The organism is Prescottella equi, from assembly GCF_020171745.1.
GTDB classification, from domain to species: domain Bacteria; phylum Actinomycetota; class Actinomycetes; order Mycobacteriales; family Mycobacteriaceae; genus Prescottella; species Prescottella equi_A.
In genome coordinates, this window is record NZ_JAIVAH010000017.1 from 173,015 (window position 1) to 273,839 (window position 100,825).

A 100,825-nucleotide genomic window follows, 5' to 3' on the forward strand; every position below is an offset into this window, starting at 1 on the left:
CACCTACTACTCGCGCTCGCGCCAGCAGTACTGGGTCAAGGGCGAGACGTCCGGCCACACCCAGTACGTGCACGAGGTGCGCCTGGATTGCGACGGCGACACCGTGCTGCTCATCGTCGACCAGGAGGGCGCCGCGTGCCACACCGGCACCCACACCTGCTTCGACACGGACGTGCTGCTCGCGGCTGAAGGATGACACCGCCCGGTCCACGGCGGGGTCGCTCATGCCGTCGTCCTGGGCCGGCCGGGCGGAAGCAACGCGCCGGCGCCGAGCGCCAGCCCCGCGGATATCCAGAAGGACACGGTGAGGCTCGTTCGATCGGCCACGAACCCGAGTAGCGGGGCGGCGGCGGCCTGCCCGACGGCGATGAGCAGGAAGGTGAGTCCGACGCCGACTGCGGGCGTGCCCGGATAGACGTGCGTGCTCCAGATCAGCAGGATTCCGGTGAGGGCGATGTAGACGGCCCCGAAGACCGCCGAGGCCGCCACGGCGACTGCGGGCTGTCGTGGAATCGCGGCCAGCAACGCGGTGGCGCCGCACATCGCCGGCATCGATACCGCCCACGCGCGTCGTAGGCCCGCTCGTCGCACCAGCTCGCCGGATGCCGCCCCCAGCAGACCACACGCGCCCAGGGCGATCCACGCGATCGTCGCCAGCGTGTGGCTGTGGCCGCCGACGGTCTCGAGAAGTTCCTGGCCGAAGGTCCAGGTTGCCGCGGTGGCCGCGCCGACGATGGTGGCGGCACCGAACAGTCTGCGGGCGCCTGGAGGGAGCCCGGTATGCCGGGCTCGGTCGTGTCCGGTCCGCGTCGCCGCGGTGGGCGGGTTTTCGACATCGTCCGGTACACGGAACCACACCCACACCGTCACGGTCGCCGACACAGCGGCGAAGGTGAGCCATGCTGCACGCCAATGTTCTTCGGCGAGAAGCGCGATCGGACCGGAGATTGCGACACCCAGGCCGGTGCCGGCGTTGACGATCGTCTGGACACGGTCACGGTGACTGGGTGCGACTCTGGTCGCGATTGCGTGCGCCAGCGGCGGAGACGCCAACCCGGTGCTGGCTCCGGCGACCGCCACCCCCACGGTCAGGACGAGGCTGGTGGGCGACAACGCGATCAGGGCGGTCCCCGCGGTCGCCAGGGATCCCGCGGCCACTGCCACAGCACGCGCGCCGAATCGGGGTGTGGCCACGGAGGCGGCGACCGTACCGACGCAGTACGCGGCGTAGCTGGCCGCGGCGATCAGCCCCGCCTGCGCGGCGTCGAGCGCGAAGGTGTCGCGGAAGGCGGGCAGGAACAATCCGTACGCGAAGCGTGCGAGTCCGTAGCAAGCAGCGATCAGTGACAGTCCCGCACCGGCCAGACCCAGTGTCCGGGCCGCCGACAGGGTGAGCGTCGGATGCGCCACGCGGCGGGTTTGATGGGTGTCGGACATTCCGGGACTCCTTTCGATCGTGGGTACGGGATTGTCATCGCCCGCGCTGAGGTATACCGATCGGTGAAGTTCGTGGGTTCCACGCTAGGTATACTGATCTGTGAAGTCAAGCGAGGTGGTGGGCATGTCGGTAACCGAGAAGCCGTTGACCGGCGCGGCGCGGAGAATCCTCGATGCTGCGTCGGAGCTGTTCTACCGCAACGGCATTCATGCTGTGGGGGTCGATGCGATCGCGGCGGAGTCGGGCGTCACGAAACGCACGCTGTACGACCGCTTCGGGTCGAAGGACGCACTGGTCGTCGCCTATCTCACGGAGCGCAACCGGCGGTGGTGGGAGCGGTTGGAGGAGCGACTCGCAACGGCCGAGCATCCCCGTGCCCTGGCGGTATTCGACTCCTATCTCGCGGACGTCGATGACGGCGAGCGAGGCTGTGCGTTCATCAACGCCTCCGGCGAACTGCCCTTCTCCCACCCGGGTTACGAGGTCATTCGCGACCACAAGCAGAGGGTGTACGAACGGCTGGTCCAGCTGGTCGTCGAGGAAGGCCTGGTGGAAGATCCGCCTCGAGTGGCAGAGCACGTCTACCTGCTGCTGGAGGGCGCGGTTTCCCACCGCGGCATCGACGGATCCGGTCGGCGACTGGAACGTGCCCGTGACCTCGCTGCGCAGGTGCTCGGCCCCGATGGTTAGGGCGGGCCGTGTATGGGTAGCCCTCGTCCGGACGAATCCAACCGAGGCGGATTTCTGCCGGAATGGAGTAGACCGTGACCGATACGTCGACTCTCATCGCGCAGCTGCGCACACTGCTCGCCCTGACGAACACCGAGATCCAGGTGGCCGACACCCGCAGAGCGCAGGCTCGCACCGATGCTGTCGCGACGGAGCTCGCCCGGAACGCGGACAATGCGCGCGGTCGCGCCGACGCGATCGAGCGGGCTCTGCGCGAATTGGGTGGGCTTCCTGCACATGTCGGACCACTGCTGGGACGGGCAGCGGCGGCGATCAAAACGATGACCGAGCAGGCACAGCCGTTCGACGAGGCGTTGCTCGGTGATCTTGCTCTGGAACACCAGCTCCTCGATCGATCTCGGTACTTGAAGGCGCTGGCCACCGCAGAGCATCATCGAGACATCGTGGCGCTGGCGGATCGACTGGTCACGGCGCATTCGGCGACCGTGGAGTGGTTGACGACGGTACTGGCGGAGGATGCCCTCGGTGGTCCCGCGGCTCTGCGGCGAAGCCCGATGCAGACCGCTGCCGGCGCGGCGGTGCGTTGGATGAATGCCCCCATTGCCTGGTCGGCCAAGAGCGTCGATCAGGTAATGGACGCCGTGCGTTCCGCGGGACCTCGGATCAACCAGTTACTCAGCCGAGGAGCTCGCGCCGGGGAAGTGGCAACGAGAACGATTACCGCAAGTCGTGACGCGGCCCTCGAACGCGCCGAAGAGGTCACACGGGACGAGGGTGCCGACGCGGTGGCCGACGCTCTGCACGGCGTTCGCGGGTCGACGGGAGGGTTGCAGCCGGAGGAGCTTCCGATCGCCGACTACGACCGAATGAACGTCTCTCGGGCCGTCGCCGCGATCAAGGAACTGGCTGATCCGGCCGAGATACGCGCGATCGTGGCGTACGAGGAAGCGAACAAGAATCGACGCGGCGTCGTCTCGGCGGCTCAGACGCGCCTTGCGGCAATCGCGCAGGAGGTCGTCGGCGTCCGATGAGGGGCGACGCCACCAGCTGCGCTGCTGAACCGATAACGCCTGACCGACGGCGTCGAAGGCCGTTCGGCTGATTGTCAGATTACTCGCTGGAGATGGCGAGTGATTTGTCCCTGCGCGGTGTGCTGCATCGGTGGAAACATGGGTGTATGGCGGGCAGCGAATCTTCGGCGGGTGCGGCGCAGTCGACGAAGTTGGAACGGCACGTGCGGGCGGCGATCGAGGCGATGGCCCGCGACATGCGCGACGAGCACGCCAGTCTGAACGGCACGCTCGAGGTGATCACCCGCGCCGCCGTCGACCTCGTTCCCGGGGCTGAGCACGCGGACATCACCCTCGCGGTGCGGGGCGGACGCCTGGAATCGCGCGCCGGCACGTCCGAGTTGCCGTGTCGGATCGACGAGTTGCAGCAGGAGGTCGAGGACGGGCCGTGCCTACAGGCGATCTGGGAGCACGAGACCGTTCGGGTGGACGACATGGACCACGAGGATCGGTGGCCACGGTTCGCCCCTCGTGCGGCCGGGGCAGGTGTCCGTTCGATGCTGGCATTTCAGCTCTACACCACCGAGTCGAACCTCGGTGCGCTGAATCTGTTGAGTTCGGTTCGAAACGCATTCGACGCCACCTCGGTGAGCCTCGGAGCCACGCTGGCGACACACGCGGCAATCGCGGTGATCGCAGCTGAGCGCGAGGAGCAGTTCCGCGAGGCGCTGGAATCCCGGGACACCGTCGGACAGGCCAAAGGCATTCTCATGGAGAAGTTCTCGGTAGACGCCGAACACGCCTTCGGGTTGTTGCGGAAGCTGTCCCAGGAACGGAACGTGCAGCTGTACGAGATCGCGCGGAAGCTCACCGAGGGGGACGATCGGCCGCCTGTCTGAGTGTCCGTTTCCGGTGGTGTACTGGTTCGATCAGGCCGAGGCGGTCGTTCTCGACGTTGTCAGGTGCGTACGGGATGTGGTGACTCCGACGAAGCCCTGCGATTCAGCTGATGCGGATCTTGACGTCGGCGGGCCGAGCAATTTCCTCGTCCCGCGCCTGCTTGCGGTTTCCCTGCAGGGCGAGCGTGACTGCAGCCAGAAGCGCGAACGTACTGCCGGTCCACATCGCAACTGCGGGATCGTTTCCGAAAATGCTGATTGCAAAGGCGCTCAACGCGGTTCCGGCGGTGATCCCCAAAGTGATGACCGACGTGTGGAAGGTGCTGACAAGGTTTCCCGTGCCCCCGATCTCGACGACACGGGTCACCAGTGGCGGGTTCATGGTGACCCCGGCGAGCCCGACGACAAGCACCATGGTGAGGACCAGAGGTTGGATCCGTCCAGCGAGTGCGAGTACGCCGAGTGAGACGAAGAGCAAGGCGTGGCCGAATCGCAGAACGCCGACGGCGTGCTTGTCCGCGAGCTTCCCGACGATCAGATTGCCGACGAGAGCGCAGAGTCCGTACGCGAGAAGTATCAGCGTCGTCGCATCCGCGCTGAACCCGGCGCTTTCTTCCAGGAGGGGAGTGAAATAGGAGAACGCCGCGTAGGCGGATCCGATGGTCAGGAAGCTCACGAGGTAGCGCGACCACAACCGAGGGAGGCGAAGGTTGCGCAAGTCCTGAGCGCTGTCGGCGGCACTGGCTGCGCTCCTCGGAGCGAGCGTGAGGAGACTGACCGCGAACACGGCCAGGGCCGCGGCGCCGAGAATATAGAACGTGGCCTGCCAGTTCCAGCGTCCGGCGATGAAGTGGGAAACGGGAAGTCCTATCACGGTGCCGACCATGATGCCGCTCAGGACGATTGAGACGGCTTCGCCGATCTTGTCCGTGCTCGGCGCAAGTCTGGTCGCGTAGACGATCGACAGCCCTACGGCTGCCCCTGCGAGGCAGCCAGTCAGAATGCGCATCAGCACCACCCACCAGTACTCATGCACGACTGGCACGAGCATCTCGGGGATCGCGTACGCGGCGACCACGGTGAGCAGCGCTTGCTTGGGTGGGCGGTGCCGCAGGGCGTAGGCGATCACCGGCCCGCCGAGTGCCATGCCGAGCGCGAATATCGAGACGAGCAGCCCGATCTTTCCCGTGTCCACCTCGAGGTCCTTGGCCATTTCGGACATCATCGCGGGCACTTGTAGCTCACTCGAGACCACGATGATCATGGTCAGCATCAACAGGTACAGGTGTTTCTTCAAGGGAATTCCTTCGGTGATCGACAGCAGAATATGTATTTGAAAGTACAAAACTCGGAGATGGCTCAACGCCGTTGTGTTCCAGCGTTTATGCCCGCAAGGAGTCGATGTGCAGATCCGCAACCTTGCGCAGTTCGGCAGGCTTGGTGCCCGCCTGTGCGAGAACGCGTATTCCGGAGATTGCGGACACCACCATCAGGGCAGCGTCATTCGGTGCGACCTCTGATCGCAGGGTGCCATCGAGCCGCCCAGCTCGCACTGCGTCGGCCACGAGGGAGAGTTGATCGTCGAGGAAGCGGTCGAGGATGTCCGTCACGCGGGGCTCGCGGGCGCCGAGGTCGGGCGCCATGCGAGAACTCACGATCATGCACCCTGCGGCGTGCCCGTCGTTCCTTGCTTCGACTTCCTCGTTCAGGACGAGAGCGAAGAGGGCCGTCAGGCGTTCGACTCCTGACAGTTCGCCATCTGTCAGGATTGCTTCCTGCTCCTCCCTGGCGACGGAAACGCTGCGCTCCAGGGATCGGACGAACAGCTCGTCCTTCGAGGTGAAGGTGTTGTAGAGGCTGCTCCGCCGCACGCCGGCTGCCTCGCACAGCTGCTCGGTGGAGGTGTCCGCGAACCCGTGAACCCGGAACTGCTTGACGGCAGCATCCAGAACCGCAGCCTCGTCGAATCCTCTCGGTCTGCCCATGACCACCAAGCTACACAATTATGTACTCGCGTGTCCAAAAGTCTGGAGCGACTCCATCCCCTCCGTCTCGCAGTCGGGTGTCAGTGACCGATCCTGTCGAGTTCCGCCACCGCCGCTTCGGGGAGCGAGAGTGCGGCTCCGGTGATGTTCTGGTGGAGGTGCGCTGTCGAGGATGTGCCTGGAATGAGCAGGATGTTCGGGGAGCGCTGCAGCAGCCATGCGAGGGCCACCGACATCGGCGTTGCCTCGAGATCGTCGGCTACCGCCGAAAGCCTCTCGGACTGCAGCGGTGTGAAGCCTCCCAGTGGAAAGAACGGAACATAGGCGACACCCTGCTCGGCGAGTTGGTCGATGAGGGCGTCGTCGTAGCGGTGCGTGAGGTTGTACATGTTCTGAACGCACACGATCGGGGCGATGCCCTGTGCCTCTGCGACCTGCTCGGAGGTGACGTTGCTGACCCCGAGATGTCTGATCAGACCCTCTTCCTGCAGTTCCGAGAGCGTGCCGAACGCTTCTGCGAGGGAGCCGGGTTGCGGGCCGGTCGCGTCGCCCATCCGCATGTTGACGAGATCGAGAACCTCGACCCCGAGGGACCGAATGTTCTGCTGCACCTGCGTACGGAGGTCTTCGGGCCGGCGAGCGGTGGGCCAGCCGCCTCGTGCGTCGCGCTTCGCGCCGACCTTCGTCGCGATGAACAGCGAATCAGGGTAGGGGTGAAGAGCTGCGCCGATCAGTTCGTTGGTGATCCGGGGACCGTACGCTTCGCTGGTGTCGATGTGGGTGATGCCGGCCTCGACGGCCTCGCGCAGAACGGCCAGGGCGCCGTCGCGGTCGGCGGGTGACCCCATGGCTCCCGGGCCCGCGAGCTGCATGGCCCCGTAGCCGAACCTGGTGACGGAAGAGTCGCCGAGAGTCCAAGTGCCGCCGGGAAGTGAATTACTTAGTGCTTCCATCGTTTTCGCCCTGCTCCTTGATCCGGGTGGCGCGTGCCGCCACTCACGACCATCATCGAAGAGTCCCTTCCCATGGGGAAGGAGGCACCTGAAAGTGCGTAACTTACTCGAGGGAGAGCGAAACCGAAGTGGCAACGACGAGCGCGGCCCAGAAGCGGGCACTCGACAAGGCGCAGTACAACGCGTTCCTGGCGCAGTGTCCGAGTCGTCAACTGCTCGAACGGATCTCCGACAAGTGGGTCGTTCTGGTCTTGTGTGCTCTCGGCGGCGAGACGTCCGATCCGGCGGGCGCGGTAGCCGACCCGGCAGATGCCGCGAAGGCGATGCGGTACTCCGAGATTGCGCGGCTGCTGGCCGGGGTCAGTCAGAAGATGTTGACGCAGACGTTGCGAGCGCTCGAGCGTGACGGCCTGATCACGCGCACCGTGACGCCGACCGTGCCGGTCACTGTTTCCTACGAACTCACGGACCTCGGCCGATCGCTCCATCAGGTGACCCGAGGGCTTCGAAGCTGGGCGCAGGATCATATGCCGCAGGTCCTTGCGCACCGAGCCCTGCACGACGATGTCGATGCCTGATCGGCCCACCGACGAGGAGTTTCCGATGCGCGGCAGGTAGGGGCCGCGCGCAGCGCGCTGGTTCACGATCGCGCCCCCCGGGGCGCTAGGCCTCCCGTTGGCGGTGCGCGTGTGTGCGCACTTTCATCCTGTTCCCGCAAGTGGTCATGGAGCACCACTTGGCAGTGCCGGGGCGACTGTGGTCGATGAGGAAGAGGTTGCACTCGGTGTTGGCGCAGGGCCGAAGCCGGCCGGGCATCTTCTCTGTGACATCGGACCAGGCCATGGCCGCGCGGACCGCGAGTCGCTCGGCCGGGGGAGTCTGCAGCTCCCACCGAATGCCGGTGGGCGCGACCTCGGGCGTGAGGATCGCGTCGTGGATCAGTGACCCGAGGACGGCGCAGGCGTCGGCCCGGTCCCGAATCATCTCGTGCAGGGCACTCCGCATCCGCTGGAGATGCGCGATCTCGCTCTTCGAGCCCGTTCCGCCGAACCGCTGGACAAACTCGCGGCCGGCCGAACCTTGCAGGTTGTCGACCTTCTTGCCGTCGACGATCGGTGCGCTGTTCAGCAATGCCAACAGCAGATCCTCGTCCTGAACCACCCGGACCCCTTCCTTCGGTCACTCGATCGCTTCAGCCTTCTTCTCATGCTACCGTCGAGCTAACCAGTTAAAACTAGTTAAGGGGTTAGCTATGACTACTGTGCACCACCGCACCGTCGCCGTCGGCGACTACGAGGTCTTCTACCGCGAGTCGGGGTCCCCGGATGCGCCCGTTCTTCTTCTGCTGCACGGGTACCCGACCAGTTCGCACATGTTTCGACATCTCATTCCGGCCCTGGCGGACCGTTATCGCGTCGTCGCGCCCGACCACATCGGGTTCGGTCGCTCGTCGGCCCCCTCCGCCGACGACTTCGACTACACCTTCGAGTCCCTCGCAAAGGTGACACGCGCCTTCCTCGAGGAGATGGGTATCGCGAAGTACACCGTGTACGTGCAGGACTACGGCGCACCGATCGCCTGGCGCCTGGCACTGGCCGATCCCGAATCCGTCGAGGCCGTCATCTCACAGAACGGCAATGCGTACGAGGAGGGTTTCGTCCCGGCGTTCTGGGAACCGATCTGGGCTTACGGCGCGGACCGGTCCGTCGAGAACGAAGAGGCCCTGCGGCCCGCGCTGGAGCGCGAGGCGGTGGAATGGCAGTACAAGCACGGGGTCGCCGACGAGACGACCGTCGACCCCGACGCCTGGGAACACGACGTCGCGCTGCTCGGTCGCCCGGGATCCGACCGCGCCCAGCTGGATCTGTTTGCCGACTACGTCACCAATCGACAGCTGTACCCCGCGGTCCACGACTGGCTGCGCACCACCCGGATCCCCGTACTCGCAGTGTGGGGTAAGAACGACGAAATCTTCGGTCCTGCAGGTGCCGAGGCCTTCCTGAAGGACGTGCCCCATGCTCGCGTCGAGTTGATGGACGGCGGCCACTTCCTTCTCGAGTCCAATCTCGACGACGTCGTCCGCGTCATCGATGAATGGCGAAGCGAGACTTCGGAGAGGGATCGCCGATGAACATCTTCGTCATCGGAATCACCGGGAGAATCGGTCGGCTACTCACCGATCGTCTCGCGAGCCGAGGCGACACGGTCAGGGGCTTCACGCGGTCGGCCCGCGACCAGGCCGAGTTCGCCGCTGCCGGTATCGAGACATGCGTGGCCGAGCTGGGCGCGATGACGCCGCACGACCTCGCGGCGGCCGTCGCGGGCGCTGATGTGATCGTTTTCGCCGCAGGATCCAACGGTGGAGAACGAGGCGTCACCGAAGCTGTCGACCGAGACGGTGTCGCCAAGACCATCGAAGGAGCGCATCTGGCCGGCGTTCGTCGGGTCGCGCTCGTGTCCGTCTTCCCGGAGGCCTGGAGAGAACGTCGGCTTCCCGCCGACGAGGAGTACTACTTCGCCGTAAAGAAGGAGGCGGAGGTCGCACTCACCCGCAGCGGCCTCGACTGGGTCATTCTGCGCCCCTCTCTGTTGACGGACGAGGCCGAAACGGGGCTCGTCGCCCTCGGGCCTGCTGAAGCACACGGACAGATCGGTCGAGGCGACGTCGCCGCGACGCTCGCCCGCATCCTGCACGAACCTCGCATCAGCAGGAAGATCCTCGAGTTGAACGAGGGTGACACGCACATCGACGTAGCGGTGTCGCGTGCCGGTGCGGAACCCTCTAGTGCAATCGGACGGGAGATTACCTCTACCGCAGGGCATTCCGGAGCCGACGCGTCGTGAGGTTCGACACGCGAAAACCGCTGGCATCCAGAAGGAGTGGCATTTGAACGGACGTTTGTTTCAATCTGGTTGACCGCGGTAAGGATGTTGTTACCGGGAGCGATTTCGGCTCCGACCCGCCCTAGCATCGGTGTGTCCGTTGATCGATGTCTCGAGGTGTCATGTGAAGTCTTTCCAACGCAGGGTGTTGGTACCCGTTCTCGCTGTGGCCTTTTCCGGTGCCGTCGCGCTCTCCACGTCCATTGATGCGCCGGCGCGGGCGGCGACGATCGGGGCCCCCGGCTGGCTCGGCTCCACCGGCTCGCTCGGCTCTCTCGGGGGTTCCGTCGAGGACCTGTCGTACGCGGCCGTCGCGCAGCGACTCGGTGCCGTCATGGCGGAGCAGGGTATTCCCGGAGCCCAGGTCGTCTACGCGGACCGCGGGGCCGAGCGCGAATTCGACTACGGGGTCGCGAGTGCTGCCACAGGTAGTCCGGTGACGTCCGAGACCGTGTTCGAAGCGGCGTCGCTGACGAAGGTGGTCGCCTCTTACGTCGTGCTGCAGTTGGTGGACGAGGGCGTACTCGATCTCGACACACCGCTGTCGGAGTACTTCGACTATTCGCGGATCGCGGGTGACCCGGCGGCACAGCGGATCACCGGGCGGATGGTGCTGACGCACACCTCGGGCCTTCCGAACTGGGCGACCGGGCCGTCCAGCCCGGAGTTCGAAACCACGCCGGTAGGTACCGTGTTCGAACCCGGGACCCAGTGGTCGTACTCCGGAGAGGGCTTCTACTACCTGCAGAAGACCGTCGAGTCGCTGACCGGTGAATCGTTCGAACAGTTGGTTCGAGAGCGGGTGTTCGAACGCTTCGGGATGGTGGGAAGCGATCTCGTCACCAATCCAGCCTTCGACGCCGTCACATCCGTCGGCCACACCGCCGACGGCACGGCCCGGCCGGTTCGCAACTTTCCCCGCGCGAATGTCGCGTACACCCTGCGGACCACGGCGGGCGACTACAACAAGTTCCTTCGCGGCGCACTGATCGACGGCGAGGGCCTCGCACCGGCGACACGGGAGATGATGTTCACGCCCGCCGGCAGTGCCGATCATGGCGGCGGCGACCAGGACGCGATCGACCACATCAAGTGGGGACTCGGTATCGGGCTGCAGAGCAACGAACTCGGGGACGCGATCTGGCACTGGGGCGACAACGGCCCCTACAAGGCCTTCTTCATCGCCTACCCCGAGACCGGGCGCAGCATCGTGATCATGACCAACAGCGAAAACGGCTTGAACGCAGTCGATGACGTCGTCCACGAGTTCTTCGGGTCGAACACGATGTATGCGACGAGATGGATCAAGGAAGCCGAATAGGCGGCCCCTGTTCGACTGGCAAGTTACCCCTCGTAGCTTCGGCAGAAGATGCCTGTCACCAGCAGTGGTTTGGGCGGATGCTCTTTCGACGTGAGCGGAGGATTTCAGACGATTTTCTCGCCCAGCAGGATGTGGGCCGCGCGGGGCCGACGGAATCTCTACGTTCGCTCGGTATGAACGTCCAACGCAGCGAATGGTCCGATCGTCAACAGATCCACGACGTCGTCCTGCGGTACTGCCGCGGCATCGACCGACTGGACTTCGACCTCGTCCGGTCGGCCTATCACCCGGACGGGGTCGACCATCACACCGGTTTCGAGGGCACCCTCGACGAATACATCGCCTGGGTCGAGCCCAAATTGCGTGCCCGGCGCGGGGGGACGATGCACATCGTCGGCAACCATCTGGTCGAGCTGTTCGGCGACACCGCGATCAGCGAAACGTACGGGACGTCGGTCCACTGGGGAGAACCCGCCGACGATCCACGGGTGAACTTCACCAGCGGCGTGCGGTTCATCGACCACATGGAATGGCGGGACGGTCGATGGGCCATCGCCGAGCGGTGGGCGGTCCGCGAGTGGACCCGGTCGGACGCCGGCCGGTTCATGCCCAAGGAGGGTGCGGGACCGTCCGGCAGTAGAGATGGTGACGATCCGCTGATCCGGCTGCAACGGAAGCTGCACGGAACGGAGGCACGGCCGTGAAGGTGGGAATCAGTTCGCCGATCGTGGCGCTGGCCGGTAAGCGTCCCGAGTGGGAGGCGTCGGCCGGCACCGTCGAACTCGTCAGGGTGGCGCAGGCCGCCGACCGGCTCGGATTCGAGTTCATGACGTGCGGAGACCACGTGGCCGTGCCGCCGGGATTGCCACGCGGCGAACGCTTCTACGACCCACTGGCGACCTTCTCGTTCCTGGCGGGGCAGACACGTCGGCTCCGGTTCCTGCCGTACGTCCTGGTGTTGCCCTTCTACCATCCGTTGGAGATCGCCAAGCGGTACGGGACGCTCGACCACCTCAGTGGCGGGCGGTTGATCCTCGCGTTCGGAGTGGGGAATCTCAAGGAGGAATTCGACATGCTCGGCGCTCCCTTCGAGGACCGCGGGCCGCGGGCCGACGACGCCCTGCGGGCGCTCCGGGCGGCGCTGTCGGGGCGCATGGTGTCCTACGAGGGGCCGTACTACTCGTTCCAGGACATGGTGGTCGACCCGCATGCCGCTCAGGCTCGGCTGCCGATGTGGATCGGCGGGCACAGCGAGCGTGCCCTGCGCAGGGCGGTCACCCTCGCCGACGGCTGGGCGCCGGCACCGCAGGCCTTCCGCGGACCCAGCCCCGAGTTGATGCGGCAGATGCTCGATCGGCACGAGTTGCCGGAGGATTTCGACGTCGTCTTCTCGCCGGGCCACCGACTGGATCCCGTCAACGAGCCAGGACAGGTGGCCGAGGTGATCGCCACTGCGGAGAAGGCGGGCGCCACCCAGATCAACCTGACGGTCCGGCACGAGTCGCTCGCACATTATCTGGAGCAGCTGGAGGCCTTCGCGGAGGTTGCGGGTCTGGACGTCCAGTTGGACTAGCCGTGGACGGGACGGGGATCGCCCGGTGGGTGGCGTTCACCGGCGGCGACCGTCCCGAGGTGGTCAACTTGTCGAATGGACCTCGAGGGCTCGTGGTCGCCGGTCTGTCCTCGCTCGCTCCGGGAGGTCGTCGACCACCTGCGTGAAGCTGGGCATGTGGTGGCAGGGGCAGCGGACGATCGCCGGGTGATCACGGGTATCTGTCAGGACTCTCGCCGCGTTCGCCAGGGCGATCTGTATGCGGCACTGTCCGGCCGGCGGAATCACGGTGCCGCGTTCGCCTCGGAAGCGGCCGAGCGCGGCGCCGTCGCGATGCTGAGCGACCGGGCATCGGACATATTGCCGACTGTCCTCGTCGACGATCCACGCGTGGCGCTCGGGCCGCTTGCGGCATGGGCGTACGGCAACCCGTCGACTGCGTTCGACCTGTACGGCGTCACGGGGACGAACGGTAAGACCAGCACCGTCTACATGCTGGAGGCCGCGCTCGTGGCCGTGGGCCTCCGGGCGGGCGTCGTCACCGGGATCACCGTGCGCGGCCCCACGACGGTCCGGCCGGCGACGCGCACCACGCCGGAAGCGTGTGAGCTGCAGCAGAGCTTCGTCGAGTTCGTCGGGGCGCGGGTCGACGCGGTCGCGATGGAGGTCTCGAGTCACGGGCTGGCCGAACACCGGATCGACGGATCCCGTTTCGACGTCGGAGTGTTCACCAACCTCGCCCGTGATCACCTCGACTACCACCCGAGCATGGAGGCGTACTACGCGGCGAAGGCGCGCCTGTTCGAACGGGAAGTCTGCGAGCGGGCGGCGATCTGCATCGACGACGACTACGGCCGTCGGCTCGCCCACGGCGTCACGGTTCCACACCTGACGTTCTCGACGCACGATCCCCTTGCCGACGCGTATGCGTCCGCGGTGCGTGCGGACCGGTGGGGGAGCGCGTTCATCTTCCATCACCGCGGCGAGCGAGTGCCGGTTCGGCTACGGCTCCTGGGCGGCCATCAGGTCGACAATGCCGTCGCTGCCCTCGCCACGCTGTCCGCCGGAGGGATCGACATCGGTGCGGCCGCAGCGGGGATCGAGTCCTTGGACACCGTTCCCGGCCGGCTCGAGCGTGTCGAGGCCGGGCAGCCTTTCCTCGCCCTGGTCGACTTCGTGCACAACACCGCCGGCCAGCATCGGCTGTTCCCGTACCTGCGCTCGGTGACCCCCGGCAAGATCGTCGTGGTGTTGGGGGCCACTGGCGAACGAGATCCGGCCAAACGGGCTCCCCTCGGCTCCACGGCAGCGCAGTACGCGGAGGTTGTCATCGTCACCGACGAGAGCGCGTTCTCCGACGACGCTGCAGGTCTCCGCGACGACGTCGCCGAGGGAGCCCGCCGGGCCGGGTCGGCGGAGGTGATCGTGATCCCGGATCGTGCCGAGGCGATCGTCGCCGCCGTGGAACTCGCCGGCGCCGGGGACACCGTCCTGGTAGCGGGACGCGGGCACGATCCGACGCTCATCGGCAACGGCGTGACCATCGCTTTCGACGATCGCGACGCACTGCGCCGGGTGCTGCTGACGCGGGCCTACTAGTCGACGTCGTCATCGGCGAGAGTCCTCCCACGCGGTCAGCTGTCGTCTTCGTCGGCACAGCCCGCTCGAGACGCTCTCCCGGCACCGAGCGGGGATGCCCGGCTGGCGCGGCAATCGGCACAGGGGGCATCCGCCAGTCTTCCGGCGGTTTCGGTTTCCTGGCCGTGGGTATTCCGACAGCACGCCGGGTCGTGCGTACGGGAGGGACGGAGGAGCTGTGAGGATCGGATACAAGCTTTTCGCGGAGGCGTACTCGCCGATCGAGTTGGTTCGGCAGGCGGTCCGGGCGGAGGAAGCGGGCTTCGACTTCGTCGAGATCAGCGATCACTTCCACCCGTGGTTGCACGATCAGAACCATTCCGGTTTCGCGTGGTCGATCCTCGGATCGATTGCCGCGAAGACGTCCACCCTCGGATTAGCCACCGGAGTGACGTGTCCCTTCGTTCGCTACCACCCGGCGATCGTGGCCCAGGCGGCGGCAACGACCGCACTACTCTCCGACGGCAGATTCGCGCTGGGACTGGGAAGTGGTGAAAACCTGAACGAGCACGTCGTCGCGCGGGGTTGGCCGGCGGCAGCGACCCGCTCGCAGATGTTGCGAGAGTCGATCGAGATCATCCGATTGTTGTGGAGCGGTGGCTATCACAGCTACAACGGTCGACATCTCGAGCTCGAGGACGCTCGAGTCTTCGACCTACCGGAGCAGCTCCCGCCCATCATCGTGGCAGGCTCGGGAGGGCCTGCAGCCAAGATCGCCGCCGAACTGGGCGACGGGCTGTTCGCAACGGAAGCCGACCCGGATCTGGTCGCCAGTTACGAGGAGGCGGGCGGGTCGGGTTCGCGGTACGCCGAGGTCTCGTTGTCCTGGGCCTCGACGGAGGAAGCCGCTCTTCAATCCGCCCACAGGCTGTTCCGCTTCGCGGCTGCAGGATGGAAAGTTCAGGCCGAGTTGCCGAACCCGGTCAACTTCGAGGCTGCCGCCTCCGTCGTCCGAGAGTCCGACATAGCCGAGAGCTTCGGGTACGGACCCGATCCGGAACGTCATCTCGACAGGATCCGCGCATACGCCGACGCCGGCTTCGATCACCTCGCCCTCGTCAACGCCGGACCTGACGTCGACGGATTCTTCGACTTCTACAGCGAAGAGCTCGCTCCCGCGCTGAAGGCGTTCACAGCGGTCTGAGAATCTGCGATTCCCGAGGCGGCGAGATCCGGAGAGGTGCACGAAGTCTTGCGCTCCGGAGGGAATCGAGAGGTCGCCGCGCAGCAATATCCTTGCGGCCGTAAGGCTTGACGCCAGCAGCGGGATGGACGCCGGAACCTGGGAGACGTTGCCTTGCGGGTGGACGAATCGGCGCACCCGTTCCACGCAAGCCCGTTCCACGCAAGGCTGCCTCCGCGGTCCATGCGTGTTGCGCTACGAGTCCTGCTCCGTGCGCTGGCGTGCCTCGTCGGCGGCCGCTTTTCCGCGCGCCTTCTCGGCCTCGGCTTCCTTCTCGGCGGCTTCGCGCTGTGAGGCCGCCTTGTCTTGCTGCGCTTTTCCCTCCCGAACGAGGTCGTCCTGACCCGTGACTGCGCCCGCGGCTTCCTTGACTTTGCCCTTCACGCCCTCGACGGTTCCTTTGACAGCCTCTGCAGGCCCCGACTTGTCCTTGTCCGACATGATGCGGTCTCCTTCCACCGATACGGTCCGGTCGACGAGTACCCGATCGAATTTGGAGACAAACGTCGCTCAGTGGCCCAGTTGATCGGTGAGCGAGACGTTGTCCAGCCGCTTGATTCGTCGATGCTCGGCCAACACCAGAACGGTCCCCACCACTAGAGCGCAGCCACAGACGATGCCCGCGATCCACGCCCAGCCGGCGAAGCCGTAGCCCGCGGCGACGAGCGTGAGGCCCAGCGTGACGATTGCGACACCGATCAGGGCATACCCAGGCCAGTTACGCGTGTCCTCGATGGCTTCGCCGGGATGTTCCCGGGTCGTGTGCGCCAGGTCGCGAGGGTCTTTGCTGTTCATTCGAACCTCCCCGGTTTCGAATCGGAGGCTCCGCACGGGAATGGACCCGTGCGGTCCTTGCGTGTGTCCTAGATTGTCGTCCGCCTCCGGTGTTCCTGCACGGCACCGTTCCGGCCGAGCACCTCCGGTTCGACAGACCTGTCCACGCGACGAGGCGCCGCGGGCCTGCGGCACCCGTCACTGCGGCAACCGTGTCGGCGTCCAGAAGGTCACGATGTTCGTCGACCATGAGCCCTTGCGACTCGGCGGAGTGTGTCGCTATCGTGGGGCGCGGTTGAACAAACAGCCGATGCTGGAAGCGCCGCTCGCGTCGGCTTCGTAATCCGTTCTCATTCACACGGGAACGCGTCGACAGCGAGATCACCCATCTTCCGATGTATCGGAGTTGTCTCGAGATGAACCGCGAACACCAACCATTTGTCGACGTCGCCATGCGCCACCACCTCGGTGTCGGGTCCGCCGCCGAACATTTGATCTCCATGGTCGGCGATGCCGACGAGCTGCCCGGTAGCGCCGTCATCCTTTCCCCGCGGGAGACGTGCACGGTGAACTCGTGGCTGGCGGGTGCAGGCGCATGATGCTCGATACCGACCACGGCGCCGGTCGAATGCAGCTCCGCGACTCGACGTCGGGCCAGTCGCGTCGCCGCTTCTCGGCGACGCTCGCGTGTGGTTCCGGAGCGATTTCCGCCATTCCGCCCCTATTGCTCGGTTCGTCCGGAATTATGTGTGCGACAGTGGGATTGGCGATCATGCTCGCAGTCGTCCTGGCATCGTTCCTCATTTGACCGTCGGATGCGGCCGTCATCCGTTCTGGGGCACGACTTTGTCCAGAAGCTGCTTGGCCACGACTTTGAGTTTGACGTTCGCTTCCTGGGATCTACGCACCAGCAGGTCGAAGGCGTCGGAGGCCGAGATGCCGTGCAGTGCCATGACGATTCCGATGGCCTGATCGATGTCGGCGCGAGAAGTGAGGGCCGCCTGGAGATTTCGGATGGAGTTCAGCGCACGTCGATGCCGCTCCGCCTGCTGTAGAGCTGTGACGGCGGCGGTGGTGAACACTTCGACCAGTGCCTCGTCGAGCGACTGGAAACCCCGAGGATCGCTGCTGTAGAGGTTGAATGAGCCTTGGACACGGTCCGAGAGCACAAGCGGCAGCGCGATGAAGCTCTTGATCCCGAGCTCGGCAGCAGATTCTTCGAGATCCGGCCATGTGGAGCGCACCTGATCGCCGTCGGCGACGATGCTACGTCCCTCTCGCGCGGCCGTGAGGCAAGGCCCGCTGTCGTTCGTGTACTGGGCGGCGTCCATGTGCCGGACGCAGGGGTGCGTCGCGGCAACTGTTTCTGCCGATTCGTCGGACAGCAGTGTCACGCCTGCCATCTCGGCGCCGGGGACGATCCGGACGGCGCCCTCGACGACGGTCTGCAGAACCGTTGCCAGGTCCTCGTACTCGTCGAGAACGCCGGACAGATCCTGAAGTGCCTCGGTGATCTCGTCGAAACGCTTGCTCAGTGCGTCGAGGGTGTCGTCGTTCATCGGGATGTCCGATCAGCCGGCGCTCGGTCAGTAGGCGGGGTCGGTCAGTACATCGGAAGGGCTCCGTTCGTACTCCAGGGCCGATCCGACGGTGTCGTGACGCTGGAACATCCGGCGTGCACCCGTCGCTGCGAGAGCATGCTCGACGCCCCGCGTCGGAGTGACGAGTCTCAATTCGAGTCCGTATCCCACCGCCTGATCCTTTGCGTCGACCAGTGCGGAAGCGCCGTCGACGCTGATGAAATCGACGCGGGACAGATCGAGCACAATCAGGCGGCCGTTCGCCAGTTCGTCACCACTCACCCCGTCGAGCAGGGTCCGGAACGATCGGCGGAAACCTTCCACCGTGTTGAGGTCCAAGTCGACGAGCAGCTCCACGACCAGGGCCGTCGGAGCGCGTTCGGTGGCGCCTTCGCCGCCGTCGAACCGGTAGGTGGACGCGCGAAGCATGGTCATTGCTGAATTGGGAAGATCAGGCACGGCGTGCCTCCATCCGCTTCAAACGAGTTGGATGGCGCCCCGCCCGAGGCTTCGGTCGAGACGCCCGATCCATGACGGCCGAAGGGTCGCCCGTCTATGTGGACAGGCTGTGTGCTCAACCTCTTTTGTTTCTAACACCGACTCGTCCTCGTGTACAGGCCACTGGCGCCGACCTGGGCTTCGATGGTCACGGGACGGCCGCTCCGGACGTTTGTCCAGCAGGGCGACGACGGCTCTACCGCTCCATCTTCGCGCGCAGGCTGGCGAGCGTGTCGGAGAGGATCCTGGAGACGTGCATCTGGGAGACACCCACGTGGGCTGCGATCTGCGATTGCGTCTGATTTCCGAAGAACCGGAGCAACAGCACAGTGCGCTCCCGGTCCGGCAACCCCCGCAGCACGACTCTCAACGTTTCGTGATCCTCGACCCCCGCGAGATCCGCATCCATGTCTCCCAGTAGATCGCCGAGTGTCGATCCTTGTTCAGGACTGCCACCCACATTCGCGTCGACCGAGAGGGCGCGGTAACCGTTGGCGGCCTGCAGACCCTGGGCGACCTCTTCGACTCCGATCCCGAGTTCTGCTGCCATCTCTCGCGCCGTCGGGGATCTCCCGAGTCGCTGGGACAACCTCGACGACGTCTTGACCAGGTCGAGATGAAGCTCTTTCAGGCGACGAGGCACCCTCACGGCCCAGCCGGTGTCCCGAAAGTGACGCCGGACCTCGCCCATGATCGTGGGCACTGCGAAGGCGAGAAAGTCCGAGCCACGATTGACGTCGTAGCGGTCCACAGCGTTGACGAGGCCGATACTCGCGACCTGCACCAGGTCCTCGAACGGCTCGCCGCGACGGTCGAAGCGTCGGGCGATGTGCTCGGCGAGCGGAAGGCAGCGCGTGATGATCGACCTCCGCAATTCGGCGCGCGCGGGGTCGGACTCGCGCAGAGATTCCAGGGACGTGAACAGGGGGTTGAGGTCGCTGTACTCGTCCGGTCGATCGTCTGTCCGGGGCGTCACATGGTCTCCCCGCACCCCATGGCGAACGAGATTGTGATGGTGGAGGATCGGCCGTCTCCGTTGCCGTGGTGACGATGGATGGCCAGTTCGTCGGTGAGTGTACGAAGAACATGCCAGCCGAACGTCTGCTCGTATCGTCCGTCCACTTCCGGACCGGTGGTGGGGACGCAGCCGGCGAAGCGGAACGAATCGGCACTCACACGAAACGTGCACACGATGTCGCTGCCTGGAAGTGCGATTCGGAACAGCGTGCTGCAGGCTTCATCGACGGCGAGTCGCAGATCGGCGAGCTGGTCCAGTGTCATGTCGCACTGTTCGGCCAGCGACGCGGACACCCCCCGAATCGGTGCCAGTAGGCAGGCGTCGGCCGGAGTACGCAGCTCGACGACAGGCGTGGAACCCTCGCTTCGGCTCGTGGAGATGCACGCTTCGCTCATGACTCCTCGCTTCGAAAGTGGGCCTGACAGGAGGATCCCGTCGGCGGCGTCGATTGGAGGATTCCCGTGGAGCGTCGTTTCCAAACCCCCAGATCACGGGCGTCGAGAAGTGCGCCCGGCCGGCCCGACGAATCTGTTGCCCCGGGTCCTGGCCGTGCCTTCACCCCAGGCCGCTACTTCTCGCGCTGTGTGGCTTCCGGTGGATGCTTCTCACCTCGTCCTGCGCCCGGCTGATGCGCCGGTCCGACACCTTCGTCGGACTCGGACGGCTGTTCGTGTTGCACGCTGCTCCGCTGTGCCTCACCGCTGCCGTCGGGATCACCGGCGCGTGCACGCATGTGCTCGCCGGACTTCGCCTTCCTCTGCCGATCGTCGTACGGGGGCACGGAGGCCTCGTCGGAGGACGATCCGTGCCCCCCGGCATCCGGAGGCCTCTGCCAACCCGGTTCGCCCGACGAGATTGTGGACTCGTCCTCGAAGGCGCCCTCGGGTCGGTTCACGCCTGCGCCCGGCTCGTGGGCACCGGCATCGCGTGAACCCGGGGCTCCTCGCTCGGATTGTGGTTCCTCGTCCAGATGTTCACCGGGTCGCTTCGTCATGACTGTCTCCTCGATGTCCGTCACCGTCTGAGCCGACGGCCGGTTCTCCGTCCCTGCGGGTGCGGGTACCCATTCGCGGTGTACGCAACACGCGAATGTCGCGGGCGAAACCGGGATCGACGCCGGCCGCTCACCCGATTCTCGGTGCAGTCGAGTCGTCGCCCGGATGGGACGGACGCTCCGCCAGTAGTGCCAGCCGCCGGATGCACTCCCGATTCCGGAGGACCGCGGCCAGCTCGGCGACGCTCGCATCTCCCGCGCCGCGACTCCACGAACTGTTGCCGGCCGTCCGCGCGACCCCAGGCAGCGAGGGTGCCCCGGGTGGGTGCCGTCCCTTCACCGGGGGGGGTTCGGAAGGAGACTTCCCACAGCGGTCCGCGCAAACATCACCCGGCCGGACACGAGGGTTTCAGCTGATCAACCTGTGGGTGTCACGGCGGTGATCGAGTGCTTGATGGGACCCTGATCGAACGGCCCACGTTCCGTGGTCGGAGGCGGGGTCGTGGGTTCCGGGTCACCGGGGTCGATCATCGGTGTGGTGGTCTCGAGCAGCCGAGGGCTGATCGAGCGTTCGAAATCGTCGGCACATCCGGATCCCAGTGCCGCCGCCGCGACGACGGCCATCGCGATCCGGGGGAGGGCTGCGCGCCTGGAGTGGTCGGTCCTGTGGCTCATGATCGTTTCCTTCGAGCCGGTTCCTCGCGGAATTACCTGTCCAGCATCTCACCGCAGGGATCCGGGCGGGAGTCCCAACGGCCCTGCCCCGGGGATCCACGTCCCACGTACTACAGCGACAATGACGGCATGCCGTTGATTCAGATCAGCCAGACTCCCGGACTGTCCACAGAACAGAAGCGCGAGACCATCGCCGCGGTCACCAAGGCCTACGCCGAGGCGACCGGGAAGAACGCGTCGTCGGTGTGGGTGACCATCACCGAGGTTCCGCGCGAGAACTGGGGTGTCGGCGGCGAACCTCTGGGCTGACCCCGCAGCCGCGGATCGCGGCGACCTTCCGATTCATCGCGTGCCGGATCACTCGCTGGAACAAGAAGTTCCGTAATCCAGTGAGGTTGGTTCCGTGGTGTGCGTAGAAGGTATCCGGATCGTCGTACGTGCCGAAATCGCCGTTCACGCCGGTCTTCTGGATCGCTGTATCCGTGCCGGTCCACGCCACCAGCGGATCGCCGATGTCCTCGGTGCCTGCGCCGTATCCGAGGAAGGGGCCTTCCGGCGCCACCGTGTTGCGGAGCCCGGTCAGATAATCGGCATCGAGGATGACACCCTCCAGATCGACCCAACGGTCGTCGAACCGCACCTCCGCCCAACTGTGGACGATGTTCCGAGGTGCGAGTCGATAAGCGATTCCGTCCACGACGCCCTTCTGAAGGCGTTTGTCGATGGTGGCCCCGTGAAATCGGCAGGGCACGCCCACAGCCCTCAGCAGTGCCATCAGGAGGGTCGTCTTGGTGTTGCACTGGCCGTACCCGTCTGCGAGCACACGGGAGGCCGCCAGTGCGTCGTCCGTGTTGTACCCGAAGGTGATCTCGTCCCGGACGAAGTCGTAGACAGCGCCGATGCGCGTTCCGTAGGGCAGATGCCTCCATCCGCGCTCGGTGACGAGCGCCTGCACGGAGGCATCGTCGTAGTCCAGAATCGGGGTGGGCTGCAGATGAACGTCCATGGATCGAACGTATGCGCGCCGGGCGCCGAGAGGCTTGAACGTTGCGGCTGACCTTCGTCGCGGGCCCGAGCCGGATCAGGAAGTGCTCTCCGGCCACGCGTCGCGGCGGACCGTCATCCCCAGCAGAGAAGACGGACTCAGCCCGAAATTGTTCTTGAACACCCGGCTCAGGTGCGACGAGTCACTGAATCCGGCCGCTACCGCGGCCTGAGTCAGGTTGTCGCCCAAAGCTACTCGCTCGGCCACCGTTCGCAGACGGATCCACAGTGCGTAGCGGCGGAAGGGGATACCCACTTCGCGGCTGAACAGGTGGGTCAGGCGCGAGGGGGAGATGTGGGCCGCGGCGGCGGCGTGCCCGAGCGTGGGCCGCGACCCGGGCGTCCTCTCCAGTTGCCGCAGTGCCGCGAGCACCGGTTCCGACAGTCGGGTGGGCCGCGGCGGGCCGTCCGGGGCGATGGTGCGAACCAGGTGGTCGATGATGCGCACGGCGTCCGAGTCGTCGGCACGATCGATCGCGATGCGTGCCATCGTGGCCTCGAACTCCCGGCCGCGGGCGCGTTCCCCGGCGAGGCCGAGCCCACGGCCACGGGGGCCGAACGGCTCGACGAGCACCAGCAGCAGGCGGCGCGAGGCGCAATGCAGCCGGTGCGGCAGCCCGCTCGGGATCACCGCAGCCGTCGTGTGAAGGTGGCCGTCCGCGAACTCGAGGACGAACGGCTCGTCCACGGAGACCATCACCTGCACGGCGTGGTGCGCGTGGAGGCCCGAGTCGCCCCCGACGCCGCGGTACAGAACCGCACCGGGCGTCAACGTCAGTCTGCCGTCCCAGGGCGAGCCCTCGGATCTCGTCGAAGTCGACATGGCAGTCACGGTCGGGGACCGGTCTATGCCTTGCCGGTACCGGCGGCGATGCCCTTGTCGAGTTGGTCGACCAGTGCCTTGCCCAGCGTCGACAGCTGCGCCACCTGGTTGTCGTCGAGGCCCTCGAAAACCAGGGCCTGAACGGTGGCCACATGCCCGGGCGCGGCCTCGACCACCTTGTCGTACCCGTCGTCGGTGAGGACCGCGAAGGCGCCGCGCGTGCCTGCGACAGTTTCGCGCCGCGCCCAGCCGCGCTTCTCCAGTCGCGTGACGACGTGCGACAGGCGCGACAGCGACGCGTTCGCCTGACACGCGAGTTCGGACAGACGCAGGCGTCGGTCGGGTGCCTCCGACAGCACCGCGAGCACGAAGTACTCGAAATGGGTCAGTTCGGAGTCGCGCTGCAGCTGGGTGTCGAGTGCCGCGGGCAGCCGGGTCACCAGGGAGACGAGCGTCCGCCAGGCCTCCTGCTGTGCTCCGGTGAGCCAGGGGGTGTCGGTGCTCTTTTGCGCGCCCATCGGGTCTTCTCTCCGATCGCTGAAAGTCGGTGTTCGGGTACCAGCGTGCCAAACCCGCGTGACCGGTTACGGAGCGGGGAACAGACGTCCGGTCGCGGCGGTTGACCCCCATGTTAACTTGAAGCTTCAACAAAGGAGTTCACGTGAGCGACATGCCCGCCATTTTCCTCAGTCACGGCGCACCCCCGCTGGTGGACAGCGCGCAGTGGGTCGCCGAGTTGTCCCGGTGGTCCGCTGACCTGCCGCGCCCGACGGCGATCCTCGTCGTGTCCGCGCACTGGGAGTCGGCGCCGCTCACGATCGGCGCCACCGAGACCGGGACGCCGCTGGTGTACGACTTCGGGGGCTTCCCACGGCGGTTCTACGAGGTGACGTACCGGTCGCCGGGCGCGCCCGACCTGGCCCGACAGGTCGCCGCCCTCATGCCCGACAGCGAACCGGTGTACCACCAGCCGAACCGCGGTCTCGATCACGGCGCGTACGTGCCACTCACCGTCATGTATCCCGACGCCGACATCCCGGTACTGCAGATGTCGATGCCGACCCTCGATCCCGAGCGACTGCTCGACCTCGGGCGACGCCTGCGACCACTGCGTGAGCAGGGCGTGCTGATCATCGGATCGGGCTTCACGACGCACGGACTGCCGTTCCTGCGCGATCCGTCGCCCGACGCCGTCGCGCCGGGGTGGTCGGCGGAGTTCGACGCCTGGACGGCGGAGCGGCTGGCGGCCGGCGACGTCGATGCGCTGATCGACTTCCGCGCGCAGGCCCCCGGCATGCCCTACGCGCACCCGACGATCGAGCACTTCGCGCCGCTGTTCGTCACGCTCGGTGCGTCGAACAACCCGGAGCAGATCGCCGATCAGGTGATCGACGGCTTCTGGATGGGGCTGGCCAAACGTTCGATCCAGGTGGCCTGACGCCGGATCAGCCGCGGCTGCGGACGAATTCGAGCGCGCGATCCGCGTGCAGGTTGGCGCGCAGTTCGCTCGAGATCACCTCGAGCACTGTCCGGTCGGTGTCGATGACGAACGTGCTCCGCTTGACCGGTGTGATCCGGCCGAGCAGTCCGCGCTTGACGCCGAACCGCTCGGCGACGGTGCCGTCGACGTCGGCCAGCAGCGGGTAGTCGAACGACTGCGCGCGGGCGAAGCTCGACTGCTTCTCGACGCCGTCGCGGCTGATACCCGCGATGGTCGCCCCGGCCGCGGCGAACTCGCGCGCCAGATCCCGGAAATGGCACGCCTCCGCCGTGCACACCGGGGTGGACGCCGCGGGGTAGAAGAAGAGCACGAGCGGTCCGTCCGTGAGCAGCGACGTCAGCGTCCGGCGGGTGCCGTCCTGGTCGGGGAGATCGAATTCGGGTGCGCGCTCACCGGGCTTCATGGGCGCCGAGGCTACCCGCGACCGCGGCCGTGATCGGTGTTCCTGGGATGATGGGTGCATGCGCGGCGAGTCCACCACCATCCCAGCAGCTACCTCTGCCGTTTCCGGCGAGGGGCCACGGCACGATTCGACCACCACCCGCGAGCAGTTCCGGGCGCTGGCGGCCGAGCATCGTGTGGTCCCCGTCATCCGAAAGGTGCTGGCGGACGCCGAGACCCCGCTGTCCGCCTACACCAAGCTGGCGGGCAGCCGTCCCGGCACGTTCCTGCTGGAATCGGCGGAGAACGGGCGGTCCTGGTCGCGGTGGTCGTTCATCGGGGCGGGCAGCGCCGCCGCCCTCACCGTCCGCGACGGCGAGGCTGCGTGGTTCGGCAACGCCCCGGCGGGTGCGCCGTCGGGAGGCGATCCTCTGGTCGCGCTCGGTCGCACCCTCGAACTGCTGCGCAGCGAGCGCCTGCCGGACCTGCCGCCGCTGACCGGCGGCATGGTCGGATTTCTCGGCTACGACGCCGTCCGCCGGCTCGAGCGGCTTCCCAGTCACGCCGTGGACGACCTGCAGATCCCCGAGATGGTGATGCTGCTCGCCACGGACCTCGCGGCGGTCGACCACCACGAGGGCGCGATCACTCTCATCGCCAACGCGGTCAACTGGGACGGTTCCGACGAGCGGGTCGACGAGGCGTACGACGACGCACTCGCGCGGTTGGACCGGATGACCGATGCACTGGCGGCGCCCGCCCCGTCTACCGTGTCGACCTTTGCGCGTCCGGAGCCCGTGTACCGCCGGCAGCGGACCACCGAGAGCTTCGGTGCGGACGTGCGCCGGCTGATCGGCGAGATCGAGGCCGGGGAAGCATTCCAGGTGGTGCTCTCACAGCGCTTCGAGATGGATTGCACGGCAGAGCCGGTCGATGTCTACCGCATGCTGCGCGCGTCCAACCCGAGCCCTTACATGTACCTGCTGCAGGTCCCGGGCCCGGAGGGGGACACGGCGTTCTCGATCGTCGGCTCCAGCCCGGAGGCGCTCGTCACGGTCAAGGAGGGCGTCGCCACGACGCACCCGATCGCGGGCACCCGGTGGCGTGGCGCGACCGAGGAGGACGACATCCTGCTCGAGAAGGATCTCCTCGCCGACAAGAAGGAGAACTCGGAGCACCTGATGCTCGTGGACCTCGGGCGCAACGATCTGGGACGGGTGTGCGAACCGGGAACGGTCAAGGTGCACGACTACCGGCACATCGAGCGGTACAGCCACGTGATGCACCTGGTGTCGACGGTGACGGGACGACTGGCCGAGGGCAAGCACGCGCTCGACGCCGTCACCGCGTGCTTCCCGGCCGGGACGCTGTCCGGTGCACCGAAGGTCCGCGCGATGGAACTGATCGATGAACTCGAACCGACACGACGCGGCATCTACGGCGGCATCGTCGGCTACCTCGACTTCGCGGGCGACGCGGACACCGCGATCGCGATCCGCACGGCGTTGATCAAGGACGGGACCGCGTACGTGCAGGCGGGCGCCGGCGTGGTCGCCGACTCGGACCCGGTCTACGAGGACACGGAGGCGCGGAACAAGGCGATGTCGGCGCTCAGCGCCGTCGCCGCCGCGCAGACTCTGCGGCCGTACGGGGCCGCTTCGGAGGTGAACAGCGTTGAGTGAGAACAAGACCGCGGATACCGCTTCGCGCGGCAAGCGTGCGACCGGCGTAGCGGCGCTGCTGCTGGCCGTCGCGTCGCTGTGCCTGTGGGCGTCGTCCCGGATGACGTGGGTGACCGTGACGTCCGCGGACGGCCTCGGTGAGGAACGCATCACCGAACTCGACGGCGGCACGTGGGCTGCTGCCACGACACCCCTGGCTCTCGCACTGCTCGCCGCGATCGCAGCCGCCTTCGCGGTGCGCGGCTGGCTGTTGCGAGTGGTCGGACTGCTGGTCGCCGTCGTCGCGGTGGTGGCTGCGATCCCGGCGATCGGGTTGCTGGCGAACGGAGCTTCCGACGAGAAGGCCTCCGACATCGCAGGTTTCGAACGTGTCGCGACGCAGGTCACCGCGACCGAGGTGGCGACGGCGCCGGCACTGCTCGTGTTGCTCGGCTCCGTGGTTGCTCTGGCCGCCGCGTTCGTGCTTATCCGGAAACCGACTGCGACGGGAGGACTCTCGTCGAAGTACGACAGCCCGGCCGCGCGCCGGGAGGCCACCGCCAAGCGAGGCTCTTCCGACGCGGAGAACGAGCCGCCGACCCAGCGCATGCTCTGGGACGCACTCGACGCCGGCGAGGATCCCACCGTCGACCAGGGGGAGCGCCACTCCGCTGCAGGTGAGTCAAGCCCTCCGGCACGGGATGTGACCAAGGACACCGGGCCGTCGGGTACCCGCCCGGAGTCCGAATAACTGCGACCTCTAGGCTGAGTCAAGAGCCGATGAGTTTCCTCACATCGGTTGACATGCCGGAAAGGACTCGGGCCACGATGACCGTTCTCGACTCGATTCTCGACGGAGTGCGCGCCGACGTCGCCGCCCGTGAAGCCGTTCTCGACCTCGCTGCCGTGAAGGCCGCTGCTGCCGCCGCCCCGCCGGCGCTCGATGCGGCCGCGGCACTGCGTGCTCCCGGCATCGGCGTCATCGCCGAGGTCAAGCGAGCGAGCCCGTCGAAGGGCGCGCTCGCCGACATCCCGGATCCCGCGGTGTTGGCAGCGGCGTACGAGGCCGGCGGCGCACGGATGATCAGCGTGCTCACCGAGGAGCGGCGCTTCCACGGTTCGCTCGCCGATCTCGACGCGGTCCGTCGGGCCGTGAGCATTCCGATCCTGCGCAAGGACTTCATCGTCGGGCCGTACCAGATCCACGAGGCGCGCGCGCACGGCGCGGACGTCATCCTGCTGATCGTGGCCGCGCTCGAGCAGCACGTGCTCGCCTCGCTGCTGGACCGCACCGAGTCGCTCGGTATGACCGCGCTCGTCGAGGTCCACACCGAGGAAGAGGCCGACCGCGCCCTCGAGGCCGGCGCCAGTGTCATCGGCATCAACGCGCGCAATCTCAAGACCCTCGAGGTCGACATGGACACGTTCGGGCGCATCGCTCCCGGTCTGCCCACCGACCTCGTCAAGATCGCGGAGTCCGGTGTCCGCGGCACCGCGGACCTGTTGGCCTACGCCGGCGCGGGCGCCGACGCGGTCCTGGTCGGCGAGGGCTTGGTCACCAGCGGTGATCCCCGTGCGGCGGTGTCGGATCTCGTGACGGCGGGTGCGCATCCGTCGTGCCCCAAGCCGTCGCGCTGACGCCACGCTGCCCTGCGGACCCGACCGCTCGTTCTCGATGACGTTGGGGCAGACTGGAGGGGTGAGTTCACGCAATGAGGCCCTCGTGTCCAAGGGTGGCAATCTGCCTCCCGCCAGCGCCGGTCTGACGGAGCGGTCCGGCCATGAGCCGGATCCCGGTGGCCACTGGGGGGCCTACGGCGGCAGGCACGTGCCCGAGGCGCTGATGGCGGTGATCGAGGAGGTCACCGCCGAGTACGAGAAGGCTCGCGCGGACGACTCGTTCCTCGACGAACTGGACCGGCTGCAGCGCGACTACACCGGTCGCCCGTCGCCGATCTTCGAGGCCACCCGATTGCGCGAGCACGCCGGTGGTGCGCGCATCCTGCTCAAGCGGGAAGACCTGAACCACACCGGATCTCACAAGATCAACAACGTGCTGGGGCAGGTCCTGCTCGCCAAGCGGATGGGCAAGACGCGCATCATCGCGGAGACCGGCGCGGGCCAGCACGGCGTCGCGACGGCAACCGCGTGTGCGCTGCTCGGGCTCGAGTGCGTCGTCTACATGGGCGCGGTCGACACCGCCCGGCAGGCGCTCAACGTCGCCCGCATGCGTCTGCTCGGCGCCGAGGTCGTTTCGGTCGAAACGGGTTCGGCCACTTTGAAGGACGCGATCAACGAAGCACTGCGCGACTGGGTCACCAACGCGGACCGCACCTACTACTGCTTCGGTACCGCCGCCGGGCCGCACCCGTTCCCGATGATCGTGCGTGACTTCCAGCGCGTCGTCGGACTCGAGGCGCGTGCGCAGGTGCAGGCGTCGACCGGGCGCCTGCCCGACGCGGTCGTCGCATGTGTCGGCGGTGGGTCGAACGCCATCGGCATCTTCCACGCATTCATCGAGGACCCCTCGGTCAAGCTGGTCGGCTACGAGGCCGCCGGTGACGGCGTCGAGACCGGTCGGCATGCAGCGACGTTCGCCGGTGGCACCCCGGGCGCATTCCAGGGTGCGTACTCGTACCTGCTGCAGGACGAGGACGGCCAGACCATCGAGTCCCACTCGATCTCCGCGGGCCTCGACTACCCGGGTGTCGGTCCCGAGCACGCGTACCTCAAGGACACCGGCCGCGCGTCGTACGAGCCGATCACCGACACGGAGGCGATGGACGCACTGCTGCTGCTGTCGCGCGCCGAGGGCATCATCCCGGCGATCGAGTCGGCACACGCCGTCGCCGGAGCGCTCAAGCTCGGCCGTGAGCTGGGGGAGGGCGCGATCATCGTCGTCAGCCTCTCCGGCCGTGGCGACAAGGACATGGACACCGCAGCGAAGTGGTTCGGGTTGTTCGACGACTCCGCTGCTGCTGATTCGACCGAGGAAGGTACGGCCAAGTGAGCCAACGAGATTCGCGCCTGGCGCCGACGTTCGCCAAGTGCCGCGACGAGAACCGCGCCGCGCTCGTCGGGTACCTGCCCGCCGGCTACCCGGATGTCCCCACGTCGATCGACGTCTTCAAGACGATGGTCGATGCGGGCTGCGACATCATCGAGGTCGGCATCGCGTACTCCGATCCGGTGATGGACGGTCCTACCATCCAGACGGCAGCCGAGACGGCGCTGCGTAACGGCGTCCGGGTCCGTGACGTGTTCACCGTCGTCGAGCAGATCGCGTCGGTCGGGGGCAAGGCCGTCGTCATGACGTACTGGAACCCGGTGCTGCAGTACGGTGTCGATCGCTTCTCCCGCGACCTCGCGTCCGCCGGCGGGCTGGGTCTGATCACGCCGAACCTCATCCCGGAGGAGGCCGGCGAATGGATGGTGGCGTCCGAGGAGCATCACCTCGACCGCATCTTCCTGGTCGCGCCCTCGTCGACCGAGGAGCGCCTCGCCATGACGTTGGAGGCCAGCAGCGGGTTCATCTACGCGGCGTCGACGATGGGTGTGACCGGCGCCCGTGACTCGGTGTCGTCGATGGCGCCCGAACTGACCGCCCGGATCCGCGCGCATTCGGACATCCCCGTCGGTGTCGGACTGGGTGTCCGTTCCGGAGCACAGGCGGCGGAGATCGCGTCCTACGCGGACGCCGTCATCGTCGGATCGGCGATCGTCTCGGCGGCAGGACAGGGTCTGGACGCGGTGCGCGCGCTCACGGCCGAACTCGCGGAGGGTGTGCGCTCGGCTAACGTGGCGTCGTGACTCCGATGGTGACTTCGACCGAATTGCTCGCCTATCTGCCGAGCCCACCGCAGGGTGTGTGGCACGTGGGGCCGCTGGCTCTGCGCGCCTACGCGCTGTGCATCATCGTCGGCATCGTCGTCGCCATCGTGTGGGGCGACCGCCGCTGGGTCGCCCGGGGCGGCGAGAAGGGCACCGTTCTCGACATCGCGGTGTGGGCGGTGCCGTTCGGTCTGATCGGCGGCCGGCTCTACCACGTGCTGACCGACTGGCCGACGTACTTCGGCGAGGGCGGCAGCCCGGTCGACGCGCTGAAGATCTGGCAGGGCGGCCTCGGTATCTGGGGCGCGGTTGCGCTGGGTGCGGTCGGTGCCTGGATCGGCTGCCGTCGGCGGGGCATCCCGTTGCCGGCCTTCGGTGACGCGCTCGCGCCGGCCATCATCCTGGCGCAGGCGATCGGGCGCCTCGGCAATTGGTTCAACCAGGAGCTGTACGGTCGCGAGACCACGGTCCCGTGGGGTCTGGAAATCTACGAGCGCACCGATGCGGCGGGTCGCGTCGACACCCTGAACGGGGTGTCGAACGGTGTCGTCCAGCAGGTGGTGCACCCGACGTTCCTGTACGAGCTGGTGTGGAACCTGCTCATCGTGGTGCTGCTGGTCCTCGTCGACCGGCAGTTCAAGATCGGCCACGGCCGCCTGTTCGCGCTCTATGTGGCCGGGTACTGCGCCGGCCGTTTCTGGATCGAACTGATGCGGTCCGACCATGCCAGCGAGATCCTGGGCATCCGCGTCAACTCGTTCACATCGGCGCTGGTGTTCCTGGCCGCCGTCGCGTACTTCGTCCTCGCGAAGAAGGGCCGCGAGGATCCGGCGGAGCTGCAGTCGCATGCGAAGGGCACCGCCCCCGCGCACATCGGCGACGCGCCGGCTACAACAGAACGGGCCGACGTCGAGCCGTCCGAGGCGAAGGGAGAGCAGAAATGAGTGACCTCCGAAAGCCCGGTGACGATGAGCCCGGCCGCGATCCCGAGGGCCCCGAGAACGGCACAGAGAACTCTTCCGCACCCGTGCCGCCGGAGTTCGGTTCACCGTTCGACTACGACGCCACCGCGGACGCGTCGATGACCGAGTCGACGTCCGGAACGTCGTCGGTGCCGCCGTCCGGTGGCAACACCGCGGGACCGGGCTGGGACACCTACTCCGGCGTCGGGAACGGCCCCGGTTGGGGTTCGGGTCCGAGCTACCCGCCGCCGTCGAGTGATCCGTTGCCGCCGACGTCCGGTCCGGTGTACGGATCTCCGCAGCCCGAGTACGGTCAGCCGACCCCGCCACCGCCGAGTTATCCGCCGGCACCGGGCTACCCGCCGGCACCCGGTTACCCGCCGGGAACCGGATACCCGGGCGGGTACGGCGGTTCCTTCGGCGACCCGAGCGCACCCTACGGACGCGATCCGGTCACCGGTGAACCGTATTCGGACAAGTCGCGCGCCACCGCGGGCTTGCTGCAGATCCTGCTCGGCTTCATCTCGCTACCCGGAATCGGCCGACTGTACATCGGCAGCATCGGTATCGGGCTGGCCCAGTTGCTGGTCTTCTGGGTGGGACTGATCACGACCATCTTCGGAATCGGATTCGTCATCTTCCCGGTGATCTGGATCTGGGCATTCGTCGACGGCATCCTGATGCTGTCCGGTGCCGTGCGGGACCAGCAGGGTCGACCACTGAAGACCTGATTCACCGCCCGGAAACTCTCATCCGATCGCACCGCCCGCGCCGTTTCCGGCGCGGGCGGTGCGCATTTTTCGGCATCGCTTCGGGTGGCCTTTGCGCGGTAAACTGGCCCGGCCGGGTGTGGAACCTCGGCAACCTTCACGGGTCGACAGCAGTGCCGGTAGACCCCGATCGATGCAGTCAGCACCCGTAGTCGGCGACCCCCACGGAGTCGCCGGAGAAGTGCGTGACGCGCGATGGCCGCAGCGAAGCTCGCGGAGCTTCCGGTGGGCCGGTGTGGAGGTGTACCGGTGCTGTTCTCTCGGCAACCAGATGCCCGCGGCCTCTATGTCCCTGATCGTGAATCGGACTCGTGTGGTGTCGCGATGGTCGCCGATATCCACGGTCGCCGGTCCCACAGGATCGTTGCCGACGCGCTGCTCGCCCTCGAGAACCTCGAGCACCGCGGTGCCGCGGGCGCTGAGGTCAACAGTGGCGACGGCGCGGGCATTCTCATTCAGCTCCCGGTCGAATTCTTCCGTGGAATCGTCCCGTTCGATCTCCCTGACTCCGGTCCCGACGGGGCGCACACCTTCGCGGCGGGCATCTGCTTCCTGCCGACCGACCCGGATCGGCGGACTGCCGCGCAGGAACGTGTGGCACGCATCGCCGAGCAGGAAGGCGTCGAGATCCTCGGTTGGCACGAGGTCGGCGTCGACCCGCTCGGAGCCGATATCGGCAGCACGGCGCGCTCCTGCATGCCGCACATGACGTACCTGTTCGTCTCGGCCCGGTCGGAGGACGGCACACGACTGGGCGGGCTGGACCTCGACCGCCGCGTCTACGGCCTGCGCAAGCGTGCCGAACAAGTGCCCGACGATGTGGAGCGGGCGGGCATTGCGGTGTACTTCCCGTCGCTGTCGAGCAGGACGATGACTTTCAAGGGGATGCTGACCACGGCGCAGCTCGGGCTGTACTTCCCCGAACTGCGGGACCCGCGGACGGCGAGTGCGATCGCGGTGGTGCACAGCCGCTTCTCCACCAATACGTTCCCGTCCTGGCCGCTGGCACATCCGTTCCGCTTCATCGCGCACAACGGCGAGATCAACACGGTGCGCGGGAACCGGAACCGGATGCGTTCGCGCGAGGCGATGCTGGCCAGCGCGCTCATCCCGGGCGACTTGCAACGCCTCTATCCGATCTGCACGAAGGATGCTTCGGACTCGGCGTCCTTCGACGAGGTGCTCGAGCTGCTGCACCTCGGCGGGCGGTCCCTGCCGCACGCGGTGCTGATGATGATCCCCGAGGCGTGGGAGAACCACGCCGACATGCCGGCGGAACTGCGGGCCTTCTACCAGTTCCACGCATCGCTGATGGAACCGTGGGACGGTCCGGCCTGCGTCACCTTCACCGACGGCACCGTCGTGGGGGCCGTCCTCGACCGCAACGGACTGCGTCCGGGCAGGTGGTGGCGCATCGGAGACGGGCGGGTCGTGCTCGCGAGTGAAAGCGGTGTGCTCCCGATCCCGCAGTCGGAGGTGATCGAGAAGGGACGTCTCGAACCGGGCGAGATGTTCCTGGTCGACACCGAGGCCGGTCGGGTGGTTCCCGATCGTGAGGTGAAGACGCAACTCGCGGCGCAGCAGCCCTACGCCGAGTGGTTGCATGCCGGCCTGCTCGATCTGCGGACCCTGCCGCTCAGAGGACGAGCCCCTCACGACCACGAAGCGGTGGTCCGCCGGCAGCTGGCCTTCGGCTACACCGAGGAAGAACAGCGCGTGCTGTTGTCGCCGATGGCGACGGCGGGAGGCGAACCGATCGGGTCGATGGGCACCGACACCCCGATCGCGGTCCTCTCGCAGCGGCCCCGGCTGCTGTACGACTACTTCGTCGAGCTGTTCGCGCAGGTGACCAATCCGCCCTTGGATGCGATCCGGGAAGAGATCGTGACGTCGCTGCGCCGGGTGATGGGGCCCGAACAGAACCTGCTCGAGCCCACCGCGGCGTCGTGCCGCCAGATCGTGCTGTCGTGGCCGGTTCTCGACAACGACGAACTCGCCAGGATCATCGACATCAACGCGGACGGCGACTGCCCGGGGTTCGCGACGACGGTGCTGCGGGCCCTGTACCGGGCGGACGCCGGCGGCGAAGGAATGGCGGACGCGATCGAGGATCTGCGTGCCGCGGCGAGCGATGCGATCGCGAACGGCTACCGGACACTGGTGATCTCGGATCGCGACTCCGATCATCTGCGGGCGCCGATACCGTCGCTGCTCGCGGTATCGGCAGTGCACCATCACCTCGTCCGGACCAAGGAGCGGACGAAGGTGGCGCTCGTCGTGGAGACCGGGGACGCGCGCGAGGTGCACCACATCGCGCTGCTGATCGGATGCGGCGCCGCGGCGGTCAACCCGTACCTGGCGATGGAGTCGATCGAGGACCTGGTCGTGGAGGGGGAACTGACTGGCCTCGAAGCGTCGGTCGCGGTGCGGAACTACCTCGTCGCGCTCGGTAAGGGTGTGCTCAAGGTGATGTCCAAGATGGGCATCTCTACCGTCGGATCCTATACCGCCGCACAGGTTTTCGAGGCGATCGGACTGTCCCGGGAGGTCGTCGACGAGTACTTCACCGGGACGGTGAGCCGCCTCGGTGGCGTCGGGTTGGACGTGCTGGCCCGCGAGGTGGAACTGCGACATCGCGCGGCATATCCGGAAAACCCGTCGTCCCAGGTGCATCGCCGCCTCGACGTCGGTGGCATCTACCAGTACCGCCGTGACGGTGAACTCCATCTGTTCACCCCCGAGACCGTGTTCCTGCTGCAGCACGCGACCCGGACCGGGCGGGTGGACGTCTTCGACAAGTACAGCGCCGAGGTCGACCGGCTGTCCGCGGAGGGCGGGACGCTGCGCGGACTGTTCGAGTTCCGTCGTGGGCTGCGGCCACCGGTGCCGATCGAGGAGGTCGAGCCGGCGGAGTCGATCTTCACCCGGTTCAACACGGGCGCCATGAGCTACGGCTCGATCTCGGCGGAGGCACACGAGACGATGGCGGTCGCGATGAACCGGCTCGGTGGTCGCTCCAATTCGGGCGAGGGCGGCGAGGACGTCGACCGGCTGTACGACCCGATGCGGCGCAGCGCCGTCAAACAGGTCGCGAGCGGGCGGTTCGGCGTCACCAGCGACTACCTCGTCAACGCCACCGACATCCAGATCAAGATGGCGCAGGGCGCCAAGCCCGGTGAGGGCGGCCAACTCCCGGCGTTCAAGGTCTATCCGTGGATCGCGCGTACCCGGCACTCGACCCCGGGGGTGGGACTCATCTCGCCGCCGCCGCACCACGACATCTACTCGATCGAAGACCTCGCCCAGCTGATCCACGACCTCAAGAACGCGAACGAGGACGCCCGCGTGCACGTCAAGCTCGTCAGCTCGGTGGGCGTCGGGACGGTTGCGGCCGGGGTGAGCAAGGCACACGCCGACGTGGTCCTCATCTCCGGACACGACGGCGGCACCGGCGCGTCGCCGCTCACCTCACTCGAACACGCGGGGCTGCCGTGGGAGGTGGGGCTCGCCGACGCGCAGCAGACGCTCGTGCTCAACGGGCTGCGCGATCGGATCACGGTGCAGTGCGACGGCGGCATGCGGACGGCACGGGACGTCATGGTGGCGATGCTGCTCGGGGCCGAGGAGTTCGGATTCTCCACCGCCCCGTTGATCGCGGCCGGCTGCATCATGATGCGTGTGTGCCACCTCGACACGTGCCCGGTGGGTGTCGCGACGCAGAACCCGGAGCTGCGCAAGCGGTTCACCGGCAAGCCGGAGTTCGTCGAGGAGTTCTTCCGGTTCGTCGCGGCCGAGGTGCGCGAGCGCCTCGCGGAACTCGGCTTCCGCAGTGTCGACGAGGCGGTCGGTCATCCCGAGGTCCTCGAGACCGCGGTCGGGGTGGCGCACTGGAAGAGTCGCGGTCTCGATCTCACGCCGATCTTCGCGACCGAGGAGGCGCTGCCCGGTGCGGGGATTCCGCAGCGGCGGCGGGTGCGGGCCCAGGAACACGGTCTCGATCTGGCGCTGGACCGGACGCTGATCCAGTTGGCGGAGGGTGCGCTCGAGGACGCGCTGCCGGTTCGGCTCGAGTTGCCGGTGCGCAACGTCAACCGCACCGTCGGGACGCTGCTCGGGTCCGAGGTCACCCGCCGCTACGGGGCGGCCGGACTGCCCGACGACACGATCCGGGTCCAGCTCGAGGGATCGGCGGGGCAGTCGCTCGGTGCCTTCCTGCCGCCCGGTGTCACGATCGACCTGGTCGGCGACGCGAACGACTACGTCGGCAAGGGACTCTCGGGCGGGCGCATCGTGGTGCGGCCCGCCGACGACGTCCTGTTTCTGCCGGAGACGCAGGTGATCGCCGGGAACACCCTGCTGTACGGCGCGACGTCGGGTGAGGCGTATCTACGCGGGCGGGTCGGCGAACGGTTCTGTGTGCGCAACTCGGGGGCGGTGGCCGTCACCGAGGGCGTCGGCGACCACGCGTGCGAGTACATGACCGGCGGACGCGTCGTAGTCCTCGGTCCGATCGGCCGGAACCTGGCGGCGGGCATGTCGGGCGGCATCGCGTTCCTCCTCGACGCCGACCACTCGAAGATCAACACCGCGATGGTGCGGTTGCAGGTGCCGGACGGTGACGACCTGCAGTGGCTGCGGGTCGTGGTCGAGCAGCACCTGCGGTGGACGGGTTCCGCGGTGGCCGCGTCGGTGCTCGCCGACTGGCCCCGCCGTTCGGCGCTCTTCACGAAGGTCATGCCCACCGACTACCAGCGCGTCCTCGAAGCGACGCGAATGGCACGGGCCGAGGGGCTCGACGTCGACACCGCGATCATGGAGGCGGCGCGTGGCTGATCCCCAAGGTTTCCTGCACGTCGCCAAGCAGGAAGCAACCAAACGTCCGGTCGAGGAACGCATCCACGACTGGCGGGAGGTGTACGCGCATCAATCCGCAGCCGAGCGGGCCCGGGAGGTGTCCGAACAGGCGCGCCGGTGCATGGACTGCGGGATCCCGTTCTGCCATTCGACCAGTGCCGGGTGTCCGCTCGGGAACCTGATCCCCGAATGGAACGACCTGGTGCGGCGCGGACGTTGGGAGGCCGCGGCCGAACGCCTGCACGCCACCAACAACTTTCCCGAGTTCACCGGCCGCGTGTGCCCGGCGCCCTGCGAGGCCGCCTGTGTCCTCTCGCTCGCCGACACCCACACCACGGGAAGTGTGACGATCAAGCGGATCGAACAGGCGATCGCCGACACCGCGTGGGAGAAGGACTGCATTCCGCCCGTACGCGCCGCGCTGCGGACAGGCAAGAATGTCGCGGTCGTCGGATCGGGTCCGGCGGGACTGGCCGCGGCGCAACAGCTCACACGGGCCGGACACGAGGTCACGGTGTACGAGCGCGACGATCGGCTCGGCGGACTGCTGCGCTACGGCATTCCCGAGTTCAAGCTCGAGAAGAGCGTCGTCGAGCGTCGGCTTTCGCAGATGCGGGTGGAGGGAACGCATTTCGTCACCGAGGTGGAGGTGGGCGTGGACCTGGCGGTGGCGGATCTACGCGACCGGTTCGACGCGGTGGTGCTCGCGACCGGGGCGCTCCTCGCCCGCGACAACCCCGACGTCCAGGGCCGCGACCTCGACGGGGTGCACCTCGCGATGGAGCACCTGGTGGCGTCGAATCACGAGTGCGAAGGCGACGGGGCGACGCCGATCACGGCGAAGGGTAAGCACGTGGTGATCATCGGCGGCGGCGACACCGGCGCCGACTGCCTGGGAACGGCACACCGGCAGGGCGCGTTGTCGGTGACACAGCTGGACTACCACCCGGCGCTGCCGGAGGAGCGGGACGAGGCGTCGATGCCGTGGCCGGCGTGGCCGATGGTGTTGCGCACCTCGCCGGCACATGCCGAGGGCGGGGTGCGCCGGTACGAGGTTGCGGTGCAACGATTTCTGGGGGACGCGAGCGGTCACGTCCGCTCGATGGTGCTGGCCGAGGTCCGCCTCGCCCGTGACGAACACGGGCGTCGCAGGATCACCCCGGTCGGTGAGGAGATCGAATTGCCTTGCGATCTGGCGTTGTTCGCGATCGGTTTCGAGGGCGTCGAGCACGGTCCGCTCCTCGACGACCTCGGGCTGGAGACGAACCGCCGCGGCTCGCTGTCCTGTGCGTCGGACTGGCAGACGGCCACTCCGGGCGTTTTCGTGTGCGGCGACGCACACCGCGGCGCATCCTTGGTGGTGTGGGCGATCGCGGAGGGGCGTTCGGCGGCGCAGGGGGTCGATGTCTATCTCACGGGTTCGTCCGAACTGCCCGCCCCGGTGCATCCGACGGCCCTGCCGCTGACCGTCCTCTGACGCTCACTTCGTCGTCACCGTGCGTTCGCCCGCCGAATAGAGTTCGTTCCCCGGATTGACTAGGCTTTCCCCGTGACCCGACGCACGAAGATTGTCTGCACTCTTGGCCCTGCTACTGCATCCGGCGACCGCGTCCGCGAGCTCGTCGAGAGCGGAATGGACGTAGCCAGACTCAACTTCAGTCACGGCGAACACGCTGATCACGAGGATAATTACCGGCGGGTGCGGGCCGCGTCCGAGGCGACGGGCCGAGCGGTGGGCATCCTCGCCGACCTGCAGGGCCCGAAGATCCGCCTGGGGCGCTTCGTCGAGGGCAAGACCCACTGGGCGACCGGCGAGCAGATCCGGATCACGGTCGAGGATTGTGCCGGAACTCACGATCGGGTGTCGACCACCTACAAGCAGCTCGCGCAGGACGCGCAGCCCGGCGACCGACTGCTGGTCGACGACGGCAAGGTCGGACTGGTCGTCGAGGCCGTCGAGGGTGACGACGTGGTGTGCCGCGTCACCGAGGGTGGCCCGGTCAGCAACAACAAGGGTGTCTCGCTGCCCGGCATGAACGTGTCGGTGCCGGCGATGTCGGAGAAGGACATCGAGGACCTCGAGTTCGCGCTGCGCCTGGGTGTCGACTTCATCGCCTTGTCGTTCGTGCGCTCGCCCGCGGACGTCGAACTCGTCCACGACGTGATGGACCGCGTCGGCCGCCGGGTGCCGGTGATCGCGAAGCTCGAGAAGCCGGAGGCCATCGAGAACCTCGAGGCCGTCGTGCTGGCCTTCGACGCGGTGATGGTCGCCCGTGGCGACCTGGGTGTCGAACTGCCGCTCGAGCAGGTGCCGCTGGTGCAGAAGCGGGCGATCCAGATCGCCCGGGAGAACGCCAAGCCGGTGATCGTCGCGACGCAGATGCTCGAGTCGATGATCGAGAACTCCCGGCCCACCCGCGCCGAGGCGTCCGATGTCGCGAACGCCGTCCTCGACGGCGCCGACGCCGTCATGCTCTCCGGCGAGACGTCGGTCGGCAAGTACGTGATGGAGACCGTCCAGACGATGGCGCGGATCCTCGAGGCCGTCGAGACCGATCCGGCGCGCGTCCCGCCGCTCACGCACGTCCCGCGCACCAAGCGTGGTGTCATCTCGTACGGCGCCCGCGACATCGGTGAGCGACTGGACGCCAAGGCGCTGGTGGCGTTCACGCAGTCCGGCGACACGGTTCGCCGTCTCGCGCGCCTGCACTCGCCGCTCCCGCTCCTGGCCTTCACACCCCTCGAGTCGGTGCGCTGCCAGTTGGCGCTGTCGTGGGGCACCGAGACCTTCATCGTGGACCCGGTCGCCTCGACCGACCAGATGTTCACTCAGGTCGACCACGCCCTGCTCTCGCTCGGCCGCTACAACAAGGGCGACCTCGTGGTCATCGTGGCCGGCTCCCCGCCGGGCACAGTAGGCTCGACCAACCTGATCCACGTGCACCGGATCGGTGAGGAAGACCACTAGCGAGGGGCAGAGCACGTGAACGAAGTGGGGGCGGCGTTACGGCCGACACGTTCGGCCGATCTGGAGACGCTGCTGGGCCTCCTCGATCTCGAACAGATCGGGGAGGACACCTACCTCGGACGGCACCCGGACCAGGTCGGTAGCCGCACGTTCGGCGGCCAGTTGGTCGCGCAGGCACTGGTGGCGGCGGGGCGGACCGTCGACGGCGATCGCCCCGTCCACGCGGTCAACGCCCACTTCATCCGGGGCGGCGACGTCAAGGCGCCGATCGAGTACCGCGTCGAGCGACACCGGGACGGACGGGCGTTCGCGAACCGTCAGGTCACCGCGTATCAGGACGGGAACGTGGTGTTCTCGATGTTCGCGGCCTTCCAGGACTGGGGTTCGGGGCTCGAGCACAGTGTCGCGATCCCTGACGTAGACGGCCCGGAGAACCTGCCGTCGCTCGGCGATCACCTGGTCGGCTACGAGGATCGACTGCGGTCCTTCGTCGATGCGCTCAAGCCGATCGAGATGCGCTACGCCAACGACCCTACGTGGGTACTCAAGGATTCCGGTGAGCGCCTCGGCCACAACCGGGTCTGGATGCGTGCGGACGGGCACCTGCCCGACGACCCGCGCGGACACGCCGCAGCGCTCGCGTACTCGTCGGACACCACCGTCCTGGACTCGATCCTCACCACGCACGGGCTGTCCTGGGGACTCGACCGGATCGTCGCCGCGACGGTCAACCACTCGATCTGGTTCCACCGCCCGTTCCGGTTCGACGAGTGGGCGCTGTACGCGACGGAATCGCCCGTCGCGGCCGGATCGCGTGGTCTCGCAACCGGTCGGTTCTTCACCCGTGAGGGAGAACTGATCGCAACGGTGGTGCAGGAAGGCGTCATTCGGCACTTTCCGGCCCGGCGCTGAGTTCGTTCGGTCATGATCGTCCGCGGCACTCGTCGCGGTGACTAAACTTCTGGTTCTCTGATCACGGCACGCCATCTGTGATGGGGGAGCCCCATGCGAGACGAACCGATCGACTGGAGCCACGAGGCCGTGGCCAGTCTGTTGTGGACATCCCGAGTCTTCCTGATCGCGCTGGTCTGTTTCTTCGCGATCGGCGCGCTGCTGGCTCGGCGGACCAATTGGGGCCGGCAGTTCTGGCGAATCACCGGACCCTATTTCTCCAGGCGCGACAGCTGGCGGCCCTGGTCGCTGATCCTGTCGCTGCTGTTCCTGACGATCCTCGGTGTACGGATCCTGGTCCTGCTGTCCTATCAGAGCAATGAGATGTACACCTCGCTGCAACTGGTGGCGCAGGCGCTCCAGTCCGGTGACGCTGCTGCGCTCGACGGCGCCAAGACGCTGTTCTGGCGCTCGATCGTGGTGTTCGCGGTGCTCGCGACGGTGCACGTGGTGCGGTCACTGCTCGCGCAGTACGTCGGTCAGGCTCTGGAGATCCTGTGGCGCACCTGGCTGACCGACCGGGTCACGACCGACTGGCTGGACGGCCGCGCGTACTACCGGGGGCGCTTCATCGACAACTCGATCGACAACCCGGACCAGCGGATCGAGTCCGACATCACCGAGGTCGCGACGACGTCGCAGACGCTGTCGATGGGGCTGGTCAGCTCGGTGGTCTCGGTGGTGTCGTTCACCGGGATCCTGTGGGACCTGTCGGGACCGATGGAGGTGTTCGGTGTCGAGATCCCCAGGGCGATGGTGGTCCTCGTCTACGTCTACATCCTCGCGGCCACCGCGATCGCCTTCTGGATCGGGCGCCCGCTGATCAACCTGAGCTTCCTGAAGGAACGACTGACCGCAAACTTCCGCTACGCCCTCGTGCGCCTGCGCGACAGTGCGGAGAATGTCGCCTTCTACCGTGGTGAGGACGTTGAGAAGCAGGGCCTGCTAGGACGATTCGCGGCCGTCATCGTCAACGCCTGGCAGATCGTCTTCCGGACGTTGAAGTTCAACGGCTTCAACCTGGGCGTCAGCCAGGTTGCGGTCGTCTTCCCGATCGTGATCCAGGCGCCGAGGTTCTTCGCCGGCACGATCACGCTCGGCGACATCACTCAGAGCGCGCAGGCGTTCGGCCAGGTGTCCGATGCGCTGTCGTTCTTCCGGCAGTCGTACGACCAGTTCGCGGTGTACCGCGCCAGCCTGATTCGTCTCGACGGACTGATGGACGCGGACGAACGTTCCCGGCGGTTGCCGTCGATCCGGACCGAGGGACGCGACCGAGTGGTGGATCTGGACAAGGTCTCCGTGCGGACCCCGGACGGCAGGCTGTTGATCGACGAACTCGATCTCAGCCTCAGTCCCGGGGAGGCCCTGCTGGTCAAGGGGTCGTCGGGGAGCGGCAAGACGACGCTGTTGCGCACCCTCGCGGAGATGTGGCCCTTTGCCGACGGCAGCGTGGCCCGGCCGGTGGGGCCGGACGCGCTCTTCCTGTCCCAGCTTCCGTATCTGCCGTTGGGTGATCTACGGAGCGCCGTCGCGTATCCGGGCCGTGCGGAGGACCTCACCGACGACCGGATAACCGAGGCCCTGCGCGACGTCCACCTGGGCAACCTCGCCGGACGGCTCGACGAGCGCGCCGACTGGGCCAAGATCCTGTCGCCGGGGGAGCAGCAACGCATTGCGTTCGCTCGTGTCCTGCTGACCAGGCCGCAGGTCGTGTTCCTGGACGAGGCCACCTCGGCGGTCGACGAGGGGCTCGAATACTCTCTGTACCAACTGATTCGGGAACGCGTCCCCGAGTGCATCCTGTTCAGCGTCAGTCACCGCAGCACGGTCGACCAGCATCACACGCGTCAGCTCGAGTTGCTCGGCGACGGTCCGTGGCGGCTCTCGGCGGTCACCGTCGGTTGATCCATGGCGGCTGAAGGGGCCCTTCGTGCGCCGGGAGCGTACGAAGGGCCCTTCGCTCAGGGACGAATCACAGGTACTGACCGCAGGACGGCCACGCACCCGGGCCCGACGTGGCCAGAACGCTCTCGGCGACCCGGATCTGCTCCTCGCGCGAGTTGTGGTGTGGCAGACCGGACCCGCCGTTGGCGCTCCAGGTGCCGGCGCTGAACTGCAGGCCGCCGTAGTAGCCGTTCCCGGTGTTCGCGGACCAGTTGCCGCCACTTTCGCACTGTGCCACCGCATCCCAGTCTCCGGACGCGGCGTGCGCGGTCCCGGTGCTGACGACGAGTGGCGCGGCGACGGCTGCCGTGGAGGCGGCGAGGCCGCCGAGCAAGCGTGTGATGGATTTCGGCATCGATGGTGTCCTCTCCGTACTGAAGGTGAGGGTCTCGATTGGCGCCGCACGAGGGCGCCGATGGTGCGTTCCCTCACGTCTGCCCTGGGAGGTCTACGTGTCCGATCCGGCGGGCAGAGCGACGATGAAAGCGGATCGGCGGCGGGCTCTTTCGGTTCGAGCCGTGATCGACGCTAGGGCAGGCCACCTGTCACGTCACGGGTCTGTTTTCTGGTACACCTGTGCGTGTTCGGGGTGTGACTTTCGCGGTCGGCCCAGGTGAGCGCAGGAACTGCGTGCGATGGACGCGCTGGATCAGGGTTCAGAAAGTGATCAGGGTCACTGTTGTTTGGTGAGCTGGGTCACAATATGGAGTCTCGCGAAGCGCCCGTGTGATCCGAAAGTGCGCGTGGATCACGAAGGGCGCACGCGTCGCGACCGGAGCGAAAATGCTGGTCGCGCCGTGGATTCGAGACCGTCGGTGCGATCGGTTCGGGAAGCACGAAGAGCTCCCGTCCGCGGGGACGGGAGCTCTTCGTGACGCGGGAATCCGCGGGGTCAGACGGAGACGATCACCGACGAGCCGTGGCCGAACAGGCCCTGGTTGGCGGTGATGCCGACGCGGGCGCCCTCGACCTGACGGCCCTCGGCCTGTCCACGCAGCTGCCAGGTGAGCTCGCAGACCTGCGCGAGTGCCTGTGCGGGAACGGCCTCGCCGAAGCAGGCCAGACCGCCGGACGGGTTGACCGGGATGCGGCCGCCGATCGTGGTGTCACCGGCGCGCAGCAGGTGCTCGGCCTCGCCGCGCTTGCACAGGCCGAGGTCCTCGATCCAGTCGAGCTCGACCGACGTGGCGAGGTCGTAGACCTCGGCGACGTCGACGTCCTCGGGCGAGATGCCGGCCTCTTCGTAGGCCGCGTCGCCGATCGACTCCTTGAACGTGCGCTCCGGGGCGGGGACCGCGGACGCCGACTCCGTGGAGAAGTTCGGCATGTCCATGATGGTCTGCGGGAACGTCGGCGTGACCGTCGAAATCGCCCTGATCCGAACGGGATCCACGATGCCCTTCTTGCGGGCGTACTCCATCGACGTCAGGATGATCGCCGCACCGCCGTCGGACGTGGCGCAGATGTCGAGCAGGTGCAGCGGATCCGCCACCATCGGCGAGGCGAGCACGTCTGCCGCCGCAACTTCCTTGCGGTAGCGGGCGTACGGGTTGTTCAGGCCGTGCTTGGCGTTCTTCACCTTGACCGCGGCGAAGTCCTCGGGGGTCGCACCATAGAGATCGATGCGGCGACGCGCGTTCAGCGCGAAGTACGCGGGGTTCGTCATGCCCATCAGGCGGAAACGCAGCCAGTCCGGATCGTCCCAGCGCTCACCGGCGACGGGCGCCAGGAAGCCCTTCGGCGTGGTGTCGGCGCCGACGACCAGTGCGACGTCGGACAGGCCGGCGAGGATGCGGGCGCGGGCGGTGTCGAGGGCCTGCGCACCCGTCGCGCACGCCGCGTACGACGTTGCGACGCGGGCGCCGTTCCAGCCGAGAGCCTGAGCGAACGTGGCGCCGGCGACGTAGCCGCCGTAACCGTTGCGGATCGTCTCGCCGCCGACGACGAGGTCGACATCCGTCCAGTCGATTCCGGAATCGGCGAGGGCGGCGCGGGCCGCGGCCACGCCGTACTTGACGAACGAGTGGCCCCACTTGCCCCACGCGTGCATGCCGACACCGAGGACGGCGACATCATTGTTGGTGCTCATGCCTGCGCCCCGTTCTCTGCTGCCGCGATCGGCTTCCAACGCCAGATGCTGCGGTCGCCCGTCTCGTCCGTGTACAGGGTCTCGACGACCAGCTCGACCGGATTGCCGACCTTGAGGTCAGCCACGCCGAAACCGTCGGCGACCTGGCCGAGGACGACCAGGCCCTCGGGCAGCTCGACCGCGGCGAGCGCGAACGGCACGTACGGATCCGTCGTCGCGATGTACGGGGCCGGAGGCTTGTACTGCGCGTCGGTGTACGACCACACCTTGCCGAAGCGGGAGAGTTCGACGTCGTCGTACTCCTCGCCGGAGCAGGCCGGGTTCTTGCAGAAGGTGGTCTCCCGCGGGAACGAAATCGTGCCGCAGGACCGGCACTTGGTGCCGATCAGGGCCGGCTCCGGCCCGGTGGTGAACCAGCCTTCGACGGCCGGTGTGGCGGTGTCGCTCATGCAAACCTCATCTGCTTGTCGAGCCTGATCGGCCGGTCGAGTCGGTGACCGGCAAGAGAACGGGTTGCAGTATGGCATGAGTTAACTGATTCCCGATGTGCGATCCCATCCACCGGACGACACTGCGGGCCTCCGCCCGGCGGCGCGGTGCAAAACATGTCGAACGTCCGGCCAGCGGGACTCGGCATCGCCTGCATCGGCCGCCGGCGAAAAAGACCAAACGGCCGAAACGGACGACACGCGCCTACCTGCGGGAAGCGGGGAATCTGCGGGTTCTGGATCTGTCGCGAAACACGCGTCAATTCCTGACGGCGAAGTCCGTCACTGTCGGGCGACCGACCGTTATCGTGATGGCGACTCGTCGGAGGTGCGCTGTGCCCAGAGTGACTGTCAGGCCCGAGGATCGGGTGATCAGTCTGCGTGACGGTCGGTCGATGGGATTCGCCGACTATGGTCCCGCAGACGGCTTCGTCGTGGTCAACGCCCACGGCGGATTGTCCTGCCGACTCGATATCCGGGCAGCCGCCCCGGTGGCCGAGGCGGCCGGGATTCGGCTCATCTCGCCGGATCGCCCCGGGATCGGGCTGTCGGACCCCAGTCCGGGCCGGACGGTCCTCGACTGGGCTTCCGACGTCGAACAACTGGCCGACCATCTCGGCGTCGAGCGAATGGGTGTTCTCGGATGGTCGATGGGCGGGCAGTACGCGGCCGCGCTCGGCTACGCGTTGTCGTCCAGGATCAGCCGCGTCGCGATCGTCGCAGGCGCGCTGCCGTTGACCGAGGCCGGCACCTTCGCGCGGCTGTCGCGAATAGAGCGCTTGTTCACCCGGATGTCGTTGGGCTGCCCCTCTCTCGCCGGGGCGTCCTTTCGGGGTTTGTCGGTGCTGGCCCGGGCGATGCCGAGGCAGTTCGCGCGGATCTCGTCGCGCACCCTCGCTCCCGCCGACGCGGAGGTGGTCGACAACGAACTCAAGGTGTTCGCGGCCATGACCGACGAGGGGCTGAGGAATCCGGCGGGCGTCGTCGAGGACTACCGGGCATGGATGCGGCCGTGGGGCTTCGACCCGGAGGACCTCGAGGTGCCGGTGGATGTGTGGTGGGGCGACGCGGACCGGCTGATTCCGCGCGAATGGCCCGCCGAGCTCGCAACCCGAATCCCGAAGTCCACGTTGAACATCGGGACGGGTGGCCACTTCATGGCGCACCTGCACTATCGGGCCATCCTCGACTCGCTCGCGGATGTCTCGTGAAGCCGAGGAAGATCCTCTACGTCGATCTCGACAACACGCTCGTCGACTTCCAGAGCTGCATCGGTTCCGCTGCCTACAAGCGGCTGATCCTGTCCCATCACAAGCACCTCAACCGGGGGGATTTCCTGGTCGACGATCGGCACCAGAACGGTGCCGGTGAGTTCGACGGCGATTGGATCCCGTTCCGATACAAGGGTGAACGGAACGTGCAGCGACCGTACTGCGACAGCTGGGACGAGGTCACGGCCTACCTTCTGGCTCCCGCCCAACTGGGAGGCCGGCACTGACTCCGAATCAGTGGCCGCGTGATCGTCTCGCCCACTTGTCGACTGGATAGTCGCCTGTTCTAACCCGCTTCTGCGCGGCTTGCGATGTCCTGCAGGTCCTGCGTCATCACCTTCGTTGTGATCCGTTTGCCGAGTCCGCCGAAGAGCAGTGCCGTCAACCGCGTGAGCGGGGACGCATTCTCCACGCGGGCGGTGAAGGTCATCGTGAGGTCGGTCCTGCCGTCGCGTTCGTCGAGTTCGAAGACGGTGCGGTACGCGGTTCCGGCCGACCGCGCCTCCACGACCGTGCGGCGCTCGGACTCGACCTCGGACACCCACATCTCCTCGGTGGCTTCCTTGCCCATCATGCGGCGGGTCTCCCGCCAGCGCGTCCCCACCTCGTAACCGGTGCCGGCGAGGCGTTCGACGCGGGTCACCCCGGTCAGCGTGTCGCCGGCGTGGTCGATGTCCGTGAGGACGCGCCACACCGCCTGCGGTGTTGCGTTGATCACTCGGTTCAGTCGGATCTCGCTCGTCGCCACGTCACGCCTCTCAGGAAAGTGGTGGTCGCGGCCAGCTTACGAAGAATCTTTGCGGCTGCACGGACGCTGCGCCGACAAATTTCACCATCGGTTTCACACTTGTGCGTAGTGGGCGCACTCGCCGAGTTGTGGCACTCTGGTGTTGCTCCTTTTGGTAGGGGAGACCGAGAAGGCCCCGGGATCGCGAGATCTCGGGGCCTTACTCGTATGAATTGTCGGTCCGAATCGGACGGCGCCTAGAGGCGCTACCGCTGGCGGGTGTTCCGATTGAATTTCGGTGAAGTGACGTGGTGCCCTCGGTGAGACTCGAACTCACACTGCACGGGTTTTGAATCCGTTTCCTCTGCCAATTGGGATACGAGGGCGTCTTGCGGGTTCCTACTCTAGAAGATCACGGGGCACAGTCAAACCACCGGTACCCTCGAAGCGTTCGCGCCCCGATCGGCGGGCGCCGACTCCGAGGAGACAGGTGACTATGAACGCTCCCGCCACGCAGGGCACGGAACGACGGCCGCGGCGTGTAGTGGTGGCGGAGGACGAGGTCCTGATCAGGCTCGACCTGGTCGAGATGCTCCGTGAGGAGGGCTACGACGTCGTCGGCGAGGCCGGTGACGGTCAGCGCGCCGTCGAGTTGGCGGAGGAGCTTCGTCCGGACCTGGTGATCATGGACGTCAAGATGCCGCGCCGCGACGGCATCGACGCCGCCTCGGAGATTGCCGCCAAGCGCATCGCTCCGGTGGTGATCCTGACCGCGTTCAGCCAGCGCGAGCTGGTGGAGCGGGCGCGCGACGCCGGCGCGATGGCGTATCTCGTCAAGCCGTTCTCGAAGTCGGACCTGGTCCCGGCCGTCGAATTGGCGGCCAGCCGATTCGTCGAGATCTCGTTGCTCGAACGGGAGGTCGCGAATCTGTCGGATCGGCTCGAGACGCGCAAGGTGATCGAGCGCGCCAAGGGCGTATTGATGCAGTCGCAGAACCTGTCCGAGCCCGAGGCGTTCAAGTGGATCCAGCGGGCCGCGATGGATCGTCGGACGACGATGAAGGCGGTTGCCGAGGTGGTCCTCGACACGCTCGGTGGAGGTAGCTCACCCGCCTGACCGGGTGATCGCGGGTTCCGGCCGACGACTCGCGGGGACGAGGGGTCGGTGTGTCGGCCCTTCTCCCTAGACTGGTCAACCGTGAGCCCCGCAACCACGTCGTCGTCCACGACTTCCGCCACCGCCGACGCCTCCGGTTCCGACCGGCCGACGCTGCTGCTCCTCGACGGACACTCGCTGGCCTACCGCGCATTCTTCGCGCTGCCCGCCGAGAACTTCAAGACGCAGAGTGGTCAGGCGACCAACGCGGTGTACGGCTTCACGTCGATGCTCATCAATCTGCTGCGGGACGAGCAGCCGACGCATGTCGCGGCCGCGTTCGACGTCTCCCGGCAGACGTTCCGGGCCGAGGCGTTCCCCGAGTACAAGGCCAACCGCAGCAAGACCCCGGACGAGTTCAAGGGTCAGGTCGAGATCACCAAGGACGTGCTCGCGGCCATGGGGATCCCGGTGATGGCGCTCGAACGTTACGAGGCCGACGACATCATCGCGACGCTCACCACGCAGGCCACGGCTCTCGGCTACCGCGTGCTGGTCGTGACCGGTGACCGCGACTCGCTGCAGTTGGTCACCGACGACGTCACGGTGCTCTACCCGCGCAAGGGCGTGTCCGACCTGACGCGGTTCACCCCCGAAGCTGTCGAGGAGAAATACGGGCTCACCCCGCAGCAGTATCCCGACTACGCGGCGCTGCGCGGCGACCCGAGCGACAACCTGCCCGGCATCCCCGGTGTCGGAGAGAAGACTGCCGCCAAGTGGATTCGCGAGTACGGATCGTTCGAGAATCTGGTGAACGAGGTCGACAAGGTGAAGGGCAAGGTGGGCGAGTCGCTGCGGGCGAACCTGCCCGCGGTGGTCCTCAACCGCCAGCTCACCGAGATGGTGCGCGATGTCCCGCTGCCGTACACGCCGGATCAGCTGGCGCTCGCGCCGTGGGACCGCGAACGTATCCACGCGCTGTTCGACGACCTCGAGTTCAAGGTGCTGCGCGATCGTCTGTTCGCGACGCTCAGCTCGGCGGAGCCGGAGGCCGAGGAGGGCTTCGAGGTCAGCGGGCGGGCTCTCGCGCCGGGCGAGGTGGCGGCGTGGATCGTCGAGCACGCGTCGACGGGGGAGCGGCACGGACTCTCCGTCGTCGGAACGGGTACTCCCTACGGCGGCGACGTGACCGCTGTCGCCATCGCTGCCTCCGACGGTGAGGGGGCCTACATCTCCACCACCACGGCGACGCCGGAGGACGAGGCGGCACTCGCAGCCTGGCTCGCCGACGCCGGTCAACCCAAGGCGCTGCACGAGGCCAAGCGGGCGATGCACGCGCTGCGCGGACGTGGCTGGACCCTGGCCGGCCTGACCAGCGACACCGCGCTGGCCGCCTACCTGGTGCGTCCGGGGCAGCGCAGCTTCAACCTCGACGACCTGTCGCTGCGCTACCTCAAGCGTGAGCTGCGCGTGGAAGAGTCGGGGCAGCAGCAGCTTTCGCTGCTGGACGACGAAGAGGCGGCCGACGCCGAAGCGGCCGAGGGCGAGATCCTGCGCTCGCGAGCCGTCGTCGACCTCGCGGCTGCACTGGACACCGAGCTTGCCGACATCGAGGCGGCCGGGCTGCTCGCGGACATGGAACTGCCGCTACTCGGGGTGCTCGCCGACCTGGAGTCGACGGGCATCGCGGTCGACACCACGCACCTGCACGACCTGCAGTCGGCGTTCGCCGCCCGCGTCGCCGAGGCGGCCGAGGCGGCCTACGCGGTGATCGGCAAGCAGATCAACCTGGGTTCGCCGAAGCAGCTGCAGGTTGTGCTGTTCGACGAGCTCGACATGCCGAAGACCAAGAAGACGAAGACCGGCTACACCACCGACGCCGACGCGCTGCAGTCGCTGTTCGAGAAGACGCAGCACCCGTTCCTCGAGCACCTGCTCGAGCACCGCGACGCGACGCGTCTGAAAGTCACCGTCGACGGCCTGCTCAAGACGGTCGCCGAGGACGGCCGGATCCACACCACGTTCAACCAGACCGTGGCCGCGACCGGGCGCCTGTCGTCGACCGAGCCGAATCTGCAGAACATCCCGGTCCGCACCGATGCGGGCCGGCAGATCCGCGACGGGTTCGTTGTCGGCGAGGGCTACGAGACGCTCCTGACCGCCGACTACAGCCAGATCGAGATGCGGATCATGGCGCACCTGTCGGGCGACGAGGGACTGATCGAGGCGTTCAACACCGGCGAGGACCTGCACAGCTTCGTCGGCTCGCGCGCGTTCGGCGTGCCGATGGACGAGGTCACCCCGGAACTGCGGCGCCGGGTCAAGGCGATGTCGTACGGACTCGCCTACGGGCTCAGCGCATTCGGTCTGGCCGCGCAGCTGAAGATCTCCACCGACGAGGCCCGTCAGCAGATGGACGCGTACTTCGCGCGCTTCGGCGGCGTCCGGGACTACCTGCACGAGGTCGTCGAGCAGGCGCGCAAGGTCGGTTACACCGAAACCCTGTTCGGACGCCGCCGCTACCTGCCGGACCTCAACAGCGACAACCGGCAGCGCCGCGAGGTGGCCGAGCGGGCCGCCCTCAACGCACCCATCCAGGGCACGGCCGCTGACATCATCAAGGTCGCGATGATCGACGTGCAGCGTTCGCTGCAGGACTCCGGGCTGGCCTCGCGGATGCTGCTCCAGGTCCACGACGAACTCGTCCTCGAGGTCGCGGCGGGCGAACGCGAGCGGGTCGAGGCACTGGTGCGGGAGAAGATGGCGTCGGCAATCGAACTGTCGGTGCCGCTCGAGGTGTCAGTAGGTACCGGACGCAGCTGGGACGCGGCGGCGCACTGACGGAAAAGGGACGCCGGGCGCACCGAATCGGTGCGCCCGGCGTCCCTCGGGGTCCGTGGCGTGCGGGGTCAGTTGCCCGACTGCGCCGCGATCTCCGCGCGGACGGCATCCATGTCGAGAGCCTTGACCTGGGTGATCAGGTCCTCGAGAGCTGCCGGCGGCAGCGCGCCCGCCTGATTGAACACGAGAACGCCCTGGCGGAACGCCATGATCGTGGGGATCGAGCGGATGCCGGCGCCCGCGGCGAACTCCTGCTCCGCCTCGGTGTCCATCTTGCCGTGCACGACGTCGGGGTGCTTCTCCGCCGACGCTTCGAACGTCGGGGCGAAGTTGCGGCACGGGCCGCACCACGACGCCCAGAAGTCGATGAGGACGATGTCGTTGTCCTCGACGGTCTGCTTGAAGTTCTGCTGGGTGAGGGTCTGGGTAGCCACGAAGGGTCCTTTCCGGGGGAGTCGTCATCGATGTCCGGTGATTGGCCGGTACAACGCTCCATCGGCCGGAATTCTTCCGTATCGCGGATCGGCGCTGGTCCCCGTGGTCTGTTTCCGCTGATCAAGGGTGACGTGTGATTCGCCACTCACGCTTGTTGTCCGAGTCCCACCGTCGGATCCCCGCCGACGTGCCTACGACGTCGCGGCTGCCGGCGCGGGTGACGACGACGGCCGTGCCGAGATCGGTCGACTGGATGCGCCGCGACAGCGTGACGTGCGGCGTCCATTCCCCCGGCACGATGTGTGGGGGTACCCCCTCACAGTCCGCGATGAGTTCGTAGACGATCCGCTGCAGGGTGAGCAGTTCGGTTGTCGGCACCACCAGGCGGGCGAGCGTGAGCCGGCGGCCACCGAACACCACGACCCCGCCCAGCCGGATCGGGAGCGGCGCCGACGGCAGCTCCCGCACGAGCGCGTCCTCGACGTCGTCGGGAATGTGGCTCGCGACCCCCATCGTGACGTGCGGCCGGTTCGATTCCGCGGTGATGCGGTCCTGACTGGGTAGGCGCGCGGACGAGAGCCGGCGCCATTCGGTACGAACGGTTGCGTCGATGTCGCGGTCGAGCAGCAACTCCACGGACTGGACCATCGTGAGTAATGATTGTCGCGTGGGGAGCCTCAGTGCAGGAGATTTGCGGAATCTGTGTCTCGGTTCGTTGCAGGGCGACGGCATCGGGCGCGAGATCGTGCCTGCGACCCGCGACGTCGTCGACGCGGCGATGTCGGCGGCGGGACTCCCGGAAGTGGAGTGGGTGCCGTTGCCGATCGGGTTCGACGCGATCGAGTCGCACGGGACTCCGATGCCGGAGAGCACCCTCGTCGCGCTGGCAGAACTGGACTCGTGGATCCTCGGCCCGCACGACAGCGCGTCCTACCCCGATCCGTTCCAGATGCAACTGACCCCGGGCGGTGCGATCCGCAAACGCTTCGACCTGTACGCCAACATCCGTCCGGCGCGGGCACTGCCCGGGGTGCGCGCGGTCTCGTCGCGCATGGATCTGGTCATCGTGCGGGAGAACACCGAAGGGTTCTACGCCGACCGCAACATGTTCGCGGGCAGCGGCGAGTTCATGCCGACACCGGACGTGGCGATGGCCGTCGGGGTGGTGACGCGGCAGGCGTGCGAACGCATCGCCCACACCGCCTTCGGTCTCGCGCGGCGTCGGCGCAAGCGCGTCACCGTGGTGCACAAGGCGAACGTGCTCGCCACGACCACCGGTCTGTTCCGCGATGTGTGCCGCGATGTCGGCACGCACTATCCGGACGTCCACCTCGACGACGAACACGTCGACGCGATGGCCGCTTACCTGGTTCGGCACGGGGAGGAATACGACGTCGTCGTCACCGAGAACATGTTCGGCGACATCCTGTCCGATCTGGCCGCGGAGTTGTCGGGATCGCTCGGGACCGCCGCCTCCATCAACGCCTCCGAGACGAAGGCGATGGCGCAGGCCGCGCACGGCGCGGCCCCGGACATCTCGGGACGCAACCGCGCCAACCCCATCGCGCTCTTCCTGTCGACGGCGATGCTCCTCGACTGGATCGCGGCCCGGCGGAACGAACCGGGCTTCGCCGCCGCGGCCGGCCGGATCCGCAGTGCCGTCGAGCGCACCGTCGAGGCGGGCGTCGCCACCGCCGACCTCGGTGGGCTGGCGTCGACGAGCGAGTTCACCGAAACCGTGATCGCGCGGGTGTTCCGGCGATGAACGGAGTCAGATGAACGGGGTCAACTGCCGAGCTACGGGGTCGCTGAAACAGTAGGGTTTTCCCAGGCCGGTTCCGGGGTGACGGGAGGAGGCGTGATGTTCGGAAGAACACCTGTCGCCTCGCGACGCTCACGTGCCACCCGGGGGATCGTCAGCGCTCTGCTCGCCGGCACGATGCTGGTTGCGGCCGGCTGTGTCACCAACAACGAAGGCCTCGTCCCGGTGGTGTCCGGCGTCGAGGTGCAGCGGGTGCCCGCCATTGCCGACCAACTGCCGGCGCCGATCGCGGCGTCCGGGCGTCTCGTCGTCGGGGTCAACGTTCCCTACGCGCCCAACGAGTTCAAGGACGAGGAAGGCCGCATCGTCGGCTTCGACGTCGATCTGATGAATGCCGTCGGCCAGGTGCTCGGGGTGACCGCCGACTTCAAGCAGGCCGATTTCGACAAGATCATCCCCGCGGTCCAGGCCGGAACCTTCAACGTCGGAATGTCGTCGTTCACCGACACCCTCGAACGGGAGAAGTCCGTCGACTTCGTCACCTACTACAGCGCCGGCGTGCAGTGGGCCCAGCGGCCCGGCGACGACATCGACCCCAACGACGCGTGCGGACTGCGGGTCGGGGTGCAGACCACCACCATCGAGGACATCGAGGAAGTTCCCGCCAAGAGCGACGCGTGCGTTGCCGCGGGAAAGCCACCGATCGAGAAGGTCAAGTACGACAGCCAGGACGACGTCGCGAACGCGCTGATCCTCGGCCGGATCGACGCGCTGTCCGCGGATTCGCCCGTCACCGCGTACGCGATCAAGCGCAGTGACGGCCGCATCGTGCCCGCGGGCGAGGTGTTCGACTCGGCGCCGTACGGGTGGGTGGTCGCGAAGGGATCGCCGCTCGCCCCGGTGCTGCAGCAGGCGATGCAGTACCTGATCGACGGTGGTCAGTACCGGCAGATCGCCGAGGCGTGGGGCGTCGAGGCCGGCCTGATCGAGACGTCGGTCGTCAACGGCGCGACGAGCTGAGGGTAGGAGGCGAGAAGGCATGGCATCCAGCGTGAATCGGAACCCCGACGACGTCTCGGCTACCGAGCCGGAACCGATCGAGGCCGTTCCCCTCCGGCACCCCGGCCGCTGGATCGCGGCGGTGATCGTGCTCGTCTTGTTCGGGCTGTTCGTCTACGGTGCCGCGACCAACGACGCCTTCGATTGGGATGTCTACGGCCAGTATCTGTTCGACAAGCGCATCACCGCGGCAGCGTGGACGACCATCCAGATGACCGTTCTCGCGATGGTGATCGCCATCGTGCTCGGCGTGATCCTCGCGGTGATGCGGCTGTCGCCGAATCCCGTTCTGCGATCGGCTGCTTGGGTGTACCTGTGGGTGTTCCGGGGTACCCCGGTGTACGTGCAGTTGGTGTTCTGGGGGCTGTTTCCCTCGATCTACAAGACGATCGACCTCGGTATCCCCTTCGTGGTCCAGTTCGCCAGCATCGACCTGCAGTCGACACTGGCGAACGCCTTCCTCTTCGCGGTGATCGGTCTCGGACTCAACGAAGCCGCCTACATGGCCGAGATCGTCCGCGCCGGCGTCAGTTCGGTGAGCGAGGGGCAGACGGAGGCGTCGACCGCGCTGGGAATGTCCTGGGCGCAGACGATGCGCCGCACCGTGCTCCCGCAGGCGATGCGAGTGATCATCCCGCCGACCGGCAACGAGGTGATCAGCATGCTCAAGACCACCTCGCTCGTGAGCGCGGTGCCGTTCAGCGGTGAGCTGTACGGACGGGCCCGGGACATCTCCGGCGCGAACTTCTATCCGATCCCGTTGCTGCTGGTCGCCGCCACCTGGTACCTCGTGATCACGAGCATCCTCATGATCGGCCAGTACTACCTCGAGCGGTACTACTCGAAGGGCGCGTCGCGCACGCTGACCGCGCGGCAGTTGCAGGCACTCGCCGATGCCCAGGGACGTCCGATCGTGATCACGCCGGACGCCGACACCCCGCCCGAACCGCCGGGAGGAGAACGCAAATGACGCCGATGGTGAAGGCCGACCAGGTCTGCAAGAACTACGGTGCGCTGAAGGTGCTGCGCGGCGTCTCCCTCGAGGTCGAGCGAGGTCAGGTGCTGTGCCTCGTCGGGCCGTCGGGTTCGGGCAAGTCGACGTTCCTGCGCTGCATCAACCACCTCGAGCGGGTCAACGCCGGCAGGCTCTACGTCGACGGTGAACTCGTGGGGTACTCGGAGCGCGGCGACAAACTGTACGAACTGAGCCCGCGGGCGGCCGCGAAGCAGCGACGCGACATCGGCATGGTTTTCCAGCACTTCAACCTGTTCCCGCACCGCACGGCGCTCGAGAACATCGTCGAGGCGCCCATCCAGGTCAAGAAGGTGTCGCGTACCAAGGCGACTGCGCGGGCCCGGGATCTGCTCGACCAGGTGGGGCTGTCGGACAAGGCCGACGCCTATCCCGCCCAGCTGTCCGGGGGGCAGCAACAACGAGTTGCGATCGCGCGGGCCCTGGCGATGGACCCCAAGCTCATGCTGTTCGACGAGCCCACGTCGGCGCTCGATCCCGAACTGGTCGGCGAGGTCCTCGGCGTCATGAAGAACCTCGCGAAGGAGGGCATGACGATGGTCGTGGTCACCCACGAGATGGGCTTCGCGCGGGAGGTCGCCGACCAGTTGGTGTTCATGGACGGCGGGGTCGTCGTCGAAGCGGGGGAGCCGCGCGATCTGCTGGCCAACCCCCGTCACGACCGGACCAAGGCGTTCCTGTCCAAGCTGCTGTGACGGCGGTAGCCGTCGTGTGTCAGGCCGGCTTGCGGGTGACGAAGATCGCGGTGCCCGGGAACAGCTGACCGCGCAGCGGGCTCCACTGTCCCCACTCGCGGTCGAGCCATTCGGGCCATTCCGGCTCGATGATGTCGCGCACCTCGAGGCCCGCGGCGACGGCCTCGCGGACGCGATCGCCGATCGTGCGGTGGTGCTCGACGTATGTCGGCACGCCGTCGTCGTCGACCTCGACGTACGGCGTGCGATCGAAGTAGGGGAGCGTCGCGGTGAGACCGCGCGGTCCGGGATCGTCGGGGAAGATCCAGCGGATCGGATGGTTGACCGCGAAAACCCACAGCCCGCCCGGGCGCAGCACACGCGCCACCTCGGCCATCACCCGCGCCGAATCCGCGACGAACGGAACCGCCCCGAAAGCCGAACACGCGGCGTCGAAGCTCTCGTCACGGAACGGGAGCGATTCGGCGCCGGCCTGGACCAGGGGCACTCGCCCGCCGGTCTCGTCCATCGCCGCGACTCCGCGTGCCAGCATTCCCATCGACAGATCCAGGCCGACCGCGTCCGCGCCGTGTGACGCGAGCCACCGGGCGCACGGAGCCGACCCGCACCCCACCTCGAGGATGCGCTTGCCGGCGACGTCCCCGAGGAGCTGGACGTCACCCTCGTGCAGTCCCTCCGGGCACCACACGAACTCGCCGGCGCTCGAGTCGACTCCCAGGAACTCGCCGTGCGTGCGGTGGTAGTCGTCGGCGTCGGCGTCCCACCACGCCCGGCTGGCCCGTTCGCTCGCCTCCGACCCGATCCGGGTGCGGGCGACCCCACTGGTCCCGAGGGTGGAGATGGCGGCGGCGTGTCGATCGTCGGACATGGAGGTCAAGCCTAGATGTCGGGTCGGGAACGGCGCCTGCCCGCCCGGTATCGATCGCGGCCGGGTCGGTGACGGCAGGGTTTGCCCAGCTAGCCGTAGGTCGCGTACCCTGTTGCTCGCGAGTGTCTTCGGCGTGGATCACCACCGGTCGAAGTTTGGTCGGTGGAGCCGGCGGAAGACCTCGTGGTGGACCGGAAGATCGGTCGGATCCGGCATTTTGTCGGAACGTACGGCATTCCGATCCGCCTGTCTGACAAACACCATCAACCGACTAACAACCCGTCCGGAGCAACTCAACACATGCCCTCCAACACCGTGACCTCGCCGCAGGTAGCCGTCAACGACATCGGCTCCGCCGAGGACTTCCTCGCCGCCATCGACGCAACGATCAAGTACTTCAACGATGGCGACATCGTCGAAGGCACCATCGTCAAGGTCGATCGTGACGAGGTCCTTCTCGACATCGGTTACAAGACCGAAGGCGTCATCCCTTCCCGTGAGCTCTCCATCAAGCACGACGTCGACCCCAACGAGGTCGTCTCCGTGGGCGATGAGGTCGAAGCCCTGGTCCTCACCAAGGAGGACAAGGAAGGCCGTCTGATCCTGTCGAAGAAGCGCGCTCAGTACGAGCGTGCCTGGGGCACCATCGAGGAGCTCAAGGAGAAGGACGAGGCCGTCAAGGGCACCGTCATCGAGGTCGTCAAGGGTGGCCTCATCCTCGACATCGGTCTCCGCGGCTTCCTGCCCGCTTCGCTCGTCGAGATGCGTCGCGTCCGCGACCTCCAGCCGTACGTCGGCAAGGAGATCGAGGCCAAGATCATCGAGCTCGACAAGAACCGCAACAACGTGGTCCTGTCGCGTCGCGCATGGCTCGAGCAGACCCAGTCCGAGGTCCGCAGCGAGTTCCTGCACCAGCTGCAGAAGGGCCAGGTCCGCAAGGGCGTCGTGTCCTCGATCGTCAACTTCGGTGCGTTCGTCGATCTCGGCGGCGTCGACGGTCTGGTCCACGTCTCCGAGCTGTCCTGGAAGCACATCGACCACCCGTCCGAGGTTGTCGAGGTCGGCAACGAGGTCACCGTCGAGGTTCTCGACGTCGACCTGGACCGCGAGCGTGTCTCCCTGTCGCTGAAGGCGACGCAGGAGGACCCGTGGCGTCAGTTCGCCCGCACCCACGCGATCGGCCAGATCGTGCCGGGCAAGGTCACCAAGCTGGTTCCGTTCGGCGCGTTCGTTCGCGTCGAGGAGGGAATCGAGGGCCTGGTGCACATCTCCGAGCTGGCCGAGCGCCACGTGGAGGTTCCGGACCAGGTTGTCGGCGTCGGCGACGATGCGCTCGTCAAGGTCATCGACATCGACCTGGAGCGTCGCCGCATCTCGCTGTCGCTGAAGCAGGCGAACGAGGACTACAACGCCGAGTTCGATCCGTCCAAGTACGGCATGGCCGACTCGTACGACGATCAGGGCAACTACATCTTCCCCGAGGGCTTCGATCCCGAGACCAACGAATGGCTCGAGGGCTTCGACAAGCAGCGTGAGGAGTGGGAGTCCCGCTACGCCGAGGCTGAGCGTCGCCACAAGATGCACACCGCTCAGATGGAGAAGATGGCTGCGGACGAGGCTGCCGAGGCTGCGGCCGGCGCTTCGGGCACCAACTACTCCTCGGAGTCGGGCTCGGACGAGGGCGCTGCCGTGTCCTCCGAGTCCGCCGGTGGCTCGCTGGCCAGCGATGCGCAGCTCGCTGCACTGCGTGAGAAGCTGTCGGGCAACGCCTGATAGCGACAGCCTGAGCATTCAGGCTTGATCTGCCGGAAGACCCCGGCCCTGACACTGTCAGGGCCGGGGTCTTCTGTATGTCCCGCCCCCTCGCGTTTTGCGCACTTGGCGTGCGCGGTCCTCGGCGCGTCATCGCGCCAAGTGCGCAAAACGCGGGCCGACAGATGCGGCAGAGACGACAGTGGCCCGATCCCTGCTGGGATCGGGCCACTGTGCGTGTCCTGTGCGGGCGATCAGCCCGCTGCGGCAGGCACCCATCGGGTGGGCATGGTCGCCGTTCGCTTCTTGATGGTCGCGAAGCTGTGGCGAGCGGGGCTCAGGATACTGGTGAACCAGTTGCGTCGGTGCTCTGCGAGCGCCGTGGCCACCTCGGGGATGAGGATGGCGTGGATGCCGTTCTCCATGCCGAGACGGTGCCGACCGGGACGGGTGGGATGAGTGCTCATGCGCTTCTCCTACTCGAGTCAATCGGCTGTTCGGACGGTCTCCGAAAGGGTATCTGGCCAGGTCGAAGAACCCCGTCATTTGGTGCGTAGATGATCTTCGGCGTGTTTGGTGACAGACTGGTCCGCGTGTTGAGAGTGGGCCTCACGGGAGGCATCGGAGCCGGTAAGTCGACCGTGTCGAAGGTTCTCGCGGAATTGGGTGCGGTGATCGTCGACGCCGACCTGATCGCCCGGGAGGTCGTCGAGCCTGGAACGCCGGGTCTCGCGGCGCTGGTCGACGCATTCGGCGACGGAATCCTGCACGACGACGGCACGCTGAATCGTCCGGCCTTGGCGGAGAGGGCATTCGGCAGCGACGACTCGCGAATGCTGCTCAACTCGATCCTGCATCCGCTCATCGGCGCGCGTACCGCGGAACTCGTCGACGGCGCACCCGTCGATGGAATTGTCGTGCAGGACATCCCGCTGCTCGTCGAGGGCCGCATGGGGCCTGCGTTCAATCTCGTTGTCGTCGTGTACGTCGACCAGGAGGAACGGGTCCGGCGTCTCGTCGAGCTGCGAGGCATGCCGGAGGCCGACGCGCGGGCTCGGATCGCGGCGCAGGCCTCCGACGCGCAGCGGCGCGAGGCTGCGGACGTCCTGCTCGACAACAGCGGAGCGCCCGAGTTGATCCGTGAGCAGGCCCGCGCGCTGTTCGCCGATCGCCTGACGCCTTTCGAGGCCAACCTACGGACCGCCACGGTCGTGTCGGTGCCGCCGATCGTGCGCCCGTCGGACCCCGACTGGGCGGCGCAGGGCCGGCGCCTGGTCGAGCGACTGCGGCTGGTGTGCGGAGCCGAGGCCGTGCGAATCGATCATGTCGGCTCCACCGCCGTGCCCGGTCTCGACGCGCGCGACCTGATCGATGTCCAGATCACCGTGAAGGACCTCGCAGCCGCCGATGCGCTCGCCGGATCGCTCGCTGCAGCGGGATTCCCGCGTATCGACGACGAGAACCGCGACGCGCCCAAGCCGGCGTACGGCGTCGGGGGCGAAGGCGATCCGGGGCTGTGGGACAAGCGCACGCACGGCGGCGCCGACCCCGGACGGCCCGTCCGGATCAGTCTCCGCGTCGAGGGGTGGCCGGGGCAGCAGTTCGCGCTGCTGCTGCGGGACTGGCTGATCGCGGACGCGGAGGCGCGGGCCGAGTTCCTCGAGGTCAAGCGGGCTGCGGCGGCAACTGCTGCCGAGAACGCACACGAGTCCGACGCGGACGCGGCGTATGCCGATGCCGTCGCGCCCTGGTTCGACCAGGGCTACCAGCGGGCGTGGGCGTGGGCCGAGGCTACCGGGTGGACGCCCGGCGACTGACGGCCGTCACCGCCAGCTGATCGGCATGCCCTTCGACGCGAGCCACGCGTCCATGTCGTGGCCGTGGGCGGCGATCCCGTCGACGGCCGCCACCGCCCGCTGCACCGCGCGATCGGCCGTCCGCGGCGAGATGTAGCCGTGCGCGGTAGCGGAGATCAGTTCGTCGACGTCGAGGAGTTCGGTCTCCCGCCCGGTCCGGACGACCAGGTCGAGGTAGTGGTCCTCGGCCTTCCACACGTCGGAGCCGCGGGTGAAGTCGCCGATGTCGATGTAGTGATCCTGATCGCGGTCGTGGTAAGGGTGGAAGTGGAAGACCGACGCCCGGATCCCGAGATCCGGGATGATCCAGGACTCCAGGTAGTGGAACTGCGGGTGGTCCGCCGTACGCGCCATGTACAGCCCCCATTGCTCGAGGCGGTAGTGGTCGACCGGGCGCACGAAACCTTTGGGATCGGTGTTGGTGCACTCGGTGACGTTGAAGTATTCGATCTTGGGGCGGTGCGCCGGAGCCAGGTCGACCGTCGGCAGGTAGACGGCTGCGGGGGGTGCCGGCGGGGCAGCTGCGGCGATGCCAGGTTCGACGTTCTCCATACAGCAAGAAAGTACCGGCAAACGTGGTGCAGGGCACTGGCGATCGACCGGGCGTCGGACAGCGTTATGAGAACTTGTCGGAACCGGCGCATACCCTGGTGACATGGCGTTCGCATCCGAGCACCCCGTGGTTGCCCATTCAGAGTTCCGGCCGGTCAGCGAGATCGAGCGGGCCGACGCGCGTTTCCAGGTCGTTAGCGAGTACGAGCCGGCGGGCGACCAGCCGCAGGCCATCGACGAGCTGGAACGTCGGCTGAGGGAGGGGGAGAAGGACGTCGTCCTGCTCGGTGCCACCGGCACCGGCAAGTCGGCCACGACCGCCTGGCTGATCGAGCGCGTCCAGCGGCCCACCCTCGTGATGGCCCCGAACAAGACCCTCGCGGCGCAGCTGGCCAACGAGCTCCGGGAGATGCTGCCGAACAACGCCGTCGAGTACTTCGTCTCCTACTACGACTACTACCAGCCGGAGGCGTACATCGCGCAGACGGACACCTATATCGAGAAGGACTCGTCGATCAACGACGACGTCGAGCGGCTGCGCCACTCGGCCACCTCCAGCCTGCTGTCCCGACGCGACGTCGTCGTGGTCGCGTCGGTGTCGTGCATCTACGGCCTCGGCACCCCGCAGTCGTACCTGGACCGGTCGATCCAGCTCGAGGTCGGTGTCGAGGTGGATCGGGACGCCCTGCTGCGCCTGCTGGTCGACGTGCAGTACAACCGCAACGACATGGCGTTCACCCGCGGGTCGTTCCGCGTCCGCGGCGACACCGTGGAGATCATTCCGTCGTACGAGGAACTCGCGGTGCGGATCGAGTTCTTCGGCGACGAGGTCGAGGCGCTGTACTACCTGCACCCCCTCACCGGCGACGTCGTACGTCAGGTGGACACCGTACGGATCTTCCCGGCCACGCACTACGTGGCCGGGCCGGAGCGGATGGAACGCGCCGTCGTGGACATCGAGGCGGAGCTCGAGCAGCGGCTCGCCGATCTGGAGAACCGCGGCAAGCTCCTCGAGGCGCAGCGGCTGCGGATGCGGACGCAGTACGACCTGGAGATGATCAAGCAGGTCGGCTTCTGCTCCGGCATCGAGAACTACTCGCGGCACATCGACGGGCGCCCGGCGGGTTCGGCGCCCGCGACGCTGATCGACTACTTCCCCGAGGACTTCCTTCTCGTCATAGACGAGTCGCACGTGACCGTGCCGCAGATCGGTGCGATGTACGAGGGCGACATGTCGCGCAAGCGCAACCTCGTCGAGTTCGGCTTCCGGCTGCCGTCGGCGACCGATAACCGGCCGCTGACCTGGGAAGAGTTTGCCGGTCGGATCGGCCAGACCATCTACCTGTCGGCCACTCCGGGTCCGTACGAACTGGGACAGGCGGGCGGCGAGTTCGTCGAGCAGGTGATCCGCCCCACCGGACTGGTCGACCCCGAAGTGGTCGTGAAGCCGACGAAGGGCCAGATCGACGACCTGGTGCACGAGATCCGTGAGCGCACCGAGCGCGACGAGCGGGTGCTCGTCACGACGCTCACCAAGAAGATGTCCGAGGACCTGACGGATTACCTGCTCGAACTCGGAATCCGGGTGCGTTACCTGCACTCCGACATCGACACCCTGCGCCGTGTCGAGTTGCTGCGCCAGCTGCGGCTCGGCGAGTACGACGTCCTGGTCGGCATCAACCTGCTCCGCGAGGGCCTCGACCTGCCCGAGGTCTCGCTCGTCGCGATCCTCGACGCCGACAAGGAAGGCTTCCTGCGCAGCACCACCAGCCTGATCCAGACGATCGGACGCGCGGCCCGCAACGTGTCCGGTCAGGTGCACATGTACGCCGACAAGATCACCGACTCGATGCAGCGGGCCATCGAGGAGACCGAACGTAGGCGGGAGAAGCAGATCGCGTACAACCTCGAGAAGGGCGTCGATCCGCAGCCGCTGCGGAAGAAGATCGCCGACATCCTCGACCAGGTGTACGAGGAGGCGGAGGACACCGAGGTCGGGGTCGGCGGTTCGGGTCGCAACGCTAGCCGCGGCCGGCGGGCGCAGGGCGAGGCCGGCCGCGCTGTCAGCGCCGGAATCTACGAGGGGCGGGACGTGAAGTCGATGCCGCGCGCCGAGCTCGCGGACCTCGTCAAGGAACTCACGGACCAGATGATGAACGCGGCGCGCGACCTTCAGTTCGAGCTGGCCGGACGGTTGCGGGACGAGATCGCGGACCTGAAGAAGGAGTTGCGCGGGATGGACGCGGCGGGACTGAAGTAGGGGCCACTACGCTTCTCGGACATGGACGTACATCTCGCCGGACGCACCGCGCGGTCCCTCGAACTTCTGCATTCGCTCGCCTACTTCGCACCCGAGGTGGAACAGGAACTGGTCGGGAGTGGACTCGAGTCGGGCCGAATGACGTACTTCGTGGGGCGGTCCGCACCGATGGGCGCGGTGTCTGCGGGGGTCGTCACGGCGGTCTTCTACAACTTCAACCCGTCGCTGATCGCCGACGTGCTGCCGCGCGCCTGGAAGCTCGCGAATCCCGACGAGGTCGTGCAGGCGCGGTATCGAGGCGTCGACGCCGCCTATCGGGTGCTGCTCGGTGAGAAGGCGATCGCCTCACAGGCGATGTCGGAGGCTGCTCAGCTCGCCGCGATTGCGGCGCAGGCGATCCCGGGCGTCGACGGGCGACCGCTGTACGCGGGGTATGCGGCACTGGAGTGGCCGGAGCAGCCGCACCTGGTGCTGTGGCACGCGCTGACTCTGCTCCGCGAGTACCGCGGGGACGGACACGTGGCGGCGCTGCAGACCGCAGGTCTCAGCGGTCTCGAGGCGCTGATCACGCACACGGCGGCCGGTATCGGGTTCCGGAAGTCGTTCGCGCAGTCGCGTCGCGGATGGAGCGGCGAGGAGTGGTCGGCGGCGGTCGCCGGCCTGGTCGACCGCGAACTGTTGACGCCGGGAGGCGAATTGACCGGGGACGGTCGCGAGCTGCGTGAGGTCGTCGAGGATCTCACCGACGACCTTGCGTCGGCGCCCTGGACCGGTCTGGGCGAGGACGGCGCCGCACGCCTGGCCGAACTCGCCGCTCCGTGGTGCCGGACCGTGCGTGCGTCGGGACTGTTCCCGGAGTCGCTGTTCGGGCCGCGGTACGGCGAGTCTCGCTGACCGGGTGTCCCATCCAGCGGAATCCCGTGGTGAAATGGTGGCAGGGGTGGGTCCGTCCACCGGGGGATGAAGCATGTTGTGCCGCAATTCCACCTGACGTCGCGCGGATGCGGATAGTGTCAGCGCAGCGAACGGTGATCTTCGGTCGAACAGGGCATGCTGCCGGAGTCCTCGATCGAACGCACACATGGAGGAATCAATGACCGCGTACCGGACCGTCGTCGTCGGAACCGATGGATCGGATTCGTCGTACCGCGCAGTCGACAAGGCTGCAGCCCTTGCGGGTGCCGCGGATGCGAAGCTGGTGATCGCGTGCGCCTACTACCCTGCGGACCCGAAGGACACCGAAGCCGCGCAGGACACACTGCGTGAGGACGCCTACCAGGTGACCGGGTCGGCGCCGACGTTCGAGATCCTCCGTTCGGCGCGCGAGCGTGCGGTCGCGGCGGGCGCGAAGGAGATCGTGGAACGTGCGGTCGTCGGTGCGCCGGTGGATTCGCTCCTCGCCCTGGTCGACGAGGTGGACGCCGATCTTCTGGTCGTCGGTAACCGTGGACTCAACACGCTGACGGGTCGTCTGCTCGGCTCGGTTCCGTCCGACGCGGCACGGAAGTCGACCTCGGACGTCCTCATCGTGCACACGGTTCGCTGACGGTTCGGATTTTCAGCAGAAGTCGCTGCGCGTCGAATCGAGCAACAACCGAGCGGACCGCTCGACGGTGAGTGCACCGCCTGACTGGCTGGCGGCGTAGGCGGCCGTCGATTGCAGGTACGGGAGGATCTCCGAATCGGGTGTGCCGGCCGAAATTTGCCGGCACACCCCGTCGGCGAGCGCGAACAGCGTCTGGTCGGGCACGACCACGGGGAAGCCCTCGGTCGCGAGCACCTCGACGAGGTGCGCGGTGCGGGTGTCGGCCACGGTCGCGAGCGTCGAGGGCCCCGGAGATTCCGTAACCGGATCAGCGGGAGGGCCGGCGGGGTTCGTGGCGCCGCACGCCGCCAACGACACCGTCATCGCGCCGACTACCAACGCGGTGGGCAGTGCGCGCACGGCGCGGCCCCGCAGACGCGATCGGGTCACGATCTCCTCTTCCTGTCCAATAGCCGACGGTCGGGTCGCCCAGGGAGGGGACCCGCGGTCCCTGGGCACCGTACCGCCTCGACCTTGCCGCCAGAGGCTGTTGGGCGATCAGGCTCGTGCGGCGACCGAATCGTCCAGCGCGCCGAGGACGCTCGGCAGCGGCCGGGCATGGACGATGCCGAGGCGCTGCGTCGCCCGCGTCAGTGCGACGTAGAGGTCGTTCATGCCGCGCGGTGACTCGTCGAGCAGGTTCTGCGGCTCGACGATGATGACCGAATCGAACTCGAGACCCTTCGCGTCCTTGACCGTCAGCACGCTCACGTCGTCGGACCGCAGATCTGCGAGCTGTGCGACGTGCTCATGTCCCGCTAGGACGGCCGTCAGCCCGGGGCCGGACTCGTCGGCGACGCGTCGGCGAACCTCGTCGAGGACGACGGCGGAGTCGACGCGCTGCGCCCACGGCGCATGGCCCGAGGCGCGAACCGACCGGGGCACCGTCTGGTCAGGATCGATCTCCGCGAGAACCTGGTGGGCGAGCTCCATGATCTCCGAGGGCGTGCGGTAGTTGACGGTGAGCTGGGTCAGCTTCCAGCGCTGCGCTACGTACGGTCCGAGAACGTCCTGCCACGACGAGCTGCCCGCAGGGTCGCCGGTCTGCGCGGTGTCTCCGACGAGGGTCATCCACCGATTGGGGATGCGGCGCATCAACATTCGCCATGCCATCTCGGACAGTTCCTGTGCCTCGTCGACGATCACGTGGCCGTACGTCCACGTGCGATCGCCCGCGGCGCGCTCGGCAGTGGTCCGGTGGCGGCCGAGGTCCTGACGTTCGGCCAGCTGGCTGGCATCGATGAGGTCGTAGGCCATCAGGATCTCGGGATCCATCTCGTCCTCGAGGTCCTGTGGTGCCGATCCGGTGAGGATGTCGAGAGCGCCCTGCGCGTCCGCGATCTGGGCCCGCCAGCGACGTTGTGCGCGTTCGCGTTCGGCGGCGTCGTCGATACCGAGCAGCTCCGCGAGCTCGTCGAGCAGCGGTGCGTCGGCGGCGCTGAACCCGACGCCGGAGGTGCGGAGCAGTACCGCTCGCTCGGCGTCGCTGAGCCCGGGCGCGGCCGATGCCAGCCTTTCGGCGGAGCGGAGCAGGTCGGTCAGGACCTGCTGCGCGGTCAGCTCCGGCCACAACGCGTCGAGGGCGGCCATGATGGACGGGTCCTCGCGCATCTCGTCCCGCATGTCGGCGACGTCGTCGCGGCTGAGGAGGTTCGAGCCGTCGAGGACGTTTCGTCCGAGGGTGGCCGCGAGTTGGTCGGCGAGGGCCTCGATCGCGGCGGACACGAAGATCGGCCGAGCCAGGTTGTGCGGGCGCCGCGACGACCGCGCACGGCCGCGTGCCCGGGTGACGACCTTGCGGTCGAGCGTGATCGGGTAGGTGTCGAAGCGCAGTTCGATCGGCGACTTCGGCACTTCCTGGCGGTCGCGGACCGCCTTCTTCAGCACGTCGATCATCGCCAGGGAACCCTTGAGTTCGCCCGCCTCCAGCGAGTCCTCACGGGTGGCACGGACGCCCGGGTAGAGGTCACCGATGGTCGAGAGCAGGACGCCGGTCTCACCGAGCGAGGGCAGGACCTGGCTGATGTAGTCGAGGAACGTGGAATTGGGGCCGATGATGAGGACGCCGGCCTTCTCCAACTGCTGCCGGTACGTGTACAGGAGGTAGGCGGCGCGGTGCAGGGCGACTGCGGTCTTGCCGGTGCCCGGGCCGCCCTGCACGACGAGGACGCTCCGGTGTGTCGAGCGAATGATCGCGTCCTGCTCGCTCTGGATGGTCTCGACGATGTCGTGCATCTGGCCGGTGCGGGCCGCGTTGAGTGCGGACAGCAGGGCACTTTCACCTGCGACGCCGCCGGCGCCGCCGTCACCGTGCGCCTGTGCCGCATCGAGGTCGAGGTACTCGTCGTTGATCGCGGTGACCGTCCGGCGCCGGGACCGGATGTGGCGCCGACGGGTGACGCCCTCCGGCGCGGCGGGGGTCGCGAGATAGAACGGCCGCGCGAGGGGAGCGCGCCAGTCGAGCAGCAGCGTCTCGTAGTCGCCGTCCTCGTCGAGGATCCCGACGCGTCCGACGTAGCGGTGCTCGCCGTCGACGTCGATCCGGCCGAAGCACAGCCCGTTCTCCGCTGCGTCGTACCGGGCCAGGTCCTCGGTGTACATCTGGGTGAACGACTCGCGCTCGCTCCGGGCCTGCGGGGTTCCACCGCCCTCGAGGAGCACCCGGCTGAGCCGGTTCGAGGCGTATGCGCGCAGGCCGTCGAGGCGTTCGTACAGCATCGACACATACCCCTGCTCGTGGTCGAGATCAGGGTGCACGGGGGACTCGTCCGGCAAGGGGGTCTCCTATTCGAGAACGGCAGAAAAGCGCCCAAGCAGTCTAGTGGGCGGGGTGGATCCCCGCAGAATCCCAGGTGGCAGCGTCGTTCACCCCGGCGGAGGAATCGACCGCGAGGATCGTGCATGACGACCCGTGGATCCGGGTATGCGAGCGGGTGAACGAGTCGAGAATCCGAAGCAGAAGGGTGTGCGAATGACTTCCACGAGCGTGCAACCGACGAGCGCGTCCGGTCCCGATCCGACTCCGTTCCACACGGTCGATCCGTACACGGGGCGATCCATCGCGGAGTACCCATTCCTCGTCGAGGAGCAGGTAGACGCGATCGTCGACCGTGCCGACGCGGCCTTCGGCCTGTGGCGCGACGAACCGATCGCGATACGAGCGGGAGTACTCGCGCGAACCGCGGAACTCGTCCGTGAACGCAAGGACGAGCTCGCCGCGCTCGTGACGCGGGAGATGGGCAAGCTGATCGGCGAGAGTCGCGCCGAGGTGGATCTGGCGGCCGACATCTTCGACTACTACGCCGAGCAGGGGCCACGATTCCTCGGTGCGAAACGAATCGAGGTGGAGACCGGCACTGCAGAGCTGGTGACCGAACCGATCGGCGTCCTCTTCGGGATCGAGCCCTGGAACTTTCCGCTGTACCAGGTAGCGCGGTTCGCTGCGCCGAACCTGCTCGTCGGCAACGTGGTGCTGGTCAAGCATGCGAGGTCCTGCGCGCAGACGGCGTTGGAGATCGAGAAGATCATCGCCGATGCGGGAGCACCGGTCGGTGTCTACAGCAATCTGTTCCTCCGGATCGCGGACGTCGAACGTGTGGTCGCGAACCCCGCAATCCAGGGGACGTCACTCACGGGGAGCGAGAGTGCCGGTGCCTCGTTGGCCGAGATCGCGGGCAGACATCTGAAGAAGTGTGTTCTCGAGTTGGGTGGCAGCGACCCGTTCATCCTGCTGGACGCGGACGACCGGGAAGGTGCGCTCACCGCCGCAGCGGCCGGACGGCTGGGCAACACCGGACAGAGTTGCGTCGCGTCGAAGCGGTTCATCGTGCCCGATCCCATCTACGACGACTTCGTCGCAGGCCTGTCGCAACGCTTCGGCGACCTCGTCGCCGGGGATCCCTCCGATCCGAGGACGACCCTCGGACCGCTGTCGTCCGAGCAGGCAGCGCAGACACTGCTCGAGCAGATCGACGACGCGCTCGACAAGGGCGCCGCGGTGAGCGTCGGCGGAGCGCGGCCGCTCGACCGCGGGCCCGACGGAAACGGGGCGTTCGTGGAAGCCACGATCCTGACCGACGTGGTTCCGGGAATGCGCGCGTACGAAGAGGAGCTCTTCGGACCGGTCGCCGTCGTGTACCGGGTCGAGGACGAGGACGAGGCGATCCGGCTCGCCAACTCGACCCGGTTCGGTCTCGGCGGCACCGTCTACGGCTCGGACCCCGAGCACGCCCGTTCGGTCGCTGACCGGATTCGCAGCGGCATGGTGTGGATCAACCATCCCACCTCGACGGAACCCGAACTGCCCTTCGGAGGCGTCAAGAGCTCGGGTTTCGGTCGCGAGCTCGGCGAGTTGGGCTTGTTCGAGTTCGCGAACCGCAAGCTGATCCGCTCGTTCCCATCCGGTACCGGAACGGAGAACGCCGCCGCCGGTTGACCTCAGGGGACCACACCGGCAAGAGGTGAGCATGACCATCTCGCGCAGCGGCTGCTCGGAGCCCTGACGACGTTCTCCGCATGGCGATCAGTGGTCGCGCAGCGCCGAGATCAGCTCATCCTTCTTCATCGAGGAGTAGCCGGAGATTCCCAGTTCCTTCGCGCGTTCTCGAAGCTCGTCCGCGGTCCGGTCCTCGTAGTTCGCGGCCTTGCCGCCCTTGTGACCGACGGACGAGCGACCCTCGTTGGCGGCTGCGTTCGAGATGCGCGCCGCCTTCTCCTTCGAGTCGCCCTCTTCGCGGAGCACCTCGTACAGTTCCTGATCCTCGAGGTGCGGGTCCGAATCCTGTGATCGGTTGGTGGGCATGATGATTGCCTCCCGTCGACGAATCGGTCAGTCCTGCAGTTCCGCGGCCTTCGCCCGTGCCGTCGCCAATGCGCGCTCGGCCTGCTTGCGGGCGCGGCGGCTCAGCACCTCGCCCTGCTCGCTCGCGGTGGCTGCCCACTCCGTGCCGCGCTCACGAGCCAGGTGCGCGATTTCGCTTCCCCGCTCGCGGGCAAGTTCGGCGAGGACAGGGCCCCGCTCCCGCGCGACCTCACCCAGTTCGGTACCGCGCTCCTTCGCGAGGTGGGCCAGCGCGGAGCCTCGCACCCGCGCTGCGTCGAGCAGTTCGCCGCCGCGTTCGCCGGCCTGTTCGGCGGCAACCCGGGCACGCTCGGACACGACCTGCATCGTGTGCTCGGCGTCGGAGCCGTTGCCGTTCGAGAAGGCCTCGGCGACGGAGGCCTGCGCCTTGCGGGCGGCGCGCCGGCCGCGCCAACCCAGTGACGGCTTGCCCTCGGTGTCGACCGCAGCGATGAGCAGTCCTCCGAGCATCGACATGTTCTTGAAGAACTGCATGCGCTGCATCGCGCGCTGCTGCGGGTCTTCGACGTTCCAGAAGTCGTGGCCGGCGAGCGTGGTCGGGACCAGTGTTCCGGCCAGGACCAGCGATGCCGCTCGGGGTGCCTTACCGATCGCGAGCAGTGCACCCGCTCCGACCTGAAGCGCGGCATTGATCTTGACCAGCGTCTCGGGGTCGGACGGCAGCTTCTCGGTGACAGCACCGGGCAGCGTCCCGACCGATTTCTCGATCAGCGATCCGGCAGCCTCGGCTTTCGGAGCCGGACTACGCAGAGAATCGATGCCACCGGCGATGAACACGGTGGACAGAAGCGGGCGGGCAATTCGGCGAACGATCATGGGCGGCCTCCCTACCTGGATTGTGATTCCACCGTATCCAGGTGCGCTCGATCCGGCACGGCACCGCGGAAAAGGGAGACCGACCAGCGACGATCGCCGGGTTCACCAGCCCCGTTCGCGCCATTCCCGAAGATGCGGGCGTTCGACGCCGAGCGTGGAGTCCTTGCCGTGTCCGGGGTAGAAGGCCGTGTCGTCGGGGAACCGGGCGAACAGCTTGGTCTCGACGTCGTCCATCAGCGATGCGAACCGTTCGGCGTCAGGGGTCTTGCCGACGCCGCCCGGGAAGAGCGAGTCGCCGGTGAACAGGTGGACGCGGCTGTTGTCGCCCTTCTCGGTGAGTGCGAGAGTGATGCCGCCCGGCGTGTGCCCGCTCAGGTGGATCACCTCGAGCGTGAGATCGCCCACCGTCACGGTGTCGCCGCCCTCGAGGCTGCGCGTGGGAGCGACCGACAGGATCTCCGAGTCGAGCGGATGCGCGGCCGTCGGGAGTCCGGTCTTCTCGGCGACCTCGGCGAGCGCGAACCAGTGGTCGTGGTGCTGATGAGTCGTGACGATCAACTCCAGCCCCGGGGCCTGCTCCTCGATCAGCTGCAGGATTCGTACCGCGTCGTTCGCGGCGTCGATGAGCAGCGACTTCCCGGTCGTGGAGCACGTGATCAGGTAGGTGTTGTTGTCCATCGGCCCGACGGACATCTTCGTGATCGTGGCGCCCGGGACGGTCCGTCGCTGGGCCGCGGAACTGCCGGACAGGTCGCCCGTGTAGTCGTCGTCGATGGTGATGCGCTGCTGCTCCATGATCGGGAGGCTACCGTCGAATCGAGGCGCCGACGCCCGCTGCCGCCGATCATCGGGAAACCCGCTGGTCGGCGAGTTTGTCGGTGCCCGCGCCTACCATGGGCTTCGCCCGGACGATTGTCCGACGACGGCTGTACCGAGAAGGGAATACGTGTGGCGGATCGCCTGATCGTGCAAGGTGCGCGTGAGCACAATCTGCGAGGGATCAATCTCGATCTGCCCCGGGACAGCCTGATCGTCTTCACCGGGCTGTCCGGCTCCGGCAAGTCCAGTCTCGCGTTCGACACCATCTTCGCGGAAGGACAGCGGCGCTACGTCGAATCGCTGTCGGCGTACGCGCGCCAGTTCCTGGGGCAGATGGACAAGCCGGACGTCGACTTCATCGAGGGCCTGTCGCCCGCGGTGTCGATCGACCAGAAGTCCACCAACCGCAACCCACGCTCGACCGTGGGCACCATCACCGAGGTGTACGACTACCTGCGTCTGCTGTATGCGCGGGCCGGCAGCGCGCATTGCCCGGTGTGTGGCGAGCCGATCGCGCGGCAGACGCCGCAGCAGATCGTCGACCAGGTGCTCGAGATGGAGGAGGGGACCAAGTTTCAGGTCCTCGCCCCGGTGGTCCGGACCCGCAAGGGCGAGTTCGTCGATCTGTTCGAGCAGCTCAACACGCAGGGCTACTCGCGTGTGCGCGTCGACGGTGTGATCCATCAGCTCACCGATCCGCCCAAGCTCAAAAAGCAGGAGAAGCACGACATCGAGGTTGTCGTCGACCGCCTCACCGTCAAGGCGAGCGCGAAGCAGCGGCTCACCGACTCCGTCGAGACGGCCCTGCGCCTGGCCGACGGAATCGTCGTGCTCGACTTCGTCGACCGGGACGAGGATGCTCCCGATCGCGAGCGGCGGTTCTCGGAGAAGCTCGCGTGCCCCAACGCACACCCGCTGTCGATCGACGACCTCGAGCCGCGCTCGTTCTCGTTCAACTCGCCGTACGGCGCCTGCCCCGAATGCACCGGCCTCGGCATCCGCAAGGAGGTCGACCCCGACCTCGTCGTGCCGGATCCGGAGCTGACGCTCGAGGACGGTGCCATCGCCCCGTGGTCGATGGGCCAGAGCTCGGAGTACTTCGGCCGCCTGCTGTCGGGTCTCGGCGACATCATGGGCTTCGACATGGCCACTCCGTGGAACAAGCTGCCGGCCAAGGCGCGCCGAGCGATCCTCGAGGGCAGCACCGAGCAGGTGCACGTCAAGTACAAGAACCGCTACGGGCGCACGCGCTCGTACTACGCCGAGTTCGAGGGCGTAATGCCGTTCCTGCACCGTCGGCTCGAGCAGACCGAGTCCGAGCAGATGAAGGAACGCTACGACGGGTACATGCGCGACATCCCGTGTCCCGCATGTGACGGCGCCCGCCTGCGCCCGGAGATCCTGTCGGTCACCATCTCGTCCGAGACCTACGGCAAGAAGTCGATCGCGCAGGTCTGTGAACTCTCCATCGCCGACTGCTCGGCGTTCCTGAACAGCCTCACCCTGGGCGCTCGCGAGGAAGCGATCGCCGGCCAGGTCCTCAAGGAGGTGCAGGCGCGTCTCGGGTTCCTGCTGGACGTCGGTCTCGAGTACCTGTCGTTGGCGCGTGCCGCGGGCACGCTGTCCGGCGGTGAGGCGCAGCGCATCCGACTCGCCACCCAGATCGGTTCCGGGCTCGTCGGCGTTCTGTACGTGCTCGACGAGCCGTCCATCGGCCTGCATCAGCGCGACAACCGCCGACTCATCGAAACCCTGAGCCGACTGCGGGATCTCGGCAACACGCTGATCGTCGTCGAGCACGACGAGGACACCATCCGGACGTCGGACTGGGTCGTCGACATCGGCCCGCTCGCCGGCGAGCACGGGGGCCGCGTGGTGCACAGCGGCACGTACAAGGAGTTGCTCGACAACACCGAGTCCCTGACGGGCGCCTACCTGTCGGGCCGCAGCGTCATCGAGGTGCCGGCCGAGCGGCGTGCGGTGGACCGCAAGCGGCAGATCACCGTCGTCGGGGCGCGGGAGAACAACCTCGCGGGTATCGATGTGAGCTTCCCGCTCGGGGTCCTCACCTCGGTCACCGGCGTGTCCGGCTCCGGCAAGTCGACGCTGGTCAACGACATCCTGGCCACCGTGATGGCGAACAAGCTCAACGGCGCTCGGCAGGTGCCCGGCCGGCACACTCGGATCAACGGCCTCGACCAACTCGACAAGCTGGTGCAGGTCGACCAGTCGCCGATCGGCCGAACCCCGCGATCGAATGCCGCCACCTATACCGGCGTCTTCGACAAGATCCGGACGCTGTTCGCCGCCACCACCGAGGCCAAGGTGCGTGGTTACCAGCCCGGGCGGTTCTCGTTCAACGTCAAGGGCGGCCGGTGCGAGGCGTGCTCCGGCGACGGCACCCTGAAGATCGAGATGAACTTCCTGCCCGACGTCTACGTCCCGTGCGAGGTCTGCCACGGAGCCCGCTACAACCGCGAGACGCTCGAGGTGCACTACAAGGGCAAGACCATCGCCGAGGTGCTGGACATGCCGATCGAGGAGGCCGCGGAGTTCTTCGAGCCGGTCACCTCGATCCACCGGTACCTCAAGACGCTCGTCGAGGTCGGGCTCGGGTATGTCCGGCTGGGTCAACCGGCGCCGACCCTCTCCGGTGGCGAGGCGCAGCGCGTCAAGCTGGCGGCGGAACTGCAGAAGCGGTCCACCGGGCGCACTGTCTACGTTCTCGACGAGCCCACCACCGGCCTGCACTTCGAGGACATCCGGAAGCTCCTCAAGGTCGTCAACGGTCTCGTCGAGAAGGGCAACACCGTGATCGTCATCGAGCACAACCTCGATGTCATCAAGACGTCCGACTGGATCATCGATATGGGGCCCGAGGGCGGGTCGGGCGGCGGCACGGTGGTCGCCGAGGGAACTCCGGAGGATGTCGCGGCCGTTCCGGGCAGCTACACCGGACGCTTCCTGGGTGAAGTTCTGTCGGCGCCGTCGGCGGCATCCAACGGTGCCGCGCCCCGGAAGTCCGCCGCGGGCAAGTCGAATGCCGCGCCGCGGAAGCGAGCGCGAAAGGCCGCAGCGGTCGGGTAGCCGCAGCCATCGAGCTTCGACCAAGCGAACGGCGGTGGGAAACCGAGGTTTCCCACCGCCGTCAAGCTGTCAGCGGACCGACTCAGACCGGCTGCTGCTGCTCGGACGAGCCGCCGAGCAGGCCGCCCAGCAGTGCGGTGATGTCGAGGTCTCCGCTGCTGAGAGCGCTGATCAGGCCGGGGAGGATTTCGGTGATCGATCCCATGTTTCTCTCCTTCGATTCGGACCTTCGGGGGGAAGGGCCCGGTGGGGGTATGCGTGATCTGGATCACTTCCTGATCACGCGACGGTCACGCTACCAACACGGCGGCCCGATTCGGGGCGGTTTTCGCGAACTTGTTTTTCGTAAGCGAAGAGGCGGGTCTGTGCAGGCCAGGCCCAAATCGGACAACTGTCCAAATAGTGCCTGGTAGCGGCGTCGCGGGCCCGAGGCTCGCGGGTTGTGGCGGAAGCTCAGAAGTGGTCGAGCCGCCGGGCGGCGGTCACGGATCGTCCGATCAGTTCGACGAGGGTCGCCTCGTCGACGAGCGCGAGTCTGGTGATGTACAGGCAGCCCTTGCCGAGCCTGTGTGGCCCGAGTCTGTCGAGCTCCTCGGATAGTTCGTCGCACTCGAGGGTGAGGTAGAGGCTCAGGGCGGTCGCTCTGGGGGAGTAGCCGACGAGTGGGGTCTCGCCGGTCCGCCCACTGGCGTACCGGTAGGTGCGGGAACCGAAGCCCACGATGCTCGTTCCCCACATCACGGCGGGTTCGCCGGACTCGTCTTCCATGATCGATCGAAGGCGCCGAGCGTCTGCCCGGCGGGTCGGATTCGGAAGATTCTCGATGAACGCGTCGACGCTCGAATCGGTTGCGTGTGTCTTGTTCGCGGCGGCCATGGGTGGAGGTTAGGCCGGGCGTGCCGAGGATGGTGCGCCGACGCCGCGCGCTTGCCCTGGAACGGGTCGGGAAAAAGAAAACGGCGGCGGAGGCTGAACGCCTCCGCCGCCGGAAAGTTCCGGGACCTTACTGGCCGGTGCCGCCCTGCTGCTGCTCTGCAGAGCCGGCGAGCAGCTGGGTGAGCAGCCCGGTGATGTCGATGTCACCGTTGGTGATGGCGCCGAGCAGGCCGCTGAAGATTTCGCCGATCGATCCCATTCGTTCTCCTTAGGTCGTCCTCGGGCGAGGACTTTTGGTGGGGGAGTTGCGTGACCTGAATCACGCGAAGGGGACGCTACCAATGGGGCAGGCGTGACGGAAGGGAAATCGGTGTATCTGTTTGCCGGGTTTGTACCGCCGTGGTCAGTAGACCGGGCCGGTGTACTTCTCGCCGGGGCCCTTGCCCGGCTCGTCGGGGTGGGCGGAGGTCTCGCGGAAGGCGCGCTGCAGTGCCTGGAGACCCTCGCGGATCGGCCCGGCGTGCGGTCCGAGGTACTCGACGGAGGCGGTGACCAGGCCGGCGAGCGCGGTGATCACACGTCGCGCCTCGTCCAGGTCCAGGTTCGGGCTGTTCTCGGGGTTCTCGTCGGACAGGCCCAGCTTCTCGGCCGCCGAGCTCATGAGCATGACGGCGGCGCGGCTGATCACCTCGATGGCGGGTACATCGGCGAGATCGCGGATGTCGTCGAGATCGTCCTCGGCATGCTGAACGGCTTCGGCCGGGTCGGGGTTCTGCGTCATGCTGTCAGGATCCCACCCGCGATCGCGTCCGGGGGCGGCCGGGTGGTGGGCTCCGCGGTCGATTCGATTCCCGACATGGGAGGTGTTAGGCTGTGCGTCACGACCGCCCTCGGCTCCGGCCAGGGCAGCAAAGTGGAGTCCGACTCCCACCTCTGCGCGGCACCCATGGTGCAGTTCAGTGGTCCGGTCGCCGAACGGCAGCAATGCCGGTCGGCTCCTTCAGTGAAGCGAAGGGATGCATGGTCCGATTTTTCGGATCCGGCATCGCACCGGTCGACATCGGGCCCCGCACGACGTTCACACGTCGACGCGGGGCTTTCTTGTTGGGGTAGAGGGCGCACGGGCTGCGGCGCGGTCAACGGACTGCACCGCACTACCTAGGAGGCCCCATCAGCACCGAGACCCGCATCAACGAGCGCATCCGCGTCCCCGAGGTTCGCCTCATCGGACCGGGTGGTGAGCAGGTTGGGATCGTGCGTGTCGAGGATGCGCTTCGCGTCGCTCTCGAGGCCGACCTCGACCTGGTCGAGGTGGCTCCGGACGCCCGTCCGCCGGTCTGCAAGATCATGGACTACGGCAAGTTCAAGTACGAGACGGCGCAGAAGGCGCGCGAGTCGCGCAAGAACCAGCAGCAGACCGTGATCAAGGAGCAGAAGCTTCGGCCGAAGATCGACGATCACGACTACGAGACCAAGAAGCGCAACGTCGTTCGCTTCCTCGAGGCCGGTTCCAAGGTCAAGGTCACGATCATGTTCCGTGGCCGCGAGCAGTCGCGCCCGGAACTCGGGTTCCGTCTTCTGCAGCGCCTGGGTGCCGATGTCGCCGAGCTCGGATTCGTGGAAACGTCCGCGAAGCAGGACGGTCGCAACATGACGATGGTGCTGGCGCCGCACAAGGGTGCGAAGACCCGCGCGAAGGCGCAGGAGGAAATCCAGGCTGCACAGCCCAAGCCTGCTACCGGTGACGGTGGCGCCGCTCCCGCGCCGAGCGCCTAGTCGGCCGGACCACTTCACGAAGACCGAAGTACAGAACACAAGAACTGAGGACTCCATGCCCAAGTCGAAGACCCACAGCGGCACCGCGAAGCGATTCAAGGTGTCCGGTAGCGGAAAGATCCTGCGCCAGAAGGCCGGACGTCGCCACCTGCTCGAGCACAAGAGCTCGCGTGTCACCCGTCGCCTCGACGGCGTCGCCGTCGTCGCCGACGCTGATGCGCCCCGCATCAAGCGCCTGCTCGGCATCTGATTTCTTCCCCTACTTGACCGCAAGGGGTGCGTCCGCGCCCCGACAGATTGACAGGATTTTGCAGTGGCACGCGTAAAGAGGGCAGTCAACGCCCAGAAGAAGCGTCGTTCGATTCTCGAGGCCTCGAGCGGCTACCGCGGACAGCGTTCGCGCCTGTACCGCAAGGCGAAGGAGCAGCAGCTCCACTCGATGACCTACGCCTACCGTGACCGTCGCGCGCGCAAGGGCGACTTCCGGAAGCTGTGGATCGCTCGTATCAACGCTGCGGCTCGCGCCAACGACGTCACGTACAACCGCTTCATCCAGGGCCTGAAGGCTGCGGGTGTCGAGGTCGACCGCAAGATCCTCGCCGAGCTGGCCGTCTCCGACGCCGCTGCGTTCGCCGGCCTGGTGGCCGTCGCGAAGGCTGCCCTGCCGGCCGACGTCAACGCTCCGGCCGGAGAAGCGGCCTGAGTCAGCTGTCCCGGAATCGACCCGTGGATCCGTTCACCGAACGGACTCCGCGGGTCGTTTCTGCTGTCAAGCTCCTGCGCGGCGCAGAGCGCAGGAAGACGGGACGCTTCCTCGTCGAGGGCGAGAACGCCGTCACCGAGGCACTCGCTGCGGTTCCCGTGCACGAGCTGTTCTTCACCGAGCAGGCCGCCGAGCGCTACCCCGACCTGATCGAGCAGGCGCGCGGTGCCGGGGTGCGTGACTCGCTGGTCACCGACCGGGCGATCCACGCGCTCAGCGACACCGTGACACCGCCCGGCGTCGTGGCGGTGTGCGACCTACTCGACGTGCCGTTGGCGAACGCCGTGACACCACAGACGCGACTGCTGGCGGTTCCGGTCGCGATCGGAGAACCGGGCAACGCGGGCACCGTGATCCGCGTGGCCGATGCGGTCGGCGCGGACGCGGCGATCCTCGCCGGCGACAGCGTCGACCCACACAACGGCAAGTGCGTGCGGTCGTCCGCCGGCAGCCTGTTCCATCTGCCGATCGTGCGAGAGCGCAGCGTCGACGCGGTGCTCGACACCCTCTCGTCTGCGGGAATCCAGATTCTCGCGACTGCGGCCGACGGCGAGATCGACCTCGACGAGGCCGACGACCTGTTGACCCGGCCCACCGCCTGGTTGTTCGGTAACGAGGCGCACGGACTCGATGCGGCGGTCGCGGCGCGTGCCGATCACCGCGTGCGGATTCCCATCCGAGGTCGCGCCGAGAGTCTCAACCTGGCGACCGCGGCATCGATCTGCCTGTACGCCAGCGCGCGGGTGCAGGCACGGCGGTCCTGACCGGACCTCGAATGCGTTCGAATCGTCCTGGGTCGATCGCCTAGGATTCGAGTGTTGTGCCTGCGCGCGCTGATATCCATCGATAGACAAGGAGTTGCACCGGTCGTGGCTAAAAATGAGGGCGGCGCCCCGCCGACTGTCGATGCGAATGCGCTCACCGAGGAGGCGCTGACCGCCGCCGCTGTCGCGGCCGAGGAGGCCTTCGCGGCGTCCACCGATCTCGACGCGCTCGCCAAGGCCAAGATCGAGCACCTCGGTGACAAGGCCCCGATCGCGCTGGCCAAGCGCGGTCTGGGTGCACTGCCCGGCAACGAGCGCGCCGACGCGGGTAAGCGCGTCAATGTCGCGCGCACGCGGGTGTCGACGGCATTCGACGCCCGTCGCGAGGTTCTCCTGGCCGAGCGGGACGCGGCCGTGCTGGTGGCCGAGGCGATCGACGTGACGCTGCCGTCGGACCGTCGTCCGGCCGGCGCCCGGCACCCGATCACGATCATCTCCGAGCAGATCGCCGACGTGTTCGTCGGCATGGGCTGGGAGGTGGCCGAGGGACCCGAGGTCGAGACCGAGCATTTCAACTTCGACGCGCTCAACTTCCTGCCCGACCACCCGGCGCGCACGATGCAGGACACGTTCCACATCGCGCCCGAGGGTTCGCGGCAGGTGCTGCGAACCCATACCTCGCCGGTGCAGGTCCGGACGATGCTGTCGCGGGAGATCCCGATCTACGTCGTGTGCCCCGGTCGCACCTTCCGCACCGACGAGCTCGACGCGACGCACACCCCCGTCTTCTCGCAGGTCGAGGGTCTGGCCGTCGACAAGGGCCTGACGATGGCGCACCTGCGCGGCACGCTCGACGCCTTCGCCCGCGCGCTGTTCGGTCCCGATACCCGGACGCGTATGCGCCCCAACTACTTCCCGTTCACCGAGCCGTCCGCCGAGGTGGACGTGTGGTTCCCGAACAAGAAGGGCGGCGCCGGCTGGGTCGAGTGGGGCGGCTGCGGCATGGTCAACCCGAACGTGCTGCGTGCGAGTGGGATCGATCCCGACGAGTACACCGGCTTCGCGTTCGGCATGGGTCTCGAGCGGACCCTGCAGTTCCGCAACGGCATTCCCGACATGCGCGACATCGTCGAGGGCGACGTGCGATTCACGCTGCCCTTCGGTGTCCAGGCCTGATCGCGACGAGAACGAGAGAGCTGAGAAGACGTGCGAGTAGCGCAATCGTGGCTGACCGAGATCCTGCAGCGGGCGACTCCCGAGTGGCAGGTGAGCCCCGAAGAACTTGACGCCGGGTTCGTCCGCGTCGGTCTCGAGGTCGAGGAGGTCGACTCCCTCGAGCCCGTGACCGGGCCCCTGGTGGTCGGCCGGGTGCTGGAGATCGAGGAACTGACCGAGTTCAAGAAGCCGATCCGCTTCTGCAAGGTGGACGTCGGCGCCGACGAGCCGCAGGAAATCGTCTGCGGTGCCCGGAACTTCGCCCAGGGCGATCTGGTGATCGCCGCGCTGCCGGGTGCTGTGCTGCCCGGCGGGTTCGCGATCGCGTCCCGCAAGACGTATGGCAAGGTGTCCAACGGCATGATGTGCTCGGCGTCCGAGCTGGGCATCGGCAAGGACCACTCCGGCATCCTGGTGCTCGAGCCGGGCACGGCCGAGCCCGGTACCGACGCCAACGTGCTGCTGGGCCTCGACGACACGGTCATCGAGCTGAACATCACGCCCGACCGCGGCTACTGCTTCTCGGTACGTGGTCTGACCCGCGAACTCGCGTGTGGTTTCGATCTCGACTTCGCCGACCCGGCGGCTGTCCCGGCGCTCCCGTCCGACGGGGGCGAGGCGTGGTCGATCACGCTGGAACCGGAATCCAATGCGACTCGCTTCACGGCTCGCCGGATCACGGGCGTCGACCCGAAGGCGGTCAGCCCGTGGTGGCTGCAGCGCCGGCTGCTGATGTCGGGTGTGCGCCCGATCTCGCCGGCGGTGGACGTCACCAACTACGTGCTGCTCGAACTGGGCCAGCCGCTGCACGCGTTCGACGCTGCGAAGGTGCAGGGCGGACTGGTCGTGCGCCGTGCGCAGGCGGGGGAGAAGCTCACCACCCTCGACGGCGTCGAGCGCACCCTCGACCCCGAGGACGTCGTGATCGCCGACGACTCCGGCGCGGTGTCGCTCGCGGGTGTCATGGGCGGTGCTTCCACCGAGGTCCACGACGGCACCACCGACATCCTGCTGGAGTCGGCCACGTGGGATCCGCTGGCGGTGTTCAAGACGTCGCGGCGGCACAAGCTGATCAGCGAGGCCAGCAAGCGCTACGAGCGCGTCGTCGACCCCGAGGTGGCGCTGCCGGCGCTCGACCGTGCGGCTGCGCTGCTCGTCGAGATCGCCGGCGGCACCGTCGAACCCGTCCTCACCGATGTGGGCGGTGTGGCACCCGCCGGGCAGATCCGCATGGACATCGACCTGCCCGACCGGGTTGCCGGTGTGGCCTACCCGAACGGCACGGCCGCGCGTCGGCTGACGCAGATCGGCTGCACCGTCGAGGTCGGCGTGAGCGAGGCCGGTCACGGTCAGCTCGTGGTCACGCCGCCGTCGTGGCGCCCGGACCTGACGCAGCCCGCGGACCTGGTCGAGGAGGTGCTGCGACTCGAAGGCCTCGAGCAGATCCCGTCGGTGCTGCCGCACGCGCCCGCAGGCCGCGGCCTGACCCCGCAGCAGCGTCGGCGCCGTGCCGTCGGCCGCATGCTCGCGGCGTCGGGTTGCGTCGAGATCCTGCCGCCCGTGTTCCTGCCGCACGCCGTGTTCGACACGTGGGGCCTCGACGCCGACGACCCGCGCCGCAACACCACCAAGGTGCTGAACCCGCTCGAGTCGGATCGTCCCGAGCTGGGCACGACGCTGCTGCCGGGCATGCTCGAGGTTCTGGCGCGCAACGTGTCACGCGGTCAGCGCGACGTCGCGCTGTACGGCATTGCGCAGGTAGTCCAGCCGGGGCTGGACACCAAGCCCGTCGATGCGTTGCCGGTCGACCGTCGGCCCACCGACGAGCAGATCGCGGAGCTGCTGAAGTCGCTGCCGGCGCAGCCTCTGCACGTGGCCGTCGTGCTGTCGGGCATGCGTGAGCCGTCGGGTCCATGGGGCCCCGGTCGCGCCGTCGAGGCGTCCGACTCGTTCGCTCTCGTCCGGACCATCGCCGACGCCTCCGGTGTCACCGTGGAACTGCGCGCTGCGCAGTACCTGCCGTGGCATCCGGGCCGCTGCGCGGAGGTCGTCTTCGACGGCACCGTCGTCGGCCACGCCGGTGAGCTGCATCCCGCGGTGCTCGAGCGCGCCGGACTTCCGGCCCGCACGTGCGCGGTCGAGATCGACCTCGACGCGTTGCCGGTGACCGAAGTGCTTCCGGCGCCGCGGATCTCGCCGTTCCCCGCCGTCCTGCAGGACGTCGCGGTCGTCGTCGACGCGTCGGTGTCGGCGGCGGCGGTAGAGGCCGCGCTGCGCTCCGGCGGCGGCGAACTGCTCGAGGACATCCGTCTGTTCGACGTCTTCGAGGGCGAGCAGGTCGGCGAGGGACGCAAGTCGTTGGCGTTCGCGCTGCGGTTCCGCGGTACCGACCGCACGCTGACCGAGGACGAGGCCAGTGCGGCCCGTGACGCCGCCGTCGCGGCGGCCACGACCGCCGTCGGCGCGGTGCTGCGCGGCTGACGTTCGAGTTCGACCGGGGAGGGGCTCCTCTCGGTAGCCTGGACAGTGCTATCGAGAGGAGCCCCTCATGGTTGATCCGGACGAGACACTCACCCGCCTACAGGGGCTGGACGACGCCGAGCTGCTTGCGGTGGTGCTCGCGGCCACGGCGGGCCGGCCGGGCCTGGCCCCGGTGCATGCCGCGGCGTCGATGCTCGCCGCGGGCAGCGGGCACACCTCCGACATCCCTCCCGATCCGTCGCGGCCCGCCGCTCCGCCGGATGTCCCGCCGCCCACGATGATCGGGACGACTCCGGCCCAGGGGATCGAGTACACCGATGCAGGCGTCCCGACGTTCGATCGGGTGCGGGACCGGATCGAGGAGCGGTTCGGCACGGCACTCGGCTCGGAGGAACTCGAGCGCGAGAGCCGGGCGGGCCGTGACGTCGACGAGCAGTGGCAGGCGCGCGAGAAGGCCGCACGCGACAGGCTCGACGAGATTCGCCGATCGATGAAGGACCGGTGACCCCGGGATCGGCAGCGATGACGGAGTTCTAGGCTCGACGCACAGGTGCAGCAGAGATGAGGGGGACCTCCGTGTTCAGTCGGTTCGTGGCGATCGGTGACAGCCAGAGCGAAGGACTCAACGACGGGGACGACAGCGCGGGGTACCGCGGCTGGGCGGATCGGCTCGCCGAACGTCTCGCGGAGATCGACCCCGACGTGCAGTACGCGAACCTCGCGATCCGGGGGCGGCTGGCCCGTCAGGTACGGGAGGAGCAACTGGCGCCGGCGTTGGCGCTGCAGCCGGATCTGGCGTCCGTCGTGGCCGGAGTGAACGACCTGCTGCGACCCAAGTTCGAACCCGCCACGATTGCGGGTGAACTCGAGATCGCGTTCGAGGCGCTGACCGCGTCGGGCGCGCAGGTGCTGACGATGGCCTTTCCCACGCTCGGCGCCGGCATGCCGGGCGGACGCGCGATCATGGCCCGGATCTCGGCGCTGAACACGGAGATCCGGACGGTTGCGGCACGGCACGACGTCGCGGTGATCGACCTCGAGATGTATCCGGTCTCGACGGATCCGAGGCTGTGGAGCTGGGATCGACTGCATCTCAACGCGGACGGGCACGACCGTCTGGCCGCCGCCGCAGCCACCGTGCTGGGACTGCCCGGCACCGATCTGACGTGGCAGGACAGCCTGGGGCCGCTGCCGCCGGTCACCGTGCCGGGGCGCCTTCGCGCGGACGCCGAGTGGGCGGTCCGGTTCCTCGGGCCGTGGCTCGGCCGCCGCCTGCGTGGCACGTCGTCGGGCGCCGACCGTGTCGCGAAGCGGCCTGAACTCATGCCTGTCAGAGTGGGATAATCGGATGGGTCGACCGGCGTGCTGCGTGTGCGTGGCCGACCGGTCACCATCTCCGGATGAATAGATTTGCATGATGGTGCATAATCATCCGTATGGGTACTTCTGGAGACTCCGAAGCTTCGTCGGCCGTCGGCCGGTCGCCGATCAAGGTCGCGATTGCGGGCGCCAGCGGGTACGCGGGCGGCGAAATTCTGCGCCTGCTGCTCGGGCACCCCGCCTACCGTGACGGTTCGCTCGTGATCGGCGCGCTCACCGCGGGCGGCAATGCCGGGACCACGCTCGGTTCGCACCATCCGCATCTGCTGCCGCTCGCCGACCGAGTCCTCGGTCCCACCGACATCGAGACCCTGAAGGGGCACGACGTCGTCTTCCTGGGCCTGCCGCACGGCAAGTCGGCCGAGATCGCGCAGCAGCTGCCCGAGTCCACCGTCATCATCGACTGCGGTGCCGACTTCCGGCTCACCGATGCCGCAGCATGGGAGAAGTACTACGGCAGCCCGCACGCCGGCAGCTGGCCGTACGGCCTGCCCGAGCTTCCGGGCGGCCGGGACAAGCTGGTCGGTGCCACCCGGATCGCGGTGCCCGGCTGCTACCCGACGGTGTCGTCCCTGGCGATGGCGCCGGCGGTGGCCGCGGGTGTCGTCGAGCCCCGGGTGAACGTCGTCGCGGTCAGCGGGACGTCCGGCGCCGGTAAGGCGCCCAAGGCCGACCTGCTCGGTTCCGAGGTGATGGGCTCGGTCCGCGCCTACGGCATCGCCGGTGCGCACCGGCACACCCCCGAGATCAAGCAGAACCTCTCCGCGGCCGCGGGTACCGACGTGACGGTGTCGTTCACGCCGGTCCTCGCGCCGATGCCGCGTGGCATCCTCGCGACGTGCACCGCGCCGACCACCGCGACCGCGGACGAGGTTCGGGCCGTCTACGAGAAGGCGTACCGGGACGAGCCGTTCGTGCACGTGCTCCCGGAGGGGCAGCTGCCGCAGACCGGTGCCGTCGTCGGCTCCAACGCCGTGCAGATCGCCGTCACCGTCGATGCGGACGCAGGCCTGCTGGTCGCGGTCGCCGTCATCGACAACCTCACCAAGGGCACCGCCGGCGGTGCCGTCCAATCCATGAACCTGGCCCTGGGCCTGCCCGAGACCGATGGTCTCTCGACTGTGGGAGTTGCTCCGTGACAACCGATTCCGACTTCACCGACGCCGTCGAGATCGCCGGCGGTCGGTTGATCCGCAGCCAGGGCGTCACCGCCCCCGCGGGTTTCCGGGCCGCGGGTATCAAGGCCGGCATCAAGGTCAGCGGCCGGTCCGACCTCGCGCTCGTGTTCAACGAGGGCCCGGACCTGGCGGCCGCGGGCGTGTTCACCGCCAACAAGGTCAAGGCTGCGCCCGTGCTGTGGTCGCAGCAGGTGCTCACCACCGGCCGCCTGCGGGCCGTCGTCCTGAACTCGGGCGGCGCCAACGCGTGCACCGGCGCGCCCGGCTTCCAGGACTCGCACAAGACCGCCGAGCACGTGGCCGCGTCGCTCAGCGACTGGGGCACCGAGACCGGCGCGATCGAGGTCGCAGTGTGCTCGACCGGCCTGATCGGCGACCGGCTGCCGATGGACAAGATCCTCGCCGGTGTCACCGAGATCGTGCACGAACTGGCCGGCGGCATCTCCGGCGGCACCGACGCCGCGCACGCCATCATGACCACCGACACCGTCCCGAAGCAGGCGGCGCTGCACCACGCCGACAAGTGGAACGTCGGCGGCATGGCGAAGGGCGCGGGCATGCTCGCTCCGTCGCTCGCGACGATGCTGTGCGTCGTCACCACCGACGCCGTCGCGACCGCCGAGCAGTTGGACGAGGCGCTGCGTCACGCGACGCGGATGACGTTCGACCGGCTCGACGTCGACGGCGCCACCTCCACCAACGACACGGTGCTGCTGCTGTCGTCCGGCGCCAGCTCGGTCGCGCCGTCGCAGGACGAGCTCAACGCCGCGGTCCTCGCGGTGTGCGACGACCTGGCCGATCAGATGATGGCCGACGCCGAGGGCGTCACCAAGCGCGTCACCGTCACCGTGAGCGGCGCCGCGTCCGAGCAGGACGCGGTCGTCGCCGCCCGCACCGTGGCCCGGGACAGCCTGGTCAAGACCGCACTGTTCGGATCCGACCCCAACTGGGGCCGGGTGCTCGCCGCGGTCGGCATCGCCCCGATCACCCTCGATCCGGACCGGATCGCGGTGTCGTTCAACGGCAATCCCGTCTGCATCGACGGCGTCGGCGCACCGGGCGCTCGCGAGGTCGACCTGTCCGGCATGGACATCGACCTGACGATCGAACTCGGCGTCGGAACGTCGAGCGCGTCCATCCGGACCACGGATCTCTCGCACGCCTACGTCGAAGAGAACTCGGCGTACTCGTCATGAGCAGCGACACCGATACCGCCGCGAGCATCGAGAACCTCACCTCGAGCCAGAAGGCGTTCGTCCTGGCCGAGGCACTGCCGTGGTTGCAGCGCTTCCACGACAAGGTCGCCGTGATCAAGTACGGCGGCAACGCGATGATCGACGACCAGCTCAAGAGCGCGTTCGCGGCGGACATGGCGTTCCTGCGCACGATCGGCATCCATCCGGTCGTCGTGCACGGCGGCGGCCCGCAGATCAACGCGATGCTGAAGCGGCTCGGCATGGAGGGCGAGTTCCGCGGAGGATTCCGCGTCACGACGCCCGAGGTCATGGACGTCGTCCGCATGGTCCTGTTCGGTCAGGTCGGCCGGGAACTCGTCGGCCTGATCAACGCGCACGGCCCGTTCGCCGTCGGCATCTCCGGTGAGGACGCGCGGCTGTTCACCGCCACCCGGCGCACCGTGCAGGTCGACGGCGCGGCCACCGACATCGGACTCGTCGGCGACGTCACCACCGTCAACCCTGCGGCGGTGCTCGATCTCATTGCGGCCGGACGCATTCCGGTCGTGTCGACGATCGCGCCCGACGAGGACGGCGTCGTGCACAACATCAACGCGGATACCGCCGCCGCGGCGCTCGCGGAGGCCATCGGCGCCGAGAAGCTCGTCGTCCTCACCGACGTCGAAGGGCTGTACACCAATTGGCCCGACCGCTCGTCGCTCGCGTCGGAGATCGACACGGCCGCGCTGCGTCAGCTGCTGCCGAGACTCGACGCCGGCATGGTCCCCAAGATGGAGGCCTGCCTGCGCGCTGTCGAGGGCGGCGTGCCCACCGCGCACGTCATCGACGGCCGCGTCGCGCACGCGGTCCTGCTCGAACTCTTCACCGGCGAGGGCATCGGCACGATGGTTGTTCCCGCCCCCCGCCCCTCGGTGACCCCCGCCCCCGAACCCCAGATCGTAACCACGGAAGGACTGGCATGACTGCCACGACGGATCTCCAGCAGCGCTGGTCCGGCGCACTGATGAACACCTACGGCGTGCCGCGGGTGGCGTTGGTCCGTGGCGAGGGTGCGGTCGTCACCGACGCGGACGGCAAGCAGTACCTGGACCTGCTCGCGGGCATCGCGGTGAACATCCTGGGCCACGCGCATCCGGCGATCGTCGAGGCTGTGACCACGCAGCTGTCCACGCTCGGGCACGTGTCGAACCTGTACGCGAGCGAACCGGCCGTCGCGCTGGCCGAGCACCTCCTGGCGCAGATGGGCGTCGGCGACAACGCCGGTTCGGTCACCGGCCGGGTGTTCCTGTGCAACTCCGGCACCGAGGCCAACGAGGCCGCGTTCAAGCTGGCCCGGGCGACGGGCCGGCGCAAGATCATCGCCGCCGAGAAGGCGTTCCACGGCCGGACCATGGGTGCGCTGGCGCTCACCGGCCAGCCCGACAAGCGGGCGCCGTTCGAGCCGATGCCGCCCGGCGTCGAGCACGTGCCCTACGGCGACCTCGCGGCGCTCGACCGGGCCGTCGACGAGGACACTGCCGCGGTGTTCCTCGAGCCGATCATGGGCGAGGGCGGCGTCGTCGTTCCGCCCGAGGGCTACCTCGCGGGCGCCCGGAAGATCACCGCCGAGCGCGGCGCACTGCTCATCCTCGACGAGGTACAGACCGGCATCGGCCGCACCGGCTGGTTCTACGCGCATCAGGCCGCCGGCATCGTGCCGGACGTCATGACGCTCGCGAAGGGCCTCGGCGGCGGCATGCCGATCGGCGCCTGCATCGCGACCGGCGCGGCCGCGGAACTGTTCGGTCCGGGCAAGCACGGCACCACCTTCGGTGGCAATCCGGTGTGCGCGTCGGCGGCCCTCGCGGTGCTGAAGACGATCGCGGCCGAGGATCTGCTGTCGCACGCGGACAACCTGGGCAAGACGATCTCCGCCGGAATCGAGGGCCTCGGGCATCCGCTCGTCGACCACGTCCGGGGCTCGGGCCTGCTGCTGGGCGTCGTGCTCACGCAGGACGTCGCGCCGGCGGTCGAGACGGCGGCCCGCGAGGCCGGTTACCTCGTGAACGCCGCGCAGCCCGGGGTGGTTCGGTTGGCACCCCCGCTGATCCTCACCGAGGAGCAGGCGGAAGGATTCGTCGCGGCGCTGCCGGGAATTCTCGACACGGCCGCAGCGGAATCGGCAGCAGGAGGTAAGTAGTACATGACCGTTCGGCACTTCTTGAGGGACGACGATCTCACTCCGGCGGAGCAGGCCGAGGTGCTGGGGCTCGCCCGCGAGCTCAAGGCGAACCCGTTCTCGCAGAAGCCGCTCGAGGGCCCGCGCGGCGTCGGTGTCATCTTCGACAAGAACTCGACCCGCACCCGGTTCTCCTTCGAGATGGGCATCGCGCAGCTCGGTGGGCACGCGGTCGTCGTCGACGGCAGCAAGACCCAGCTGGGACGCGAGGAGACCCTGCAGGACACCGGACGCGTGCTGTCCCGGTTCGTCGACGCCGTCGTGTGGCGCACGTTCGGCCAGGAGCGGCTCGAGCAGATGGCCGAGGGTGCGACGGTTCCGATCGTCAACGCGCTGTCCGACCAGTTCCACCCGTGCCAGGTGCTGGCGGACCTGCAGACCATCGCCGAACGCAAGGGCGAGCTGACCGGCCTGCGGCTCACGTACCTGGGCGACGGTGCCAACAACATGGCGCACTCGCTGCTACTCGGTGGCGTCACCGCGGGCATGCACGTGACGATCGCCGCGCCGCTCGGGTTCGCGCCCGATCCGGCGGTCGTCGACGCGGCCCGCACCCGGGCCGAGCAGACCGGTGCGATGGTCACGCTCACCGACGACCCGCAGGCCGCGGTGGCCGGTGCCGACGTGCTCGTCACGGACACCTGGACGTCGATGGGACAGGAAGAGGACGGTCTCGACCGCGTCGGACCGTTCCGTCCGTTCCAGATCAACGCCGACCTGCTCGCGAAGGCGGCACCCGACGCCGTGGTTCTGCACTGCCTGCCCGCGCACCGCGGCGAGGAGATCACCGACGAGGTGCTCGACGGACCGCAGTCCGCGGCGTGGGACGAGGCCGAGAACCGCCTGCACGCGCAGAAGGCCCTGCTCGTGTGGCTGCTCGAACGCGCCGGGACGCGGCCGTGACTTCCGCCCCGGGCTCGGAGACCGCGCAGCCTGCCGCCGCCGTCGCGCATACGCGCGCCGGCCGGCAGGCGCGGATCACCGCCCTCGTGTCGGAGCGGCACATCCGCAGCCAGGCCGAACTCGCGACGCTGCTCGGCGCCGAGGGTATCGAGGTGTCGAACGCGACGCTGTCGCGTGACCTCGAGGAACTCGGCGCGGTCAAGTTGCGGGCCGCCGACGGCGGGGCCGGGGTGTACGTGGTGCCCGAGGACGGCTCGCCCGTGCGGGGCGTGTCCGGCGGCACCGATCGGTTGTCCCGCCTGCTCGGCGAGCTGCTGGTGTCGACCGACGCCAGCGGGAACCTCGCCGTGCTGCGCACCCCGCCCGGGGCCGCGCACTACCTGGCCAGCGCGCTCGATCGGGCCTCGTTGCCCGACGTCGTCGGCACGATCGCGGGCGACGACACCATCCTCGTGGTCGCCCGCGAGCCGCTCACCGGAGCGGAGCTTGCCGCGGCGATAGAGCGCCTGGCCTGACCACTAGACTCTTTCTCGAACACTTCTATTTCTAAGGAGCACACACACCATGGCTGAACGCGTCGTACTCGCCTACTCCGGCGGGCTGGACACCTCGGTGGCCATCAGCTGGATCGGCAAGGAGACCGGCAAAGAGGTCGTCGCCGTCGCCATCGATCTCGGCCAGGGCGGCGAGGACATGGAGGTCGTGCGTCAGCGTGCCCTCGACTGCGGCGCCGTCGAGTCGGTCGTGGTGGATGCGCGTGACGAGTTCGCCGACGAGTACTGCCTGCCGACGATCCAGGCCAACGCGCTGTACATGGACCGGTACCCGCTGGTCTCGGCCATCAGCCGTCCGCTGATCGTCAAGCACATCGTCGAGGCCGCGCGTGCGCACGGCGGCACCGTCGTCTCGCACGGCTGCACCGGCAAGGGCAACGACCAGGTCCGCTTCGAGGTCGGCTTCGGTGCCCTCGCTCCCGACCTCGAGGTCATCGCGCCGGTCCGCGACTACGCGTGGACCCGCGAGAAGGCGATCGCCTTCGCCGAGGAGAACGACATCCCGATCAACGTCTCGAAGCGTTCGCCGTTCTCGATCGACCAGAACGTGTGGGGCCGCGCGGTGGAGACGGGCTTCCTCGAGGACCTGTGGAACGCCCCGACCAAGGACGTCTACGACTACACGCAGGACCCGACCCTCAACTGGAACGCCCCCGACGAGCTGATCATCAGCTTCGAGGCCGGCAAGCCGGTCGCGATCGACGGCAAGCCCGTCACCGTGCTCGAGGCCATCCAGGAGCTCAACAAGCGTGCGGGCGCGCAGGGCGTCGGCCGCCTCGACGTCGTCGAGGACCGTCTCGTCGGCATCAAGAGCCGTGAGATCTACGAGGCCCCGGGCGCGATGGTCCTCATCACCGCGCACCAGGAACTCGAGCACCTCACCCTCGAGCGCGAGCTGGGCCGCTACAAGCGTCAGATGGAGCAGCGCTGGAGCGAGCTGGTCTACGACGGCCTGTGGTTCTCGCCGCTGAAGGACGCGCTCGATTCCTTCGTCGCGAAGACCCAGGAGCGGGTCACCGGCGACATCCGCCTGTTCCTGCACGGTGGCGCGATCACCGTCAACGGTCGCCGCAGCCCGCAGTCGCTGTACGACTTCAACCTCGCGACCTACGACGAGGGCGACTCGTTCGACCAGTCGTACGCGAAGGGCTTCGTCAACATCCACGGCCTGTCCTCCAAGGTCGCGGCGAAGCGCGATCTGGGCCTGTAAGAGATGTCGGAGAACGGCAGCAGCTCTCACGGCACAAATGAGGGCGCCCTGTGGGGCGGCCGGTTCGAGTCCGGACCGGCCGCCGCCATGGCGGCACTGAGCAAGTCGACGCACTTCGACTGGGTTCTGGCCCCGTACGACGTGCGGGCCTCGCAGGCGCACGCCAGGGTCCTGCACAAGGCCGGCCTGCTCAGTGAGGCCGACCTCGCGACGATGCTCGACGGCCTCACCCGGCTCGGTGACGACGTCGCCTCCGGCGCGTTCGGGCCCTCCGAATCCGACGAGGACGTCCACGGCGCCCTCGAACGCGGGCTGATCGAGCGGGTCGGCCCCGAGGTCGGTGGCCGGCTGCGTGCGGGCCGCTCCCGCAACGACCAGGTGGCGACGCTGTTCCGGATGTGGCTGCGAGACGCGGTCCGCCGGATCGCGGACGGCGTGCTCGACGTGGTCGACGCGCTCGCGATCCAGGCCGCGGCGCACCCCGACGCCGTGATGCCAGGTAAGACGCACCTGCAGGCGGCTCAGCCCGTGCTGTTGGCGCATCATCTGCTCGCGCACACGCATCCGCTGCTGCGCGACGTCGCGCGTCTGCGGGACTTCGACAAGCGGGCCGCGGTGTCGCCGTACGGTTCCGGAGCCCTCGCGGGTTCGTCGCTGGGGCTCGACCCCGACGCGATCGCTGCCGAGCTGAAGTTCGACTCGGCTGCCGAGAACTCGATCGACGCGACGTCGTCGCGCGACTTCGCGGCGGAGGCGGCGTTCGTCTTCGCGATGATCGCGGTGGACCTGTCCCGGATGGCCGAAGAGGTCATCATCTGGAGCACACCGGAGTTCGGCTACATCACGTTGGCCGACGCGTGGTCGACGGGCTCGTCGATCATGCCGCAGAAGAAGAACCCGGACGTCTCCGAGCTCACCCGCGGCAAGGCCGGTCGCCTGATCGGCAACGTGACCGGTCTGCTGGCCACGCTCAAGGCGCAGCCGCTCGCGTACAACCGCGATCTGCAGGAGGACAAGGAGCCGGTCTTCGATTCGGTCGCACAGCTCGAGCTGTTGCTGCCGGCGATCACCGGTCTGGTCTCCACCCTCGAGTTCCACACCGATCGGATGGAGGAGCTGGCCCCCGCGGGGTTCACGCTCGCCACCGACATCGCGGAATGGATGGTGCGCCAGGGCGTTCCGTTCCGGGTTGCGCACGAGGCGGCGGGCGCGTGCGTCCGCGTCGCGGAGGCGCGCGGCGTGGGCCTCGACGAGCTCACCGACGAGGAACTCGCCGGCGTCGATCCGGCGCTGACGCCCGCGGTGCGCGAGGTGCTCACGGTGCACGGTTCGATCGCGTCGCGCAGTGCGCGCGGCGGCACGGCCGGGGTTCGCGTCGCCGAGCAGTTGGGCGGCGTGCGGGCGTCGGCGAACGCGCTTCGCGAGTGGACCCGCGCCTGAGGCGAATCGAAGATCGACTCGGTGTAACTCCGCTTCCACAAACGCAGTAGTGTGAAAGGCTCATCGACATGATGTGATGCAAGTCACGATGAGTTGCTGGGGGAGTGCGCTGGTGAGTCTGAGCTCCGACTACGTGGTGGGTTCGCTTCGTCGAGCCGTCGCCACGGCACAGAACGGCCTCGAGGTGGTTCGGCTCGGCGGTCTGGAAACGGGGGCGACACCGTCCCCCTTCCAGATCGTCGAGCGCGCCCCGATGTACCGGCTCCGCCGCTACTTCCCGGACACCGACCAGGCGGAGGCCGGTCCGCCGATCGTGCTCGTTCCGCCGATGATGATGTCCGCGGACGTGTACGACGTCACGCGGGACCAGGGCGCGGTCGGCATCCTCCACGAGATGGGCCTCGACCCGTGGGTGGTCGACTTCGGCTCACCGGACGCCGAGGAGGGCGGCTGGAACCGCACCCTCGCCGACCACATCGTGGCGATCAGTGAGATCGTCGACCGGGTGCACGAGCACACCGGACGCGACGTCCACCTGTCGGGCTATTCGCAGGGCGGCATGTTCTGCTACCAGGCCGCGGCGTACCGCCGTTGCCGGAACATCGCCAGTCTCATCACGTTCGGCGCACCCGTGGACACCCTGGCGGCGCTGCCGTTCAACATTCCGGCCGGTCTCGCGACGAAGGGTGCGGACCTACTCGCCGATCACGTCTTCAATCGACTCTCCATCGCAGGGTGGATGGCGCGCACCGGGTTCCAGTTGCTGGATCCGGTCAAGACCGCGAAGTCCCGCTTCGACTTCCTTCGTCAGTTGCACGACCGGGACGCGCTGCTCCCGCGCGAACAGCAGCGCCGGTTCCTTGCGCAGGACGGCTGGGTCGCGTGGTCCGGACCGGCCGTTGCGGAGTTGCTCAAGCAGTTCATCGTCCACAACCGGATGATGACCGGCGGCTTCGTGATCAAGGACACCGCCGTCAGTCTGGCCGAGTTGTCATGCCCGATCCTGGCGTTCGTCGGCGAGGTCGACGACATCGGTCAGCCCCTCGCCGTGCGCGGCATCAAGCGGGCGGCGCCCCGCGCCGAGGCGTTCGAGTCGACCCTGCGCGCAGGGCATTTCGGCCTAGTGGTGGGATCGGCGGCGGCAGCACGGACGTGGCCGACCACCGGTGAGTGGGTGCGCTGGCGGGAGGGCGTGGGACCGCGCCCGGAGGCGGTGGACGTGATGATTCACGACGAGCCGTCCGGCCACGACAGCGGCGTGAGCATCACCAACCGGATCACCCACACCGTCGCGTCGATCGCGGAGGTCGGTGTCGGGGTGGGGAAGGGCATCGCCGACTTCGCGACCGACGCCGTGCGCGGCACCCGCGAGATCTCGATCGAGGCCGCCCGGGCGCTGCCCCGGCTGGCCCGCCTCGGGCAGTTGCAGCCGCACTCGCGGATCTCCCTGGGCTTGCTGCTTGCGGAGCAGGGCCGGCACGCGCCCGGCGGCGAGTGCTTCCTGTTCGACGATCGCGTGCACACCAACGCCGCGGTGAACACCCGTATCGACAACGTCGTGCGCGGACTCGTCCACGTCGGCATCCGGCCCGCCACCCACGTCGGTGTGCTGATGGAGACCCGGCCGAGCGCCCTGGTGGCGATCGCCGCGCTGTCCCGACTGGGCGCTGTGGCGGTGCTGCTGCCGCCCGGCGGGGATCTCGACGAGGCCGTCCGGCTGGGCCGGGTCGACCGGATCGTCGTCGACCCCGACAACCTCGAGGATGCGGTCGCCACGGGCAAGAAGGTGCTCGTCCTCGGTGGCGGCGAGTTCCGTGGCCTCGCGGTCGAACTCGGTCCCGACGTCGTCGACCTCGAGCAGGTCGACCCGGAGGCGGTCACGCTGCCGGGGTGGTACCGCCCGGATCCGGGTCTGGCCCGCGAGCTGGCGTTCGTGATCTTCAGTGGGTCCTGCGGGAACCTCGAAGCCAAGTACATCACCAACTACCGGTGGGCGCTGTCCGCGTTCGGTACCGCGTCCGCCGCCTCGCTCAGTCGTAGCGACACCGTCTACTGCCTTGCCCCGCTGCATCATTCGTCGGGGCTGATGGCGACCCTGGGTGGCGCGATCGCCGGTGGCGCGCGCATCGCGCTGTCCCGAGGCCTCGACCCGCAGCGGTTCGCGGACGAAGTGCACCGCTACGGCGTCACGGTCGTCAGCTACACGTGGACCATGATGCGCGAGATCCTCGACGCCAAATCCCTTCCGCTCGAGGACGGGCATCCGATTCGGCTCTTCATCGGCTCGGGAATGCCGCCCGGGTTGTGGCGCCGGATCTCGTCGCGTTTCGCACCTGCGCGGGTGCTCGAGTTCTACGCGTCCACCGAGGGCGACGTGGTGCTGGTCAACGTCTCCGGCGCGAAGGTCGGCTCCAAGGGTCGGCCGCTACCGGGCAGCGCCGAGGTGCGGGTCGGTGCGTACGACCCGATCGAGGGACGGCTGCTCGAGGATGCGCGCGGATTCGTCCGTGAGTGCGAGGACGACGAGGTCGGTCTGCTCCTCGGCCGGCCCGGCGCCCGCGCAGAGGCAGTCCCCGGCGTGATGCGAGGCGTGTTCGCGGCCGGCGACGCGTGGGTTCCGACGGAGAACCTGTTCCGGCGCGACGCCGACGGCGACTTCTGGCTCGTCGACCACAAACGGACCGTCGTCGACGCTGCCCACGGGCCGGTGTTCACGCAGCCGATCGTCGACGTGCTCGGTGAGATGCCGCAGGTGGACCTCGCGGTCGCGTACGGGGTGAGCACTGGCGATCACCAGGTGGCGGTCGCCGCGATCACCGTGCACGACGGCCGGGTTCCGAGCGCCGCGGAGGTCACCGCCGCGCTCGGACAGCTGCCGATCGCGCAGTGCCCGGCGATCGTCCACGTCGTCGATCGGATTCCGCTGGGTGCGTCGTACCGGCCGCGTGCGACCGAACTGCAGGCCGCCGGCCTACCCAAGCCGAGTATTCGTTCGTGGCACCTCGACGCCGACACGGGCCGCTACAAGCGGTTCACCAAAGCGGTCGCGACCCGCTACGACGACCGTCCGGCGGGGCCGGGTGGGGTGCCCGCGTAACCGGGGCGGCGCCGACTTGTAGCCTGGACCGGCCGAGATCCCGGACGGCCCGAGAGGACTGAAGTGGCTATTGATCCCACCCTGCTCAGCATTTTGGCGTGCCCGCAGGACAAGGGGCCGTTGCTGTTGGTCGGCGACGAGGTGCTCTACAACCCGCGATTGCGCCGCGCCTACCCGATCGAGAACGGCATCCCGGTGCTGCTGATCGACGAGGCACGTGACGTCACCGACGCCGAGCACGACGACTTCGTCGCGCGCGGTGTCGCGTCCGACGCGGACTAGACACCTGCGTCCAGCGGGCCGGTGAGGTAGCGCTGCAACGTCGGCGCGATCAGGCTCACCGCCCGTTCCGTGGGTAGTGTTCGTAGCGCGCCGATTCCGAGGAGATGGCGGGTGACGAAGAGCCCCGTCATCTGGGAGGCGACCAGCGCGACGCGCAGTCGGCCCGACCCGGCCGGTGCATCGACGCGGTCGGCGACATCCTTGAGGGCGACGTCGAGCAGGAAACTGCGGACCAGGTTCTCGTCGCCGCTCGTGAGTGCCGAGCGGACCGCCGCCACCACCGCGGGCTCGTGCGGGGAGTCCCACACCCCGATCACGGTTCGGGCGAGGGTCTCGCCGAGACGGTCGGTCGGCGCCGCCGCAATCGCGGCGAGCACCCTGTCCGGGTCGAGGGGGAGCTCGATCGCGTCGACCAGCAGCCGACGTTTCGTTCCGAAGTAGTGGTGGACCAGCGCGGAGTCGACCCCGGCTTCCGACGCGATCGAACGAATCGTGGTGTGGTCGAAGCCCTTGGCTGCGAACTGGTTTCGCGCAGCCCGCAGAATCCGGTCCCGGGTGTCCGTCTGCCCCGGGCGGCGACCCGGTCGGACCGGCGTCGCAGGCTCGGCCATCACGGTGTCCTCCGACGAAGCGTGGCCGCACCGAGGGAAAGCGCAACGACCACGTACAGCATGACGATGCCGATGTCCCGCCACATCAGACCGGTGGTGCCGGGGTGGGTGGCGACCTGTTGTAGTGCCTCCACCGCGTAGCTGAGGGGGAGGACGTTGCTGATCCACTCCAGCCATTGCGGCAGTTGTCCTCTCGGCACCAGGAGTCCGCACAGCAGGAGCTGGGGGATCACGATGACGGGCATGAACTGGACCGCCTGGAACTCGGTGCGCGCGAACGCGCTGCAGAGCAACCCCAGCGCGACGCCGAGAACTGCGTTCACCACCGCGATGAGCAGGACCCAGACGATGCTGCCCTCGGTCGAGAGTCCGAGGAAGCCGAAGGCGACGGCGCACGCCAGTCCTGCCTGGGCGGCGGCGGCGAGGGAGAACGCCGTGCCGTAGCCGGCCAGCAGATCCAGCTTGGACAGCGGTGTGGTGAGTAGGCGTTCGAGTGTCCCGGAACTGCGTTCGCGTTGCATCGCGATCGACGTCACCAGGAACATCACGATGAACGGGATGATGCCCAGCATCGTGATCGCGATCCGGTCGAACAGCGGAACCTGGCCGGGTTGCGTCGGAACGTTCTGGTACAGGAAGTACAGGAGCACCATGATCAGCGACGGCACGAACAGGATCATCGCGACGGTGCGGTGGTCGACGCGCAGTTGCCGCAGGATGCGCGTGGTGCTCGCCGCGTAGATGCGTGGGGTGAGGATCATGGCTGGACCCCGATCTGCTGTTCCCGGATGAGGGCGAGGAAGGCCTCCTCGAGATTCGACCGACCGGTGCGACGACGGAGTTCGTCCGGGGGCACGTGCGCGAGAATGCGGCCGTCCCGCATGAGCACGAGGTTCTCGCAGTGATCGGCCTCGTCCATGACGTGGCTGGACACGAGGAGCGTGGTTCCCGCCGCTGCCAGCGACGCGAAGTGCGCCCACAGGTCCGCCCGCAGCACCGGGTCGAGCCCCACCGTCGGCTCGTCGAGCACTAGTAGTTCTGGTCGCGCCACCAGCGCGCACGCGAGGGACACCCGTCCGAGCTGTCCACCCGACAGATCGCCCGCTCGATGACCTGCGTGGGTGGTGAGACCGACCGCGTCGATCGTCTCCACGACGGCATCGCGGCCACGGCCGTACAGCGCGGCGAAGTACCGGACGTTGTCGCGGATCGTCAGGTCGAGGTACACGCTGGGCGCCTGGGTGACGTATCCGACGCGCCTGCGCAGCCCGGCTGAGCCGGCCGGCTCGCCGAGCACATGCACCGTGCCCGACTCGACGATCTGCGTGCCCACGATGCAGCGCATCAGCGTGGTCTTTCCGCAGCCGGACGGGCCCAGCAAACCGGTGATCGAACCGCGGGGGATGGTCAGGTCGACGTCCCGCAGCGCCGGGGCGCCGCCGCGTCGCACCTGGAGGCCCCGCACGTCGATGGCCGGTGCCGACTCCGAGGAGCCGCCGATGCTCGTGTCCGTCATGCCGACCTCTATTCATCGAGTGATGAACTCATCGTCTGATGAATTGTTCGTCCGAGCGAGGGCTGCGGTCAATGGGCATGACCGGGTCCGCAGGTCTCGATGTGGTGAACGGGGACAATCGACTCGTGGCCCGAGGACGATCGATCCTGCGTGACGCAGGCAGCCCGCTCGACGCGGCGCGCAGCATCCTCGGTGGGACGCTCGTCGTCGGTGCCGTGCAGGCGCGCATCGTCGAGGTCGAGGCGTACGGCGGTGACCCCGACGGCCCGTGGCCGGATCCCGCTTCGCACTCGTATCGCGGGCGTACCCCGCGGAACGCGGTGATGTTCGGACCCGCCGGTCACCTGTACATCTATCGCAGCTACGGCATGCACCTCTGTGCCAACGTCTCCTACGGTCCCGACGGGGTGGCCGGGGGAGTGCTGCTGCGTGCGGCCGAGATCCGCGAGGGTCACGAGCTCGTCGCGTCGCGCCGTCCGGGTGTTCGACGCCATGTCGACGCGGCCCGCGGACCGGGCAACCTGGGAGCGGCGCTGGGACTGACGCTCGACGACGACGGGCTCGACCTGTTCGGCGGCGACCCGGGAGTGAACCTCGAACTGTCTCCGGTGGGTGTCTGCAGCAGCGGCCCGAGAGTGGGGATCTCGGTGGCGTCGGACTGGCCGTGGCGGCTGTGGATACCCGGCTCGCCCGCCGTGTCGGCCTATCGCCGCAGCCCGCGCGCACCCGCCACCACCTGACGGTGGGATGATCGGATGCGTGACTGAGAACATCCTTGACGAACTGACCTGGCGGGGGCTCATCGCCCAGTCGACCGATCTGGACGCGTTGCGTCGTGAGACCGAGGCCGGCCCAGTCACGTTGTATGCCGGATTCGATCCGACCGGCCCGAGCCTGCACGCCGGCCACCTCGTGCCGCTGCTAGCCCTGAAACGTTTCCAGCGGGCGGGCCACCGTCCGATCGTGCTTGCGGGTGGCGCCACCGGCATGATCGGCGATCCGCGGGACGTCGGTGAGCGCACGATGAACTCCGCCGACACCGTCGCGGACTGGGCCGAGCGCATCCGCTCGCAGCTCGAGCGCTTCGTCGACTTCGACGAGTCCCCGACCGGCGCCGTCATCGAGAACAACGCGAACTGGACGTCGAAGCTCAGCGCGATCGACTTCCTTCGCGACATCGGAAAGCACTTCTCGGTGAATGTCATGCTGGCCCGCGACACCGTCAAGCGCCGGCTCGAGTCGGACGGCATCTCCTACACCGAGTTCAGCTACATGCTGCTGCAGGCCAACGACTTCGTGCACCTGCGCCGCAGCTACGGCTGCACGCTGCAGGTCGGCGGCTCGGACCAGTGGGGCAACATCATCGCCGGTGTCGACCTCAACCGGAAGCTCGACGGCGAGTCGGTCCACGCCATGACGGTGCCGCTTGTGACGTCCGCCGACGGCAAGAAGTTCGGCAAGTCCACCGGTGGCGGCAGCCTGTGGCTCGATCCCGAGATGACCAGCCCGTACGCCTGGTACCAGTACTTCGTGAACACCGGCGACGCCGACGTCATGCGGTACCTGCGCTGGTTCACGTTCCTCACCCAGGAGGAGCTGGCCGAGCTCGAGGTTGCGACCGCCGAGCGCCCGCAGGCGCGCGAGGCGCAGCGCCGGCTCGCGGCCGAGATGACGACGCTCGTCCACGGTCAGGCCAACACCGATGCCGTCGAGCTCGCGAGCAAAGCGCTGTTCGGTCGCGCCGAACTGGCCGATCTGGACGAGTCGACGCTCGCCGCCGCGCTGAAGGAGGCCTCGATTGCCGAGGTCACAGGGGATGCACCGCGCACGATCGTGGATCTGCTGGTGGCGAGCGGATTGTGCGACAGCAAGGGCGCAGCACGGCGTGCGGTGAAGGAAGGCGGTGCGTACGTCAACAACCAGCGCGTCGAGGCCGAGGACTGGGCACCCGAGTCTTCCGATCTGCTGCACGGCCAGTGGCTGGTCATCCGTCGTGGCCGCAAGAACTTTGCCGGAGCCAAGGTCGTCGCCGGCTGACGTGTCCGGCGTCACCATGATCGTTTTCGGCCCGAACGGGACGGGGTTCACCCCGTCCCGTTCGGTCTACCTGGGGCTTTGAAAACAGGGTGCTCGGCGATCGGGCTGTGACCAGGCGATTTGGCGGACAGGGGATCGGCCCCGTAACTTATTCCAAGTCAGAGCGACACGGACACCGACCCGGACGCGATCTTCACAGGTCAGCGAGGGAAAACGAGGTTGTACGGGGAGCGCCTGATATTCCCGGAAGTTGGTTGGCTCTCCTGCCTTGTGTAGAGTGGTTGTACCGCGTTCGGGTGGCCCGGATGGGGAGCGAGTTTGCACTCGATTCCCGGGTGGGATAAGCTGGAACGGTTGCCCCGGAGCGAGGAACTTTGGTTCTGAGTGATGGTGTGCGCGTGTTCTTTGAGAACTCAACAGTGTGTCGATGAATGTCAGTGCCAATTTTGGTACTCCACTTCACCTTTTTGGTGGGTGGGTATTTGCTGATTGTTCCATTCTTCCGTCTGGGATGGTCAGCGCAAACAGCTAGTTTGAGTTTATTTTGCTAGTGATTTGACTCGATGTCTATGACTGATTGCCGGCTTGCCGG

Annotated in this window: 99 protein-coding genes and 1 tRNA gene (1 of these 100 only partly in view); 62 read left to right on the top strand and 38 right to left on the bottom strand. The window is 67.7% G+C overall.

The window, feature by feature from the left end; genetic code table 11:
* Positions 1-196, top strand: the 3' portion of a protein-coding gene (gene hisI, locus LCL87_RS14355; protein ID WP_225020691.1) for a phosphoribosyl-AMP cyclohydrolase. It extends 152 nt beyond the left edge of the window; only the last 196 of its 348 coding nucleotides appear in the window; its start codon lies beyond the left edge, outside the window; the stop codon is at positions 194-196.
* Positions 197-222: 26 nt separating this feature from the next.
* Here hisI and LCL87_RS14360 read toward each other — a convergent pair whose 3' ends face one another.
* Positions 223-1,437, bottom strand: a complete 1,215-nt coding sequence (locus tag LCL87_RS14360) for an MFS transporter (RefSeq protein WP_225020693.1) — start codon at positions 1,435-1,437, stop codon at positions 223-225.
* Positions 1,438-1,561: 124 nt separating this feature from the next.
* Here LCL87_RS14360 and LCL87_RS14365 point away from each other — a divergent pair, with 124 nt between their 5' ends.
* From LCL87_RS14365 to LCL87_RS14375, 3 genes are all read left to right on the top strand, one after another.
* Positions 1,562-2,128 (top strand): TetR/AcrR family transcriptional regulator, encoded by a 567-nt coding sequence (locus tag LCL87_RS14365; RefSeq protein WP_225020695.1) that lies wholly within the window; start codon positions 1,562-1,564, stop codon positions 2,126-2,128.
* A 74-nt stretch (positions 2,129-2,202) separates the two neighbouring features.
* Positions 2,203-3,159, top strand: a complete 957-nt coding sequence (locus LCL87_RS14370) for a ferritin-like domain-containing protein (RefSeq protein ID WP_225020697.1) — start codon at positions 2,203-2,205, stop codon at positions 3,157-3,159.
* 236 nt (positions 3,160-3,395) lie between these two features.
* Positions 3,396-4,037 carry a GAF and ANTAR domain-containing protein gene (locus LCL87_RS14375; RefSeq protein ID WP_510850776.1) on the top strand — a complete coding sequence of 214 codons (642 nt, stop codon included), beginning with the start codon at positions 3,396-3,398 and terminating at the stop codon, positions 4,035-4,037.
* Positions 4,038-4,140: 103 nt separating this feature from the next.
* Here LCL87_RS14375 and LCL87_RS14380 read toward each other — a convergent pair whose 3' ends face one another.
* The 3 genes from LCL87_RS14380 to LCL87_RS14390 all read right to left on the bottom strand — a co-directional run bounded on the left by LCL87_RS14380 (position 4,141) and on the right by LCL87_RS14390 (position 6,975).
* On the bottom strand, positions 4,141-5,334 hold the full coding sequence (locus tag LCL87_RS14380; protein WP_225020701.1) for an MFS transporter: 1,194 nt from the start codon (positions 5,332-5,334) through the stop codon (positions 4,141-4,143).
* Between the two features lie 85 nt (positions 5,335-5,419).
* The gene (locus tag LCL87_RS14385; RefSeq protein ID WP_225020703.1) at positions 5,420-6,022 is read right to left on the bottom strand and encodes a TetR/AcrR family transcriptional regulator; all 603 of its coding nucleotides are present in this window, start codon (positions 6,020-6,022) and stop codon (positions 5,420-5,422) included.
* A gap of 80 nt (positions 6,023-6,102) precedes the next feature.
* Positions 6,103-6,975 (bottom strand): aldo/keto reductase family oxidoreductase, encoded by an 873-nt coding sequence (locus LCL87_RS14390; protein ID WP_225020705.1) that lies wholly within the window; start codon positions 6,973-6,975, stop codon positions 6,103-6,105.
* Positions 6,976-7,103: 128 nt separating this feature from the next.
* On the opposite strand from LCL87_RS14390, the gene LCL87_RS14395 reads away from it, so the two are divergent.
* Positions 7,104-7,553 carry a winged helix-turn-helix transcriptional regulator gene (locus LCL87_RS14395; protein ID WP_225020707.1) on the top strand — a complete coding sequence of 150 codons (450 nt, stop codon included), beginning with the start codon at positions 7,104-7,106 and terminating at the stop codon, positions 7,551-7,553.
* Between the two features lie 85 nt (positions 7,554-7,638).
* Here the strand turns inward: LCL87_RS14395 and LCL87_RS14400 are convergent, their stop codons facing one another.
* Positions 7,639-8,136 (bottom strand): CGNR zinc finger domain-containing protein, encoded by a 498-nt coding sequence (locus LCL87_RS14400; RefSeq protein ID WP_225020709.1) that lies wholly within the window; start codon positions 8,134-8,136, stop codon positions 7,639-7,641.
* A gap of 91 nt (positions 8,137-8,227) precedes the next feature.
* Between LCL87_RS14400 and LCL87_RS14405 the strand changes: the two genes are divergently transcribed.
* The 7 genes from LCL87_RS14405 to LCL87_RS14435 all read left to right on the top strand — a co-directional run bounded on the left by LCL87_RS14405 (position 8,228) and on the right by LCL87_RS14435 (position 15,513).
* Positions 8,228-9,106 carry an alpha/beta hydrolase gene (locus LCL87_RS14405; RefSeq protein ID WP_225020710.1) on the top strand — a complete coding sequence of 293 codons (879 nt, stop codon included), beginning with the start codon at positions 8,228-8,230 and terminating at the stop codon, positions 9,104-9,106.
* Complete coding sequence (locus LCL87_RS14410) at positions 9,103-9,819, top strand: SDR family oxidoreductase (RefSeq protein WP_225020711.1); 717 nt, start codon at positions 9,103-9,105, stop codon at positions 9,817-9,819. Before LCL87_RS14405 ends, LCL87_RS14410 begins: the two co-directional genes overlap by 4 nt.
* Before the next feature lie 163 nt (positions 9,820-9,982).
* Positions 9,983-11,179: a serine hydrolase domain-containing protein gene (locus LCL87_RS14415; RefSeq protein ID WP_225020713.1), complete on the top strand. Its 1,197-nt coding sequence runs from the start codon at positions 9,983-9,985 to the stop codon at positions 11,177-11,179.
* 173 nt (positions 11,180-11,352) lie between these two features.
* Complete coding sequence (locus tag LCL87_RS14420; RefSeq protein WP_225020715.1) at positions 11,353-11,883, top strand: nuclear transport factor 2 family protein; 531 nt, start codon at positions 11,353-11,355, stop codon at positions 11,881-11,883.
* Positions 11,880-12,752 (top strand): LLM class F420-dependent oxidoreductase, encoded by an 873-nt coding sequence (locus LCL87_RS14425; protein WP_225020717.1) that lies wholly within the window; start codon positions 11,880-11,882, stop codon positions 12,750-12,752. The genes LCL87_RS14420 and LCL87_RS14425 overlap by 4 nt, the downstream gene beginning before the upstream one ends.
* A gap of 75 nt (positions 12,753-12,827) precedes the next feature.
* Positions 12,828-14,330 carry a UDP-N-acetylmuramoyl-L-alanyl-D-glutamate--2,6-diaminopimelate ligase gene (locus tag LCL87_RS14430; RefSeq protein ID WP_225020719.1) on the top strand — a complete coding sequence of 501 codons (1,503 nt, stop codon included), beginning with the start codon at positions 12,828-12,830 and terminating at the stop codon, positions 14,328-14,330.
* Positions 14,331-14,547: 217 nt separating this feature from the next.
* Positions 14,548-15,513 (top strand): TIGR03557 family F420-dependent LLM class oxidoreductase, encoded by a 966-nt coding sequence (locus LCL87_RS14435; protein WP_225020720.1) that lies wholly within the window; start codon positions 14,548-14,550, stop codon positions 15,511-15,513.
* A 234-nt stretch (positions 15,514-15,747) separates the two neighbouring features.
* Here LCL87_RS14435 and mbp1 read toward each other — a convergent pair whose 3' ends face one another.
* Together mbp1 and LCL87_RS14445 are read right to left on the bottom strand one after the other, a co-directional pair.
* Complete coding sequence (gene mbp1 / locus LCL87_RS14440) at positions 15,748-15,993, bottom strand: microaggregate-binding protein 1 (protein ID WP_225020722.1); 246 nt, start codon at positions 15,991-15,993, stop codon at positions 15,748-15,750.
* 69 nt (positions 15,994-16,062) lie between these two features.
* On the bottom strand, positions 16,063-16,347 hold the full coding sequence (locus tag LCL87_RS14445; protein WP_225020724.1) for a hypothetical protein: 285 nt from the start codon (positions 16,345-16,347) through the stop codon (positions 16,063-16,065).
* A gap of 395 nt (positions 16,348-16,742) precedes the next feature.
* On the opposite strand from LCL87_RS14445, the gene LCL87_RS14450 reads away from it, so the two are divergent.
* Positions 16,743-16,925 carry a hypothetical protein gene (locus tag LCL87_RS14450; RefSeq protein ID WP_225020726.1) on the top strand — a complete coding sequence of 61 codons (183 nt, stop codon included), beginning with the start codon at positions 16,743-16,745 and terminating at the stop codon, positions 16,923-16,925.
* A gap of 225 nt (positions 16,926-17,150) precedes the next feature.
* Here the strand turns inward: LCL87_RS14450 and LCL87_RS14455 are convergent, their stop codons facing one another.
* From LCL87_RS14455 to LCL87_RS14475, 5 genes are all read right to left on the bottom strand, one after another.
* Entirely contained in the window at positions 17,151-17,885 is a 735-nt protein-coding gene (locus tag LCL87_RS14455) for a GAF and ANTAR domain-containing protein (protein ID WP_225020728.1), read from the bottom strand.
* Positions 17,886-17,912: 27 nt separating this feature from the next.
* Positions 17,913-18,341: an STAS domain-containing protein gene (locus LCL87_RS14460; protein WP_225020729.1), complete on the bottom strand. Its 429-nt coding sequence runs from the start codon at positions 18,339-18,341 to the stop codon at positions 17,913-17,915.
* A gap of 259 nt (positions 18,342-18,600) precedes the next feature.
* Positions 18,601-19,380, bottom strand: a complete 780-nt coding sequence (locus LCL87_RS14465; protein ID WP_225020731.1) for a SigB/SigF/SigG family RNA polymerase sigma factor — start codon at positions 19,378-19,380, stop codon at positions 18,601-18,603.
* Positions 19,377-19,715, bottom strand: coding sequence for an ATP-binding protein (locus LCL87_RS14470; RefSeq protein WP_225020733.1), 339 nt, complete (start codon positions 19,713-19,715; stop codon positions 19,377-19,379). Before LCL87_RS14470 ends, LCL87_RS14465 begins: the two co-directional genes overlap by 4 nt.
* 1,118 nt (positions 19,716-20,833) lie before the next feature.
* Positions 20,834-21,091, bottom strand: a complete 258-nt coding sequence (locus LCL87_RS14475; RefSeq protein ID WP_225020734.1) for a hypothetical protein — start codon at positions 21,089-21,091, stop codon at positions 20,834-20,836.
* A gap of 129 nt (positions 21,092-21,220) precedes the next feature.
* On the opposite strand from LCL87_RS14475, the gene LCL87_RS14480 reads away from it, so the two are divergent.
* Positions 21,221-21,400, top strand: a complete 180-nt coding sequence (locus LCL87_RS14480; RefSeq protein WP_225020735.1) for a tautomerase family protein — start codon at positions 21,221-21,223, stop codon at positions 21,398-21,400.
* On the opposite strand, the gene LCL87_RS14485 is transcribed toward LCL87_RS14480, so the two are convergent.
* From LCL87_RS14485 to LCL87_RS14495, 3 genes are all read right to left on the bottom strand, one after another.
* Entirely contained in the window at positions 21,348-22,097 is a 750-nt protein-coding gene (locus LCL87_RS14485; RefSeq protein WP_225020737.1) for a transglutaminase-like domain-containing protein, read from the bottom strand. The genes LCL87_RS14480 and LCL87_RS14485 overlap by 53 nt on opposite strands.
* 75 nt (positions 22,098-22,172) lie before the next feature.
* A complete protein-coding gene (locus LCL87_RS14490; protein WP_225020739.1) occupies positions 22,173-22,958 on the bottom strand; it encodes a helix-turn-helix transcriptional regulator in 786 nt (261 codons plus the stop codon).
* A gap of 23 nt (positions 22,959-22,981) precedes the next feature.
* The gene (locus tag LCL87_RS14495; protein ID WP_225020741.1) at positions 22,982-23,476 is read right to left on the bottom strand and encodes a MarR family transcriptional regulator; all 495 of its coding nucleotides are present in this window, start codon (positions 23,474-23,476) and stop codon (positions 22,982-22,984) included.
* Between the two features lie 152 nt (positions 23,477-23,628).
* Here LCL87_RS14495 and LCL87_RS14500 point away from each other — a divergent pair, with 152 nt between their 5' ends.
* The gene (locus LCL87_RS14500) at positions 23,629-24,396 is read left to right on the top strand and encodes a DODA-type extradiol aromatic ring-opening family dioxygenase (RefSeq protein WP_225020875.1); all 768 of its coding nucleotides are present in this window, start codon (positions 23,629-23,631) and stop codon (positions 24,394-24,396) included.
* 7 nt (positions 24,397-24,403) lie between these two features.
* On the opposite strand, the gene LCL87_RS14505 is transcribed toward LCL87_RS14500, so the two are convergent.
* Positions 24,404-24,862 carry a peroxiredoxin gene (locus tag LCL87_RS14505; RefSeq protein WP_225020743.1) on the bottom strand — a complete coding sequence of 153 codons (459 nt, stop codon included), beginning with the start codon at positions 24,860-24,862 and terminating at the stop codon, positions 24,404-24,406.
* Between the two features lie 58 nt (positions 24,863-24,920).
* Between LCL87_RS14505 and LCL87_RS14510 the strand changes: the two genes are divergently transcribed.
* The 12 genes from LCL87_RS14510 (at position 24,921) to LCL87_RS14565 (ending at position 42,745) form a co-directional block, all read left to right on the top strand.
* On the top strand, positions 24,921-26,522 hold the full coding sequence (locus tag LCL87_RS14510) for an anthranilate synthase component I (RefSeq protein WP_225020744.1): 1,602 nt from the start codon (positions 24,921-24,923) through the stop codon (positions 26,520-26,522).
* The gene (locus LCL87_RS14515) at positions 26,515-27,252 is read left to right on the top strand and encodes a TIGR02234 family membrane protein (protein ID WP_225020746.1); all 738 of its coding nucleotides are present in this window, start codon (positions 26,515-26,517) and stop codon (positions 27,250-27,252) included. The genes LCL87_RS14510 and LCL87_RS14515 overlap by 8 nt, the downstream gene beginning before the upstream one ends.
* A 77-nt stretch (positions 27,253-27,329) precedes the next feature.
* Positions 27,330-28,139: an indole-3-glycerol phosphate synthase TrpC gene (gene trpC, locus LCL87_RS14520; RefSeq protein ID WP_225020748.1), complete on the top strand. Its 810-nt coding sequence runs from the start codon at positions 27,330-27,332 to the stop codon at positions 28,137-28,139.
* Between the two features lie 61 nt (positions 28,140-28,200).
* On the top strand, positions 28,201-29,511 hold the full coding sequence (gene trpB / locus LCL87_RS14525) for a tryptophan synthase subunit beta (protein ID WP_225020750.1): 1,311 nt from the start codon (positions 28,201-28,203) through the stop codon (positions 29,509-29,511).
* Complete coding sequence (gene trpA / locus LCL87_RS14530; RefSeq protein ID WP_225020752.1) at positions 29,508-30,311, top strand: tryptophan synthase subunit alpha; 804 nt, start codon at positions 29,508-29,510, stop codon at positions 30,309-30,311. The genes trpB and trpA overlap by 4 nt, the downstream gene beginning before the upstream one ends.
* 5 nt (positions 30,312-30,316) lie before the next feature.
* Complete coding sequence (lgt, locus tag LCL87_RS14535; protein ID WP_225020877.1) at positions 30,317-31,276, top strand: prolipoprotein diacylglyceryl transferase; 960 nt, start codon at positions 30,317-30,319, stop codon at positions 31,274-31,276.
* Positions 31,273-32,025 carry a TM2 domain-containing protein gene (locus LCL87_RS14540; RefSeq protein ID WP_225020754.1) on the top strand — a complete coding sequence of 251 codons (753 nt, stop codon included), beginning with the start codon at positions 31,273-31,275 and terminating at the stop codon, positions 32,023-32,025. Before lgt ends, LCL87_RS14540 begins: the two co-directional genes overlap by 4 nt.
* 288 nt (positions 32,026-32,313) lie before the next feature.
* On the top strand, positions 32,314-36,897 hold the full coding sequence (gltB, locus tag LCL87_RS14545) for a glutamate synthase large subunit (RefSeq protein ID WP_225020756.1): 4,584 nt from the start codon (positions 32,314-32,316) through the stop codon (positions 36,895-36,897).
* Entirely contained in the window at positions 36,890-38,395 is a 1,506-nt protein-coding gene (locus LCL87_RS14550; protein ID WP_225020758.1) for a glutamate synthase subunit beta, read from the top strand. The genes gltB and LCL87_RS14550 overlap by 8 nt, the downstream gene beginning before the upstream one ends.
* Before the next feature lie 72 nt (positions 38,396-38,467).
* Positions 38,468-39,886: a pyruvate kinase gene (gene pyk / locus LCL87_RS14555; protein WP_225020760.1), complete on the top strand. Its 1,419-nt coding sequence runs from the start codon at positions 38,468-38,470 to the stop codon at positions 39,884-39,886.
* Between the two features lie 15 nt (positions 39,887-39,901).
* Entirely contained in the window at positions 39,902-40,798 is an 897-nt protein-coding gene (locus tag LCL87_RS14560) for an acyl-CoA thioesterase (RefSeq protein ID WP_225020762.1), read from the top strand.
* Between the two features lie 93 nt (positions 40,799-40,891).
* Positions 40,892-42,745 (top strand): ABC transporter ATP-binding protein/permease, encoded by a 1,854-nt coding sequence (locus LCL87_RS14565; RefSeq protein ID WP_225020763.1) that lies wholly within the window; start codon positions 40,892-40,894, stop codon positions 42,743-42,745.
* 67 nt (positions 42,746-42,812) lie between these two features.
* Here LCL87_RS14565 and LCL87_RS14570 read toward each other — a convergent pair whose 3' ends face one another.
* From LCL87_RS14570 to LCL87_RS14580, 3 genes are all read right to left on the bottom strand, one after another.
* On the bottom strand, positions 42,813-43,139 hold the full coding sequence (locus tag LCL87_RS14570; protein WP_225020765.1) for a transglycosylase family protein: 327 nt from the start codon (positions 43,137-43,139) through the stop codon (positions 42,813-42,815).
* 537 nt (positions 43,140-43,676) lie between these two features.
* Complete coding sequence (locus tag LCL87_RS14575; RefSeq protein WP_225020767.1) at positions 43,677-44,873, bottom strand: lipid-transfer protein; 1,197 nt, start codon at positions 44,871-44,873, stop codon at positions 43,677-43,679.
* Complete coding sequence (locus LCL87_RS14580; RefSeq protein WP_225020769.1) at positions 44,870-45,322, bottom strand: OB-fold domain-containing protein; 453 nt, start codon at positions 45,320-45,322, stop codon at positions 44,870-44,872. The genes LCL87_RS14575 and LCL87_RS14580 overlap by 4 nt, the downstream gene beginning before the upstream one ends.
* Positions 45,323-45,672: 350 nt before the next feature.
* Here LCL87_RS14580 and LCL87_RS14585 point away from each other — a divergent pair, with 350 nt between their 5' ends.
* Positions 45,673-46,572: an alpha/beta fold hydrolase gene (locus LCL87_RS14585; protein WP_225020771.1), complete on the top strand. Its 900-nt coding sequence runs from the start codon at positions 45,673-45,675 to the stop codon at positions 46,570-46,572.
* A complete protein-coding gene (locus tag LCL87_RS14590; RefSeq protein ID WP_225020773.1) occupies positions 46,569-46,859 on the top strand; it encodes a 5' nucleotidase, NT5C type in 291 nt (96 codons plus the stop codon). Before LCL87_RS14585 ends, LCL87_RS14590 begins: the two co-directional genes overlap by 4 nt.
* 59 nt (positions 46,860-46,918) lie before the next feature.
* Here the strand turns inward: LCL87_RS14590 and LCL87_RS14595 are convergent, their stop codons facing one another.
* Together LCL87_RS14595 and LCL87_RS14600 are read right to left on the bottom strand one after the other, a co-directional pair.
* Positions 46,919-47,380, bottom strand: a complete 462-nt coding sequence (locus LCL87_RS14595) for an SRPBCC family protein (RefSeq protein WP_225020775.1) — start codon at positions 47,378-47,380, stop codon at positions 46,919-46,921.
* A gap of 288 nt (positions 47,381-47,668) precedes the next feature.
* A tRNA-Leu gene (locus LCL87_RS14600) sits at positions 47,669-47,745 on the bottom strand.
* A gap of 110 nt (positions 47,746-47,855) precedes the next feature.
* On the opposite strand from LCL87_RS14600, the gene LCL87_RS14605 reads away from it, so the two are divergent.
* Both LCL87_RS14605 and polA read left to right on the top strand, forming a co-directional pair.
* Positions 47,856-48,476, top strand: a complete 621-nt coding sequence (locus tag LCL87_RS14605; protein ID WP_225020777.1) for an ANTAR domain-containing response regulator — start codon at positions 47,856-47,858, stop codon at positions 48,474-48,476.
* A gap of 81 nt (positions 48,477-48,557) precedes the next feature.
* Positions 48,558-51,296, top strand: a complete 2,739-nt coding sequence (gene polA, locus LCL87_RS14610; protein WP_225020779.1) for a DNA polymerase I — start codon at positions 48,558-48,560, stop codon at positions 51,294-51,296.
* Positions 51,297-51,364: 68 nt separating this feature from the next.
* On the opposite strand, the gene trxA is transcribed toward polA, so the two are convergent.
* Both trxA and LCL87_RS14620 read right to left on the bottom strand, forming a co-directional pair.
* Entirely contained in the window at positions 51,365-51,730 is a 366-nt protein-coding gene (gene trxA, locus LCL87_RS14615) for a thioredoxin (RefSeq protein WP_225020781.1), read from the bottom strand.
* A gap of 121 nt (positions 51,731-51,851) precedes the next feature.
* Positions 51,852-52,379, bottom strand: a complete 528-nt coding sequence (locus tag LCL87_RS14620; protein ID WP_225020783.1) for a 2'-5' RNA ligase family protein — start codon at positions 52,377-52,379, stop codon at positions 51,852-51,854.
* A gap of 43 nt (positions 52,380-52,422) precedes the next feature.
* Between LCL87_RS14620 and LCL87_RS14625 the strand changes: the two genes are divergently transcribed.
* The 4 genes from LCL87_RS14625 (at position 52,423) to LCL87_RS14640 (ending at position 56,280) form a co-directional block, all read left to right on the top strand.
* Entirely contained in the window at positions 52,423-53,496 is a 1,074-nt protein-coding gene (locus tag LCL87_RS14625) for an isocitrate/isopropylmalate family dehydrogenase (protein WP_225020879.1), read from the top strand.
* Between the two features lie 96 nt (positions 53,497-53,592).
* A complete protein-coding gene (locus tag LCL87_RS14630) occupies positions 53,593-54,513 on the top strand; it encodes an ABC transporter substrate-binding protein (RefSeq protein ID WP_225020785.1) in 921 nt (306 codons plus the stop codon).
* Positions 54,514-54,532: 19 nt separating this feature from the next.
* Positions 54,533-55,522: an amino acid ABC transporter permease gene (locus LCL87_RS14635; RefSeq protein ID WP_225020787.1), complete on the top strand. Its 990-nt coding sequence runs from the start codon at positions 54,533-54,535 to the stop codon at positions 55,520-55,522.
* Positions 55,519-56,280 (top strand): amino acid ABC transporter ATP-binding protein, encoded by a 762-nt coding sequence (locus LCL87_RS14640; protein ID WP_510850770.1) that lies wholly within the window; start codon positions 55,519-55,521, stop codon positions 56,278-56,280. The genes LCL87_RS14635 and LCL87_RS14640 overlap by 4 nt, the downstream gene beginning before the upstream one ends.
* A gap of 19 nt (positions 56,281-56,299) precedes the next feature.
* Here LCL87_RS14640 and LCL87_RS14645 read toward each other — a convergent pair whose 3' ends face one another.
* Positions 56,300-57,148, bottom strand: a complete 849-nt coding sequence (locus LCL87_RS14645) for a class I SAM-dependent methyltransferase (RefSeq protein ID WP_225020789.1) — start codon at positions 57,146-57,148, stop codon at positions 56,300-56,302.
* A gap of 300 nt (positions 57,149-57,448) precedes the next feature.
* Here LCL87_RS14645 and rpsA point away from each other — a divergent pair, with 300 nt between their 5' ends.
* Entirely contained in the window at positions 57,449-58,921 is a 1,473-nt protein-coding gene (gene rpsA, locus LCL87_RS14650; protein ID WP_225020790.1) for a 30S ribosomal protein S1, read from the top strand.
* Between the two features lie 233 nt (positions 58,922-59,154).
* On the opposite strand, the gene LCL87_RS14655 is transcribed toward rpsA, so the two are convergent.
* Positions 59,155-59,367 (bottom strand): hypothetical protein, encoded by a 213-nt coding sequence (locus LCL87_RS14655; RefSeq protein WP_225020792.1) that lies wholly within the window; start codon positions 59,365-59,367, stop codon positions 59,155-59,157.
* Between the two features lie 126 nt (positions 59,368-59,493).
* On the opposite strand from LCL87_RS14655, the gene coaE reads away from it, so the two are divergent.
* A complete protein-coding gene (gene coaE / locus LCL87_RS14660) occupies positions 59,494-60,717 on the top strand; it encodes a dephospho-CoA kinase (RefSeq protein ID WP_225020794.1) in 1,224 nt (407 codons plus the stop codon).
* Positions 60,718-60,723: 6 nt separating this feature from the next.
* Here coaE and LCL87_RS14665 read toward each other — a convergent pair whose 3' ends face one another.
* Positions 60,724-61,308 (bottom strand): DUF402 domain-containing protein, encoded by a 585-nt coding sequence (locus LCL87_RS14665; protein ID WP_225020796.1) that lies wholly within the window; start codon positions 61,306-61,308, stop codon positions 60,724-60,726.
* A gap of 103 nt (positions 61,309-61,411) precedes the next feature.
* Between LCL87_RS14665 and uvrB the strand changes: the two genes are divergently transcribed.
* The 3 genes from uvrB (at position 61,412) to LCL87_RS14680 (ending at position 65,114) form a co-directional block, all read left to right on the top strand.
* Positions 61,412-63,568, top strand: a complete 2,157-nt coding sequence (gene uvrB, locus LCL87_RS14670) for an excinuclease ABC subunit UvrB (protein WP_225020798.1) — start codon at positions 61,412-61,414, stop codon at positions 63,566-63,568.
* Between the two features lie 21 nt (positions 63,569-63,589).
* Complete coding sequence (locus LCL87_RS14675) at positions 63,590-64,462, top strand: SCO6745 family protein (protein WP_225020799.1); 873 nt, start codon at positions 63,590-63,592, stop codon at positions 64,460-64,462.
* 199 nt (positions 64,463-64,661) lie between these two features.
* The gene (locus LCL87_RS14680) at positions 64,662-65,114 is read left to right on the top strand and encodes a universal stress protein (RefSeq protein WP_225020801.1); all 453 of its coding nucleotides are present in this window, start codon (positions 64,662-64,664) and stop codon (positions 65,112-65,114) included.
* A gap of 12 nt (positions 65,115-65,126) precedes the next feature.
* Here LCL87_RS14680 and LCL87_RS14685 read toward each other — a convergent pair whose 3' ends face one another.
* Together LCL87_RS14685 and LCL87_RS14690 are read right to left on the bottom strand one after the other, a co-directional pair.
* The gene (locus tag LCL87_RS14685) at positions 65,127-65,543 is read right to left on the bottom strand and encodes a hypothetical protein (protein ID WP_225020803.1); all 417 of its coding nucleotides are present in this window, start codon (positions 65,541-65,543) and stop codon (positions 65,127-65,129) included.
* A 108-nt stretch (positions 65,544-65,651) separates the two neighbouring features.
* A complete protein-coding gene (locus LCL87_RS14690; protein WP_225020883.1) occupies positions 65,652-67,871 on the bottom strand; it encodes an ATP-binding domain-containing protein in 2,220 nt (739 codons plus the stop codon).
* Positions 67,872-68,124: 253 nt separating this feature from the next.
* On the opposite strand from LCL87_RS14690, the gene LCL87_RS14695 reads away from it, so the two are divergent.
* Positions 68,125-69,588 (top strand): NAD-dependent succinate-semialdehyde dehydrogenase, encoded by a 1,464-nt coding sequence (locus tag LCL87_RS14695; protein ID WP_225020804.1) that lies wholly within the window; start codon positions 68,125-68,127, stop codon positions 69,586-69,588.
* 87 nt (positions 69,589-69,675) lie between these two features.
* Here LCL87_RS14695 and LCL87_RS14700 read toward each other — a convergent pair whose 3' ends face one another.
* The 3 genes from LCL87_RS14700 to LCL87_RS14710 all read right to left on the bottom strand — a co-directional run bounded on the left by LCL87_RS14700 (position 69,676) and on the right by LCL87_RS14710 (position 71,625).
* Positions 69,676-69,954: a DUF7218 family protein gene (locus tag LCL87_RS14700; protein WP_225020806.1), complete on the bottom strand. Its 279-nt coding sequence runs from the start codon at positions 69,952-69,954 to the stop codon at positions 69,676-69,678.
* Positions 69,955-69,981: 27 nt separating this feature from the next.
* Positions 69,982-70,830 (bottom strand): DoxX family protein, encoded by an 849-nt coding sequence (locus tag LCL87_RS14705; RefSeq protein WP_225020808.1) that lies wholly within the window; start codon positions 70,828-70,830, stop codon positions 69,982-69,984.
* A 102-nt stretch (positions 70,831-70,932) separates the two neighbouring features.
* Positions 70,933-71,625: an MBL fold metallo-hydrolase gene (locus tag LCL87_RS14710; RefSeq protein ID WP_225020810.1), complete on the bottom strand. Its 693-nt coding sequence runs from the start codon at positions 71,623-71,625 to the stop codon at positions 70,933-70,935.
* A 153-nt stretch (positions 71,626-71,778) separates the two neighbouring features.
* Here LCL87_RS14710 and uvrA point away from each other — a divergent pair, with 153 nt between their 5' ends.
* A complete protein-coding gene (gene uvrA, locus LCL87_RS14715; RefSeq protein WP_225020812.1) occupies positions 71,779-74,736 on the top strand; it encodes an excinuclease ABC subunit UvrA in 2,958 nt (985 codons plus the stop codon).
* 82 nt (positions 74,737-74,818) lie between these two features.
* Here the strand turns inward: uvrA and LCL87_RS25890 are convergent, their stop codons facing one another.
* From LCL87_RS25890 to LCL87_RS14725, 4 genes are all read right to left on the bottom strand, one after another.
* The gene (locus tag LCL87_RS25890) at positions 74,819-74,941 is read right to left on the bottom strand and encodes a hypothetical protein (RefSeq protein WP_510850771.1); all 123 of its coding nucleotides are present in this window, start codon (positions 74,939-74,941) and stop codon (positions 74,819-74,821) included.
* A gap of 248 nt (positions 74,942-75,189) precedes the next feature.
* Positions 75,190-75,612, bottom strand: coding sequence for a DUF1801 domain-containing protein (locus tag LCL87_RS14720; protein ID WP_225020814.1), 423 nt, complete (start codon positions 75,610-75,612; stop codon positions 75,190-75,192).
* Between the two features lie 127 nt (positions 75,613-75,739).
* Entirely contained in the window at positions 75,740-75,871 is a 132-nt protein-coding gene (locus tag LCL87_RS25895) for a hypothetical protein (protein WP_510850772.1), read from the bottom strand.
* A gap of 144 nt (positions 75,872-76,015) precedes the next feature.
* A complete protein-coding gene (locus LCL87_RS14725; RefSeq protein ID WP_225020816.1) occupies positions 76,016-76,393 on the bottom strand; it encodes a DUF1844 domain-containing protein in 378 nt (125 codons plus the stop codon).
* A gap of 344 nt (positions 76,394-76,737) precedes the next feature.
* Here LCL87_RS14725 and infC point away from each other — a divergent pair, with 344 nt between their 5' ends.
* From infC to LCL87_RS14815, 18 genes are all read left to right on the top strand, one after another.
* On the top strand, positions 76,738-77,388 hold the full coding sequence (gene infC, locus LCL87_RS14730; protein ID WP_225020885.1) for a translation initiation factor IF-3: 651 nt from the start codon (positions 76,738-76,740) through the stop codon (positions 77,386-77,388).
* Between the two features lie 55 nt (positions 77,389-77,443).
* A complete protein-coding gene (rpmI, locus tag LCL87_RS14735) occupies positions 77,444-77,638 on the top strand; it encodes a 50S ribosomal protein L35 (protein WP_225020818.1) in 195 nt (64 codons plus the stop codon).
* A 63-nt stretch (positions 77,639-77,701) separates the two neighbouring features.
* Positions 77,702-78,091 (top strand): 50S ribosomal protein L20, encoded by a 390-nt coding sequence (gene rplT, locus LCL87_RS14740; RefSeq protein ID WP_225020820.1) that lies wholly within the window; start codon positions 77,702-77,704, stop codon positions 78,089-78,091.
* Positions 78,092-78,114: 23 nt separating this feature from the next.
* Complete coding sequence (locus LCL87_RS14745; RefSeq protein WP_225020822.1) at positions 78,115-78,915, top strand: TrmH family RNA methyltransferase; 801 nt, start codon at positions 78,115-78,117, stop codon at positions 78,913-78,915.
* Positions 78,916-79,020: 105 nt separating this feature from the next.
* Positions 79,021-80,091, top strand: a complete 1,071-nt coding sequence (gene pheS, locus LCL87_RS14750) for a phenylalanine--tRNA ligase subunit alpha (RefSeq protein ID WP_225020824.1) — start codon at positions 79,021-79,023, stop codon at positions 80,089-80,091.
* A 30-nt stretch (positions 80,092-80,121) separates the two neighbouring features.
* Complete coding sequence (gene pheT / locus LCL87_RS14755) at positions 80,122-82,611, top strand: phenylalanine--tRNA ligase subunit beta (RefSeq protein ID WP_225020826.1); 2,490 nt, start codon at positions 80,122-80,124, stop codon at positions 82,609-82,611.
* 67 nt (positions 82,612-82,678) lie between these two features.
* Complete coding sequence (locus tag LCL87_RS14760) at positions 82,679-83,116, top strand: PspA/IM30 family protein (protein ID WP_225020828.1); 438 nt, start codon at positions 82,679-82,681, stop codon at positions 83,114-83,116.
* 56 nt (positions 83,117-83,172) lie between these two features.
* Positions 83,173-83,955 (top strand): SGNH/GDSL hydrolase family protein, encoded by a 783-nt coding sequence (locus LCL87_RS14765; RefSeq protein ID WP_225020830.1) that lies wholly within the window; start codon positions 83,173-83,175, stop codon positions 83,953-83,955.
* Between the two features lie 92 nt (positions 83,956-84,047).
* Positions 84,048-85,130, top strand: coding sequence for an N-acetyl-gamma-glutamyl-phosphate reductase (gene argC / locus LCL87_RS14770; protein ID WP_225020832.1), 1,083 nt, complete (start codon positions 84,048-84,050; stop codon positions 85,128-85,130).
* On the top strand, positions 85,127-86,365 hold the full coding sequence (argJ, locus tag LCL87_RS14775; protein ID WP_225020834.1) for a bifunctional glutamate N-acetyltransferase/amino-acid acetyltransferase ArgJ: 1,239 nt from the start codon (positions 85,127-85,129) through the stop codon (positions 86,363-86,365). Before argC ends, argJ begins: the two co-directional genes overlap by 4 nt.
* Positions 86,362-87,327 (top strand): acetylglutamate kinase, encoded by a 966-nt coding sequence (argB, locus tag LCL87_RS14780; protein ID WP_225020836.1) that lies wholly within the window; start codon positions 86,362-86,364, stop codon positions 87,325-87,327. Before argJ ends, argB begins: the two co-directional genes overlap by 4 nt.
* On the top strand, positions 87,324-88,544 hold the full coding sequence (locus LCL87_RS14785) for an acetylornithine transaminase (protein WP_225020838.1): 1,221 nt from the start codon (positions 87,324-87,326) through the stop codon (positions 88,542-88,544). The genes argB and LCL87_RS14785 overlap by 4 nt, the downstream gene beginning before the upstream one ends.
* A gap of 3 nt (positions 88,545-88,547) precedes the next feature.
* A complete protein-coding gene (gene argF, locus LCL87_RS14790) occupies positions 88,548-89,486 on the top strand; it encodes an ornithine carbamoyltransferase (protein WP_225020840.1) in 939 nt (312 codons plus the stop codon).
* Entirely contained in the window at positions 89,483-90,001 is a 519-nt protein-coding gene (locus LCL87_RS14795; RefSeq protein WP_225020842.1) for an arginine repressor, read from the top strand. Before argF ends, LCL87_RS14795 begins: the two co-directional genes overlap by 4 nt.
* A 49-nt stretch (positions 90,002-90,050) precedes the next feature.
* Complete coding sequence (locus LCL87_RS14800; RefSeq protein WP_225020844.1) at positions 90,051-91,250, top strand: argininosuccinate synthase; 1,200 nt, start codon at positions 90,051-90,053, stop codon at positions 91,248-91,250.
* 3 nt (positions 91,251-91,253) lie between these two features.
* Positions 91,254-92,690, top strand: coding sequence for an argininosuccinate lyase (gene argH / locus LCL87_RS14805; RefSeq protein ID WP_225020845.1), 1,437 nt, complete (start codon positions 91,254-91,256; stop codon positions 92,688-92,690).
* 76 nt (positions 92,691-92,766) lie between these two features.
* Positions 92,767-95,787: an acyl-CoA synthetase gene (locus LCL87_RS14810; protein ID WP_225020847.1), complete on the top strand. Its 3,021-nt coding sequence runs from the start codon at positions 92,767-92,769 to the stop codon at positions 95,785-95,787.
* A 63-nt stretch (positions 95,788-95,850) separates the two neighbouring features.
* Entirely contained in the window at positions 95,851-96,069 is a 219-nt protein-coding gene (locus LCL87_RS14815) for a Trm112 family protein (RefSeq protein WP_225020850.1), read from the top strand.
* Here the strand turns inward: LCL87_RS14815 and LCL87_RS14820 are convergent.
* The 3 genes from LCL87_RS14820 to LCL87_RS14830 are packed head-to-tail and all read right to left on the bottom strand — an operon-like array spanning position 96,066 to position 98,196.
* Positions 96,066-96,680, bottom strand: a complete 615-nt coding sequence (locus LCL87_RS14820; protein WP_225020851.1) for a TetR/AcrR family transcriptional regulator — start codon at positions 96,678-96,680, stop codon at positions 96,066-96,068. The genes LCL87_RS14815 and LCL87_RS14820 overlap by 4 nt on opposite strands.
* Positions 96,680-97,441 carry an ABC transporter permease gene (locus LCL87_RS14825; RefSeq protein ID WP_225020853.1) on the bottom strand — a complete coding sequence of 254 codons (762 nt, stop codon included), beginning with the start codon at positions 97,439-97,441 and terminating at the stop codon, positions 96,680-96,682. Before LCL87_RS14825 ends, LCL87_RS14820 begins: the two co-directional genes overlap by 1 nt.
* Positions 97,438-98,196 (bottom strand): ABC transporter ATP-binding protein, encoded by a 759-nt coding sequence (locus tag LCL87_RS14830; RefSeq protein ID WP_225020855.1) that lies wholly within the window; start codon positions 98,194-98,196, stop codon positions 97,438-97,440. Before LCL87_RS14830 ends, LCL87_RS14825 begins: the two co-directional genes overlap by 4 nt.
* A 77-nt stretch (positions 98,197-98,273) precedes the next feature.
* Here LCL87_RS14830 and LCL87_RS14835 point away from each other — a divergent pair, with 77 nt between their 5' ends.
* Both LCL87_RS14835 and tyrS read left to right on the top strand, forming a co-directional pair.
* On the top strand, positions 98,274-98,936 hold the full coding sequence (locus LCL87_RS14835) for a DNA-3-methyladenine glycosylase (RefSeq protein WP_225020857.1): 663 nt from the start codon (positions 98,274-98,276) through the stop codon (positions 98,934-98,936).
* A 19-nt stretch (positions 98,937-98,955) separates the two neighbouring features.
* Positions 98,956-100,233, top strand: a complete 1,278-nt coding sequence (gene tyrS / locus LCL87_RS14840) for a tyrosine--tRNA ligase (protein ID WP_225020859.1) — start codon at positions 98,956-98,958, stop codon at positions 100,231-100,233.
* Positions 100,234-100,825 lie beyond the last annotated feature (592 nt).

Coding starts and splice junctions, on each gene's coding strand:
- LCL87_RS14360 (WP_225020693.1), bottom strand. CDS start 1,437: ATGTCCGACACCCATCAAACCCGCCGCGTGGCGCATCCGACGCTCACC.
- LCL87_RS14365 (WP_225020695.1), top strand. CDS start 1,562: ATGTCGGTAACCGAGAAGCCGTTGACCGGCGCGGCGCGGAGAATCCTC.
- LCL87_RS14375 (WP_510850776.1), top strand. CDS start 3,396: ATGCGCGACGAGCACGCCAGTCTGAACGGCACGCTCGAGGTGATCACC.
- LCL87_RS14385 (WP_225020703.1), bottom strand. CDS start 6,022: ATGGGCAGACCGAGAGGATTCGACGAGGCTGCGGTTCTGGATGCTGCC.
- LCL87_RS14390 (WP_225020705.1), bottom strand. CDS start 6,975: ATGGAAGCACTAAGTAATTCACTTCCCGGCGGCACTTGGACTCTCGGC.
- LCL87_RS14405 (WP_225020710.1), top strand. CDS start 8,228: ATGACTACTGTGCACCACCGCACCGTCGCCGTCGGCGACTACGAGGTC.
- LCL87_RS14410 (WP_225020711.1), top strand. CDS start 9,103: ATGAACATCTTCGTCATCGGAATCACCGGGAGAATCGGTCGGCTACTC.
- LCL87_RS14420 (WP_225020715.1), top strand. CDS start 11,353: ATGAACGTCCAACGCAGCGAATGGTCCGATCGTCAACAGATCCACGAC.
- LCL87_RS14430 (WP_225020719.1), top strand. CDS start 12,828: ATGGACCTCGAGGGCTCGTGGTCGCCGGTCTGTCCTCGCTCGCTCCGG.
- mbp1 (WP_225020722.1), bottom strand. CDS start 15,993: ATGTCGGACAAGGACAAGTCGGGGCCTGCAGAGGCTGTCAAAGGAACC.
- LCL87_RS14445 (WP_225020724.1), bottom strand. CDS start 16,347: ATGAACAGCAAAGACCCTCGCGACCTGGCGCACACGACCCGGGAACAT.
- LCL87_RS14450 (WP_225020726.1), top strand. CDS start 16,743: ATGAACCGCGAACACCAACCATTTGTCGACGTCGCCATGCGCCACCAC.
- LCL87_RS14455 (WP_225020728.1), bottom strand. CDS start 17,885: ATGAACGACGACACCCTCGACGCACTGAGCAAGCGTTTCGACGAGATC.
- LCL87_RS14460 (WP_225020729.1), bottom strand. CDS start 18,341: ATGACCATGCTTCGCGCGTCCACCTACCGGTTCGACGGCGGCGAAGGC.
- LCL87_RS14475 (WP_225020734.1), bottom strand. CDS start 21,091: ATGAGCCACAGGACCGACCACTCCAGGCGCGCAGCCCTCCCCCGGATC.
- LCL87_RS14480 (WP_225020735.1), top strand. CDS start 21,221: ATGCCGTTGATTCAGATCAGCCAGACTCCCGGACTGTCCACAGAACAG.
- LCL87_RS14485 (WP_225020737.1), bottom strand. CDS start 22,097: ATGGACGTTCATCTGCAGCCCACCCCGATTCTGGACTACGACGATGCC.
- LCL87_RS14490 (WP_225020739.1), bottom strand. CDS start 22,958: ATGTCGACTTCGACGAGATCCGAGGGCTCGCCCTGGGACGGCAGACTG.
- LCL87_RS14495 (WP_225020741.1), bottom strand. CDS start 23,476: ATGGGCGCGCAAAAGAGCACCGACACCCCCTGGCTCACCGGAGCACAG.
- LCL87_RS14500 (WP_225020875.1), top strand. CDS start 23,629: ATGCCCGCCATTTTCCTCAGTCACGGCGCACCCCCGCTGGTGGACAGC.
- LCL87_RS14505 (WP_225020743.1), bottom strand. CDS start 24,862: ATGAAGCCCGGTGAGCGCGCACCCGAATTCGATCTCCCCGACCAGGAC.
- LCL87_RS14510 (WP_225020744.1), top strand. CDS start 24,921: ATGCGCGGCGAGTCCACCACCATCCCAGCAGCTACCTCTGCCGTTTCC.
- trpC (WP_225020748.1), top strand. CDS start 27,330: ATGACCGTTCTCGACTCGATTCTCGACGGAGTGCGCGCCGACGTCGCC.
- lgt (WP_225020877.1), top strand. CDS start 30,317: ATGGTGACTTCGACCGAATTGCTCGCCTATCTGCCGAGCCCACCGCAG.
- LCL87_RS14540 (WP_225020754.1), top strand. CDS start 31,273: ATGAGTGACCTCCGAAAGCCCGGTGACGATGAGCCCGGCCGCGATCCC.
- LCL87_RS14565 (WP_225020763.1), top strand. CDS start 40,892: ATGCGAGACGAACCGATCGACTGGAGCCACGAGGCCGTGGCCAGTCTG.
- LCL87_RS14570 (WP_225020765.1), bottom strand. CDS start 43,139: ATGCCGAAATCCATCACACGCTTGCTCGGCGGCCTCGCCGCCTCCACG.
- LCL87_RS14575 (WP_225020767.1), bottom strand. CDS start 44,873: ATGAGCACCAACAATGATGTCGCCGTCCTCGGTGTCGGCATGCACGCG.
- LCL87_RS14580 (WP_225020769.1), bottom strand. CDS start 45,322: ATGAGCGACACCGCCACACCGGCCGTCGAAGGCTGGTTCACCACCGGG.
- LCL87_RS14585 (WP_225020771.1), top strand. CDS start 45,673: ATGGCGACTCGTCGGAGGTGCGCTGTGCCCAGAGTGACTGTCAGGCCC.
- LCL87_RS14605 (WP_225020777.1), top strand. CDS start 47,856: ATGAACGCTCCCGCCACGCAGGGCACGGAACGACGGCCGCGGCGTGTA.
- LCL87_RS14620 (WP_225020783.1), bottom strand. CDS start 52,379: ATGGTCCAGTCCGTGGAGTTGCTGCTCGACCGCGACATCGACGCAACC.
- LCL87_RS14630 (WP_225020785.1), top strand. CDS start 53,593: ATGTTCGGAAGAACACCTGTCGCCTCGCGACGCTCACGTGCCACCCGG.
- LCL87_RS14635 (WP_225020787.1), top strand. CDS start 54,533: ATGGCATCCAGCGTGAATCGGAACCCCGACGACGTCTCGGCTACCGAG.
- LCL87_RS14640 (WP_510850770.1), top strand. CDS start 55,519: ATGACGCCGATGGTGAAGGCCGACCAGGTCTGCAAGAACTACGGTGCG.
- LCL87_RS14645 (WP_225020789.1), bottom strand. CDS start 57,148: ATGTCCGACGATCGACACGCCGCCGCCATCTCCACCCTCGGGACCAGT.
- rpsA (WP_225020790.1), top strand. CDS start 57,449: ATGCCCTCCAACACCGTGACCTCGCCGCAGGTAGCCGTCAACGACATC.
- LCL87_RS14655 (WP_225020792.1), bottom strand. CDS start 59,367: ATGAGCACTCATCCCACCCGTCCCGGTCGGCACCGTCTCGGCATGGAG.
- LCL87_RS14665 (WP_225020796.1), bottom strand. CDS start 61,308: ATGGAGAACGTCGAACCTGGCATCGCCGCAGCTGCCCCGCCGGCACCC.
- uvrB (WP_225020798.1), top strand. CDS start 61,412: ATGGCGTTCGCATCCGAGCACCCCGTGGTTGCCCATTCAGAGTTCCGG.
- LCL87_RS14675 (WP_225020799.1), top strand. CDS start 63,590: ATGGACGTACATCTCGCCGGACGCACCGCGCGGTCCCTCGAACTTCTG.
- LCL87_RS14680 (WP_225020801.1), top strand. CDS start 64,662: ATGACCGCGTACCGGACCGTCGTCGTCGGAACCGATGGATCGGATTCG.
- LCL87_RS14690 (WP_225020883.1), bottom strand. CDS start 67,871: ATGCTGTACGAACGCCTCGACGGCCTGCGCGCATACGCCTCGAACCGG.
- LCL87_RS14695 (WP_225020804.1), top strand. CDS start 68,125: ATGACTTCCACGAGCGTGCAACCGACGAGCGCGTCCGGTCCCGATCCG.
- LCL87_RS14700 (WP_225020806.1), bottom strand. CDS start 69,954: ATGCCCACCAACCGATCACAGGATTCGGACCCGCACCTCGAGGATCAG.
- LCL87_RS14705 (WP_225020808.1), bottom strand. CDS start 70,830: ATGATCGTTCGCCGAATTGCCCGCCCGCTTCTGTCCACCGTGTTCATC.
- LCL87_RS14710 (WP_225020810.1), bottom strand. CDS start 71,625: ATGGAGCAGCAGCGCATCACCATCGACGACGACTACACGGGCGACCTG.
- LCL87_RS25890 (WP_510850771.1), bottom strand. CDS start 74,941: ATGGGATCGATCACCGAAATCCTCCCCGGCCTGATCAGCGCTCTCAGC.
- LCL87_RS14720 (WP_225020814.1), bottom strand. CDS start 75,612: ATGGCCGCCGCGAACAAGACACACGCAACCGATTCGAGCGTCGACGCG.
- LCL87_RS25895 (WP_510850772.1), bottom strand. CDS start 75,871: ATGGGATCGATCGGCGAAATCTTCAGCGGCCTGCTCGGCGCCATCACC.
- LCL87_RS14725 (WP_225020816.1), bottom strand. CDS start 76,393: ATGACGCAGAACCCCGACCCGGCCGAAGCCGTTCAGCATGCCGAGGAC.
- rpmI (WP_225020818.1), top strand. CDS start 77,444: ATGCCCAAGTCGAAGACCCACAGCGGCACCGCGAAGCGATTCAAGGTG.
- LCL87_RS14760 (WP_225020828.1), top strand. CDS start 82,679: ATGGTTGATCCGGACGAGACACTCACCCGCCTACAGGGGCTGGACGAC.
- LCL87_RS14765 (WP_225020830.1), top strand. CDS start 83,173: ATGAGGGGGACCTCCGTGTTCAGTCGGTTCGTGGCGATCGGTGACAGC.
- argC (WP_225020832.1), top strand. CDS start 84,048: ATGGGTACTTCTGGAGACTCCGAAGCTTCGTCGGCCGTCGGCCGGTCG.
- argB (WP_225020836.1), top strand. CDS start 86,362: ATGAGCAGCGACACCGATACCGCCGCGAGCATCGAGAACCTCACCTCG.
- LCL87_RS14785 (WP_225020838.1), top strand. CDS start 87,324: ATGACTGCCACGACGGATCTCCAGCAGCGCTGGTCCGGCGCACTGATG.
- argF (WP_225020840.1), top strand. CDS start 88,548: ATGACCGTTCGGCACTTCTTGAGGGACGACGATCTCACTCCGGCGGAG.
- LCL87_RS14800 (WP_225020844.1), top strand. CDS start 90,051: ATGGCTGAACGCGTCGTACTCGCCTACTCCGGCGGGCTGGACACCTCG.
- argH (WP_225020845.1), top strand. CDS start 91,254: ATGTCGGAGAACGGCAGCAGCTCTCACGGCACAAATGAGGGCGCCCTG.
- LCL87_RS14810 (WP_225020847.1), top strand. CDS start 92,767: ATGCAAGTCACGATGAGTTGCTGGGGGAGTGCGCTGGTGAGTCTGAGC.
- LCL87_RS14820 (WP_225020851.1), bottom strand. CDS start 96,680: ATGGCCGAGCCTGCGACGCCGGTCCGACCGGGTCGCCGCCCGGGGCAG.
- LCL87_RS14825 (WP_225020853.1), bottom strand. CDS start 97,441: ATGATCCTCACCCCACGCATCTACGCGGCGAGCACCACGCGCATCCTG.
- LCL87_RS14830 (WP_225020855.1), bottom strand. CDS start 98,196: ATGACGGACACGAGCATCGGCGGCTCCTCGGAGTCGGCACCGGCCATC.
- LCL87_RS14835 (WP_225020857.1), top strand. CDS start 98,274: ATGACCGGGTCCGCAGGTCTCGATGTGGTGAACGGGGACAATCGACTC.